General features: G+C 66.3%; 112 protein-coding genes and 3 pseudogenes (1 of these 115 running past the window's edge). 51 read left to right on the top strand and 64 right to left on the bottom strand.

Features of this window, described 5'->3' with window-relative positions:
• A protein-coding gene (gcvP, locus tag OSB52_RS09415) for an aminomethyl-transferring glycine dehydrogenase (RefSeq protein ID WP_266061452.1) crosses the window boundary here: on the top strand, positions 1 to 840 show its end. Its footprint begins 2,022 nt before the window's first position; only the last 840 of its 2,862 coding nucleotides appear in the window; its start codon lies off the left edge, out of view; the stop codon is at positions 838 to 840.
• 240 nt (positions 841 to 1,080) lie between these two features.
• Here gcvP and OSB52_RS09410 read toward each other — a convergent pair whose 3' ends face one another.
• The 9 genes from OSB52_RS09410 to OSB52_RS09370 form a co-directional block, all read right to left on the bottom strand.
• Positions 1,081 to 2,286, bottom strand: a complete 1,206-nt coding sequence (locus OSB52_RS09410; protein WP_266061451.1) for a substrate-binding domain-containing protein — start codon at positions 2,284 to 2,286, stop codon at positions 1,081 to 1,083.
• A 152-nt stretch (positions 2,287 to 2,438) separates the two neighbouring features.
• A complete protein-coding gene (locus OSB52_RS09405) occupies positions 2,439 to 4,610 on the bottom strand; it encodes a malate synthase G (RefSeq protein WP_235724225.1) in 2,172 nt (723 codons plus the stop codon).
• A 37-nt stretch (positions 4,611 to 4,647) separates the two neighbouring features.
• Positions 4,648 to 5,568 (bottom strand): 3-methyladenine DNA glycosylase, encoded by a 921-nt coding sequence (locus tag OSB52_RS09400; RefSeq protein ID WP_235724224.1) that lies wholly within the window; start codon positions 5,566 to 5,568, stop codon positions 4,648 to 4,650.
• The gene (locus OSB52_RS09395; RefSeq protein WP_266061450.1) at positions 5,565 to 6,641 is read right to left on the bottom strand and encodes a hemolysin family protein; all 1,077 of its coding nucleotides are present in this window, start codon (positions 6,639 to 6,641) and stop codon (positions 5,565 to 5,567) included. The genes OSB52_RS09400 and OSB52_RS09395 overlap by 4 nt, the downstream gene beginning before the upstream one ends.
• A complete protein-coding gene (locus tag OSB52_RS09390; protein WP_235724222.1) occupies positions 6,634 to 8,034 on the bottom strand; it encodes a hemolysin family protein in 1,401 nt (466 codons plus the stop codon). The genes OSB52_RS09395 and OSB52_RS09390 overlap by 8 nt, the downstream gene beginning before the upstream one ends.
• Before the next feature lie 3 nt (positions 8,035 to 8,037).
• Positions 8,038 to 9,471 carry a GMP reductase gene (gene guaB1, locus OSB52_RS09385; RefSeq protein WP_235724221.1) on the bottom strand — a complete coding sequence of 478 codons (1,434 nt, stop codon included), beginning with the start codon at positions 9,469 to 9,471 and terminating at the stop codon, positions 8,038 to 8,040.
• A gap of 19 nt (positions 9,472 to 9,490) precedes the next feature.
• Entirely contained in the window at positions 9,491 to 10,960 is a 1,470-nt protein-coding gene (gene gnd, locus OSB52_RS09380) for an NADP-dependent phosphogluconate dehydrogenase (protein ID WP_266061448.1), read from the bottom strand.
• A 69-nt stretch (positions 10,961 to 11,029) separates the two neighbouring features.
• Positions 11,030 to 11,980 carry a M56 family metallopeptidase gene (locus tag OSB52_RS09375; protein WP_235724219.1) on the bottom strand — a complete coding sequence of 317 codons (951 nt, stop codon included), beginning with the start codon at positions 11,978 to 11,980 and terminating at the stop codon, positions 11,030 to 11,032.
• Positions 11,981 to 12,029: 49 nt separating this feature from the next.
• Positions 12,030 to 12,428, bottom strand: a complete 399-nt coding sequence (locus OSB52_RS09370; RefSeq protein WP_235724218.1) for a BlaI/MecI/CopY family transcriptional regulator — start codon at positions 12,426 to 12,428, stop codon at positions 12,030 to 12,032.
• A gap of 287 nt (positions 12,429 to 12,715) precedes the next feature.
• On the opposite strand from OSB52_RS09370, the gene OSB52_RS09365 reads away from it, so the two are divergent.
• From OSB52_RS09365 to OSB52_RS09330, 8 genes are all read left to right on the top strand, one after another.
• Positions 12,716 to 13,171, top strand: coding sequence for a PaaI family thioesterase (locus OSB52_RS09365; protein ID WP_235724217.1), 456 nt, complete (start codon positions 12,716 to 12,718; stop codon positions 13,169 to 13,171).
• Positions 13,168 to 14,412, top strand: a complete 1,245-nt coding sequence (locus OSB52_RS09360) for a DUF6986 family protein (RefSeq protein ID WP_235724216.1) — start codon at positions 13,168 to 13,170, stop codon at positions 14,410 to 14,412. The genes OSB52_RS09365 and OSB52_RS09360 overlap by 4 nt, the downstream gene beginning before the upstream one ends.
• Positions 14,413 to 14,602: 190 nt before the next feature.
• A complete protein-coding gene (locus OSB52_RS09355; protein ID WP_235724284.1) occupies positions 14,603 to 14,905 on the top strand; it encodes an urease subunit gamma in 303 nt (100 codons plus the stop codon).
• A 15-nt stretch (positions 14,906 to 14,920) separates the two neighbouring features.
• On the top strand, positions 14,921 to 15,250 hold the full coding sequence (locus OSB52_RS09350) for an urease subunit beta (protein WP_235724215.1): 330 nt from the start codon (positions 14,921 to 14,923) through the stop codon (positions 15,248 to 15,250).
• Positions 15,250 to 16,971 (top strand): urease subunit alpha, encoded by a 1,722-nt coding sequence (locus OSB52_RS09345; RefSeq protein WP_266061442.1) that lies wholly within the window; start codon positions 15,250 to 15,252, stop codon positions 16,969 to 16,971. Before OSB52_RS09350 ends, OSB52_RS09345 begins: the two co-directional genes overlap by 1 nt.
• A gap of 5 nt (positions 16,972 to 16,976) precedes the next feature.
• Positions 16,977 to 17,660, top strand: a complete 684-nt coding sequence (locus tag OSB52_RS09340; RefSeq protein WP_235724213.1) for an urease accessory protein UreF — start codon at positions 16,977 to 16,979, stop codon at positions 17,658 to 17,660.
• 43 nt (positions 17,661 to 17,703) lie between these two features.
• On the top strand, positions 17,704 to 18,390 hold the full coding sequence (gene ureG, locus OSB52_RS09335) for an urease accessory protein UreG (protein ID WP_235724212.1): 687 nt from the start codon (positions 17,704 to 17,706) through the stop codon (positions 18,388 to 18,390).
• Between the two features lie 2 nt (positions 18,391 to 18,392).
• Positions 18,393 to 19,109 carry an urease accessory protein UreD gene (locus OSB52_RS09330; RefSeq protein ID WP_235724211.1) on the top strand — a complete coding sequence of 239 codons (717 nt, stop codon included), beginning with the start codon at positions 18,393 to 18,395 and terminating at the stop codon, positions 19,107 to 19,109.
• Positions 19,110 to 19,124: 15 nt separating this feature from the next.
• Here the strand turns inward: OSB52_RS09330 and OSB52_RS09325 are convergent, their stop codons facing one another.
• Both OSB52_RS09325 and OSB52_RS09320 read right to left on the bottom strand, forming a co-directional pair.
• Complete coding sequence (locus OSB52_RS09325; protein WP_235724210.1) at positions 19,125 to 20,654, bottom strand: NAD(P)/FAD-dependent oxidoreductase; 1,530 nt, start codon at positions 20,652 to 20,654, stop codon at positions 19,125 to 19,127.
• Between the two features lie 141 nt (positions 20,655 to 20,795).
• Entirely contained in the window at positions 20,796 to 21,434 is a 639-nt protein-coding gene (locus tag OSB52_RS09320) for a GNAT family N-acetyltransferase (RefSeq protein WP_235724209.1), read from the bottom strand.
• Positions 21,435 to 21,584: 150 nt separating this feature from the next.
• Here OSB52_RS09320 and OSB52_RS09315 point away from each other — a divergent pair, with 150 nt between their 5' ends.
• From OSB52_RS09315 to recD, 4 genes are all read left to right on the top strand, one after another.
• Positions 21,585 to 22,013, top strand: a complete 429-nt coding sequence (locus OSB52_RS09315) for an acyl-CoA thioesterase (RefSeq protein ID WP_235724208.1) — start codon at positions 21,585 to 21,587, stop codon at positions 22,011 to 22,013.
• Positions 22,014 to 22,098: 85 nt separating this feature from the next.
• Positions 22,099 to 25,497, top strand: a complete 3,399-nt coding sequence (gene recC, locus OSB52_RS09310) for an exodeoxyribonuclease V subunit gamma (protein WP_235724207.1) — start codon at positions 22,099 to 22,101, stop codon at positions 25,495 to 25,497.
• 1 nt (position 25,498) lies between these two features.
• Positions 25,499 to 28,867, top strand: a complete 3,369-nt coding sequence (locus OSB52_RS09305) for a UvrD-helicase domain-containing protein (protein ID WP_372512387.1) — start codon at positions 25,499 to 25,501, stop codon at positions 28,865 to 28,867.
• Positions 28,864 to 30,783, top strand: a complete 1,920-nt coding sequence (gene recD / locus OSB52_RS09300) for an exodeoxyribonuclease V subunit alpha (protein WP_266061437.1) — start codon at positions 28,864 to 28,866, stop codon at positions 30,781 to 30,783. The genes OSB52_RS09305 and recD overlap by 4 nt, the downstream gene beginning before the upstream one ends.
• A gap of 41 nt (positions 30,784 to 30,824) precedes the next feature.
• Here the strand turns inward: recD and OSB52_RS09295 are convergent, their stop codons facing one another.
• A complete protein-coding gene (locus tag OSB52_RS09295; protein WP_235724205.1) occupies positions 30,825 to 31,580 on the bottom strand; it encodes a PIG-L family deacetylase in 756 nt (251 codons plus the stop codon).
• Between the two features lie 150 nt (positions 31,581 to 31,730).
• On the opposite strand from OSB52_RS09295, the gene htpG reads away from it, so the two are divergent.
• Positions 31,731 to 33,719: a molecular chaperone HtpG gene (gene htpG, locus OSB52_RS09290; RefSeq protein ID WP_266061435.1), complete on the top strand. Its 1,989-nt coding sequence runs from the start codon at positions 31,731 to 31,733 to the stop codon at positions 33,717 to 33,719.
• 23 nt (positions 33,720 to 33,742) lie between these two features.
• On the opposite strand, the gene OSB52_RS09285 is transcribed toward htpG, so the two are convergent.
• Both OSB52_RS09285 and OSB52_RS09280 read right to left on the bottom strand, forming a co-directional pair.
• Positions 33,743 to 34,663, bottom strand: a complete 921-nt coding sequence (locus tag OSB52_RS09285; protein ID WP_266061432.1) for an N-acetylglucosamine kinase — start codon at positions 34,661 to 34,663, stop codon at positions 33,743 to 33,745.
• Between the two features lie 76 nt (positions 34,664 to 34,739).
• Entirely contained in the window at positions 34,740 to 35,180 is a 441-nt protein-coding gene (locus tag OSB52_RS09280) for a hypothetical protein (RefSeq protein ID WP_266061430.1), read from the bottom strand.
• Between the two features lie 132 nt (positions 35,181 to 35,312).
• Between OSB52_RS09280 and OSB52_RS09275 the strand changes: the two genes are divergently transcribed.
• Positions 35,313 to 35,792 carry a nitroreductase family deazaflavin-dependent oxidoreductase gene (locus OSB52_RS09275; protein WP_266061428.1) on the top strand — a complete coding sequence of 160 codons (480 nt, stop codon included), beginning with the start codon at positions 35,313 to 35,315 and terminating at the stop codon, positions 35,790 to 35,792.
• Between the two features lie 22 nt (positions 35,793 to 35,814).
• On the opposite strand, the gene OSB52_RS09270 is transcribed toward OSB52_RS09275, so the two are convergent.
• Entirely contained in the window at positions 35,815 to 36,645 is an 831-nt protein-coding gene (locus OSB52_RS09270) for a crotonase/enoyl-CoA hydratase family protein (protein WP_235724200.1), read from the bottom strand.
• Between the two features lie 774 nt (positions 36,646 to 37,419).
• On the opposite strand from OSB52_RS09270, the gene OSB52_RS09265 reads away from it, so the two are divergent.
• Complete coding sequence (locus OSB52_RS09265) at positions 37,420 to 39,435, top strand: HNH endonuclease signature motif containing protein (protein WP_266061427.1); 2,016 nt, start codon at positions 37,420 to 37,422, stop codon at positions 39,433 to 39,435.
• Between the two features lie 25 nt (positions 39,436 to 39,460).
• On the opposite strand, the gene OSB52_RS09260 is transcribed toward OSB52_RS09265, so the two are convergent.
• Together OSB52_RS09260 and OSB52_RS09255 are read right to left on the bottom strand one after the other, a co-directional pair.
• Positions 39,461 to 40,024: a dihydrofolate reductase family protein gene (locus OSB52_RS09260; protein ID WP_235724198.1), complete on the bottom strand. Its 564-nt coding sequence runs from the start codon at positions 40,022 to 40,024 to the stop codon at positions 39,461 to 39,463.
• A complete protein-coding gene (locus OSB52_RS09255) occupies positions 40,021 to 40,962 on the bottom strand; it encodes a helix-turn-helix domain-containing protein (RefSeq protein WP_235724197.1) in 942 nt (313 codons plus the stop codon). Before OSB52_RS09255 ends, OSB52_RS09260 begins: the two co-directional genes overlap by 4 nt.
• Positions 40,963 to 41,094: 132 nt before the next feature.
• Between OSB52_RS09255 and OSB52_RS09250 the strand changes: the two are divergent.
• Both OSB52_RS09250 and OSB52_RS09245 read left to right on the top strand, forming a co-directional pair.
• Positions 41,095 to 42,973, top strand: a pseudogene (locus tag OSB52_RS09250) (N-acyl-D-amino-acid deacylase family protein).
• Entirely contained in the window at positions 42,970 to 43,419 is a 450-nt protein-coding gene (locus OSB52_RS09245) for a nuclear transport factor 2 family protein (protein ID WP_266061424.1), read from the top strand. The pseudogene OSB52_RS09250 and the gene OSB52_RS09245 overlap by 4 nt, the downstream one beginning before the upstream one ends.
• A 3-nt stretch (positions 43,420 to 43,422) precedes the next feature.
• On the opposite strand, the gene OSB52_RS09240 is transcribed toward OSB52_RS09245, so the two are convergent.
• The 6 genes from OSB52_RS09240 to OSB52_RS09215 form a co-directional block, all read right to left on the bottom strand.
• A complete protein-coding gene (locus tag OSB52_RS09240) occupies positions 43,423 to 45,138 on the bottom strand; it encodes an alpha/beta hydrolase (RefSeq protein ID WP_372512386.1) in 1,716 nt (571 codons plus the stop codon).
• A gap of 77 nt (positions 45,139 to 45,215) precedes the next feature.
• Complete coding sequence (locus tag OSB52_RS09235) at positions 45,216 to 46,319, bottom strand: ABC transporter ATP-binding protein (RefSeq protein ID WP_266061423.1); 1,104 nt, start codon at positions 46,317 to 46,319, stop codon at positions 45,216 to 45,218.
• 44 nt (positions 46,320 to 46,363) lie between these two features.
• The gene (locus OSB52_RS09230) at positions 46,364 to 47,239 is read right to left on the bottom strand and encodes a carbohydrate ABC transporter permease (protein WP_266061422.1); all 876 of its coding nucleotides are present in this window, start codon (positions 47,237 to 47,239) and stop codon (positions 46,364 to 46,366) included.
• Positions 47,239 to 48,195: a carbohydrate ABC transporter permease gene (locus OSB52_RS09225; protein ID WP_266061421.1), complete on the bottom strand. Its 957-nt coding sequence runs from the start codon at positions 48,193 to 48,195 to the stop codon at positions 47,239 to 47,241. The genes OSB52_RS09230 and OSB52_RS09225 overlap by 1 nt, the downstream gene beginning before the upstream one ends.
• 3 nt (positions 48,196 to 48,198) lie before the next feature.
• Entirely contained in the window at positions 48,199 to 49,587 is a 1,389-nt protein-coding gene (locus OSB52_RS09220; protein ID WP_266061420.1) for an ABC transporter substrate-binding protein, read from the bottom strand.
• Positions 49,587 to 50,576, bottom strand: coding sequence for a sugar-binding transcriptional regulator (locus OSB52_RS09215; protein ID WP_266061418.1), 990 nt, complete (start codon positions 50,574 to 50,576; stop codon positions 49,587 to 49,589). Before OSB52_RS09215 ends, OSB52_RS09220 begins: the two co-directional genes overlap by 1 nt.
• Positions 50,577 to 50,699: 123 nt before the next feature.
• Here OSB52_RS09215 and OSB52_RS09210 point away from each other — a divergent pair, with 123 nt between their 5' ends.
• From OSB52_RS09210 to OSB52_RS09200, 3 genes are read left to right on the top strand one after another with little or no spacing between them, the layout of a single operon-like run.
• Positions 50,700 to 51,803, top strand: coding sequence for an NAD(P)-dependent alcohol dehydrogenase (locus tag OSB52_RS09210; protein ID WP_266061498.1), 1,104 nt, complete (start codon positions 50,700 to 50,702; stop codon positions 51,801 to 51,803).
• 38 nt (positions 51,804 to 51,841) lie between these two features.
• Positions 51,842 to 53,284 (top strand): mannitol dehydrogenase family protein, encoded by a 1,443-nt coding sequence (locus tag OSB52_RS09205; RefSeq protein WP_266061497.1) that lies wholly within the window; start codon positions 51,842 to 51,844, stop codon positions 53,282 to 53,284.
• Positions 53,281 to 54,672 (top strand): xylulokinase, encoded by a 1,392-nt coding sequence (locus OSB52_RS09200; protein ID WP_266061416.1) that lies wholly within the window; start codon positions 53,281 to 53,283, stop codon positions 54,670 to 54,672. Before OSB52_RS09205 ends, OSB52_RS09200 begins: the two co-directional genes overlap by 4 nt.
• 4 nt (positions 54,673 to 54,676) lie before the next feature.
• On the opposite strand, the gene OSB52_RS09195 is transcribed toward OSB52_RS09200, so the two are convergent.
• A complete protein-coding gene (locus OSB52_RS09195) occupies positions 54,677 to 55,771 on the bottom strand; it encodes an NAD(P)H-dependent amine dehydrogenase family protein (protein WP_266061415.1) in 1,095 nt (364 codons plus the stop codon).
• A 126-nt stretch (positions 55,772 to 55,897) separates the two neighbouring features.
• Between OSB52_RS09195 and OSB52_RS09190 the strand changes: the two genes are divergently transcribed.
• From OSB52_RS09190 to OSB52_RS09165, 6 genes are all read left to right on the top strand, one after another.
• Positions 55,898 to 56,632 (top strand): glucose 1-dehydrogenase, encoded by a 735-nt coding sequence (locus OSB52_RS09190; protein ID WP_266061414.1) that lies wholly within the window; start codon positions 55,898 to 55,900, stop codon positions 56,630 to 56,632.
• A gap of 118 nt (positions 56,633 to 56,750) precedes the next feature.
• Positions 56,751 to 57,827: an ABC transporter permease gene (locus tag OSB52_RS09185; protein WP_266061412.1), complete on the top strand. Its 1,077-nt coding sequence runs from the start codon at positions 56,751 to 56,753 to the stop codon at positions 57,825 to 57,827.
• Entirely contained in the window at positions 57,824 to 58,648 is an 825-nt protein-coding gene (locus tag OSB52_RS09180) for an ABC transporter ATP-binding protein (protein ID WP_266061411.1), read from the top strand. The genes OSB52_RS09185 and OSB52_RS09180 overlap by 4 nt, the downstream gene beginning before the upstream one ends.
• A complete protein-coding gene (locus OSB52_RS09175; RefSeq protein WP_266061409.1) occupies positions 58,645 to 59,508 on the top strand; it encodes an ABC transporter ATP-binding protein in 864 nt (287 codons plus the stop codon). Before OSB52_RS09180 ends, OSB52_RS09175 begins: the two co-directional genes overlap by 4 nt.
• Positions 59,505 to 60,125 carry a TetR/AcrR family transcriptional regulator gene (locus tag OSB52_RS09170; RefSeq protein ID WP_266061407.1) on the top strand — a complete coding sequence of 207 codons (621 nt, stop codon included), beginning with the start codon at positions 59,505 to 59,507 and terminating at the stop codon, positions 60,123 to 60,125. Before OSB52_RS09175 ends, OSB52_RS09170 begins: the two co-directional genes overlap by 4 nt.
• Before the next feature lie 77 nt (positions 60,126 to 60,202).
• Entirely contained in the window at positions 60,203 to 60,913 is a 711-nt protein-coding gene (locus OSB52_RS09165; protein ID WP_266061406.1) for a CPBP family intramembrane glutamic endopeptidase, read from the top strand.
• Between the two features lie 31 nt (positions 60,914 to 60,944).
• On the opposite strand, the gene upp is transcribed toward OSB52_RS09165, so the two are convergent.
• From upp to OSB52_RS09145, 4 genes are all read right to left on the bottom strand, one after another.
• Positions 60,945 to 61,574 carry a uracil phosphoribosyltransferase gene (upp, locus tag OSB52_RS09160; protein WP_266061404.1) on the bottom strand — a complete coding sequence of 210 codons (630 nt, stop codon included), beginning with the start codon at positions 61,572 to 61,574 and terminating at the stop codon, positions 60,945 to 60,947.
• A gap of 15 nt (positions 61,575 to 61,589) precedes the next feature.
• On the bottom strand, positions 61,590 to 62,834 hold the full coding sequence (locus OSB52_RS09155) for a URC4/urg3 family protein (RefSeq protein WP_266061402.1): 1,245 nt from the start codon (positions 62,832 to 62,834) through the stop codon (positions 61,590 to 61,592).
• Complete coding sequence (locus OSB52_RS09150; protein WP_266061400.1) at positions 62,831 to 64,108, bottom strand: GTP cyclohydrolase II; 1,278 nt, start codon at positions 64,106 to 64,108, stop codon at positions 62,831 to 62,833. The genes OSB52_RS09155 and OSB52_RS09150 overlap by 4 nt, the downstream gene beginning before the upstream one ends.
• 164 nt (positions 64,109 to 64,272) lie before the next feature.
• Complete coding sequence (locus tag OSB52_RS09145; RefSeq protein WP_266061398.1) at positions 64,273 to 64,884, bottom strand: class I SAM-dependent DNA methyltransferase; 612 nt, start codon at positions 64,882 to 64,884, stop codon at positions 64,273 to 64,275.
• Positions 64,885 to 64,977: 93 nt separating this feature from the next.
• Here OSB52_RS09145 and bluB point away from each other — a divergent pair, with 93 nt between their 5' ends.
• The gene (gene bluB / locus OSB52_RS09140; RefSeq protein WP_266061496.1) at positions 64,978 to 65,613 is read left to right on the top strand and encodes a 5,6-dimethylbenzimidazole synthase; all 636 of its coding nucleotides are present in this window, start codon (positions 64,978 to 64,980) and stop codon (positions 65,611 to 65,613) included.
• A 99-nt stretch (positions 65,614 to 65,712) separates the two neighbouring features.
• On the opposite strand, the gene katG is transcribed toward bluB, so the two are convergent.
• The 6 genes from katG to OSB52_RS09110 form a co-directional block, all read right to left on the bottom strand.
• Positions 65,713 to 67,941 carry a catalase/peroxidase HPI gene (katG, locus tag OSB52_RS09135; RefSeq protein ID WP_266061397.1) on the bottom strand — a complete coding sequence of 743 codons (2,229 nt, stop codon included), beginning with the start codon at positions 67,939 to 67,941 and terminating at the stop codon, positions 65,713 to 65,715.
• 36 nt (positions 67,942 to 67,977) lie between these two features.
• Positions 67,978 to 68,430, bottom strand: a complete 453-nt coding sequence (locus OSB52_RS09130; protein ID WP_277615061.1) for a Fur family transcriptional regulator — start codon at positions 68,428 to 68,430, stop codon at positions 67,978 to 67,980.
• 57 nt (positions 68,431 to 68,487) lie between these two features.
• Positions 68,488 to 68,712, bottom strand: a complete 225-nt coding sequence (locus OSB52_RS09125) for a dodecin (protein ID WP_266061394.1) — start codon at positions 68,710 to 68,712, stop codon at positions 68,488 to 68,490.
• An 88-nt stretch (positions 68,713 to 68,800) separates the two neighbouring features.
• Positions 68,801 to 69,694: an MBL fold metallo-hydrolase gene (locus OSB52_RS09120; RefSeq protein WP_266061393.1), complete on the bottom strand. Its 894-nt coding sequence runs from the start codon at positions 69,692 to 69,694 to the stop codon at positions 68,801 to 68,803.
• A gap of 79 nt (positions 69,695 to 69,773) precedes the next feature.
• Positions 69,774 to 70,877, bottom strand: a complete 1,104-nt coding sequence (locus tag OSB52_RS09115) for a beta-mannosidase (RefSeq protein ID WP_372512390.1) — start codon at positions 70,875 to 70,877, stop codon at positions 69,774 to 69,776.
• Between the two features lie 121 nt (positions 70,878 to 70,998).
• On the bottom strand, positions 70,999 to 71,769 hold the full coding sequence (locus OSB52_RS09110; RefSeq protein ID WP_266061389.1) for a TspO-related membrane protein: 771 nt from the start codon (positions 71,767 to 71,769) through the stop codon (positions 70,999 to 71,001).
• 95 nt (positions 71,770 to 71,864) lie between these two features.
• Between OSB52_RS09110 and OSB52_RS09105 the strand changes: the two genes are divergently transcribed.
• Both OSB52_RS09105 and OSB52_RS09100 read left to right on the top strand, forming a co-directional pair.
• Positions 71,865 to 72,677: a GNAT family N-acetyltransferase gene (locus OSB52_RS09105; protein ID WP_266061388.1), complete on the top strand. Its 813-nt coding sequence runs from the start codon at positions 71,865 to 71,867 to the stop codon at positions 72,675 to 72,677.
• Positions 72,659 to 73,543 carry an aldehyde dehydrogenase family protein gene (locus OSB52_RS09100; RefSeq protein WP_266061387.1) on the top strand — a complete coding sequence of 295 codons (885 nt, stop codon included), beginning with the start codon at positions 72,659 to 72,661 and terminating at the stop codon, positions 73,541 to 73,543. Before OSB52_RS09105 ends, OSB52_RS09100 begins: the two co-directional genes overlap by 19 nt.
• A 24-nt stretch (positions 73,544 to 73,567) precedes the next feature.
• On the opposite strand, the gene OSB52_RS09095 is transcribed toward OSB52_RS09100, so the two are convergent.
• Positions 73,568 to 74,158 carry an FKBP-type peptidyl-prolyl cis-trans isomerase gene (locus OSB52_RS09095; RefSeq protein ID WP_266061386.1) on the bottom strand — a complete coding sequence of 197 codons (591 nt, stop codon included), beginning with the start codon at positions 74,156 to 74,158 and terminating at the stop codon, positions 73,568 to 73,570.
• A gap of 141 nt (positions 74,159 to 74,299) precedes the next feature.
• Here OSB52_RS09095 and OSB52_RS09090 point away from each other — a divergent pair.
• Positions 74,300 to 74,738, top strand: a pseudogene (locus OSB52_RS09090) (VOC family protein).
• 26 nt (positions 74,739 to 74,764) lie between these two features.
• Here OSB52_RS09090 and OSB52_RS09085 read toward each other — a convergent pair.
• The 3 genes from OSB52_RS09085 to OSB52_RS09075 all read right to left on the bottom strand — a co-directional run bounded on the left by OSB52_RS09085 (position 74,765) and on the right by OSB52_RS09075 (position 78,319).
• Positions 74,765 to 75,319 carry a DUF4334 domain-containing protein gene (locus tag OSB52_RS09085; protein ID WP_266061385.1) on the bottom strand — a complete coding sequence of 185 codons (555 nt, stop codon included), beginning with the start codon at positions 75,317 to 75,319 and terminating at the stop codon, positions 74,765 to 74,767.
• A 67-nt stretch (positions 75,320 to 75,386) separates the two neighbouring features.
• Entirely contained in the window at positions 75,387 to 77,102 is a 1,716-nt protein-coding gene (gene ilvD / locus OSB52_RS09080) for a dihydroxy-acid dehydratase (RefSeq protein ID WP_266061384.1), read from the bottom strand.
• Positions 77,103 to 77,188: 86 nt separating this feature from the next.
• Entirely contained in the window at positions 77,189 to 78,319 is a 1,131-nt protein-coding gene (locus OSB52_RS09075) for a carboxylate-amine ligase (RefSeq protein WP_266061383.1), read from the bottom strand.
• Positions 78,320 to 78,396: 77 nt separating this feature from the next.
• On the opposite strand from OSB52_RS09075, the gene OSB52_RS09070 reads away from it, so the two are divergent.
• Positions 78,397 to 78,843, top strand: coding sequence for a type II toxin-antitoxin system Rv0910 family toxin (locus tag OSB52_RS09070; protein ID WP_266061382.1), 447 nt, complete (start codon positions 78,397 to 78,399; stop codon positions 78,841 to 78,843).
• A gap of 17 nt (positions 78,844 to 78,860) precedes the next feature.
• On the opposite strand, the gene OSB52_RS09065 is transcribed toward OSB52_RS09070, so the two are convergent.
• The 4 genes from OSB52_RS09065 to OSB52_RS09050 all read right to left on the bottom strand — a co-directional run bounded on the left by OSB52_RS09065 (position 78,861) and on the right by OSB52_RS09050 (position 82,358).
• Positions 78,861 to 79,931 carry an NAD-dependent epimerase/dehydratase family protein gene (locus OSB52_RS09065; protein WP_266061380.1) on the bottom strand — a complete coding sequence of 357 codons (1,071 nt, stop codon included), beginning with the start codon at positions 79,929 to 79,931 and terminating at the stop codon, positions 78,861 to 78,863.
• Positions 79,932 to 79,998: 67 nt separating this feature from the next.
• Positions 79,999 to 80,274 carry a YrhK family protein gene (locus OSB52_RS09060; protein WP_266061378.1) on the bottom strand — a complete coding sequence of 92 codons (276 nt, stop codon included), beginning with the start codon at positions 80,272 to 80,274 and terminating at the stop codon, positions 79,999 to 80,001.
• 2 nt (positions 80,275 to 80,276) lie between these two features.
• On the bottom strand, positions 80,277 to 80,609 hold the full coding sequence (locus tag OSB52_RS09055; RefSeq protein ID WP_266061377.1) for a hypothetical protein: 333 nt from the start codon (positions 80,607 to 80,609) through the stop codon (positions 80,277 to 80,279).
• Between the two features lie 78 nt (positions 80,610 to 80,687).
• Positions 80,688 to 82,358, bottom strand: a complete 1,671-nt coding sequence (locus OSB52_RS09050; RefSeq protein WP_266061376.1) for a cation:proton antiporter — start codon at positions 82,356 to 82,358, stop codon at positions 80,688 to 80,690.
• Between the two features lie 140 nt (positions 82,359 to 82,498).
• On the opposite strand from OSB52_RS09050, the gene OSB52_RS09045 reads away from it, so the two are divergent.
• On the top strand, positions 82,499 to 82,930 hold the full coding sequence (locus OSB52_RS09045; protein ID WP_266061374.1) for a PPOX class F420-dependent oxidoreductase: 432 nt from the start codon (positions 82,499 to 82,501) through the stop codon (positions 82,928 to 82,930).
• A 123-nt stretch (positions 82,931 to 83,053) separates the two neighbouring features.
• Entirely contained in the window at positions 83,054 to 84,634 is a 1,581-nt protein-coding gene (locus OSB52_RS09040) for an aspartate:alanine exchanger family transporter (RefSeq protein WP_266061372.1), read from the top strand.
• Here the strand turns inward: OSB52_RS09040 and OSB52_RS09035 are convergent.
• Positions 84,603 to 86,330 (bottom strand): alkaline phosphatase D family protein, encoded by a 1,728-nt coding sequence (locus tag OSB52_RS09035; protein ID WP_266061371.1) that lies wholly within the window; start codon positions 86,328 to 86,330, stop codon positions 84,603 to 84,605. The genes OSB52_RS09040 and OSB52_RS09035 overlap by 32 nt on opposite strands.
• Before the next feature lie 29 nt (positions 86,331 to 86,359).
• Complete coding sequence (locus tag OSB52_RS09030) at positions 86,360 to 87,121, bottom strand: alpha/beta fold hydrolase (RefSeq protein ID WP_266061370.1); 762 nt, start codon at positions 87,119 to 87,121, stop codon at positions 86,360 to 86,362.
• Positions 87,122 to 87,220: 99 nt separating this feature from the next.
• Here OSB52_RS09030 and OSB52_RS09025 point away from each other — a divergent pair, with 99 nt between their 5' ends.
• Positions 87,221 to 87,757, top strand: a complete 537-nt coding sequence (locus OSB52_RS09025; protein ID WP_266061368.1) for a putative immunity protein — start codon at positions 87,221 to 87,223, stop codon at positions 87,755 to 87,757.
• 230 nt (positions 87,758 to 87,987) lie between these two features.
• Here OSB52_RS09025 and OSB52_RS09020 read toward each other — a convergent pair whose 3' ends face one another.
• Together OSB52_RS09020 and OSB52_RS09015 are read right to left on the bottom strand one after the other, a co-directional pair.
• Positions 87,988 to 89,484: a multicopper oxidase family protein gene (locus OSB52_RS09020; RefSeq protein ID WP_266061366.1), complete on the bottom strand. Its 1,497-nt coding sequence runs from the start codon at positions 89,482 to 89,484 to the stop codon at positions 87,988 to 87,990.
• Positions 89,481 to 89,756 (bottom strand): SHOCT domain-containing protein, encoded by a 276-nt coding sequence (locus OSB52_RS09015; protein ID WP_266061365.1) that lies wholly within the window; start codon positions 89,754 to 89,756, stop codon positions 89,481 to 89,483. Before OSB52_RS09015 ends, OSB52_RS09020 begins: the two co-directional genes overlap by 4 nt.
• Before the next feature lie 193 nt (positions 89,757 to 89,949).
• Here OSB52_RS09015 and OSB52_RS09010 point away from each other — a divergent pair, with 193 nt between their 5' ends.
• Positions 89,950 to 90,414, top strand: coding sequence for a nitroreductase/quinone reductase family protein (locus tag OSB52_RS09010; protein ID WP_266061363.1), 465 nt, complete (start codon positions 89,950 to 89,952; stop codon positions 90,412 to 90,414).
• A gap of 88 nt (positions 90,415 to 90,502) precedes the next feature.
• On the opposite strand, the gene OSB52_RS09005 is transcribed toward OSB52_RS09010, so the two are convergent.
• Positions 90,503 to 90,592 (bottom strand): hypothetical protein, encoded by a 90-nt coding sequence (locus OSB52_RS09005; RefSeq protein WP_266061361.1) that lies wholly within the window; start codon positions 90,590 to 90,592, stop codon positions 90,503 to 90,505.
• A 1-nt stretch (position 90,593) separates the two neighbouring features.
• Between OSB52_RS09005 and OSB52_RS09000 the strand changes: the two genes are divergently transcribed.
• Positions 90,594 to 90,905 carry a response regulator transcription factor gene (locus tag OSB52_RS09000; protein ID WP_266061360.1) on the top strand — a complete coding sequence of 104 codons (312 nt, stop codon included), beginning with the start codon at positions 90,594 to 90,596 and terminating at the stop codon, positions 90,903 to 90,905.
• 8 nt (positions 90,906 to 90,913) lie between these two features.
• Here OSB52_RS09000 and OSB52_RS08995 read toward each other — a convergent pair whose 3' ends face one another.
• Positions 90,914 to 92,152 carry a wax ester/triacylglycerol synthase domain-containing protein gene (locus OSB52_RS08995; RefSeq protein ID WP_266061359.1) on the bottom strand — a complete coding sequence of 413 codons (1,239 nt, stop codon included), beginning with the start codon at positions 92,150 to 92,152 and terminating at the stop codon, positions 90,914 to 90,916.
• A gap of 102 nt (positions 92,153 to 92,254) precedes the next feature.
• A complete protein-coding gene (locus tag OSB52_RS08990) occupies positions 92,255 to 92,776 on the bottom strand; it encodes a DUF421 domain-containing protein (protein ID WP_266061358.1) in 522 nt (173 codons plus the stop codon).
• Between the two features lie 168 nt (positions 92,777 to 92,944).
• Between OSB52_RS08990 and OSB52_RS08985 the strand changes: the two genes are divergently transcribed.
• The 4 genes from OSB52_RS08985 (at position 92,945) to OSB52_RS08970 (ending at position 95,273) form a co-directional block, all read left to right on the top strand.
• Complete coding sequence (locus OSB52_RS08985) at positions 92,945 to 93,607, top strand: LGFP repeat-containing protein (protein ID WP_266061356.1); 663 nt, start codon at positions 92,945 to 92,947, stop codon at positions 93,605 to 93,607.
• A gap of 178 nt (positions 93,608 to 93,785) precedes the next feature.
• Entirely contained in the window at positions 93,786 to 94,463 is a 678-nt protein-coding gene (locus tag OSB52_RS08980) for a TIGR00266 family protein (RefSeq protein ID WP_160904322.1), read from the top strand.
• Between the two features lie 275 nt (positions 94,464 to 94,738).
• Positions 94,739 to 94,972 carry a hypothetical protein gene (locus tag OSB52_RS08975; protein WP_160904323.1) on the top strand — a complete coding sequence of 78 codons (234 nt, stop codon included), beginning with the start codon at positions 94,739 to 94,741 and terminating at the stop codon, positions 94,970 to 94,972.
• Positions 94,962 to 95,273: a type II toxin-antitoxin system PemK/MazF family toxin gene (locus OSB52_RS08970; protein WP_308203664.1), complete on the top strand. Its 312-nt coding sequence runs from the start codon at positions 94,962 to 94,964 to the stop codon at positions 95,271 to 95,273. Before OSB52_RS08975 ends, OSB52_RS08970 begins: the two co-directional genes overlap by 11 nt.
• A gap of 74 nt (positions 95,274 to 95,347) precedes the next feature.
• On the opposite strand, the gene OSB52_RS08965 is transcribed toward OSB52_RS08970, so the two are convergent.
• Together OSB52_RS08965 and OSB52_RS08960 are read right to left on the bottom strand one after the other, a co-directional pair.
• Positions 95,348 to 95,776 (bottom strand): type II toxin-antitoxin system VapC family toxin, encoded by a 429-nt coding sequence (locus tag OSB52_RS08965; RefSeq protein ID WP_266061352.1) that lies wholly within the window; start codon positions 95,774 to 95,776, stop codon positions 95,348 to 95,350.
• A complete protein-coding gene (locus tag OSB52_RS08960; RefSeq protein WP_266061350.1) occupies positions 95,769 to 96,035 on the bottom strand; it encodes a type II toxin-antitoxin system Phd/YefM family antitoxin in 267 nt (88 codons plus the stop codon). Before OSB52_RS08960 ends, OSB52_RS08965 begins: the two co-directional genes overlap by 8 nt.
• Between OSB52_RS08960 and OSB52_RS24985 the strand changes: the two genes are divergently transcribed.
• From OSB52_RS24985 to OSB52_RS08950, 3 genes are read left to right on the top strand one after another with little or no spacing between them, the layout of a single operon-like run.
• The gene (locus tag OSB52_RS24985) at positions 95,977 to 96,294 is read left to right on the top strand and encodes an antitoxin MazE-like protein (RefSeq protein ID WP_308203663.1); all 318 of its coding nucleotides are present in this window, start codon (positions 95,977 to 95,979) and stop codon (positions 96,292 to 96,294) included. The genes OSB52_RS08960 and OSB52_RS24985 overlap by 59 nt on opposite strands.
• Positions 96,285 to 96,494, top strand: coding sequence for an antitoxin MazE-like protein (locus OSB52_RS08955; RefSeq protein ID WP_266061348.1), 210 nt, complete (start codon positions 96,285 to 96,287; stop codon positions 96,492 to 96,494). The genes OSB52_RS24985 and OSB52_RS08955 overlap by 10 nt, the downstream gene beginning before the upstream one ends.
• On the top strand, positions 96,491 to 96,823 hold the full coding sequence (locus OSB52_RS08950; protein WP_266061347.1) for a type II toxin-antitoxin system PemK/MazF family toxin: 333 nt from the start codon (positions 96,491 to 96,493) through the stop codon (positions 96,821 to 96,823). The genes OSB52_RS08955 and OSB52_RS08950 overlap by 4 nt, the downstream gene beginning before the upstream one ends.
• A 399-nt stretch (positions 96,824 to 97,222) precedes the next feature.
• On the opposite strand, the gene OSB52_RS08945 is transcribed toward OSB52_RS08950, so the two are convergent.
• From OSB52_RS08945 to OSB52_RS08900, 10 genes are all read right to left on the bottom strand, one after another.
• Complete coding sequence (locus OSB52_RS08945; protein ID WP_266061346.1) at positions 97,223 to 97,636, bottom strand: type II toxin-antitoxin system VapC family toxin; 414 nt, start codon at positions 97,634 to 97,636, stop codon at positions 97,223 to 97,225.
• On the bottom strand, positions 97,633 to 97,869 hold the full coding sequence (locus OSB52_RS08940) for a FitA-like ribbon-helix-helix domain-containing protein (protein ID WP_235726335.1): 237 nt from the start codon (positions 97,867 to 97,869) through the stop codon (positions 97,633 to 97,635). Before OSB52_RS08940 ends, OSB52_RS08945 begins: the two co-directional genes overlap by 4 nt.
• Before the next feature lie 235 nt (positions 97,870 to 98,104).
• Complete coding sequence (locus OSB52_RS08935; RefSeq protein WP_266061345.1) at positions 98,105 to 98,455, bottom strand: type II toxin-antitoxin system PemK/MazF family toxin; 351 nt, start codon at positions 98,453 to 98,455, stop codon at positions 98,105 to 98,107.
• Complete coding sequence (locus tag OSB52_RS08930) at positions 98,437 to 98,670, bottom strand: hypothetical protein (protein ID WP_235726257.1); 234 nt, start codon at positions 98,668 to 98,670, stop codon at positions 98,437 to 98,439. Before OSB52_RS08930 ends, OSB52_RS08935 begins: the two co-directional genes overlap by 19 nt.
• Before the next feature lie 172 nt (positions 98,671 to 98,842).
• On the bottom strand, positions 98,843 to 99,247 hold the full coding sequence (locus tag OSB52_RS08925) for a type II toxin-antitoxin system VapC family toxin (protein ID WP_235726258.1): 405 nt from the start codon (positions 99,245 to 99,247) through the stop codon (positions 98,843 to 98,845).
• Positions 99,240 to 99,494, bottom strand: coding sequence for a type II toxin-antitoxin system Phd/YefM family antitoxin (locus OSB52_RS08920; protein WP_235726259.1), 255 nt, complete (start codon positions 99,492 to 99,494; stop codon positions 99,240 to 99,242). The genes OSB52_RS08925 and OSB52_RS08920 overlap by 8 nt, the downstream gene beginning before the upstream one ends.
• Positions 99,495 to 99,683: 189 nt before the next feature.
• Positions 99,684 to 100,706, bottom strand: a complete 1,023-nt coding sequence (locus tag OSB52_RS08915; RefSeq protein WP_235726260.1) for an amidohydrolase family protein — start codon at positions 100,704 to 100,706, stop codon at positions 99,684 to 99,686.
• A gap of 28 nt (positions 100,707 to 100,734) precedes the next feature.
• Positions 100,735 to 101,757 carry a VOC family protein gene (locus OSB52_RS08910; protein WP_235726261.1) on the bottom strand — a complete coding sequence of 341 codons (1,023 nt, stop codon included), beginning with the start codon at positions 101,755 to 101,757 and terminating at the stop codon, positions 100,735 to 100,737.
• 11 nt (positions 101,758 to 101,768) lie between these two features.
• Entirely contained in the window at positions 101,769 to 102,635 is an 867-nt protein-coding gene (locus OSB52_RS08905) for an alpha/beta fold hydrolase (protein ID WP_235726262.1), read from the bottom strand.
• An 11-nt stretch (positions 102,636 to 102,646) separates the two neighbouring features.
• The gene (locus OSB52_RS08900) at positions 102,647 to 104,209 is read right to left on the bottom strand and encodes a bifunctional 3-(3-hydroxy-phenyl)propionate/3-hydroxycinnamic acid hydroxylase (protein ID WP_235726263.1); all 1,563 of its coding nucleotides are present in this window, start codon (positions 104,207 to 104,209) and stop codon (positions 102,647 to 102,649) included.
• A 164-nt stretch (positions 104,210 to 104,373) separates the two neighbouring features.
• Here OSB52_RS08900 and OSB52_RS08895 point away from each other — a divergent pair, with 164 nt between their 5' ends.
• The 7 genes and pseudogenes from OSB52_RS08895 to OSB52_RS08865 all read left to right on the top strand — a co-directional run bounded on the left by OSB52_RS08895 (position 104,374) and on the right by OSB52_RS08865 (position 111,537).
• Entirely contained in the window at positions 104,374 to 105,003 is a 630-nt protein-coding gene (locus OSB52_RS08895) for a TetR/AcrR family transcriptional regulator (protein WP_235726264.1), read from the top strand.
• Positions 105,000 to 105,794 carry a 2-keto-4-pentenoate hydratase gene (locus tag OSB52_RS08890; protein ID WP_235726265.1) on the top strand — a complete coding sequence of 265 codons (795 nt, stop codon included), beginning with the start codon at positions 105,000 to 105,002 and terminating at the stop codon, positions 105,792 to 105,794. Before OSB52_RS08895 ends, OSB52_RS08890 begins: the two co-directional genes overlap by 4 nt.
• An 11-nt stretch (positions 105,795 to 105,805) precedes the next feature.
• Entirely contained in the window at positions 105,806 to 106,762 is a 957-nt protein-coding gene (locus OSB52_RS08885) for an acetaldehyde dehydrogenase (acetylating) (RefSeq protein ID WP_235726266.1), read from the top strand.
• A pseudogene (dmpG, locus tag OSB52_RS08880) lies at positions 106,759 to 107,810 on the top strand (4-hydroxy-2-oxovalerate aldolase). The gene OSB52_RS08885 and the pseudogene dmpG overlap by 4 nt, the downstream one beginning before the upstream one ends.
• Positions 107,803 to 109,353: an MFS transporter gene (locus OSB52_RS08875; RefSeq protein WP_235726267.1), complete on the top strand. Its 1,551-nt coding sequence runs from the start codon at positions 107,803 to 107,805 to the stop codon at positions 109,351 to 109,353. The pseudogene dmpG and the gene OSB52_RS08875 overlap by 8 nt, the downstream one beginning before the upstream one ends.
• A 90-nt stretch (positions 109,354 to 109,443) precedes the next feature.
• The gene (locus tag OSB52_RS08870; RefSeq protein ID WP_235726268.1) at positions 109,444 to 110,577 is read left to right on the top strand and encodes an amidohydrolase family protein; all 1,134 of its coding nucleotides are present in this window, start codon (positions 109,444 to 109,446) and stop codon (positions 110,575 to 110,577) included.
• Positions 110,578 to 110,694: 117 nt separating this feature from the next.
• Positions 110,695 to 111,537: a hypothetical protein gene (locus tag OSB52_RS08865; protein WP_235726269.1), complete on the top strand. Its 843-nt coding sequence runs from the start codon at positions 110,695 to 110,697 to the stop codon at positions 111,535 to 111,537.
• Between the two features lie 98 nt (positions 111,538 to 111,635).
• On the opposite strand, the gene OSB52_RS08860 is transcribed toward OSB52_RS08865, so the two are convergent.
• The 3 genes from OSB52_RS08860 to OSB52_RS08850 all read right to left on the bottom strand — a co-directional run.
• Positions 111,636 to 112,244, bottom strand: a complete 609-nt coding sequence (locus tag OSB52_RS08860; RefSeq protein WP_266061343.1) for a TetR/AcrR family transcriptional regulator — start codon at positions 112,242 to 112,244, stop codon at positions 111,636 to 111,638.
• Between the two features lie 24 nt (positions 112,245 to 112,268).
• Entirely contained in the window at positions 112,269 to 112,463 is a 195-nt protein-coding gene (locus OSB52_RS08855; protein WP_235726271.1) for a hypothetical protein, read from the bottom strand.
• A gap of 34 nt (positions 112,464 to 112,497) precedes the next feature.
• The coding region (locus tag OSB52_RS08850; protein WP_266061342.1) for an IS3 family transposase at positions 112,498 to 112,709 on the bottom strand (212 nt) is incomplete at its 5' end.

Below are 112,709 nucleotides of genomic sequence, written 5' to 3'. Positions count from 1 at the left end.
GGTGCGAATCTGAACGCCCTGGTGGGTGTGGCCCGTCCAGGACGATTCGGCGGCGACGTGAGTCACCTGAACCTGCACAAGACCTTCTGCATCCCGCACGGGGGTGGCGGTCCGGGTGTGGGGCCGGTCGCGGTGCGGTCTCACCTCGCGCCGTATCTGCCCGGTCATCCCCTCGCCGACGACCTCCCCGGGGACTCGACGATCTCGGCGGCGCCGTACGGATCGGCCTCGATCCTGCCGATCACCTACGCCTACATTGCGATGATGGGCGCCGACGGGCTGCGTCGAGCCACCCTCACCGCGATCGCCTCGGCCAACTACATCGCGCGGCGTCTCGGGGATCATTACCCGGTGCTGTATGCTGGCGAGAATGGTCTGGTCGCCCACGAGTGCATCCTCGACCTTCGGCCGTTGACGAAGGAGACCGGCGTCACCGTCGACGATGTGGCCAAACGACTGGCCGACTACGGTTTCCACGCACCCACCATGAGCTTTCCGGTGGCGGGAACACTGATGGTGGAGCCGACCGAGAGTGAGAATCTCGACGAACTCGACGCGTTCTGTGACGCGATGATCGCCATCCGCGCCGAGATCGACCGCGTCGGAGCCGGGGAGTGGCCAGCCGACGACAACCCGCTGCGCGGGGCACCGCACACCGCCGAGGCGTTGGTCGGCGACTGGGATCACCCCTACTCCCGAGAGGTGGCGGTGTATCCGCTCGGCCTCCCGTCGGCGGGTGCCCGCGCCAAGATCTGGCCCGCGGTCCGACGGATCGATCAGGCCTTCGGCGACCGCAACCTCGTGTGCAGCTGCCCGCCCATCGAGGCCTTCAGCAGCTGATCTCGATACGCCACTCACTACGTTCGCGGCTACTCGATCAGCGGGTGGGGCCACTCACTACGTTCGCGGCTACTCGATCAGCGGGTGGGGCCACTCACTACGTTCGCGGCTACTCATCGACGGGGTACGCCGGGTCGTTTGTCGGTGGTGAAGGTGGCCGGGGCGAATGTCGGTGGTCGAGTAGCCCCGAGCCGCTAGGCGAGGGGCGTATCGAGACCACGTCACCTCAGTCCGAAGTCCTCACCCCGCCGTCACCGGCCCGCTGTCGGGCCCGTAGACGAGCCGATTGATGGTGACAGTTGCCGCCGTCTCGGGAATCGGCATCGGGTTCTCGGTGAGCGGGAATGTGACGGTGGCGGTCTTCTCGGGCATCGGCGCGTCACCGCGGAACCCCAGTGCCGTCAGCGTCGCGAGATGTTCGGGCTGGCTGGCGAAGGCGAAGAACTCGGCCACCGCATCGGTCTGTTCGGCTGCGACGCCGTCACCGGTGAGTCGGACGATCGGATAGTCGGCGATCGGGGTCGGACCTCCAGGGATCACCTCGGCGAGACGTGGGGTGGTGTCGTCGCGGGTCAATTGATACAGCGACTGTTCCGTGATGGCCACGGCATGAATGGTGGCGTCGGCCGGGTCGGACGCATCGGCCATCAGCCGAGCTGCGCCGACCGGCGTCCCGTCGGGCGACTGCGGTGCACCCGACGACATCGCTTCGATACTCGAGGCCACCCGCGGCGAGTCCGCGTCCTGTTCGGTGAGCGGACCCATGGTCCGGGTGACCTGCATCGCCACCGCCTGCGCAGCCAGCGCCGTCGCGTCGGACTGCGCACCAATCGGCATCGCCAGGCGAATCGAACCCCAGCTGCCCAACCCGAAGGCGCCCAACGAGGCATCGCGCTGTTGCAGCGTCGGCAACTGTTGCCAGTCGAGTTCGCCGTCGAACGCCTCGGCCAACTCCGGGGCGGTGGCCAACACCACCGGCGAACTGACCAGTGAGGACGGAGTGCCGTCGACGATGTCGGGGCGCGCGCTGACCAGATCCGCCGCCCAGATCGATGACTGCGGCACCCACGCCGCAGGCCGGGCGCCGAGCGCGGCGGGATCCCAGGCGCCGGCCAGACCGTCCAGGGTGACCTTCGCGTCGCCGGGCCGGACCTCTACCACCACGCAGTGATCACGCACCACCGGCCCGGTTTCCGAATACTCGGCGGCGATGGTGCTCAACGCATCGGCGACATCGGGGTCGGCGATGATCGGAACGGTGGTACGACCTTCGACACAGTTGCCGGCGGCTTGCTCACCTTGCCGGTCGATACGGTCGCCGAGTTGGAACCACACCACGACCACGGCCGCCACGAGGACGACGGTCAGCAGTGCGCCGACCAGACCTCGACTGACCCCCCGACCACGCATCGATGCGCCACGGTCGGTGCTGCGATGGTGAGCCAACCCCCCGCCTTCCGCTCTTCGGGCATTCGCCGTCTGTCACCCCGATCCGACTGTGATCGGGGTGACAGATGACGACGATAGCGGACATCGTCCCGGCTGACAGCATGGTGGCCTGCCGACCATCCGTCCGCGGACGGCTGTCCGGGCATCGGTCAGCCGTTGGCTGCTTTGTACTCGCGGCGCTTGGCGTGCAGGATCGGCTCGGTGTATCCGCTGGGCTGGGTGGTCCCCTCCAGGATCAGTGCCTTCGCGGCCTGGAACGCGATGTTGGAGTCGAAATCCGCAGCCATCGGACGGTAAGCGGGGTCGTCGGCGTTCTGTCGGTCCACCACCGGGGCCATCCGCTCCAGCGAAGCGACCACGTCGTCGGCGGTCACGATGCCGTGATGAATCCAGTTCGCCAGCAACTGGCTGGAGATGCGCAGGGTGGCGCGGTCTTCCATCAGTGCGACGTCGTGGATGTCGGGCACCTTGGAGCAACCCACACCGTGGTCGATCCAGCGCACCACATAACCCAGGATCGACTGGCAGTTGTTGTCGAGTTCCTGCTGCTTCTCCTCGGCCGACCAGTCGGTCTTCGGTGCGAGCGGAATGGTCAGGATGTCGTCGACGTCAGCGGGGTCGCGCTTGGCGATCTCGTCCTGACGTTCGAAGACGTCCACGAGGTGATAGTGCATCGCGTGCAGCGTCGCAGCTGTCGGTGACGGGACCCAGGCGGTCGTGGCACCGGCCTTCGGCTGGCCGATCTTCTGCTCGACCATGTCGGCCATCAGGTCGGTCATGGCCCACATGCCCTTGCCGATCTGCGCCTTGTGCTGCAGTCCGGCGGCCAGGCCGGTGTCGACGTTGAAGTCCTCGTAGGCCGCGATCCACTTCTGCTGCTTCATCTCACCCTTGCGGATCATCGCGCCGGCCTCCATGGAGGTGTGGATCTCGTCGCCGGTCCGATCGAGGAAGCCGGTGTTGATGAAGACTACGCGATTCTCGGCGGCCTTGATGCAGGCCTTCAGGTTGACGGTCGTGCGACGTTCCTCGTCCATGATGCCGACCTTGAGGGTGTTCTCCGGCAGTCCGAGCACTTGCTCGACGCGACCGAACAGCTCGACGGTGAACGCCACTTCGTCGGGTCCGTGCATCTTCGGCTTGACGATGTAGATCGAACCGGTTCGTGAGTTCTGCACACCGGCCTCGGTGGACAGCCCGTGGATACCGGCCAGCGAGGTCACCAGTGCATCGAGGATGCCCTCGGGGACTTCGTTGCCGTCGGCGTCGAGCACTGCCGGGTTGGTCATCAGGTGACCGACGTTGCGCACGAACAGCAGTGAACGGCCGTGCAGATCGAAGCCGGAACCATCGGGTGCGGTGTACTCACGGTTGGCGTGCAGCGTGCGGGTGAAGCTCTTGCCGCCCTTGCTCACCTCTTCGGCGAGATCACCCTTGTTCAGTCCCAGCCAGTTGCGGTAGCCGAGCACCTTGTCGTCGGCGTCGACGGCGGCCACCGAGTCCTCGAAGTCCATGATCGTGGTGATCGCCGACTCCATCACCACATCCTTGATGCCTGCCGGGTCGGTCTTTCCGATGGGCGATTCCGGATCGATCTCGATGTCGAGGTAGAGGCCGTTGTGGCGCAACAGGATCGACGACGGTGACGACGGTTCGCCGCGATAACCGGCGAACGCCGAGGGGTCGGCGAGGGTGGCGGTCTTCTGATCGGCCAACGTGACCTGCAGTGCTCCGTCGACGACCGCGAACGCCGCCACGTCGGTGTAGCTGCACTGCTCGAGCGGCACCGCCTGGTCGAGGAAGGCTTTCGCGTAGGCGATCACCTTGTCACCGCGCACCTGGTTGTAGGACGAACCCTTTTCGGCGCCGTCGGTCTCGGGGATCACGTCGGTGCCGTAGAGCGCGTCGTAGAGCGACCCCCACCGTGCGTTGGATGCGTTGAGGGCGAACCGGGCGTTGAGCACCGGCACCACGAGCTGCGGTCCTGCCGTCTCGGCGATCTCGCGGTCGACGTTCTCGGTGGCGATCTGGAAATCGGCCGGCGGCTCGACCAGGTACCCGATGTCGGTGAGAAACTTCTTGTAGGTGGCGAAGTCCCCGGCACCGTCGTTGTCCTTGTGCCATTGGTCGATCTTGGCCTGCAGATCGTCGCGTACGGCGAGCAGTTCCCGGTTGCGCGGGGCAAGGTCGCCGATGACCGATGCGGCGCCCGCCCAGAAGCTGTTCTGGTCTACACCGGTACCGGGCAACGCCTCGTTGTTGATGAAGTCATACAGGACAGTGGCGACCTGCAGTCCATTGACGTTGGTCCGGTCAGACATGACAGCCTTTCTCCTACGGTGAATCGACCCCACCATGCTACTCGCCGGTAATCGGCGCTTCGCGGGGATCCCGTCCGGTCTGTCCGAGCAGGTGACGACACCGTTCGGCCACCGCGGCCCGAAGGATCTCGCCGGCGGTCGCGATCTCGGATTGTTCGCGCACATACTGCGCTCGACCGGCGGGGGTCTCTATCGGCACCGGGTCATAGCCCAGCTCGCTCAGATCGTAGGGACTCGCCCGCATGTCGAGTTCGCGGGCGCGCAGCGCGAGAGCGAAGCAGTCCAGGGTCAGGTCGGAGTCGATCAACGGTGCCAGCGTGAAGCACGCCCGGTACAGGTCCATCGTCGCGTGCAGACAGCCCGGCTGCTCATCGGCGAGCTGATGGTCGCGGGTCAGTTTGGCTTCGTTGTATGGCCGCGCGAGCGGTGTGAAGAACCGGAACGCGTCGAAATGAGTGCAGCGCAGTGGCATCTCGTCGACCACCGCATCGGTTCCGGCGGCCCCGAGGCGTAGCGGAAGGTCGTGGCGGAGATCGTCGGTGCGGTAGACCATCGCCCATTCGTGCAGGCCGAAGCAACCCAGCCGCGCAGGACGCGAGGCCGTGGCACGTAGCAGCGCTTCGGTGGCGGCCAGAGTGCCCGTCCGCGCGCGCAGGTGATCGGGGTCCACCGACACCCCGCCGGCCACGCGCCGATAGCCACGCAGGGGCAGGTATTCGTCGGCGTCACCGAGCACGACGCCGTAGCCGGGATGCCAGCGCTGCACATGCGCCGGCCGTGACGAGTAGTACGTGAACAGGAAGTCGATCACCGGGTGCTTCGACCCGCTCCGGCGCTCGCGCAGATAGTCACCGATCAACGCCTCGACTCGATCGCGATGACTCTCACGCAGCCCGATCCACTGACGACGAGTAAGCACCCCGTCGACACGGGTCTCGGCGGCCGACCCCGTCGTCATACCCGATGGGTCTCGTCGCGGACGTTGCCGACGAATTCCTCGACCAGGTCGGCGAGCGCGACGACTCCGATGGTGCGGCCGCTCTCGTCGACCACCGCGCCCAGGTGCGAGCTGGTGCGGCGCAGTGCGGAGGTGGCCTCCTCGAGCAGGGTGGATGACGCGATGACCGGTAGCGCGCGGATCTTGGAGATGCCGATGATCGTGTCCGGTCCGATCCGCTCGTCGAGAATCTCGTCGAGGACGTCCTTGAGGTGCAGGTAGCCGGTGAGTGTGCCGTCGGGCCCGCGGACCGGGAACCGGGAGAACCCGGTGTCACTGACCGCGCGCTCCACCGACCCGAGTGTGGGCCCGGTGCCGCCGGTTTTCTCGTCCACCTCCATCGACACGCTGCGCAGCGTGTCCAGTGGAATCATCACTTCACCGACGGTCCGGCTGACCGACTGCAGCGCACGGGTCAGCCGTTCATGTTCTTCGGCGTCGATCAGTCCTTCCCGCTTGGACTCGACGATCATCTGGGCCAGTTCCCCCGGGGAGACGCTGGAGGCCAGTTCGTCCTTGGGTTCCACCCGCATCAAGCGCAGCGAGATGTTGGCGAGCCAGTTGTAGAACGCGATGAGCGGACGCGCGATCCGGATGAACATGAGGTGGGCCGGTACCAGCAACATCGCCGAGGTCTCCGGGCCGGCGAGCGCGATGTTCTTGGGCACCATCTCGCCGATGAGGATGTGCAGCACCACCACCAGCGACAGCGCGACGGTGAACGAGATCGGATGCAGCAGGGCATCGGGTACGTGTACGAGATGAAGGGGTCGCTCGATGAGATGGGCGACCGCCGGCTCGCCCACCCGGCCGAGCAGGATGGAGCAGATGGTGATGCCCAGCTGCGCGCCGGCCAGCATCAGCGACAGTCGCTCGCCGGCGCCGATCACGGTCCGCGCACGCTTCTTCCCGGCCTCTTCGAGGGCCTCGAGTCGATCGCGACGTGCCGAGATCAGCGAGAACTCGGCACCGACGAAGAATGCGTTGCCGCCGAGGAGCACCACGGTGAGCAGCACCGCCCAGAGATCACCCATGGGTCGGCGCCCCTGCGCGGGTCGCGTCGCCGACCGGCTGTAGCGAGACGACGTCGATTCGTCGGCCGTCCATCTGGGTCACCGTCGCCCGCCAGGAGACGTCGTCGCTCTCGGCCGGTTCGTGTTCGTCGTCGTCGGCGTCGATGGCGGGGGTACGGTCGGGCAGTTCGACCGTGTCGCCGACCATCGGTATGCGGCCCAAGCAGAACATGACCAGACCGCCGAGCGTGTCGTAGGACCCCTCCGGAGCACGGTAGCCGGTGGCATCGGCGACCTCGTCGATCCGGAGCAGCCCCGAGCACAGGTAGCCCGCGCCGTCCTCGGCGACGTCGGCGCGTTCGCGGTCGTGCTCATCGGTGACGTCGCCGAGGATCTCCTCGATCAGATCCTCGGTGGTGACGATGCCTGCGGTGCCGCCGTACTCGTCGATCACCACGCAGACCTCCATACCGTCGGCGCGGATCCGCTCCATCAGTGCGTCCCCGTCGAGGCTCACCGGCACCCGCGGCACCGTCCGCGCGATCGAGGCGACGGTGGTGTGCGCGGCGCGCTCGGGACTCACGGTGAACGCCTGCTTGATGTGGACGACGCCCACCAGGTCGTCGAGGTCCCCGTCGATCACCACGGGGAAGCGAGAATGCCCGGTTCGCGACGACGCCAACACCAGATCGCGAATGTTGTCGTCACGGTCGAGGCATTCGATGGTGACGCGCGGTGTCATCAGGTCCTCGGCGGTCAGTTCACCGAATCGCAGGGAGCGGTCGACCAGGGCGGCGGTGCCGGCGTCGATGGAACCCTCGCGGGCGGAGTTGCGCACCAACGACACCAGCTCCTGAGGCGACCGAGCCGACGCGAGCTCCTCGGCGGGTTCGATGCCCAGCCGGCGCACCACCCAGTTCGCGGACCCGTTGAGGCCGTTGATCGCCCACCGGAACGCGGCCGAGAAGATCGTCATCGGGCCCGCGGTGGCACGGGCGACCGCCAGCGGCTTCGCGATCGCCAGGTTCTTGGGGATCAACTCGCCGAGGACCATCGACAACGACGTCGCGATGACGAGTGCCAGGACGAGGGACACCCCGTCGACCATGGATTCGCCGAGCCCCAGCCCGGTCAGGGCGGGGGAGAGGATCCGGGCCAGGACCGGTTCGGCGATGTAGCCGGTGATCAGTGTGGTGATCGTGATTCCGAGTTGGGCGCCGGAGAGCTGGAACGAGAGCGTGGAGTGCGCGCGCTGGACCAGCCGGGAACGGCGGTCGCCGCGAGTGTCGACGTCGTCAGAGATGGTCGACCGCTCCAGTGCGGTCAGCGAGAACTCCGCGGCAACGAAGAGCGCGGTCCCCAGGGTGAGCGCGAGGAAACCGACGAGACTGGCGACGAGGAGGAGGATCTCCAACCGTCACCACCCGCCCGGCAGCGGGCGCCCTTCGGCGAATCCGGCGGCCGACTGCACCCCCAGGACGACCTTGTCGTGCAACTCGGCCAGCGTGCGGGCCCCGGCGTAGGTGGCGGTGCTGCGCACACCCGAGCAGATGTGATCGATCAGGTCCTCGACCGACGGTCGGTCGGGGTCGAGCCGGATTCGTGAACTCGAGATGCCTTCCTCGAACAACGACTTGCGCGCGCGGTCGTAGGCGCCATCACTGGCCGACCGGGCCGCGACGGCACGTTTGGACGCCATGCCGAAGCTGACCTTGTACATGCCCCCGGCGTCGGTCTGCAGATCGCCGGGCGACTCATAGGTGCCGGCGAACCACGAGCCGATCATGACGTTCGACGCGCCGGCCGCGATCGCGAGGGCCACATCCCGCGGGTGGCGCACTCCGCCGTCGGCCCACACGTGCGCACCCCGCGCTCGCGCCACCTCGGCGCATTCGGCGACCGCAGAGAACTGTGGGCGCCCGACGCCGGTCATCATGCGGGTGGTGCACATGGCTCCGGGACCCACACCGACCTTCACGATGGTCGCGCCGGCATCCAGCAGGTCGGTGGTTCCCTGTGCCGACACCACGTTGCCTGCGGCGATGGGGACGCCGGGGTCGGCGGAGGCGACGGCCTCCAACGCGCTGAGCATCTTCTCCTGATGGCCGTGCGCGGTGTCGATCACCAGCAGGTCCGCGCCCGCCGCGGCGAGCGCCTTGGCCTTGCCCACCACGTCGCCGTTGATGCCGACGGCAGCCGCGATACGCAGCCGTCCCGCGCCGTCGACGTTGGGTCGGTAGATCGCGTGTCGTAGCGCACCCAGTCGGGTGAGGACCCCGGCCAGACGCCCGTCGTCGTCGACGAGCACGGCGAGCCCGAGGTGACGATCGCCGAGCGCGTCGAAGACATCGCGGGGCGCGGTGTCCACCGGCAGCGTGATGATGTCGGGATCGAGCACTTCGCGCACCCGCGAGAACCGGTCGACGTCTCGGCATCGTTTCTCGGTGACCACGCCGATCGGCCGACCGTCGTCCACCACGACGGCCGCACCGTGCGCACGCTTCGGGATCAGCGCCAGGGCGTCGGAGACCGAGCTCTCGGCGGTCAGGGTGACCGGCGTGTCGGCGACGAGATGACGTGACTTCACGTGATCGATCGACGCCGAGACCGCAGCGATCGGCAGATCCTGCGGCAACACCACCAGTCCGCCACGGCGCGCGAGTGTCTCGGCCATGCGTTTACCGGCGACCGCGGTCATGTTCGCGGCGACGATCGGGATGGTGGTGCCGCTGCCGTCCGACGTCGAGATGTCCACATCGAACCGCGATGTGACGTCCGATCTGTTCGGAACGATGAACAGGTCGTCGTAGGTCAGATCGTGGGTCGGTGCGTGACCTTCCAGGAATCGCACGATGTCCCCGGAGCTCCTCTCAGGCCGTGACTTCGGTCCGGTCTCCGCTCCACAACGTGTGGAACGTACCCGGCTTGTCGATGCGCTGGTAGGTGTGCGCACCGAAGAAGTCACGCAGCCCCTGGGTGAGGGCGGCCGGCAACCGTTCGCTGCGCAGGGCGTCGTAGTAAGAGAGCGACGACGCGAACGCCGGCACCGGGATGCCCATGGTGGTGGCGGTGGCCACCACCCGACGCCAGCTGTCCACCGCGTCTTCGACGGCGCTGCGGAAGTACGGCGCGAGCAGCAGGCTGGGCAGTTCCGGATTCTCGGCATACGCATCGCGGATGCGGTTGAGGAACTTCGCCCGGATGATGCACCCGCCGCGCCAGATGGTGGCGAGGTCTCCGGGGGTCACGTCCCAGCCGTATTCGGCGCTGCCGGCGGCGATCTGATCGAATCCCTGGGCGTAGGCGACGACCTTGGAGGCATAGAGAGCCTTGTTGATGTCGTCGACGAAGGTCTTCGCGTCGGCGGGTGCGGCCGACAGGGTGCCCGATTCGAGTTCCTGGGCCTGCTTGCGCTGATCGGTTGCACTCGACAGCGCCCGCGCGAAGACGGCCTCGGCGATACCGGTGGTCGGGATGCCCAGATCCAGTGCCGACTTCACCGTCCACCGGCCCGTGCCCTTCTGGCCCGCGGCGTCGGTGATCACATCAACGAGTGGTTTGCCGGTCTCGGCGTCGACCTGGGAGAGCACCTCGGCGGTGATCTCCACCAGGTAGCTGTCGAGGTCGCCGGAATTCCACTCCCGGAAGACGTCGGCGATGTCGGCGACCGGCATGTCGAGGGCCTTGCGCATGAGGTCGTAGGCCTCGCCGATGAGCTGCATGTCGGCGTACTCGATACCGTTGTGCACCATTTTCACGAAGTGCCCGGAACCGTCCGGACCGATGTGTGTGCAGCACGGCTCACCGTCGACGTGTGCCGAGATCTGTTCGAGCAGTGGCCCGAGCGACTCGTATGACTCCTTCGGTCCGCCGGGCATGATCGACGGACCGTTGAGGGCGCCCTCCTCGCCGCCGGAGATCCCCGCGCCGACGAAGTTGAGTCCGCGGGCCGACATCGCCGACTCTCGACGGATGGTGTCGGTGTAGAGCGAGTTGCCACCATCGATGATGATGTCGCCCTCCTCCATGAGGCCGGCGAGCTCCTCGATCACCGCGTCGGTGGGATCGCCGGCCTTGACCATGATGAGCACCCGGCGCGGACGCTCCAGGGCCGCGACGAACTCTTCCATGGTCTCGGTGCGGATGAACGAACCGTCCGAGCCGTGTTCGGACAACAGCGCGTCGGTCTTGGCGATGCTGCGGTTGTGCAGCGCGACCGTGTAGCCGTTGCGTGCGAAGTTGCGGGCGATATTCGAGCCCATGACGGCGAGACCGGTGACGCCGATCTGGGCCTTTGTCGAGTCAGGGGAGTCGGAACCGGTGGCGGCAGAAGTCGTCATGGCTGCAAGCCTATTGCGTGGACCGGCCGGTCACGAGTGGGAGGGTCATGCCCGTGGCTGTGAGGTGGTTCACGCTGCCGAGATCAACCGACTGAGCTCGGTCAGCCAGGGGATCGCCACGGCCAAAGTCGGCACGACCAGAATTGCCGCGGCCGCGGCGTAGGCGGCGGTCGCGAGCAGTCGGGTGGGACGCTCGTCGCGCAGACGGTGGATGCGTGCCAGCGTCGTCGGGCCGCCTACGGCCATTGCGCCCCGTGGTGCGACCGCATCCGCGCACGCGACCAGGGCACGTCCGAGTGTCGTCGGAGCCGTCGCGCGTACCGCCTGGTCATCGGCCAGGGATTCCACGAGCAACTCGACGGCGCCGAGCGCCGACTTGCTGCGCACCACTCGGGGGAAGGCTTCGTGCAACGCGATGAAGGCCTCAAGGACCAGGTCGTGGCGCGCGCGCAGGTGCGCACGTTCGTGTGCCAGGACGGCGATCAGCTCTTCACGCGACAGTCGGGCGACGACGCCCTCACTGACGACGACCCGCTGACGCAGGCCGGGCAGGCAGTAGGCGAGGGGTTGTTCGACGTCGATCATGCGCACGTCGCGCCCGAACAGCGGATGTGAGGTGTCGCTGCGGTCGCAGCGGTCCAGGATGTCGATGAGCTGACGGTGGGTGTGGCGTCGCGCCCGGGTGCGGACTCCGACACGGATCACCGTGTACATCAGGCGGGCACCGATCATCAGGGTCAGGGCGAACACGCCGACGAGGGTGAGCCACAGGGGGAGGCCGAGTCGTTCGATCTCATGCAACGGGTTGGTGGTCGGCGCACCGTCTGGGCCCGGCGCCAACAGATTCGCCGCGATGGCCAGCCCGCAGCTGAATGCCGAGAGCACCCCGGCCAGCGCGATCGCCTGCCACAGGGTCATCGCCGCGCGGGGGGCCTTGACCGGCCAAGAGGCCCGCGACATGGCTTCGGCAGCGGGGCCGACCAACACCAAGGTCAGGATGCCGAAGAAGAGCGCGGTCATCGATACGTCCTCGCGTGGGCTGTGGGCGGTGGGCTGTACTGCGGCGAATCTAACTCGTTTCGCCCGTACCGCGGGCGGATTCGAGTTCATCGAGCGCCAACCGTAGGGCTGCTGCCTCGTCGGCGCCGACCCGGCCGACGAAGGACACCAGTGCGGCGTGTCGCGAACCGGGCGCATCCGCCTCGCTGAGGGCGTCGACCATCAGGCTGGCGACAAGGTCCTCCCGCGGATGGGTGGGGACATACTTGTGTGCGCGATCGTCCCGGATCTGTGTGACCAGGTTCTTCTTCGCGAGTCGCTGCAGCACGGTCATTACCGTCGTGTACGCCAGCGAGCGATCTCGCGACAGCGTCTCGTGCACCTGTCGGACCGTCTGGGGCGCCGAGCTCTCCCACAGGGTGTCCATGACTGCTCGTTCGAGGTCGCCCAGCCCGTTCATTCTTCGCATTTTACTTCCGCTTCTCTTGCTCGTGCAGACCGGTCATCGGCCGGTCGCGAACACGTCACCCATCAGTTTCCGCTGCACCCTTGACAACATTGGTAAGGCTACCCTACGTTTGAGTCACGTCGGACCGAGCGAGAGTCCTGAGGGCTGCAGAGACCCCCGGTCCACGCCGCGGTAGGCCCCACGATGTAACGCATCGTGGGGCCTACCGGTTCCCGGACCCATATGGCGAACGACGAAGTCGGTGGCCTCGCCGCACCCATCGCAGCGGCTCGTGCCAGTCTCATGGAATGAGTGTGGACAACGAGCAGTCGATCAAAGACACCTTCGGACGCGGGTTCGATGCCGCATTGGGATTGCGCCTGACAGACGTGACCGCGGATCTGGTGGCCGGCACGGTGGAGATGTCGGAGCAGCACCATCAGCCCTTCGGCATCGTGCACGGCGGTGTCTACTGCGCGCTCGCCGAGGGCACGGCCTCCATCGGCGGTTTCACCTGGCTGCAGTCCAGCGGCATCGGAGGCACTGCGGTGGGGGTCAACAACAACACCGACTTCCTTAGATCCATCAGCACGGGCGCGGTATCCGTGGAGGCCACGCCGGTTCACCGGGGCCGGCGGCAGCAACTGTGGCGGGTCACCATGACCGACGGTGACGGCCGTTTGGTGGCCACCTCGCAGGTCCGGCTGCAGAACATCGAGCTGCCCGAGGGAGTGACCGTTCCGGGCGTCACCACCGGCGCATGACCGGGCGTGGCTTGCCCGATGAGGCGCGGGCACACATCGACGACCTCCTGGCCGCGGTGGACGCCGATCTGGCCGCCGGGTATCCGGGCGACCGGCCGCAACCGCAGCCCGCGCACACCGTGTATGTCAGCGCCGCCGATGTCGACATCGACACCCCGCGGGCATGGGGTGAGCGCGCGACGATGGTGGCCGACGAGGTCGGTGAACTGCTGGTGGAGCTCGCCGGTGATGCCACTGTGGTCGACCTCGCCCGGCAGCGACTGCGCAGCGAGCCGGTCGAGGACCTACGGATCGATCTCGAGGACGGGTACGGCTGGCGCGCGGACGCGGCCGAGGACGCGGATGCACGTCGGGCCGGCGAGATACTCGCCGATTGGACGCGTTCCGGTCCGGGAGCGCCCCGCAGTGCCGGAGTGCGGGCCAAGGGTCTCGGCGCGCACGAGCGGGCACGGGGGCTGCGCACCCTCGAACTCGTTCTCGACGGCGCCGGCGGTGTTCCGGACGGCTTCGTGTTCACCGTGCCCAAATTGCGTGACGCGCGCCAGGTGGATGCGGTGAACGCGCTCTGCGTGGCGTTGGAACGTGTGCACGGACTGGCGGAGTACTCATTGCGTTACGAGCTCCAGGTGGAGATCCCGCAGGCCGTGGTGGGTGCCGACGGACGCGCAACCGTTGCCGAAGCGATCCACCGCGGTATGCCGAGGCTGTCCGCGTTGCACTACGGCACTTACGATTACAGTGCGGCCGCAGGAATCGTCTCGGCGCAGCAGTCGTTGGCCCACCCAGTCGCCGACCATGCGAAAGCCGTCATGCAGGCGGCCGCCGCGCAGACCGGGGTGTGGATCAGCGATGGTTCCACCCAGGTCGTCCCGGTGGGCACACCGGACACGGTGGCGGCCGCGGTCCGGCGCCATCACGGTCTGGTGCTGCGGTCGTTGGAACGCGGCTTCTATCAAGGATGGGACATGCATCCGGGACACCTGGTCACTCGCTGGACGGCGGTGATCGGGTTCTTCCGGTCGGCGATGCCCACCGCGGCCCGTCGGCTACAGGCCTATTTCGATCGCACCGCCTCCGACGTCGTCGACGAACCGGCCACCGCGATGTCGCTGGCATCGGTCCTGCAGCGCGGGCTCGCGGCCAAGGCGTTCACCATCGATGAGGTCGAGCAGATCGCGCCATTGTGCACCACCGAACGGCTGGCCGCGCTGCGCGCCGGTGGCGGGGGACTGCCGGCCTGACCGGCTGTCCGGTCGGCGATACGCGCCCGCGTCCCGCCGGCGGGATCGACCGCGTCGAGCGCGCTCACCGCGCCGGGATGGTTCTGGTCATGGCAGGATGATCCCTACGCAACGCCGGGTGTTGGGCGTGCGCCGTCGCCGGATGGGTGTGGTCGCAATGATCGGATCCGTGTCGCTAGGAGAGGAACTGGTGCGTCTGTCGCCGCATGAGCAGGAACGTTTGCTCATTTCCTATGCCGCGGAGCTGGCTCGGCGCCGACAGGCGCGTGGGTTGCTGCTCAACCACCCCGAGGCAGTCGCGGTGATCACCGATCATGTCCTCGAGGGCGCCCGGGACGGCCGGACGGTCGCCGAGCTGATGTCATCGGGCCGCGAGGTCCTGGCCCGCGCCGACGTCATGGCCGGTGTACCCGAGATGTTGCACGACGTGCAGGTGGAGGCCACCTTCCCGGACGGCACGAAGCTTGTCACCGTGCACAATCCGATCGATTGACCGCGAGAGGCCGATATGTCGCGAACGCAGTCGTCGGTGGTTCCCGGCGAGATCCTGCCCGCCGAAGGCACCATCGAGCTGAACGAGGGTGCCGACGCCATCACGCTGAGTGTGATCAACACCGGTGATCGTCCGGTCCAGGTGGGCAGTCATGTCCACTTCCCACAGGCCAACGCCGCGTTGGATTTCGATCGGTCGGCCGCGCATGGCCATCGCCTCGACATCCCGGCGGGCACCGCGGTCCGATTCGAGCCGGGGATCGAGATGACGGTGACACTCGTCGCCCTCGGCGGCACCCGCGAGGTCTACGGCATCTCGCTCGACGCACCGGGAAGGCTTGACTGATGGCGACGCTCGGACGAGATCGTTACGCGCAGCTCTTCGGCCCCACCGTCGGTGACCGGATTCGCCTCGCCGACACCGACCTGCTGCTCGAGGTCACCGAAGACCGGTGCGGCGGACCGGGTCTGGCCGGTGATGAAGCGGTGTTCGGGGGTGGCAAGGTCATCCGGGAGTCGATGGGCCAGAGCCGCGCCACCCGCGCCGACGGCGCGCCGGACACGGTGATCACCGGCGTGGTGGTCCTCGACTATTGGGGAATCATCAAGGCGGACGTCGGAATCCGAGACGGACGAATCACCGCGCTGGGCAAGGCCGGAAATCCGGACACCATGCACGGTGTGCACCCGGACCTGGTGATCGGGCCGTCCACCGAGATCATCGCGGGCAACGGCAAGATCCTCACCGCAGGCGGGATCGACTGCCACGTTCACTTCATCTGTCCGCAGATCATGGACGAGGCGCTGGGCAACGGGATCACCACTCTGATCGGCGGCGGCACCGGGCCCGCCGAGGGCAGCAAGGCCACCACCGTCACGCCGGGCGCGTGGCACTTGGCGTCGATCCTGGGTGCCACCGACCATTGGCCGATGAACATCGCGTTGCTGGGTAAGGGCAACACGGTGTCCGCAGAATCCATGCACGAGCAGATCCGTGCGGGTGCATCCGGTTTCAAGCTTCACGAGGACTGGGGGAGTACGCCGGCGGCGATCGACGCGTGCCTGCGTGTCGCCGACGAGACCGGGGTGCAGGTGGCGCTGCACTCCGACACACTCAACGAAGCCGGCTTCGTTGAGCAGACCATCGGCGCCATCGCCGGTCGATCCATTCATGCGTATCACACCGAGGGTGCCGGCGGCGGGCACGCGCCCGACATCATGACGGTGGCATCGCACCCCAACGTGCTGCCGAGTTCGACGAACCCGACGCGTCCGCACACGGTCAACACACTCGACGAACACCTCGACATGTTGATGGTCTGTCATCACCTCAATCCGACTGTGCCCGAGGATCTTGCGTTCGCGGAGAGCCGGATTCGACCGTCGACCATCGCCGCGGAGGATCTCCTGCACGACCTCGGCGCCATCTCGATGATCGGCTCGGATTCGCAGGCCATGGGACGGATCGGCGAGGTGGTGCTGCGGACCTGGCAAACCGCTCACGTCATGAAGACCAAACGCGGCGCATTGCCCGGTGACGGTGCGGCCGACAACAACCGGGCACGGCGCTACATCGCCAAGTACACGATCTGCCCGGCGGTCGCACACGGCTTCGACCGCGAGATCGGTTCCGTCGAAACCGGGAAACTCGCCGACCTCGTGCTCTGGGATCCGGCGTTCTTCGGCGTACGGCCGGATCTGGTGATCAAGGGCGGCGCCATCGCCTGGGCGGCGATGGGCGACGCCAACGCGAGTATTCCCACACCGCAACCGGTATTGCCGCGTCCGATGTTCGGCGCAGCACCGCGGGCAGCGGCGGCAACGTCGGTGAGTTTCGTCGCGCAGGGCGGGCTCGACGCCGGGATCGAGGAAGCCCTCGGGCTCGACCGTCGGTTGGTGCCGGTGAGCGACACCCGCCGAATCGGCAAGGCCGACATGATCAACAACGCGGAGACCCCGGAGATCGCCATCGAACCCGACACCTTCACGGTGCGGGTGGACGGCGAGGTCTGGGACAGCGAACCGGTGACCGAACTGCCGATGGCGCAGCGGTACTTCCTGTTCTGAGTCCGATGCCGAACAATCTCATGCCGAACAGCCCGATGCCGAACCCCGAGACCCGCTCGCAGCTGTCGATGATGCTCACACTCGCCGACTCGCGACTGCCGATCGGTGGACACGTGCACTCCGGCGGTGTCGAACAGGCCATCGCCGATCGGGTCGTCGTCGACGCGACAACCCTGGCGGAGTTCCTTCGGCGTCGAGTCGCCACCAGTGGGCTCGTGGCCGCGTCGATCGCCGCCGCCGTGGCCGACGGAACAATCGATGTCCCGACCGCGCAACGGGAGACCGATGCGCGCACACCGTCGGCGGCCGGCCGCCGTGCCTCGCTGGCCCAGGGCAGGGGTATGCGTCGACTCGCCGGCCGCCTGTGGCCGCAGCATGACTGGAGTGACCACACGCCGCGCACGCACCTGCCGGTCATCTCGGGAGCGGTCGGCCGCATCAGTGAATTGTCCGGCTTCCACACCGCGTTGATCCTCGTCTACACGACGATGAGCGGAGCGGCGACGGCCGGCCAACGGCTGCTCGCGCTCGACCCGGCAGATGTCGCGGTGGTGATTGCCGATCTCGGGTCGGAATGCGAGCGGGTAGCCGCCGCGGCCGCCGTCGAACTAGCCGATCTCTCCGACCCGATGCTCGACGTGTTCGCCGAACGTCACGAGCGCCGCGACATGCCCTTGTTCGTGTCCTGACCGGACACCACACCGATCCGCAGCCGACCCACGAGAGGACGACATGCCCCCGCATCTCATCGATGGACAGCCACACGGCCACGACCACTCCCGACCGCGCCGTCACCGCGAACCGGGTGAGGCGTTGCGCATCGGGATCGGTGGCCCGGTCGGCTCGGGCAAGACCGCGCTCGTCGCCGCCTTGTGCCGTCAACTCCGCGACGAACTCTCGGTGGCTGTGCTGACCAACGACATCTACACCACCGAGGACGCCGACTTTCTGCGCCGCAACGCGGTTCTGCCCGACGAGCGCATCACCGCAGTGCAGACCGGCGGATGCCCACACACCGCCATCCGCGACGACATCACCGCCAATCTCGACGCGATCGACGATCTCGTCGCGAGTAATCCGCCGCTGGACCTGATCCTGGTCGAGTCCGGCGGTGACAACCTCACCGCCACCTTCTCCACGGGCCTGATCGATGCCCAGATCTTCGTGATCGACGTGGCCGGGGGCGACAAGGTTCCGCGCAAAGGTGGCCCCGGCGTGACGTATTCGGATCTGCTGGTTATCAACAAGACCGATCTGGCGCAGCAGGTGCATGCCGATCTCGAGGTGATGCGCACCGACGCCGAACGCGTGCGGGAGGGGCGTCCGACGGCGATGATCTCGCTGACCGATGATCCCGCGGCCACCGATGTGTTGGCCTGGGTCCGTCGTCAGTTGGCCGAGGTCGCGGTGACCGGCTGACCGTGCGCACCCAGATCGAGATCGTGGCCGTTCGTGGCCGCTCGCCGCGCGTCGCCGCGGTCGGTGGTCTCGCAGCACGGCAGACCGGCGTGGAGACCGTCCACCTGATCAGTACCGCCGCGACACCGCTCGGGGGTGACACGATCGATGTTCGCGTGGTGGTCGAGGCAGGCGCCTCGCTGCACCTCACAACAGTCGCCGCGACGCTGGCGCTGCCCGCACGCAACCGGCCCGACTCGGTGATGACATGGGACATCGAGGTTGGCGCGGGCGGTCGGCTGCACCTCGACCCGCAACCGACCGTCGTGGCCGGTGGTGCCGACCACCGCACCTCGACCGCGATCGTTGCCGACCCGTCGGCCACCGTCATCGTCGCCGAACACGCTCAACTCGGACGATCCGTGGAACGTGCCGAGGACGTCGAGCGTGCGCGGTGGCAGGGTGCGCTGCGGATGGATGTCGGCGACGGCCCGCTGCTGCGGCATCGGCTCGGATTGGGTGATCCGGCCGGCAGCGGGCATCGGGCGGTCAGCAGCGTGTTGCGGTATCCGGATGCGCGCGAGGCGGCGGTCTCCGAGGTGGCCTACGCGACGCGCCTCGAACTGGCCGCGCCCGATCAGGGCTCGCCGGCAACCCTCACCACGGCGCTGGGTTCGTCGGCGCAGCACACGCGGTCGCTGGCCGACGACCTCGATCTGGCGGCCCTGGCCGCCAGGTGAGGCCTGCTCGCTCGGTCAGCCGGCCTCGGCCCGCGCCTGCGTGTCCGACGATTGCGACTCCGGCGCCGACGACTCGGGCTCGTCGGATCCACTTGCCTCCGATTGCGACGATGGGACCGACTCGGTCCCGGGCGCCCGCGTCGAGGGAATCGCCCCGGTTGCCTCGACGACTGCTTCGTCCTCGGACTTGCCCTCGAGCGCCGACAACGCACCCAGTGCGGTCCGCGCGTAGACCTGTTGTTCGGTGACCGCGAGCTGGGTACGGCCACGGGTGCTGAAGGCGAAGAACCAGTTGATCAGCGTGTTGAGTCGATTGCGGAAGCCCACCAGGTAGACCAGGTGCAAGGCCAGCCAGCCCAGCCAGGCGAAGTATCCCTCGGTCTCGAATTTCTTCTTCGTGCCGGGCACCGGCACCTGCATCACCGCGCTGAACCGCGAGATCGTGGCCATCGACCCCTTGTCGTAATAGCTGAACGGCTTGCGTTGCTCCTGTGTCTGTCCGTGCAGACCGGCCTTGATCGCGTCGGCGGCGTAACGGCCACCCTGAATCGCGCCCTGCGCCACTCCGGGCACCCCGTCGACCGCCATCATGTCGCCGACCACGAACACATACGGGTTGTCGGGAATGGTGAGGTCGGGCAGCACCTTGACCCGTCCGGCGCGGTCGAGCTCAACGCCCGACTGCTCGGCGAGCTGCTGTCCGAGCGGACTGGCCTGCACGCCGGCCGACCACACCTTGCACTGCGACTCGATGCGTCGCGTGCTGCCGTCCTTCTCCTTGACGACCAGGCCGTCGTAGTCGACGTCGACGACCATCGCGTTGAGCTGTATCTCCACGCCCATCTTGGTGAGGCGTTCGGCCGCCTTGCGACCGAGCTTCTCACCGAACGGTGGGAGCACGGCGGGTGCGGCGTCGAGCAGGATCACGCGGGCTTCGGTCGGGTCGATGTTGCGGAAGGTGCCCTTGAGGGTCTTGTCGCTCATCTCGGCGATCTGACCTGCGAGCTCGACACCGGTCGGTCCGGCGCCCACCACCACGAAGGTGAGCAATTTGGCGCGCTCTTCGGGATCGTCGGACAACTCGGCCTGCTCGAAGGCACCCAGGATGCGGCCACGCAGTTCGAGGGCGTGGTCGATGGTCTTCATACCCGGTGCGTACTCGGCGAAATGATCGTTACCGAAGTAGGACTGATCGGCGCCTGCCGCGATGATCAGGCTGTCATACGGAGTGACGGTGATGCGTTCGAGCAGCCTCGACGTCACCTTCTTTCCGTCGAGGTCGATGTCGAAGACATCACCGAGCAAGACGGTGACGTTTTTCTGTTTCCGCATGACGACGCGGGTGGCCGGGGCGATCTCGCCCTCGGCGATGATTCCGGTCGCCACCTGGTAGAGCATCGGTTGGAACAGATGGTGGGTGGTCTTGGCGATCAGGGTGACGTCGACGTCTGCCTTGCCCAGACGCTGGGCTGCGAAGAGACCACCGAATCCGGAACCGACGATGACGACATGCGGACGCGTGGTGGTCGGAGTGGGGCTGCTCATCTGAGGAACATCTCCTGTCGGTGGGCTGTTGGGCTGCTGCCGCGCACCACTAACGGTAGTCAATCATCGCCGAAAGATCCGGACGAGGACCCCCGCGATCCGTCCCGCTGCCGGAACTGTCCGATTGTCACCGGTCCGGCGTCAGGCGGTCAGGTCGCCGAACGCGTGGCGGCCCGGCTCTGTGACCAGGCGCTGCGATCGCCCGATCGGCGTCCGAGCGTGACACCAGCTCATCGTGGTGGTCTCCCAATGATTGTGCAGCAGTTCGTATTCCACCTCGCCGGAACCGGAACCGAACAGGATGTCCTCATCGCAGAGGTGGATAGCCGACAGTCGCATGCCGATCTTCTCCATGACGCGCCGGGACGCGATGTTGGCAGCCATTGTGCTGGCGAACACCCGTTCGGTGCCCAGTTCGCGGAACGCCATGTCCAGCAGTGCGTGGGCCGCCTCGGTGGCCAGCCCGCGACCCCACACCTCGCGGGCCAGGCGATAGCTGAGTTCCACCTCGGGGTGGTAACTGTGCCGAGGTGTCCGCAACGCGAACCAGCCGCGGAAGTGCCCGGCGTCGCGGTCCAGCGCGGTCCACATCCCGGTCCGGTGGGCTCGACGCTCGGCCTCGGCGCGGGGCAGCACCCAGCCTTCGATGACCTCCTGAGGGGTCGGCGCACCCCCGCTAACATAACGCATGACCTCGGGATCGCCGTCGAGACGTACCAGGGCATCGACGTCGGACCCGCTGACCGGCCGAAGCCGGAGTCGCGCGGTCTCCAGAATCACGATCTCCCCCTCGCCGAAGTGCTCTGCGGTGAGTGTACGGTTCTCTTTCCGCGAGATGCGGTCATCGCCACCCGTGTGTCGATCCGGAAACGGTGGTCGTCGTTTCGTCGGATCGCAGTCCGTCGGGGGCAGCGGCTAGGGTTCTCGAACGTGGCCGACGAACATCTCGACCTGTCGATCCAGCTGCGTTGGGGCGACATGGACATCAACAATCACATCAACAACGTGCAGTTCGCGCGGATCTTCGAGGAAGCGCGAGTGCGGTCGTTCGCCCGGTGGCTTCCGCACCGGCCCGCCGGCTTCTCCCTGTCGGTGGCACGCCAGGAGATCGTCTTCTCCGCCGTCCTCGACTACTCGGTGGAACCGGTCACGGTCCGCTCCTGCGTCAGTCGGGTCGGCACCACGTCCTTCAACCTCTCGCTGACATTGATCGATCCGGCCGGCATCACCTGTGCCGTCGCCGAGACGACCATGGTGTCGGTGGACCCGCGCACCGGGCGGCCGACACCGCCGCCGGATGAGGTGCGCGAGGTGCTCGAGGCCCATTACGTGGCCGACGCCGGCCTGCCGGTGCGGTGACGGGCCACGGCACGAGCAGCACATCGAACGACGCGGAGAACGAGTCGCGCGACGTCAGCCGACGACGCACAGGAGGCGCCAGCACATGTTCCATCTCCATCGGGCGGAACGGACCGATGCTCTGGCCGATGCACTGGCACACCTGCTGCTGACGCCGCTGCCCGATCCGATGACCACCGAAATCGTCTCGGTGCCCGCGCCGGGCGTGGAACGTTGGCTGCAACAGCGGCTGGCCACCCGGCTGGGCACGACGCGTGGGCACGACGGCGTGGCCGCCAACCTGGACTTCACCTCGCCCGCACGCCTGACCGATCGCGTGTTGGAGTGCGCCGAGCGTCGTGCCGACGGTGCGGACGCCACCGGTGTATCGGCAGGCCGCCGCTGGTGGCCCGGTGCGATGACCTGGCCGGTGTTGCGGGTGTTGGACGAATTGATCGACGATCCACGCCTGGCCGTGCTGGCGCGTCATGTTGGCGCCGGCGCCGGGGCAGACGATCACCGGCGCGGTCGCCGCTATGCCACCGCCCGCCAGATCGCCGAGCTCTTCGACTCCTACGGCCGTCAGCGACCGGCGATGCTTGCCGCGTGGGCCGATGGCTCCGACACCGATGGCGCAGGCGCCCCCGTACCCGACGACCTGGCCTGGCAGCCGGACTTCTGGCGCGCGGTCCGACGTGAGATCGGTCATCCGCACCCGGCAGAAGAACTCGCCGAGCGTTGCGCGGTCGTGCGCGAGAACCCGCACGCGATCGACCTTCCCGAGCGGCTGTCGGTGTTCGGCCCGACCCGTGTCACCGAATCACTGCTCGACGTGCTGTCGGCGGTGTCGGCGCACCGTGAGGTGCACCTGTTCGTGCCGCATCCGAGTCCGGCGCTGTGGGAGACCCTGGCCGCGGCCGCGCCCACCGGTGCGCGGCGGCGGGCCGACAATCCACCGCCCCGACTCGCGCATCCGCTGCTCGCCGGACTCTCCCGCGACGTCCAGGACTTGCAGCGCAGAGTGGCGCCGGTGGTCGACCGCGACCACCATCACCCCCCGACGGCTGCCGCGCCGCATAATTCCGTGCTGGCCGCACTGCAGGCAGGTCTGCGCGCCGACGAACCGAGCGCGTCCGTGCGCGATGCCGACACTTCCGTAGAGGTACACGCGTGCCATGGCGCGGAACGACAGGTCGAGGTGTTGCGCGACCGGTTGCTGCACCTGTTCGCCGCCGACGCCGGCCTGCAGCCGCGCGACGTCTTGATCATGTGTCCCGACGTGGAGGCCTTCGCGCCGTTGGTGCGTGGTGCATTCGGTCAGCCGGGGCTCGGGCATCCGGCTTTCGACCTGCGGGTACGCCTGGCCGATCGGGGCCTGCGGCACACCAACAGCGTGCTCGACGTGGTCGCGGCAGTTGTCGAACTCGCGGCCGGGCGGGTCACCGCCGGTGCCGTACTGGACCTGCTCGGCCGAGAGCCCGTGCGCATGCGCTTCGACCTCACCGACGACGATCTCGAGGTGATCCGGGAATGGTTGGTGGGCAGCAATATCCGCTGGGCGATCGACGATTCGCAGCGGGGGCGGTTCGGGCTCAAGGGCTTCCGACAGGGCACCTTCGAGACCGGGATTGACCGGATTCTGCTCGGCGCGGTCGCGGAGGAGGCCGACAATGAATGGCTCGACACCGCGCTACCGCTCGGTGGCGTCGAGAGCACCGAGATCGACCTGGCCGGACGGTTCGCCGAATTCGTGGACAGATTGTCGACCACACTCGGCGCGCTGAGCGGTACCCAGCCGGCGAACGCATGGACACAGATCCTCGCCGACGCGATCGATGCACTCGTCCTCACCGATGTCGACTCCGAATGGCAACGGGCGCAGGCTCTCCGCTCGATCGCAGGAGTGTTCGAAGAGGGCGAGGTCGCCGCGGGCGGACCGGACGGGGGAGAGGTGGAGCTCCGGTTGGGGGACATCCGCGACCTGATCGCCGGGCTCGTGTCGGCCGCGCCCACCCGGGCCAACTTCCGCACCGGCGAGTTGACCGTGTGTTCCATGGTGCCGATGCGATCGGTACCGCACCGGGTGATCGTGCTCCTCGGGGTCGATGGGGACGCCTTCCCGCGCGCGCTGCGCCACGATGGTGATGACATTGCGGCACGGGCGCCACTGGTGGGCGAACGCAATCCACGCGACGAGGACCGTCAGTTGTTCCTCGATGCGATCTGCGCGGCCGAGGAGCATCTGCTGGTGCTCTACAGCGGCGCAGACCCCGTCTCGGGACAGCGAATTCCACCTGCCGTGGTCGTCAGCGAACTCGTCGACGCGGTGTCGGCGATCACCCGAACGCCTGACAGTTGCGTTCGTCGCCACACCCTGCACGCCTTCGACGCCGACAATTTCGTGCCCGGTGCGATCGCCGGGGTGGCCGAGCCGTTCTCCTATGACACCGCCCTGCTCGCCGGAGCGCGGGCGTCCGGGACCACGCCGGAGCGGCGTTCGATGATCGCCGACGGCCGCCTGGACCCGCCCGACCCCGACGACATCGAACTCGCGTCGCTGGTCAGCTTCCTGACCAATCCGATCGAGGGTTTCGTCCGGCAGCGACTGGGCGCCCGCATCCCGGATGAGGAACGCCCGCACGCCGATCAACTCGACGTCGCCCTCGCGCCGCTGGACCGTTGGGCAATCGGCGACAGATTCCTGGCGCGGATGCTCGCCGGTACCGATCTCGCCGCCTGCCAGGCCGCCGAACTCCGCCGCGGAACGCTGCCGCCGTATGCATTCGGTACCCGCGAGTTGCGCGACATCTCGACCGACGTGGCTGCGGTCTTCGCGGCGGCCGAGTCCGCTCGAGTCGGCACATCGTCGACGGTCGACCTGGTGGTTCCGTTGCCCGACGGCCGGCGCGTATACGGCACGGTCGGCGACATCCATGCGGGCACGGTGATCACGGCCACCTATTCGAAGCTCCGGGCCAAACAGCGGTTGACCGCGTGGATCCGGCTGCTCGCCGTCGCTGCCGCCCGGCAGGCAGTGGGGCGCGGAGACGACGTTCGCGCCGCAGCCGTCATCGCGCGGCGACCGACCCGTTCGGGTGGGGTTGCCCGGTCTCTGCTCACCGCCCCGGAGCACCCGCTCGACGTACTCTGTTCCCTGATCGGGTTGCGCGACCTCGGGCTGCGCCGCGCGCTGCCGCTCCCACTGGACCCGGCCGCGGAGTTTGCCGATCACCATCGCCGTTCGGGGGGCGCCGACCGTGCCCTGCCGGCGGCCCGCCGCGCGTACGACGGCGACTTCGGTGCAGGCCGAGATCGCTACCTGCGGATGGTGTTCGGCGGCGACGTCACCCGGCCGGTGGACTTCGAAGACGTGCTCGCGGCGCCGGTACCATCCGAAGATTCCTGGGATGGACCGCAGTTGCCCGCAGACCCCGGCGACACCCTGTTCGGTGCACTGGCCCGCCTGGTGTGGGACCCGCTGCTCGAACACGAGACCCTGACCTGAGATGACCGGACCCGAGATGACCGACACCGACTACCGCCATGGTCCGGGCCGTGTGCCCGTGGCCTTCGACGTGACCGCGCCTCTGCCTGAGGGGACCACCGTCCTCGAGGCCAGCGCCGGCACCGGTAAGACCTACGCGATCGTGGGTCTCGGCGCCCGGTTGATAGCCGAGGGTGTGCCGATCGACAAGCTGTTGCTGGTCACCTTCAGCCGCGCGGCCACCGCCGAGCTGCGCGAGCGGATGCGAGAGCGCGTGGTGGAACTCATTGCTGCGCTGACAAGTCCGGAGGACGGCCCGGATCACGCGGACCCGCTGGTTGGCTACCTGGCCGACGGCGAGGTCGGCGAGGTGACCCTTCGTCGGGAACGGCTGGTACGTGCGCTGTCGGATTTCGATGCGTCCACCATCGCGACCACACACACCTTCTGCAACCGCATGCTCGATGCCCTGGGCTTCCTTGGTGAACGAGAGATGATCTACGAGATCGTGGAAGACGTCGATGATCTCGTCGACGAAGCCGCGCTCGATCTCTATCTCCGCGGCTACGCCGGCGCCGACCGCCCCGATTTCTCACTCGGGGACGCGACCGACATCGCCCGGGACGCGATCCGGCAACCGGCCACCGCGCTCGCACCCTCGGAGACCGACCTCGGCGATGCCGATACCCCCGAAGCGATGGTCGCGCACCGCCGGGTGCGGTTTGCCGCACGTATCCGCGAGATCGTCGAAGAACGCAAGCGGACGTCGCGTCTGCGCACCTATGACGACTTGCAGATGATCCTGTTTCGGATCGTGACCGATCCCGTCGTGGGGGCGGCGGCATGCACACGTATCCGCGCGATGTTCGACGCCGTGCTCGTCGACGAGTTCCAGGACACCGACCCCCAACAGTGGGAGATCGTCCACCGCTGTTTTCACGGCAGCCGGAGACTGGTGCTGGTCGGTGATCCCAAACAGTCCATCTACGGTTTTCGCGGTGCCGAGGTGCTCAGCTATCTGCAGGCGGTACGGTCTGCCGATTCCCTACGCGCCCTCGATGTCAACCGACGCTCCGATGGGGCTCTGGTGGACGCCCTTGCCCGCCTGCACGGTGGCGCCGAACTCGGGCACGGTGACATCGTGGTGCACGAGGTCACTGCGGCTCGATCCGGCAGCCGACTGCACGGAGTGCCGCCGGTGCGGTTGCGCGCGCTGCCGCGGCGGGATTTCACCGTGCTCAACCGGAGCGGGTTTCCCACCGTCGGCGCTGTCCGCGACAAGGTCATCGCCGACGTCGCGGCCGACATCGCCGGACTGTTGGCATCGAAGACGACGATCGAGGCCGACGGGGCGGTGCGGCCGGTGGAGCCCGGTGACATCGCCATCCTGGTGACGCTCAACAAGACCATCGCACCTCTGCAACAACACCTGCAGGCCCATGGCGTCGCGGCGGTGATCGGATCGGGCACCAGCGTCTTCCACACCGCCGCGGCGCGGCAGTGGCTGGCGGTGATCCGGGCGGTCGAACAGCCGGCGCGTACCGATTTGGTGCGCACGGCAGCGCTCGGGACCTTGATTGGCTGGGACGTCGACGCCCTCGCCTGCGATGACGGCGCCGGCATCACCGACCTGGCGATGAGTCTGCAGAGCTTCGGGCACGTCTTCGCCGAGGGCGGATTCGCGGCGATGGCACAGCGCCTGATGAGCCGCATGCGGGTGGCCGAACGTGTGCTCGCCGGGCCCGACGGGGAACGCGAGCTGACGGATCTGATCCAGGTGGCCTCACTGTGCAACGTCGAGGTCATGCACAGTGCGTGCGGGCTCAGTGGGCTGGTCGAGTGGCTCGCCGACCGCATCGCCGACACCACCCGCTGGCAACGTCATCAGGATCAGACGCGGCGACTCGACCGCGACACCCAGGCGGTGCAGATCATGACCGTGCACCGCAGCAAGGGTTTGCAGTTCCCGATCGTCTACGTGCCGTTCGCATGGGATGGGGCGCGCAATGCGAATCGGGCCACCTTCACGTTCCACGATGCGCACGCCGATCGGGTGCTCGATGTGGGCGGGAACGAGGCGCCGGGCCATCGGCAACGGTGGCAGCGACATGAGAGTGAGGCGGCGGGGGAGGAGCTGCGGCTGCTCTATGTTGCCCTGACCCGAGCGCAATCGCAGGTCGTCGCGTGGTGGGCTCCGGCGTATCACACGCGGAACTCCGCACTGCACCGCCTGTTGTTCGGGCGCACAGCGGGATCGTCGGTAGTGCCCGAGAGCTTCGACGTCCCCGACGACGACACCTGTGCGCGAGTGCTGATGGGTTATCGCCTCGACGGTGCCATCAGCGTGGAGGTGGCCGGCCGCGATGGTGACAGTCGCATCGACCCACCGGTGCCGGCGCCACCGCCAACGGGGCTGTCGGCAGCCCGATTCGACCGGACCATCGACCAGAGCTGGCGTCGCACATCGTATTCCGCCATCGTTGCCGGTGCAGGACATGGCCATCCCGCGGTGCTGGAATCGGGCAGCGAGTCCGATGCGGACCTGATCGCCGACGAACCCGCCGAGCCGGGAGAAGCCGTGCAGATAGCCGGTGGACAACCGACCGGCACCCCGTCGTTGATGAACGGCATGCCCTTCGGTGCGGCCTTCGGCACGCTGGTGCACGAGGTGCTCGAGTATGTCGACACCGACATGCCAGACATGGGCGCGCACGTCGCGGACCTGTGTGGACAGGCGATCGCTGCGCGGATGCTCGACGTCGACGTGGAACGTCTCACCGCAGCATTGGTCGGAGTGTTGACCACGCCACTCGGCTTCGGTGACCTGTGGTCGGTCGGACCACGGGATCGCCTCGCCGAGATGGAGTTCGAGTTCCCGCTGGCCGATGGTTCGGCGACCGGCGCGGCGGTGACGACCGCCGCGATCGCCGACCTGATGGACCGGCATCTCGTCGCCGACGATCCGCTGGCCGGATACAGTGCCCAGCTGCGCGCGCTGCCGCCGCAACGCCTGCGCGGGTTCCTGACCGGCAGCATCGACTCGGTGTTGCGCACTCCTGCCGGCCGCTTCGTGATCGTCGACTACAAGACCAACCGCTTGCGGCCCGGTGAACTCAGCGCCGAGGACTTCGATCGCACGTCGATGGCGGCCGAGATGTCGGCGGCCAACTATCCGCTGCAGGCGTTGCTGTATTCGGTTGCGTTGCACAGATACCTGCGATGGAGGTTGCCCGGATACCAGGCGGGCGAGCACCTCGCCCCGGTGCAATATCACTTCGTGCGGGGGATGGTGGGACCGCGCACGCCGCCCGGTTGCGGCGTGTTCGAGTGGGCGGTGCCTCCTTCCCTCGTCGAGGACCTGTCGGGTTTACTGGCGAAAGGCGACAGATGAGCGCAGCCGAGACCGCCGACCGCCCAGCCGACCCGCGGCCGGCTCGCACGGTGAACGATGCGCGATCGTTCGCCGGAGCCGAGGGCGCGTTGGCGACCCTGTGCCGTTCGGGTGTACTCGACGCGGCAGACCTGCACATCACGCAAAGGCTGGCCCGATTGTGTGGCGAACCGGTGGGCGAGGTGGCCCAGGTTGGAGCGGCCCTGGCCGTTCGTGCGGTGCGATACGGGTCCACATGTCTGGCCGTGTCACGGGTGGCCGAGATCGTCGGTCCCTGGGCCGAAACGGTGTCGCCGGACCTGCCGGCGCCGGAGGAACTGATCCGCGCGCTGACCGACAGCGCGCTGGTGCGTGGCGCCGGGACCGGGCCACTTCGGCCGCTGGTTCTGGCCTCCTCTGCAGATGGCCCACTGCTTTACCTACGCAAGTACTTTCGCCAGGAGCAGCTGATCCGCGAGGCGCTGATGGCGCGAGAGCAGACACGTCCGGATGTCGATCCGGCTGCGGTCACCGAGGCTGTCGATGACGTGTTCGGGCCTGCCGAGGCCGGATCGGTGGACCTTCAGCGAGTGGCCGCGCAGATGGCTGCGGTGAGCTGGACGCTGGTGGTCGCCGGCGGACCGGGCACCGGCAAGACGTACACGGTCGCGCGGATTCTGTCGGTGCTCGATCGGCTGGGCGGCGGTTCGGTCCGGATCGGGCTGTGCGCGCCCACCGGTCGGGCGGCCGCGCAATTGCAGGCGGCGGTGTCGGCGGACGCCGCGGCCCCGGCGTCGGTGCACGCGGTGACCGTGCACTCACTGCTCGGCTGGCGGCCCGGTTCGACCCCCCGATATGGACGCGGAAACAAGTTGCCCTACGACGTGGTGGTGGTCGACGAGACGTCGATGCTCTCGATGACGGCGATGAGTCGACTTCTGGATGCGGTACGTCCGGACACGCGGGTGATCCTCGTCGGCGATCCGCATCAGCTCGCCTCGGTCGAGGCCGGTGCGGTACTGGCCGACCTCGTCGACCGGGAAGCCGGTATCGCGCCGCTCCCGCTGCCAGAGGGGATCGGATCGGCGGTGCCGGCCGGTCTCACCGATCGTGACCGGGTGGAACGCGGCGTGGTGACGCTGCAGCGCGGCCATCGGTTCGGCGGGGGGATCGCAGAGGTTGCCGGGGCCATCAACCGTGGAGACGCCGACGCCGTGGTCGCCCTGGTGACCGACCCGGATCTCACCGAGGTCAGCCTGGTGTCGCCGGACGAGTTGGACGGCGTGCGGGCCGACGTGGCGGCCTGGGGAGCAGCGATGTCGAGTGCAGGCGCGCTGGGCGATGCACCAGCCGCGCTGGACGCCCTCGACGCGCACCGGGTGCTGTGTGCTCACCGCGATGGCAGTTGGGGTGTGCAGGGCTGGTCGCGTCGGGTGGTGGACTGGTTGGCCGAGGGTGACACGGACAGCGGGCACGGCCGATCGCCGGCCATGGGGTCGAGCTCACCCGGCGGCGTCTGGGCGGCGTCGCCGACCGCGCACCCGGGCGAGCCGCTGTTGGTGACGGCCAACGATCGGCAGACCGCGACCTTCAACGGTGACAGCGGTGTGGTGATCCGCTCCGGGAACACCCTGGAGGTGGTCTTCCGGCGCGGCACCGAGATCCGGCGCCTGCATCCGACTCGTCTGGCCGATGTGGTGCCGTTGTATGCCATGACGATTCACCGCAGCCAGGGCAGCCAGTTCGACGGGGTGACCGTGGTGCTACCGCCGGAGGGGTCGGAGTTACTGACCCGAGAACTGCTCTACACCGCCGTGACCCGAGCTCGCAGACACGTCCGGATTGTCGGTTCCGCCGACGTGTTGGCCGCGGCCGTGCGCCGCCGGGTCCAGCGTGCAAGTGGGCTGCGTTCGCCGGTCGCGGTCACGACGGCGTAGGAATCCGGGGGAGTCGACAGCTGAACCTGCGCGGCTGGAGATCAGCAGATCTCGATCCCGCCCGGTACCAGATCGCGCCGGATGAAGTTCTCCGAGGCGAGCAGCCGGTCGCGTCGCTCCGGCGGGAGTGCCATCAGCCCCTGGATGGTACGGCTGCGTCGGACCTCGGTGCGGTGTGCCGCGATGGCCGCCGCCTTGCGCTCCCCGTACCGTCCGACATCCAGCGTGAGGTCGATGCCCTCGGGTGGGGTACCGGGCAGGTGGTCGCGACGCACGGAGGCGAACAGGTCGTCGCGCACGTCGTCGACCATCCAATCGGCGATTGTCACGAAGTACACCGATCGGGTCTGCCACGCGTCGCCGGCCGAGCGGTACAGGCGGGGGCTGGCAGCGGCGTCGGCGGCCACCGAGGCCAACCGGTGGGCGTGGATGTGATCGGGATGGCCGTAGATTCCGATGGCGTCGTAGGTGACGATGGCGTCGGGACGCAGCCGCCGGATGTGCTCGACCATCGTGCGCACCGCCGAATCGAAGGGCGCCGCGCAGAATCGCTGCGCTCCCGGAGCAGATTCGGGTACCCGGTCGTCGGCGTACCCCAGCATGATCGGTGGGCCGGGCAACCCGAGTTCGTGCATCGACTCGATCAGTTCGCGATGCCGGTGCGTGCCGTCGGCCCAGGTGCACATGATGAGGTCGGCGGCGCCACCGCGCGCCGTGTGGTGCGCGATCAGGCCACCCGTCCACAACGCTTCGTCGTCGGGGTGCGCGTGCACGAACAGCAGACGAGGAGCTGGCATTCACCGGTCTTTCGATGGTGTGGCGGGGCATCGGCCATCGATACCGCGGTGCGCGTTCGAGCACCGCACAGCGGTCGACCCACCCAGATTAGCCAATGGGGTGGTCGGTAAACTGCGGCTTCGTCAGTGACGGTTGAGCGGAGGTCGATCATGACTGGTCAGACAGAGGTTCGTGAGTTCCAGGCCGAGACGCGGCAGCTGCTGGATCTCATGGTCCACTCGGTGTACTCGAACAAGGACAGCTTTCTGCGGGAGCTGATCTCCAACTCGTCGGATGCGCTGGACAAGCTGCGGTTGGAGTCGCTGCAGGACAAGGAACTCGACGTCGACGCGGGGGACCTGCACATTCAACTCGAGGCAGACCCCGACGGGCGGACATTGGTGGTCCGCGACAACGGCATCGGCATGTCCCGCGACGATGTCATCAACCTGATCGGTACCGTCGCGCGCTCGGGCACCGCGGAACTACGGCGCAAATTGGCCGAGGTGAAGGACGCCGCGGCCAGTGAGGAGCTGATCGGTCAGTTCGGCATCGGTTTCTATTCGACCTTCATGGTCGCCGATCGGGTCACCCTGGTGACCCGCCGTGCCGGTGAGACCACCGGGACCCGCTGGGAATCGACCGGCGACGGCACGTACACGATCGACGATGTCGCCGACGCGCCACAGGGGACGTCGGTCACCCTCTCGCTCAAACCGGTCGACACCGAGGATCATCTGTACGACTACACCGACGCAGCAAAGCTGCGGGCCTTGGTGAAGCGCTATTCGGACTTCATCGCGTGGCCCATCCGGATGGACGTCGAGAAGCCGGTCGCATCCGACGATTCCGGCGAGTCCGACGAGTCGACGGGCGAACCGAAGACGGACGAACCGAAGACCGAGGTCGTCACCGAAACCATCAACTCGCAGAAGGCGCTGTGGGCCAAATCTGCCGACGAGGTCACCCAGGACGAGTATCACGAGTTCTACCGGCATGTCAGCCATGCCTGGGATGAGCCCCTCGAGGTCATCACGGTCAAGGCCGAGGGCACCTTCGAGTATCAGGCGCTGCTGTTCATCCCGACCCAGGCGCCCTTCGATCTGTTCATGCGGGAGCGATCTTCGGGAATCCACCTGTACGTCAAGCGCGTCTTCATCATGGATGACTGCGAAGAGTTGATGCCGGAGTATCTGCGATTCGTCAAGGGTGTCGTCGACGCCGCGGACCTGTCGCTCAACGTGTCGCGGGAGATCCTGCAGCAGGATCGCCAGATCCGGGCCATCCGCCGACGGCTCACCAAGCGGGTCATCTCCACCGTGGGTGATCTCCGTGACTCGCGTCCGGACGACTACCGGACGTTCTGGGAGAACTTCGGTCGGGTCTGGAAGGAAGGCCTGGTCAACGATTTCGACAATCGCGACGCCATCCTCAAGGCCTCCTCGTTTGCCTCCACCGATTCCGCGGACGGCCTCACCACGCTCGCCGACTACATCGGCCGGATGCGAAGCGGTCAGGACACCATCTACTACATGACCGGCGAGAGCCGACAGCAGATCGAGAACTCCCCACATATCGAGGCATTCCGAGCCAAGGGTGTCGAGGTGCTGCTGCTGACAGATCCGGTCGACGAGATGTGGGTGACCAGCGGACTCGAGTTCGACGGGAAGTCGTTCACCTCGATCGCCAAGGGAGCGGTAGATCTCGACTCGCTCGATGACACGGAGTCCGACGAGGACAAAGCCGACAAGGAGAAGAAGTCCGAGGAGTTCGCCTCGCTGCTCGAGTGGCTGGCGGAGACATTGGCCGACGACGTGAACGAGGCGCGGTTGTCGTCTCGGCTCACCGATTCGGCCGCCTGCCTGGTGGGCGACACCTTCTCGATGTCACCACAGTTGGAGAAGCTGTACCGCGCATCGGGTCAGGAACTGCCCAAGAGCAAGCGAGCGCTGGAGGTCAACGCCGATCACCCGCTGATCATCGGCCTCAACAACGCATTCGGCGCCGGCGAGGACCACAGTGCCCTGGTGCCGACGGCGAAGCTGCTCTACGGTATGGCCGTCATCGCCGAGGGTGGCGAGCTGGGCGACCCCGCCGAGTTCGCGAAGCTGTTGGCGGGCAATCTGACCGAGACTCTCCACACCGAGAGTCAGGAGTAGCGAGCCGTCCGCGGCACCTCTCGTCACGCACGGTGGATGTGCGTGGCGAGAGGATGGTGTTCTGGCGGCTCCAGTAGCAGCGCGACACCGTCGAGCGTGTCGCCGTAGGGCGCTGCGATGGTGACGTCGGGTGTGGTGGTGCCGATCAGCTCGATGAATCGTGTACGGACCAGGTCGTTGTTGGTCAGGACATTGCCCATCCAGCTCACCCGGGATGACTGCCCGGTCCGGGGATCGCTGCGCCGCAGGGCGGCTCGGACGGAGTCGGCGAGTTCAGCCGCGGCGCGCTGGAGGATGTCGACGGCGACGGTGTCGTCGGTGCGTGCGGCGGCCGACACCTCTCGGGCGAATCCCGCGATGTGGGCGACCCGCTCGGGATCCGCCTGCAGCGCCATGTACAACTCGGGCAGTGGACCGAACGTGGCGTGCGCCGACTGTTCCAGTGGCGTCGGTGCGCCGCGCCCGTCGTAGGCGCGCAAGGCGGCGTCGAGCCCGGCGCGTCCGATCCAGTAGCCGCTGCCCGCGTCGCCGACCAGATGCCCCCAGCCGTCGACGCGTGCGACCCCACCGTCACCGACACCTAGCGTGACCACGCCGGTGCCCGCGGCGATCACCGCGCCCTTCTCGAAACGGTTGGCGGCCAGGTAGGCCGAGACCGAGTCATGCGCCAGCGCGACCGTGTCGGGGCCGACTCCGGCGAGGGCGGCCAGCAAGTCGTCCGGACGGGTGGCCTGCGGGGTGAGTCCCGATACGCCCGCCGCCACCGCACCGACGTCGGCACCGGTCGCGGAGATGACATCCCGCGCCACCTCGGCAATCTGTGGAACCACAGGACGATCGGTGTAGATCGGACCGGCGTTGTGTTCGCTCGTGCCATCTCCAAACACTCGGATGCGGGTGCCCGTCTGGCCACCGTCGATCGCCATCCGTTGCCGGCCGCTCATCGGTCCTCCCATCAGCGCCGAAACCCGATCCTCGGGCCTCAACGTACTACGCGAAACGACTCATCGGCGCAGATGCTCAGGCCGCGGCGTCCTCGGCGATGGTCAGCGCGACGAGATCCGCGTCGTTGGCGCGATGCACCGGCTGCACGGGCACGTCGTGCCGTCGGGCGGCGGCGATCAGCTGGCGCGCCCAGGCGAGATCGTCATCGGAGACACCGTCACGACCCGGGCGGGAGATCAGGAACGCGACCGACTCGGCCTCGAGCGCCTCGATTGCCTCGCCGAGGGTGAACAGGAGCGGATCCACCTCTACCGGTTCCGGTGTCGGTGGCAGCGGCAGCCAATTGAGAACCTTCAACAGACGTCGGTCGGGTCCGACGAAGGCGAACCATAGTCGCGCGCTTCCGAATCCGAGCGGCCCCATCAGAGCGCGCCAGCGTTGGCGCATGTCGTCGGCACCGACGATCGGGTCATGAGCGGTCTCGATGGCGGGGATCGTGCTGTCATCCTTTGTCATGATCAGATCATCGCTGTCTTCCGAACGCAGCCGTGGTTCGTTGTCCACAGGTTGCCGCCGCTGTGCATGGCTCGGTTGACTCGTGCCCTCGGATGGCCGAGGATGGTCGGCTCGACCTGGCAGACTGGGCGTATGGGTGTGCTCACGCCGTTGGCGGTGAAAATCGGTTCGATCGGCTGGATGCCGCGCTATCTACCGCAGATCGTGGTGGTGGACAGCGCGCTGCAAAAACTGACGGGGCAGCGGGTGACCCTGCTGGATGTGGCCGGACTGCCCAACATCACGCTGCGCGTAGCGGGCCGTAAAAGCGGGATTGTTCGGTCGACCCGACTGCTCGCGGTACCGGACGGAGCGGGTGCGTGGTTGATCGCCGGCTCGTACTTCGGCGGACCTGACATGCCCCAATGGGTATTCAATGTGCGTTCGGCCGACACCGTGGAGGTGGGGCATCACGGTACCGTCTCCGCGATGCGGCCACGTGAACTCGACGGTGACGAACGGGTGCGCGCCTGGCGGACATTGGTGAACGTGTGGCCCAACTTCGACCTCTACGTCCAGCGCACGCAACGTCGGATACCGGTGTTCCGGCTGGAGCCGGTCGCAGCCAACTGACCGGCTCCAGCACCGGCACAGTTCAGGCGCCGCGGAAGTCGGGGCGGCGCTTCTCGAAAACTGCGGTGACCGCCTCGGACAGATCCTCACTGGGGAGGAACGCGGAGTTCCATGCGGCGACGTAACGCAGACTGTCCTCGACGCCGGCGCGACGGCTGTGGTCCAGCACCGCCTTGATGCCGTTGACGACGAGCGGGGGATTGGCGGCGATCTCGGCAGCGGTCGCCCGGGCGGTGTCGAGGGCGGCGTCGCGGTCCGGGAGTACTTCGTTGACCAGGCCGATGCGTGCGGCGTGGGCCGCGTCGACATCCTTACCGGTCAGTGCGAGCTCACGAAGGTGGCCGTCACCAATGATCGCCGGCAGGCGGGCGAAGCTACCGACGTCAGCAACCATGGCCACCCGAACCTCGCGGACGCTGAACTTGGCGTCGGCGCTCGCGTACCGGATGTCGACAGCACTGATCAGATCGACTCCGCCGCCGATGCACCAGCCCGCGACTGCCGCGATGACCGGCTTGCGACAGTCGGCGACTGCGCTGATCGCCGCCTGCAGTCGTCGCAGGTTGTCGTGAAACTCGGTGCGCGGCCGCGCTTTCGCACCCTCGGCGAGTACGGGGCCGAGGTCACCACCCATGGCGGCGAGATCCAGCCCGTAGGAGAAATGCGCTCCGGAGCCGGCCAGGACGACCGCACGGACGTCGTCGTCACGGTCGAGCTGCGCAAAGATCTCCGGCAACTCACGCCAGAAATCCGGTCCCATCGCATTGCCCTTGCCTGGCCCGGTGAGTACGACCTCGGCGACGTGGTCGGAAACCGACACCTCGAACGCTTTCCACTGTTGTTGATCGCTCATTCTGAGAAGGCTACCGGGCCGCACCTGCGGCTATGTCGGGTGTCATGGGATCGCTGCGCGCAGTCGGCGAGCGCCTGCCGGCGGAATTCGGTCGTACGCCCGATCCTCGAGGACTTCTCGGTCGATCTCAGATGAGCAGCTGAGCGAAAGCGCGAAGCACACTGCTGCGGGGATGGGGTGCGGAATATGCGAAACGCCCACGCCCTGAGAATCAGGTGATGGAGAGCCGCAATGGCATGACGCGCGAGGGCGACGGACCTCGGTGAGGCTGCAGCCCCTGTTCCCTGAGGAGCGTCCGAGATTACGAGGTCGCGTCGCGAAGGGTCCACCCACGCAACCACTCTCACGCAGGACAAGATGTCACACCCCGCCGCTATCCTGTACCCAACACCTCACCGATCAAGTCCATCCACACCCCTCCCTCAGCACACCAAAGTTGTCAGACCTGACCGATAGTCTGATAGCAGTTCGATTCCCCACCAACGTTTCCCGCCGAAAAGGGAGGAGTCCGGAAATCACTTACCGATCCCTGAGGAGCGATCGAGCTTGCGAGGAAGCGTCACGAAGGGTCCACCCACGCAACGACACTCACGCACGAAAAAGTTGTCGGACCCCACCGATATCCTGAACTCAACACCTCGCCGATCAAGTCCATCCACACCCCACCCGCAGCGCACCAAAGTTGTCAGACCCGCCCGATAGACTGATGGCAGTTCGATTTCCCACCAATCCATCCCGACCTCAGAGGCCGTCTTCGCTGGAAAGGAGTGTTTCGTGTTCACGTTCACCGACCGTGCTGCCGACGACGCTCTGCTGGCCTCGAGCAGTCTCGATGAGTTGGCGCAGCATGGTCGCGATTTGTTGCGGTTGAGTAATCAAGCTCAAGCAATCGCGATGCAGATTGCCCGTCAGATCGGGCAATCCACTTACAACGAGCGTCTGGCCGGGTACAACGATTTCGTTCCGAACCGGGTCCGCAATGCCGCGGACAAGGCCGCGAAAGGCGAAATCTCGCTGCAGTTGGGTATTTCTCGACGTCAAGCCGGTGAATGGGTCGGTCTCGATGAACTACTCGACGAGCACCCCAAGATTCGTGATGCCTTCCGTGCCGGTGATTTGAGGCCCCACCGGCTGGGTGTGGCCATCCGCGGCGCCGCCACGGGCCCCACCGGCGACCTGCGGGAGCGACTGGCAGACCTCGCCGACAACGCCCACACTGACGAACCCGATACCGACGCCGACAGCAAGGATGTCGAGGAGGAACTCGCCCTCGACCTCGACGACCCCGAGGCCGACCTCGATCCCGGCGCCGACGACGCCGGCTCCGACGACGCCGGCACAGACGGTGAGGGCACAGACGGTGAGGGCACAGACGGTGAGGGCACCGACGACACTGATAACGCTGCGGCCGAGACCGACCCCGCCACCGACGATCCCGATGATGAGCCGTGGGATTTCGATGATGTGGTGCTCGATCTGGCCAGCCGACCCACCACCGACACTGCACTGCGCGATGATCTCGACGCGATCATCATCAGTCTTGATCCTGATCGGGCGGCCCAGACCCGCGATGACATCACCGATCTGTTCGGGGATGTGACGATCGGTAACGAAGCGTTCGGGCACATGACCGTCGATGCCTGCATCCCCGCTGAACACGGCGTGCACCTGCGTGACCGCATCAGCGCCCTCATCGGACGACGGGTCTGCCGCCGTGATGGGCGCAGCATCAAAGCCCAACGCGTGGCCGCGTTCGCCGAGATCATCAAAGCCCCCGGCGCGAAATTGCGCTGCCACTGTGGCGACGACACCTGCCCCGCCCGCCAGACTCGTACCAGCAACCGGGGGCAGGCCACGGATGCCACCCCGAGTTCGGTCACCGACAGTGAGCGCGACTCGTCGGTCGACACCAGCACGGCTCACGACGCCAGCGCATCGGGCCAAACCGCCGACGAACCCGCGACCGGTGGGCCTGACGCGGCAGAAGAACAGCCGATCACCCTCGCCGACATCGACGAAGACACTGCCGTCGACAGCGACAGCGACTCGAACATCGACAACAACGGCGAGAGTAGCCAATCCGGCACCGGAACCAATGCCGTTGACACCACTCAGGATGCCGCGCCCTCCCCGAAACCGCGACGAGAGTTCATCACCGCACCACCCGCCGAACACGACACCGACGTCGCCGACGCGGAACCGGCCGACGACTCCGCCGAAACCGACAGCGACTCCGACTCCGACTCCGACCTCATCGTCCCCGGCCTGACCCTGCTCCACGACCCCACCGGCCTCGACCCCACCCGCCTGATGGGCTACGGCGCCATCGACCCCGCCCACGCCGCACGAATCGCACCACACGCCACCACCATCACCGCCCGCCCCAGCGAAACCCGCACCGCCAGCGGACTGATCATCTTCGGCAACCGCACACCGGCCCCACCGATCGACCTGACCGGGCACGGAGGTTTCGCCACCCCACCACCGGGGGCGCTGACCTACAGGCCGTCAGCCGCGTTGCGGGCGGAGATCATCCAACTGGACCGGCGCTGCCGCTACCCCTACTGCGGCAGACCATCCGAGGAATGCGAACTCGACCACCTGCACAAGTTCTGCCATGCCGACCCGGTGGCCGGTGGCTGGACCGTGGCCTTCAACCTCGCACCCCTGTGCCGGCCCGACCACGACCGCAAACATGACGGGCCGTGGATACCGACCATGCACACCGACCGCACCATCACCTGGCGCAACGCCCGCACCGGCCAGATCATCGTCACCTACCCCAGGTGATCGGCGGCGGGCGCAGCCGTCGCCGTCAGGATGCCACCCGCGGCCGCGGACCCACCACCGCATAGCGTGCGCACACGAATGCCCGGTTTCGCGCCGTGTCAACAAGTTCCAGGTCATATCGTCGGGGGAATAGTGGGCGACCCTCGCCGAGCGTGACCGGCGCGAACGACACCACGATCTCGTCGAGCATTCTCGCGTCAGCGAACTGTGCTGCCAGATCGCCACCACCGACGATCCAGATGTCCTTGCCTCCGGCGGCCGCCACCAGAGCGTCTCGCTTGCTCCCGGGATCGCCGGTGACAACGGAGATGGTATCGGCGATCGGCGTGATCTCGCGGTGGGTGAACACGAAGCACGGAATGTCGTATGGCCACGGCTTTCCATCGCTGACCTCGTTCTCGAGTAGCCAGCGATATGTGGTCCAACCCATGACCATGGCGCCGATGTCAGCGATGAACTCGGTGTAGTTCATCGCGCCGCCTTCGTCGATGGGTTGGGTGAGCAACCAGTCCAACGAATCGTCCGGGTCGGCCAGATATCCATCGAGCGTGCTCGCCGTGTAGTAGCGGAATATGGGATGTGAACTCATAGCGTGCCTCCAGATCGGTGTCGGTGCCACATGATGGGGTCGGGATCGGCGCCCGTCGTGTCGATGCCGGCGTCGGCAAGCATCCAACGGACCAGTTGTCGCCGATGAGCAGAAAAGGTCAGGACGTGCGCCCAGATCTGCGACAGCAGAAACGACTCCGGCGGATCGCAGATTGCGTCGACGATGCGATCCGACCACGCCGAGCGGCGATCGATGTCACGGGTCAGGGCCAGCCAACGTGGAGCTATCTCCTGGTGTAGTTCCGTCAACACCGTCACGTCCATCGCAATGTCGAGGTCGGGTGTGTCCTCACCGTCGATGCTGGCCAGCCATGGGGCCTTGCCCGCGACGAGCTGCGTCATGACCTGTGCGATCGATTCCTCTGGACCACTCCACTGCAGCACTTGGTGGCCGGGCAATCGTGGCGCACAGTAATCGGATTCGTCGATTCCTTTGACGATCTCGAGCAGCGCCTCGATGTCCTCGAGGTCGTGGCGTGTCATCATGGCGAGAACGTCACCTGCAGATTCTTCAGTCGCGTTGTCGCTGTCGATGTACAACACGGTCGGCGAATGGAAATGGATGCCGTTCGGTGACGGCAACCAGTGGCCGCGTACGTCACGAGAACCGAGACGGCTCGGCGCATGGCCGAACGCCCGCGCGAACGCGCGGGCGAATCCGTCCACCGACTCGTAACCCGCAGCAAACGCCGCATCAGTCACCGACGAATCACGCTGGAGCTGCCATGCGGCTCGCTCGAGCATCACCCGACGCCGCATGGCCACCGGCGACTCGCCGACATGACGGGTCAACTGTCGACTGAAGTGAAACGCCGAGGAGTGTGCGCCGGCGGCCATGTCGTCGAGGCTGCGATGGTCCTCACTCAGCACCGCATCGAGTAACTCGCGGATACGATCACGCCCCGTCTCCTCAACCATGCACTCAGTATCCGCCGGTCGCGTGCCCCGACGCCCGACCATTCTTGCTCTGTTGCGACTGTTGGTCTGTTGCGACCCGACCGCGGTCCTGCTGGGTGACGGCCGGTGGGTCAGGTGTACAGAAATCGAAAAATGTCTACCAACTCGTTGACACCCATCCGAAGGCACGTCTCTAATGATCGAGTGACCTACGACACAATCATTCGTGACGGGCTCTGGTTCGACGGCAGTGGCACTCCGCCGGCCGTCAGATCCATCGGCATCCGCAACGGCGTTGTCGCCGTGGTCTCGGCCGACCGCATCGACGAGACCGGGTGCACAGACGTGATCGATGCGACGGGCAAGTGGGTACTGCCAGGGATGATCGACATCCACACCCACTACGACATCGAGGTGCTCGCGCAGCCGGAGCTCGCCGAGTCCCTGCGGCATGGGGTGACCACGGTGCTGGTGGGCTCGTGCTCGCTCTCGACCGTCCATGTCAACGGGACCGAGGCGGGAGACTTGTTCGGTCGGGTCGAGGCGATCCCACGCCACCACGTCATCGACACCATCGATACGCACAAGACGTGGTCCAATCCGTCGGACTACGTCGAGGCGCTCGAAAGTCGGCCCCTCGGCCCGAACGTCGCCGCGTTCATCGGGCACTCCGACATGCGGACCGCCGCCATGGGCCTCGACCGCGCCACCCGCAATACAGTGCGCCCCACCGACTCGGAGCAAGCACAGATGGAGCTGGCTGATCGACGCGTTGGACGCGGGGTTCGTGGGCATGTCCTCCCAGCAACTGCTCTTCGACAAACTCGACGGCGACACGTGCCGCTCGCGCACCCTCCCGTCGACGTATGCCAAGCCGCGCGAACTGCGACGACTCAAGGCATTACTCCGCAAGACCGGACGCATCCTGCAGGCCGGGCCGGACATCAGCAACCCGGCCGACGTGGGATCGCAGGCGTTCACGTCGCTGGGCATAGGGCGGCGCAAGCTCAAGACAAGTCTGCTCTCGGCCGCCGACATCAAGGCCAACCCCTATGCCATCAAGATCATGGGACCGCTTGCGGGACTGGTCAACCGACTCGGCGGTGACTTCCGCTGGCAGCACCTTCCGGTGCCCTTCGAGGTGTACGCGGACGGCATCGACCTCGTCATCTTCGAGGAATTCGGCTCCGGTGCGGCCGCGCTGCACCTCAAGGCGGAGCTCGAACGCGACGAACTGCTGCGTGACGAGGATTATCGACGCCGATTCCGCAAGGACTACGAGTCCAGGTTCGGAACGCGCGTCTGGCATCGCGACTTCTTCGACGCCGAGATCGTCTCCTGCCCGGACGAATCGGTGATCGGGAAGTCATTCGGGCAGGTCGGCCTCGATCGCGGTGGTCTGCACCCGGTCGACGCCTTTCTCGACCTCGTCCTCGAACACGGCACCGACATCCGTTGGCGCACCACCATCTCCAACCACCGACCGGACGTGCTCCAGCAGATGGCCCGCGAACCCGGCATCCAGCTCGGGTTCTCCGACGCCGGAGCCCACCTCCGAAACATGGCCTTCTACAACTTCGGACTGCGACTGCTCAAACACGTCCACACCGCCGAACGACGCGGTGAACCCTTCATGGACGTCGCCACGGCCGTACACCGCATGACCGGTGAGCTCGCCGAGTGGTACGGCATCGACGCCGGTCACCTCCGACCGGGTGACCGGGCCGACCTGATGATCGTGGATCCCGACCATCTCGACGATTCGCTCGAGAGCTACGCCGAAGCAGCCGTTCCCGCGTTCGGTGGCATGTCGCGGATGGTCAACCGCAACGACGACACGGTGGTCGCGGTGTTCGTGAGCGGACGCCGGGTGATGGAACGCGGCACACCGACCGAACTGGTGGGGCGGGCCCGAACCGGGCAGTTCCTGCGTGCCGGTCGCCGCGGCGACCCGGTGCCGGCGGCACCCTCGGACCTCGATGTGCGGCCGTCCCGGCGACCGGCACTGGCCGAGACCGGGGCCGCCGAGTGACCCCGGCTCCGGCCGACACGGTCCTCGGCCTGTGGCGGGCGCTGTCAGAACGAGACTGGGACGCGGTGTCCCCGTTCCTCGCCGACGACTGTATCTACCTCGATGTTCCGTTCGGTCCCGCCCTCGCCGCCCGCGGTCCCGTCGACATCATCAAACGCATCAAAGTGGGATTCGAACCGTTGTCGAGCTATCGCAACCACGACGGGTTGCTCGTCGCCAACGGCGACGACGTCATCTATGAGCACTCCGAGACGTGGACATGGCCCACCGGCGAGGTCGCCGAACTGCCGTTCGTCACGGTGCACCGGGTGCGCGATGGCCAGATCACCCTGTGGAAGGACTACTGGGATTCGACGACTCTGATCAACAGCGCCCCGCCGACCTGGATGGATGATCTGATGGCTGCCGACACCAGCTGGGTCTACGACGCCACCGGACAGATGTGAGGATCAGTCGCGGTTGAGGCGCGGCAACAACGCCGCCGTCTTCGCGTCGGTCCAGCCCGGCGGTTGCAGAATGTCAGCCCACGCGTAGGGGAGCGCGGACATGTAGTCGTGACCATGACCGTCTGGCACATTCACTGCGACCGCCATGTCGGCGGACACCTGCAGGAAGGTCACGAACGGAATCCACCGAGTCGACGACAGCACATCGCGCCCGCGCGGCTCATCGAGCCAGTCCGGTTCATTCAGGATCAGATTGGGATTCCACCAGGTGATGGGGTCGCTGGCGTGCTGCACGTACACGATGTGCGATGTCGGAGAACCGGATTCGGGGAGGTCGGTCTCGTCGGCGATGAACCGCACCTGGGTGCCGTTGTCATAGACCGGCAGCACCTGCGGGGAACCCTCGTCCCGGTTGTTCGTGGTGTCGCGCCACAGGGTGTTGTTGAAGGTCGGACCGCTGAACAACGCACCATCGGTTCGCGCAGCCAACGCCGGAATGGTGCCAAATGCGGACTCACCGGCGAACGAGCCGAGACTCTCGCCGAAGACCACCAGTTTCGGCTGATCCTGCTCAGGCAGAGCACGCACGCGTTCGGACACCGCCTCGAAAAGTGCGCGTCCCGCCTGGCGGGCCCGCTCCTTGTCCACCAGGAACGACAGCCAGCTCGGCAGGTACGAGTACTGCATGCTGACCGTCGCGGTATCGCCGTTGTACATGTACTCCAGCGAATCAACCGTGGCCTTGTTGACCCAGCCGCTGCCGGTGCTGGATGCCACGGCGACGACGGCCCGGTCGAGGCCGCCGGTGCGCACGAGCTCGGCGGCCGCCAGCTCTGCCTCCTCGCGTAGACTGTCGGCCGACTCCAGCCCGGCGTACACCCGGATCGGTTCCTGTGCCGGCGCGCCGTTGAACACCGACAACGCTCCCACGTCAGGGCCCTTCGCGACGAACACGCGTCCCTCACGCCCCAGCGAGTCCCAGGTGACCAACGAGCCCGGCCCTCCGGATCGCAGTGGCGATGTGGGCGGCGACGTCTCGGCCTTCGTTTCCTCGTTGGCCGCGGCAAAACTCGCATTCAGCCATTGCATCGAGTACTTCGCGACGACACCGTTGAGGATGAAGATCGCCAACAAGACCACCACCACGGCGCCCACTGCTGCTGACACCCGCGGTGGCGCAACACGGTTGAGGTGCCGCACACACCAACGCACGGCATACGCAAACAGTCGTCCCAGGCTGACCAGGATGAGGAAGACGACCACACCCATGATCGCGATGAGTGGATACGACCCCCAACTCAGCCGTTGCACACCCATCAGGTCGCGAATGTCGTCCTGCCACTGGGAGAACCACACCAGCATCAGCACCGTACCGACCACCGCGACGATACCGAGCACGATCCACGATCGCCGCGACGGCGGACGCCACGGTTCGTCGCGCGACATCATGTAGCGCACGAACCAACTGGCGAACACTCCCAGGCAATAGCCGACGGCCGCGGATGCCCCGCTCACCACGCCCTGGAAGAAGGCCCCTCGGGGCAGCAGTGAGGGCGTCATTGAGAACCAGACGAACACCAGGGCGACGGTGACCGGCACATACCGATAGCGCCCGAGGTGGCGCCGCCACCAGGGGGCGACCGGCGCCGGACTCGGCGCGTCGATGTCGTCACCGGCCGGCCGCTCGTGCTCGGTCGATGTGGGATTCTCCGCAGTCACCGGTGCTCCTCCGCTGTTGTCGGCGCGATGACATTATCAGCGGAGGCCTCGGCATGCCCGCATCTCAGATCACGCGGTCACCCCACAATGCGGTCGCCGGTGTCGGGGTCGAACAGATGCACCGCACGGTCGACCTGATGCAGCCGTACGGCCTCGCCCGCCTTGGCCGGTGCGCGATGTGACGACCGCGCGACCAACGTCACCGGTTCGCCGTCCAGATTGGCGATGGAGGGGTCGTCGACACGTGCGTAGATGTAACTTTCGCTGCCGAGTTCCTCGAGCAGGGCGACGTCGGCGTCGATGCCGGCGTCGCCGATCGCCAGGTGCTCGGGCCGGATGCCGACGATCACCTTGCCGAGCCCGGAGCCGCGCAGCAGCGCCTGCGATTCGTCGTCGAGATCGACCGTGGAGCCGGCGATGGTGACGGCGCCGTCGTTGACGGGCGCGGTGAACAGGTTCATGGCAGGCGAGCCGATGAATCCGGCGACGAAGGCATTGACCGGGCGGTCGTAGAGATCGGCGGGTGTGGAGAACTGTTGTAGGACGCCGTGGCGCAGGACGGCGACGCGATCGCCCATGGTCATGGCCTCGACCTGGTCGTGGGTGACATACACGGTGGTGGTGCCCAATCGGCGTTGCAGCGCAGCGATCTGGGTGCGGGTCTGCACCCGGAGTTTGGCGTCGAGATTGGACAGCGGCTCATCCATGCAGAACACCTGCGGTTCGCGGACGATGGCGCGGCCCATGGCGACGCGTTGGCGTTGGCCACCGGAGAGCTTGGCAGGCTTGCGGTCCAGGAAATCTGTCAGGTCGAGCAGTCGGGCCGCCTCGGCGACCTTGGCCTTACGCTCTTCGGCAGGAACCCCGCGCATCTTGAGTGCGAAGCCCATGTTCTCGCCGACGGTCTTGTTGGGGTACAGCGCGTAGTTCTGGAAGACCATGGCGATGTCGCGGTCCTTGGGCGCCACGCCGACCATGTTGTCGCCGCCGATACGGATAGCGCCCGAGTCGATCTCCTCGAGGCCGGCGAGCATCCGCAGAGCGGTGGACTTGCCGGAGCCGGACGGTCCGACGAGGACGACGAACTCGCCGTCTTCGATGTCGAGGTCGAGGCGGTCGACGGCGAGTTTGTCGGCGCCCGGGTAGACGCAGCAAGCCTGGTCGTAGGTGATGGAAGCCATGTCGAAAATCTCCTGTTGAGAGTCGGTGGAGGGAAGGGTGGACGCTACTTGATCGCTCCGAAGGAGAGCCCGCGGACGAGTTTGTTCTGGGCGATCCAGCCGCAGATCACCACCGGCAGCGCGGCCAGCACCGACGCGGCGGACAGTTGCGCCCAGTACAGGCCTTGCCCCGACATGAAGCCGGTGAGGAACACCGGCATCGTCTGGGCGTTGACGGCAGTCATGTTGACGGCGAAGAAGAACTCGTTCCAGGAGAAGATCACGCAGATCAGTGCGGTGGCCGCGATGCCGGGTGACACCAGCGGCAGGATCACTTCGCGCACCGAGGTCCAGAGACTGGCGCCGTCGATACTTGCGGCTTCGAGGAGTTCACCGGGGACTTCCAGGAAGAACGAACGCATCATCCAGACCGCGATGGGCAGGTTCATGGCGGTATAGAGGATCACCAGCGTCCAGATGTTGTCGAGCATGCCGATGCGTCCGACGATGACGTAGAGCGGGATGATCGCGGCCACGATCGGCAACATCTTGGTGCTGATGAAGAAGAACAACGCGTCCTGGGTCTTGCGGACCGGACGCAGCGACAGCGCGAAGGCGGCCGGCACGCCGAGCAGCAGTACCAGGATGGTCGACAAGATGGTGGCGAACAGCGAGTTCAGCAGCGGTGTGCCGATTCCCGCGTCGAACACCTCGCGGAATTGCTCCAGCGTCGGGGTGAAGATGAACGTCGGTGGGTCGGTGGCGGCTTCGCTCTCTTTCTTGAACGCGGTGAGCACCATCCACAGCACCGGGAAGAAGAAGCCGAGTGCCAGGATCCAGGTCACCACGGTCAGCAGTGCGCCGCGGGTGTCGCGTTTGCGGGTGATCTCGACACCATCGACGGTGGCCGAGGACCGGTGGGTGGGCATCGTGGTGGTCATCAGGCCGCCTCCTCGTTTCCGGTGAACGTCTTGAAGATCAGACGCAGAGCCAGCGAGGCGACCACGATGGTGCCGATCACGGTGACCACGCCCATGGCGGCGGCCTGCCCGATGTCGAAGCCGAGGAAGGCTCGCTGATAGATGTAGAAGGGCAGGTTCGCACTGGACACGCCCGGCCCGCCGGAGGTCATCATGTACACCGCGTCGAAGGTGTTGACCAGATAGATGGCCCCCAGCACCGCGCCGAGCTCGATGAACCGGCGCAGATGCGGCAGCGTGAGTTCACGGAACAACCGGAAGCTGGTGGCGCCGTCGACGCGGGCCGCCTCCTGGATGTCGTGGGGCATCGACTGCAAGCCGGCGAGGATCAGCAGCATCATGAACGGTGTCCACTGCCACACCAACTCGGCGATCACGCTCATCAGCGGATAGGTGCTGAGCCAGTCGGTCTGCACCCCGAACGGGCTCAGCAGCCAATTCACCAAACCGTTGGTGGGGGACAGCAGGCTGGTCTTCCACAGAAGTGCGGCGGCCACCGGGGTCACCAGGAACGGAGTGATCAGCAGGGTGCGAACGATGCCGCGGCCCAGGAACTTTCGATCGAGCAGCAAGGCGAAGATCAGCCCCAGGATCACCGAGGCGATCACGGTGCCGGCGATCAGCAGGATCGTGTTGAGCGTGACCCGCCAGAACTGGGTGTCGGTGAAGACCGCCAGGTAGTTGTCGATCCCGACAAAACTGCGCGAACCCGGCCGCACGAGATTCCAGGACTGGGTGGAATAGAACAGCGTGAACACGAAGGGCACCTGCGTCACGACGATCATGAAGATCAACGCGGGTAGCAGCGGTCCGCGCCTGCGCCAGCCCTCGGCGCGGGAGATGCGGTCGCGTTTCGAACTCGGTGCCGCGGGGCGCGGTTGTGGTTGCGCGCCCGGCGCGGCGAGTGTGGTGGCCACGGCTCACCTCTCCTTCTGGTAGGTCTTGCCCACCGTCTCGGCGTATTCCTGGCTCTGCTCGAGCGCCTGTTCGACACTGATCTGACCGGCGATCGCGGCCGAGATCTGCTGGCTGACGCGGGTTCCGAGATCCTGGAACTCGGGGATCGCGAGGAATTGGATACCGGTGTAGGGCACCGGCTGCAGCGTCGGATCCTGTTGGTCGGCCGTCGTCATCGCCGACAAGGTCGCATCGGCGAAAGGAGCCGAGATCTCCTGGTAGGCGGGCAACTCGTAGGTCGACATGCGGCTGCCGGGTGGAATATGAGTGGCTCCCAACGTGTCCGACACATACTCGATGTAGTCGCGGTTGGTCATCCAGTCGATGAACTTCCAGGCCTCGTCTTGTTTGGTGCTGCTGGTTGGGATGCCCAGCGACCATGTGTAGAGCCATCCGTTGTCGGACTTGGCCATCCGCGGAGCGGGCAGATATCCCACGTCGCCGGCGATGGTCGAGGTGTCCGGGCTCTCGAGGACCGACACCGCCGAGGTCGCGTCGTACCACATCGCGACCTGACCTTGGGAGAGCAGATTGCCGCACTCCTGGAATCCGGAGGAGGCCGCTCCCGGCTCACCATGGTTGCGCACCGTGTCGACGTAGAATTTGACGGCCGCCTCGACCTCCGGGCTGGTGAGCTGGGCATTCCAGTTCTCGTCATACCAGCGACCGCCGAAGGCGTTGATCACGGTGTTCAACGGCGCCAGGAGCTCACCCCAGCCCGGTTTGCCACGCAAGCAGATGCCGGATACGTCACCGGTGTCGAGTCGCGCGGCGGCCTCGGCCACCTGCGGCCAGGTCGGGTTCGCCGGCAAGGTGACGCCGGCGTCGGCGAACATCCGCTTGTTGTACATCAGAAAAGACGACTCGCCGTAGAACGGTGCCGAGTACATCGAACCCTCATAGGACAGTGCGGATTTCAGAGTGGGGATGAAGTCGTCGGCGTCGTAGTCCGGGTCGGCGTCCATATAGGGCGTCAAGTTCACCAGCCAGCCGTTCTCGGCCCACATGGGTGTTTCGTAGTTGCTGATCATCACCACGTCGAACTCCCCGCCACCGGTCGCCACCGACGCGGTGATCTTGGCGCGGGCCTCGTTCTCCGACAGCGTGACGAACTTCAGCTTGATGCCGGGGTTCTCCTTCTCGAACTGACCGGACAGCGCGACCGCGTCCTGCATCTGTGAGTTGGAGACCATGGCGACGGTGACCGCGTCACCGCCCCCACCGGTGAGTGATCCCGCGCCGGAACAGCCGGCCAGCACGAGGGTGACAGCTGTGGCGATCGAAGCGAAACCGATTCGCGTCCGACGCGAACCGTGTGTGCGGCGGCGACCGGATCTCGGTCCTGGCAGCATCAGAGTTCACCTTCCTGTTGCGCGACGAGCCACTCGGCGGTGGGGAGATCGGTGACGAGAATCGTCGAATACCCGCCGCGGAGGGCGCCGAGGATGGAGTTCCGGCGGTGCTCTCCACCGGAGACGAGAATGGTTGTGGGGCAGGCCCGGACGCTGTCAAGGGGAACCGAGACCGTTCGGTCGACAAGGGTGGACCGGACGGGTCGGCCGTGCTCGTCGTAGAACCGCCCACCGATCTCGCCGACGGCACCGAGTTCGTCGAGCTCGTCTAGCACGATCGCATCGATGAACGCGCCTTCGAACAAGGTGGTCGACGTCGACACCGACCCGACGCCGAAGAGCATGACGTTTGCCGATCGGGCCGCCGAGAGTGCCTGTGACAGAATCGAGTCCCGCTCCAGGGCGGTGACGGTCTCAGGATCGGCATACAGCGGTGCCACCAGGCGCATCGGCCGCGCGTGCAGTCGATCCGACAGACGGGCGAGAGCGTGGTCGACGCCGGTGTGGTAGTCGACCGAGGTCATCGAACCGTCCATCTGGACCACCTGCCGGCACGATGAGGTGGCCGCCATCGCGTCGGCCACGGCCACTTGTTCAGGGCCCCACGTGAAACCGAGCACATCCGTCGGTTGGATTCGCCGCATCAGCACCGAGGCACCCGCACGGCCGAGGGCGGCGTTGGCCGAGGCGCTGCCGTCGGCGGTGTCATCGATGATGAGCACCTCGTCGAGACCGAAAGTCTGCTCGACGCTGCGTTCCACATCGGTGTGGATGGACGAACTCAGATGACTCGGCGCGCTCACCGTCACCTGGACCAGGCCTTGGGCGCGCGCTCGAGCGACCAGCCGGCCGGCGGTAGGGCGCGACACGCCGAGACGCTTGGCGATCTCGGCCTGAGTGAGGCCTTCGAGGTGATACATGGTCGCCGCTCGCACAAGCAAGCGCAGGTCGTGTCCGGTGTCCGGGGTGGTCCGCGGGGGACTCGTCATCTGACGCCTCACATGTCGCGTGAGCATTTGCTCACTAGCCGGGGATATGCTCAATACGCTAACATTGCGAATGTGAGCTACGCAACAGTCGATGCCAACAGTGATCCACGGAGTACCGCGACGATGCGCGCGAGTCTGCTGCACCCCGGTGGCCGGATGACCGTCGAACACCGACCTGTGCCGAAACCCGGATCGGCCGAGGTCCTCGTCCGCATCGGTGCGGTCGGTGTGTGCGGATCGGATTCCCACTATCTGCGCCACGGGCGGATCGGCGACCACATCGTCACCGAGCCGATCATCCTGGGACACGAGGCGGGCGGTGTGATCGTCGACGTCGGCGACACCGTGTCCCGAACCAGGTTGGGGCAGCGGGTGTCGATCGAGCCGCAACGTCCTGACATGGCGAGTCGGGAATCGCGGCGCGGACGCTACAACCTGTGCCCGCACATGCGGTTCTTCGCCACGCCGCCCGTCGATGGGGCGTTGTGTGAGTATGTGACCATCGGCGAGACCTTCGCGCATGAGGTGCCCGCCGAGGTCAGCGACGAGGCGGCCGCGTTGTGCGAGCCGTTGTCGGTGGCGATCGCCGCCATCCGGAAAGCCGAGGTGGGCATGGGGGATTCGGTGCTCATCGCGGGTGCCGGGCCGATAGGTCTGCTCTGCGCGCAGGTCGCGCGGGCGTCCGGTGTCGGGCGGATCGTGATCAGTGAACCCGACTCGCTGCGACGCGACATGGCCGTGAACTTCGGGGCCACCGACGTTGTGGAACCGGGGGCCGGCGCACTGCCGGGCGGCGACGTCGACGCATTCGTCGATGCCAGCGGCGTCGCGGCCGCGGTTGTCGCCGGCGTCCGGTCGCTACGGCCCGCCGGACGCGCGGTGCTCGTCGGCATGGGCGCCGACGACATGACACTGCCGACCAGCGTCATCCAGAACCGCGAGATCGTCCTCACCGGGGTCTTCCGGTACGCCAACACCTGGCCGACGGCACTGTCGCTGATCGGTTCGGGTCGCGTCGACCTCGATGCGATGGTCACCGGTCGCTTCGACCTCGATGAGGTACCTGCCGCGCTGGACGCCGACCGGACCCCGGGCTCGATCAAGGCGATCGTCTACCCGGGCGGCGTCCCCGAGTCGGTGCGGTTCGAATCGACATCCCGGGACAGCTCCGCATGGCGACCGTTCGTGAACCCAGCCACCCACGTCGACAAGGAAGTGCAGCAGTGACCAAGACGTATCAGCTGAGCCAGGAAGTCCTCGCGACGATCGACACGGTACCGACCCCTGATCACGACTGTCGGCCGAAGCGATGCGCAATCGTGCATTTCGGCGTCGGCGGCTTTCACCGAGCACATCAGGCCATGTACCTCGACCGCCTGCTCGCGAAAGACCCCACGAACGCGGCCGATTGGGGAATCTGCGGCGTCGGGGTACGCCCGGCCGACGCCGCGATGCGCGATGCGCTGGTGCCGCAGGACGGTCTGTACACATTGACCCTCAAGCATCCTGACGGACAGGTGGAAACCTCCGTCCTCGGCGCCGTCGTGGACTACCTGTTCGCCCCCGACGATCCCGAGCGAGTCATCGAGCGGCTGGCCGCTGGCGAGACCCGAATCGTCTCGCTCACCGTCACCGAGGGCGGATACAACTTCTCGCCGTCCACCGGCGAATTTGACCTCACCAACCCCGACATCGTCGCCGACCTGTCCGACGATGCGGTGCCGCGCACCGTGTTCGGGCTCGTCACCGAGGCACTGCGACGTCGACGTGACCGAGGCCTCGAATCGTTCACGGTGATGTCGTGCGACAACATCGCGGGTAACGGACACGTGGCACGGGCGACCTTCCTCGCCTACGCCCGGGCGAAGGATCCTCAGTTGGCCGACTGGATCACCGAGCACACCCGCTTTCCGAACTCCATGGTCGACCGGATCACTCCCGCGACACCGCCCGAATTGCGGGCTGAGGTGTTCGCACGTACCGGCATCGACGATCGCTGGCCGGTCGTCGCCGAGCCGTTCACCCAGTGGGTGCTCGAGGACGCGTTCTCGATGGGTCGCCCCGCGCTCGAGACGGTCGGGGTGCAGATCGTGGACGACGTCACCCCGTATGAACTGATGAAACTGCGGTTGCTCAACGCGGGACATCAGGCCCTGTGCTACTTCGGATATCTCATGGGGTACCGCTATGTGCACGAGGCGACCGCCGATCCGCTCATCACGGAACTGTTGCGGCGCTACATGTCTCAGGAGGGGCGGCCCACTCTGGCGCCGGTTCCCGGCGTCGACCTCGACAGTTACACCGAGACCCTGATCGCCCGGTTCGGCAACCCGTCCATCGCCGACACCATCGCGCGGCTGTGTCAGGACTCGTCCGACCGCATTCCGAAATGGCTGGTGCCGGTGATCCGGGACCGGCTCGCCGCTGGCGGCGACGTACCGCTGGCGGCAGCCGTGGTCGCATCGTGGACGCGCTACGCCGAAGCTGTGGACGAGCACGGCGACGAGATCCGCGTCGTCGATCCGCTGGCGGCGCAGCTCATCCGGGCGGCCCGACGATCACGCACCGAACCATTGGCATTCGTGTCCGACCGTGCGCTGTTCGGCGACCTCGCCGGGGAAGAGCGGTTCACCAAACCGTATCTGGCTGCGCTGGAGTCGCTGCGCCGCGACGGCGCCCGGGACACCCTGGCGGGACTGCTCGCATGACGTTGGTGGCCGGCGTGGATTCCTCGACGCAGTCGTGCAAGGTCGTGATCTGCGACGCCGACAGTGGACACGTCGTGCGGACGGGTGCGGCAGCGCACCCGCCGGGCACCGCGGTCGATCCCGAGCACTGGTGGAAGGCCCTGCAGGATGCCATCGCCACAGCCGGCGGGATCGACGATGTGTCGGCCCTGTCCATCGCGGGGCAACAGCACGGGCTGATCTGCCTTGACCGCGACGGTGCGGTGCTGCGTGACGCGCTGTTGTGGAACGACAACCGATCCGCGTCGAGCGCGAGGACCCTGATCGGCGACTTCGGTGGCGCATCGACTTGGGCGGACCGCGTCGGGGTGGTGCCGGTGGCCTCGATCACCGCCAGCAAACTGCGCTGGGTCGCCGACAACGAACCGGAGGTGGCCGATGCGACGGCTGCGGTGTGCCTGCCGCACGATTGGCTCACGTGGCGCCTGCTCGGCGCCACGGATCTGGCGGAACTGCGCACCGACCGCAGCGACGCATCCGGAACCGGCTACTACTCCGCGGCGACGGGAGACTACTGCGACGAGGTGTTCGACGTCGCTTTCGGCGGTCGCCGGCCGATGCTGCCCAGGGTGCTGGGGCCCGCAGAGACTGCTGGGGTCACCGCGCACGGCTGCGTTATCGGCGCCGGGGCCGGCGACAATGCCGCTGCCGCACTGGGTTTGATGGCATCGGCGGGGGACTGCATCGTCTCCTTGGGTACGTCGGGGGTGGTGAGTGCGGTTACCGAGACGCCGCCGCGCGACGCGTCTGGACTCGTCGCCGGCTTTGCCGATGCCAGCGGACGGCAGCTGCCGCTCGTGTGCACCCTCAACGGCGCACCGGTGTTGGCGGCCGCCGCTCGAATGCTGGGCGTGGGGCTCGATGACTTCGGCGCGCTCGCGCTGTCGGCCGAGCCCGGCGCCGACGGCCTCACCATGGTCCCGTACCTCGCGGGCGAGCGGACCCCCAATCTGCCTGATGCGACGGGCTCGCTGGCCGGCATCACCGCCGACAACTGGACGCCGGCAAATGTGGCGCGCGCATCCGTCGAGGGACTGCTCTGCTCGCTGGTCTACTGCCTGGACCTCATCAGTCGACAGGGGGTCGACGTCGACCGGATCGTGATGGTCGGGGGTGGCGCCCGGTCGGCGGCGGTCCGCGAAATCGCGCCGGGATTGTTCGGCCGTGCCGTGCATCTGCCGGAGCCGGGGGAGTACGTGGCACGAGGTGCCGCCCGCCAGGCCGCGTGGGCGCTGACCGGAGTCCTGCCTCGCTGGCCGGTGCCCACCGAACGACGCGAAGTGCCGCACGCGGACCCGGCAACCTATCGTCGCTACCGGGCGGTGACCGACCTTGTCGTGGGTCGCTGAGTTCTCAAGCGTTCAGCGGAGCCGCGCCGAGAAACGTACCCGCTCCGGTGATCAGCGGTAGATCGAGTGTGGTCCGGATGCCCGACGGACCGTCGACCACCGCAGGAATCGCGTTGACGATACGACCGGCCGCGGCGACGATGGCGGCGTGATTGTGATCGCCGTGCTCGCTGGTGGGACAGATGTCGACTCGATAGGACGGTTCGCCGACGATCTCGACCCGGTAGCACCCGCCGGGTTGCGCGGGTCGGGCCCACTCGACGCCCAGATCCTCGCGTAGCCGGGTCACGTGCTCCACCACGATGGCCGGGCGTCCCTCGACCATGCCGACGATCTCGAACCGCACCGCAGCGCGCGTGCCCTGCTCGATGTGCCCGGACGCGATGTCGAACGCCTCGGGCGCCGCCTCGTCCTCATACTTCTCGACGATGTCGTCCACGGTGATACCCAGGCCCGCGGCGAGCTGCCGAATCGTGGTTCCCCAGGCCAGGGCGAGGATGCCGGGTAGGAACAGCATCGGTGTCTCGGACATCGGTTTGCCGAAACCCATCACGTCGAACATCACGGTGGCGCCGTCGTAGGTCGCGTAGTCGGCGATCTCCATACACCGGATCTGCTCGATCCGCTGACAGGTTCCCGCCAGTGCGAACGGGATCAGGTCGTTGGCGAAGCCCGGGTCGACACCGGTGATGAAAATGCTCGCCTCGTTTCGGTTGGCGGTCGTCTCGAGCTTCGCAATCGCCTTGTCGGGCATCACTCCCCACGGGAACTGGAGCGTGTTGGGGGCCGAACCGACCACATCGATGCCGGCCTCGAGGATTCGCAGGCAGTCGTCGAAGGCCTCGATCGGCCGGGTGTCACCCATGGCGCAATAGACCACGCAGTCGGGTTGGGCTTCGATCACCGCGTCGAGATCGTCGGTGGCGATCACTCCGGTCGGAGCGAGCTCCGACCCGGCCAGCTCGGCGGCATCCCGGCCCACCTTCTCCGCGGCCGACACGCACAGGCCCACGAGCTCGAATCGCGCGTCATCGATCAGCTGTCGCAATGCGAGCCGGCCGACGTTCCCGGTTCCGACATGACCCACTCGAATCGTCATCGAACTCTCCTTGCCCTGGTCAGGTGAACAATTGTCCGGACTACTGTCCAACAGTAGAACACGAGGCGTGGGCAGTTGGGTAGAACCTGTTCTCATTTGCCTGTTGACCAGGTAGTCTCTCTCGCCATGGGACGTGTTGAAGACAAAGTTGCCTTGATTAGCGGTGGGTCGCGGGGCATGGGTGCGGCACACGCGCGCATGCTCGTCGACGAAGGTGCGAAGGTGGTGATCGGCGACATCCTCGACGACGAGGGGAAGGCGTTGGCCGACGAACTCGGGGATGCGGTTCGCTATGTGCATCTCGATGTCACTTCCCCCGACGATTGGTCGGCGGCCGTGGCGACGGCGACCGGCGACTTCGGCAAGCTCAACGTCCTGGTGAACAACGCGGGAATCGTGAACGGTGCCGCGTTGCAGAAGTTTCGCCTCGACAAATGGCAGCAGATCCTCGACGTCAACCTGACCGGAACCTTCCTTGGTATGCAGGCGGCGGTGGAACCGATGATCGCGGCCGGAGGTGGTTCGATCATCAACGTGTCGTCTGTCGAGGGTTTGCGCGGCAGTCCGTGGGCGCACGGCTATGTCGCCAGCAAGTGGGGTGTGCGCGGACTCGCGAAATCGGCTGCGCTGGAACTGGCCCCACACAACATCAGGGTCAACTCGATCCATCCGGGCATGATCCGCACGCCGATGACGGAGGGGCTGCCCGAGGACATCGTGAAAACCCCGCTGGGGCGGCCTGCCGAGTCCAGCGAGGTGGCGACGTTCGTAGTGTTCCTCGCCAGCGACGAGTCCTCGTATGCAACCGGATCCGAGTTCGTGATGGACGGCGGGCTCACCGCCGACGTCCCGCACAACTGATCTGTCGCCGCCCCGCCTCGGCTCGGTCGCGCCCGGGCCGAGGCGGCTGCTCCCGCAGTTCGGGGCAGTTTATTCAACAAGCGTTGACCTCGCCTGTGGGAGGTCATACGCTCGCTGTATGCGCGCAATGATCCTCAAGGAATTTCGCGAACTGCGGCGCGACCGTCGCACGCTGGCGATGTTGATCGCACTGCCGCTGCTGTTGCTGGTGATCTTCGGCTACGCGGCCAACTTTTACGTGTCGTCGGTGCAGACCGCGGTGGTCGGTCCCTCTGCCGACCAGGTCACCACCGCCTTGCCGCCCTACTTCGACGTCACCGAGACCGCCACCGCTGACGGCGTGACGCAGGCGCAGGACATGTTGCGCGAGAACAAGGTCGACGTGGCCGTGGTCACCGGTGGCCCAGGAGATCAACCCACCGCATACGTCGACGGCTCCAACTTGTTCGCCGCGCAGTCGACGGTGTCGATCCTGAACAAACTCGGCGGGCAGATGGACACCGAGGTGATGTTCAACCCGGATCTCAAGACGTCGTGGGTGATGGTCCCGGCCATCATCGGCCTCATTCTGACCTTCATCGGCACGATCATCACCAGTATCGGGTTGGTACGCGAACGAGAGGCGGGCACGCTCGAACAGTTGGCGGTGATGCCGATTGCGCCGAGTCAGGTGATCTTGGGCAAGATCGTGCCCTACTTCATCCTCGCCGCGATCGACATGATCGTGGTGACCGTGCTGGGCATGGTGCTGTTCGACGTACCGTTCAACGGCAATGTGTTCGTCTTTGCTCTCGGGGCAGGCATATTCCTGTTCGTCGTGCTCGGTCTCGGGGTGTTGATCTCGACGATCTCGCAGACGACCGGCCAGGCCATCCAGACTGCATTCTTCTTTCTGATGCCGCAGATACTGTTGTCCGGCATGATCTTTCCGCTCGACGCCATGGCGGCGGGCGTGCGCTGGATCGGTTATCTGCTGCCGTTGACCTACTTCACGATGATCTCGCAGGGGGTGATGCTGCGCGACGCGCCGATCGGGTCGCTCTGGGTTCCCCTGGTGGTGCTGACGGTGATGGCTATCGTCGTGTTCACCGCGGCGACCTTGCGTTTCCGTCGCGATCTGGCCCCCGACGTGTCAAGGTCTGTGCCGCCGAAAAACAAGCCCTCGGCCGATTCGACCGGTGCGGAGGTCGCATGAGCGCGGCAGCCCGGTCGGTGACCGTGACCTTCGGCGCGACCACCGCCCTCGCCGACGTCAGCGTGGAGGTGAAGCCCGGTCAGGTGGTCGCGCTCGTCGGCGGTGACGGAGCCGGCAAAACCACCCTGCTGCGCACCCTGGTGGGTGAGACAGCACCGGACAGCGGGATCGTCGAGGCGCCGGCCAAGGAGCAGATCGGATATCTGTCCGCAGGTCCGGGCAGCTGGGCGGCACTGACTGTGCGGCAGAATCTCGACTTCGTCGGCGGCATCTACGGACTCACCGGCAACGCGCTCGCCGAGCGTCGCGAGGACCTCATCGACCGGGCCGGACTCCGGATCGCGGCCGATCGGCAGGCGTCGGCACTGTCCGGAGGGATGCGACGCAAACTCGGTGCCGCCATGGCGATGCAGCACCGCCCCGAATTGCTGGTCCTCGACGAACCGAGTACCGGGGTCGATCCGGTGAGTCGAATCGACCTGTGGCGAATGATTTCCGAGGCTGCTGCCGACGGTGCCGCCGTGCTGATGTCGACGACATACCTCGACGAGGCTGAGCGTGCGAGTGAACTGGTGGTCCTCGACCGGGGGCGGGCCCTGACGACTGGGTCGTACGACGACGTTCGTGCCGGCTTCACGGGCACGATCACCGCGACGACCACGCCGACGCGGCCGGATTGGTCGTGGCGTCGAGGGCGGCAGCGCCGTGAGTACTGGCCGGACGGGCCGCCGGACTCCGACGCCGAAGTCGTCACGCCGGATCTGGAAGACATCGTCATCGCGTTGTCGATGACGCGGCGGCATCAGGAGGCTCCGGTATGACGGGCGACGAGATACTCCGTGCGCAGTCGGCGACCCGTCGGTTCGGCGACTTCACCGCGGTCGACGCGGTGACGATGGCCGTGCGGCCGGGGGAGGTGGTGGGTCTACTCGGCGCCAACGGCGCCGGCAAGACCACCTTGATCCGGCTGCTGCTGGGGTTGTTGGCCCCCACCGAGGGCGCGGTGGAACTCCTCGGTGGTCCACCCGATCGTGCGCACCGCGCGCGGATGGGCTACGTCCCACAGAACCTGGGTCTGTATCGCGATCTCACGGTGGCGGAGAACCTGTCCTTCAGTGCCGGGGCATACGACACGGCGGTCCCCGAGATCCCGGTGACGTTGCACGACTTCCGCGACACCCTGGTCGGCGACCTGGCGCTGGGAGCGCAACGGCAGGCGGCGTTTGTGGTTGCCTTGGCCCACGAGCCCGAGGTGCTCGTCCTCGACGAACCGACATCCGGCGTGGACGCACTGTCGCGGGCCGAACTGTGGGACACCATCCGTGGACAAGCCGACCGCGGGGTGGGGGTCCTGGTCACCACCCACTACATGGAGGAAGCACAGCAATGTGATCGCCTGCTGCTGATGGCCGGCGGCCGACTCGTCGCCTCGGGAAGCGAGAACGACATCATCGGTGACACACGTGCGGTCGCGGTACACACGGCCGACTGGGCTCACACCTTTGCCGTGCTCAATGCCGCCGACATCCCGGTGATACTGGACGGCACGGCGATTCGAGTACCCGACACCGAACCGGCGACCATCACTTCCGCCTTGTCCGATGCCGGCGTCGACGCCGAGATCACACCGGTCGCGGCCACGATCGAGGAACGGATGCTGGTCCTCGCCCGGTCCCGATGACGTCGGCACGTGGCCCCGGTCGACCGAAACTCGATCCGACCGTGGACAATCGTCAGCGCATTCTCACCACCGCTCGCGAACTCTTTTCCGAGAGCGGTTTCGAACGCACCACGATGAGGGCAATCGGACGGCGTGCCGGAGTGGATCCGGCTCTCATCCATCACTATTTCGGTACCAAGAGCGATCTGCTGGTGGCAGCCCTGCGCCCCGAGGTGAACGTGGCCGCGGTGTTCGACGGTATCGCCGACACCGACTCTTCGGTGGGACGCGAGTTCGTGCACCGCGTCATCGATTTCTGGGAACGTGACCCGCAGCAGCGCGCTCGTGCGGTGGCGTTGTTGCGCGTCGCGGTGACCCACGAGCAGATCGCCGACCGGCTCCGCGAGTTCATTCGGGGCGTGGCGACCGCCGCGCTCGGTGAGTTCGTGGCCACCGACGACAGCGATCGGCGGGTGGCGATGGTGATGTCGCAGATGTTGGGGTTGATCCTTGCCCGCTATGTGATGAAGGTGCCGGGTATCGCCGATGCATCTGCCACCGAACTGAGCCGATGGGTGGGCCCGACCATCGACAACTATCTCAGCGGCGACATCGGTGGCGTCTCGCCCGACCGGTGACGGCTCGGCCGCGTTCACACCGGCGACGACATGAGGGCACAGGGAATGGGGGCACAGGAATGGGAGAGAGTGCCGACGTGACTGCGCCGCGGACGCGATCCATCCTGCTGGTGGTCGGCGTCGTGGGGGCGTTGGTCGCGGTCAACCTGCTCGCCCACTTCGGTCCCGGTGCGGCATTGGCGCTGGCGGTACCGGTCGCCGCCATCCTGCTGGTGCTCGGTGGGCGGCTGGCGGGGCTGGGATGGCGCGAGATGGGGCTGAGTCGAACCGAACTGCGTGCCGGGATCCCCTACGCCGTCGCCGCAGTGGTGGTGGTCTTCGCAATCGTCTCGGTGGCCGTCGCGATCCCGGCCACCCGGCAGTTCTTCTTGTCGGACCGCTTCGACAGCGCTACCGCGGCAGCGTTTGCCGCGCTGGTGACGATCCCGTTGCAGACGGTTCTACCTGAGGAGCTGATGTTCCGCGGGGTGCTGCAGGGCAGCCTCGGCCGAGTGTTCGGTGTGCGGTGGACACTCACACTTGGTGCACTCGCGTTCGGGATGTGGCATGTCACGTCGTCGTTGGGGCTCACCGCGGGCAACGAGGGGCTCAGCGGAATGCTCGGGTCAGGTACGCCGGGACGAATCGCGGGTGTGCTGGGCGCCGTCGCGGCGACCAGCGCTGCCGGGCTGGTGTTCGGATGGCTGCGGCACCGCACGACGAGCCTGTTGGCGCCGGTCGCGCTGCACTGGGCGCTCAACGCCACCGGCGCGGTGGGCGCTGCGGTCGCCTGGCATCTGCCGACGTGACCAGCCCGCGTCGAACACCGATGCACTCACGTCATGTCGTGCCGAAGATGCGGTCTCCGGCGTCACCGATACCCGGCACGATGTATCCGTTGTCGTCGAGCTCCCGGTCGACGGCCGCGGTGAAGATGCGGACGTCGGGGTGCGCGGCCTGCAGGGTCTCGACACCCTGCGGGCACGTCAGCAGGCAGACGAACTTGATCGATCGCGGTGCATACTCCTTGATCCGATCCACGGCCGCGACGGCCGAGTGGCCGGTTGCCAACATCGGATCGACTACGACGACATCGCGTTCGGCGAGGTCACCGGGCATCTTGAAGTAGTATTCGACCGCGATGTGGGTCTTCGGATCCCGGTAGAGGCCGATGTGTCCGACACGGGCGCCGGGCACCACGGTCAGCATGCCGTCGACGATGCCCGTACCGGCACGCAGGATCGACGCGAACACCACCTTTTTGCCGTCGATGACGTTGGCTGTCATCGTCTCCAGCGGGGTATCGATGGTGATCGGGTGCATGGGAATGTCGTGCAGCACCTCGTAGGCCATCAACGTGGAGATCTCGGTCAGCAACCGCCGGAAGTCATTGGTGGAGGTGTCTTTACGTCGCAGCAGGGTCAGTTTGTGCTGCACCAGTGGGTGATCGATCAGAACGACGTCGTCCATGTCAGGTCCTTCGGGTCAGAAAACAGTGCCGTCACTGGCGATGTCGAGCGGTGGGAGGCCCGATCGGAGCTCCCCGGCGAGCTCGCGGCCCGTGGCCCACGTGCCGCCCTCGAGCACACACGCCAACGGCAGACGGGTGTCGTCCACGTCGAGTTCGAGACGCACCAGCGACGCGAGCTCGTCGATCAAGGTGATGGTGAGCGCGCGCCATTCGACGACGAGTTCGTCACCGACCTGTCGACGCCGGTGTGCATCGGCGGGATCTCGCAGACTGATGACCCCGGTGTCGAGCAACAAGCCGCCATTGCGGTACTCGGGCAACGCCGTCAGCTCTGCCATGCCGCCGACGCGGTGGCCCGACCACTCGAAGGGTTCGAGCAGGGAGTACGTCAGCCACTGGCTCAGCTTGTGAAACGGCATCCAGCCATCCGACGATCCCTCACCCCGCACCGCGTCGTGGCGCCAACAGTCACCGAGCGCAACGCCGTCGAGAACGTTGTCCGACAACCAGATACCGGATGTGGTGGTCAACAGCAGCGACAGGATCGCGTGCGCATCGACATCGGTCCGCGGTGAACTCACCAGCGCGTCGTAGAGGTGCCCCGGACGAGGGTGCTCGCCGAAGACGTCCGGGTGGGCGGTCAGGGCGGTCCCGAGGCGGCGTAACAACTCGACGCGACCGTCGACCCCGACCAGGGGATTGGTCTCATCGGCCTGAAACGCGGCCGCAAGACCTGCGACGGTCAACTCTGACAGCCGCGTCGCGTCGACCCGCAGGGGCTGATCCGGATCGGCCGAGAACACACCACCGACGAACGCATGCCACCCCGCCACCGCGAGGCCTTCCGAACGTGTGACCCGCATCCCCGTGTCTGATTCGAGAAAGGACCAGTCCGGACCCGCGCCGGCGTCGAGCAGAACGCTGACGACGGCGAGATCGATCAGGGCACGGGCCTGCTCGGCCTGATCGTCGTCCAACCGGGCCCGCAGCATCGCCGTTCGGTCGACTCCGCCGGCCTCGAAATGCCGCCACCGGCTGTGGAACGGGATGTCGAGGGCGGGGTAGCGGCGACGCGTGACACGGGCGACCAGTGCTGCCGCGGCCGCGAGCGCGGCGTCGTCGACGGTGAACCACGATGATTCGCCGCGACGCGCCCGTTCGGTCAACTGGGCGGCGCGGTCCCGGATGGCTCGCGTGGACCGCAGAGTGTCCGGCGCGGTCGGTCCCGCACCGGTCCGCCCCGACACGTCGACGCTCATCTGTCCAGTCCTCGTCCCTTGGCCTTGCCGAGTTCGGTCGAATCCGGCACCTGGCCGGGGGTGAAGTAGCCGGCCGCCATCTTGGCGTCGATCTCCACCTGGGCGTCGGCGGGGATGAGTTCATCGGGGATGTTGACGCGTTCGCCGACCTCGATTCCGGAGCCGGTGATCGCGTCGTACTTCATGTTGCTCATCGACACCAAGCGGTGGATCTTGCGGATGCCCAGCCAGTGCAGCACATCGGGCATCAGCTCCTGGAATCGCATGTCCTGCACTCCGGCAACACATTCGGTCCGGGCGAAGTACTGATCGGCGGTGTCCCCACCGGCCTGACGCTTGCGGGCGTTGTACACGAGGAACTTGGTGACCTCGCCGAGTGCGCGGCCTTCCTTGCGCGAGTAGGCGACCAGCCCCACCCCGCCTCGCTGCGCGCCGAGGATGCATTCCTCGATCGCGTGCGTCAGATACGGACGACAGGTACAGATGTCGGAGCCGAACACGTCCGAACCGTTGCACTCGTCGTGTACGCGGGCCGTGAGCTCGACGTCGGGGTCGGCGAGATCGGCTGCGCGACCGAAGATATAGAGCGTCTGCCCACCGATCGGCGGCAGGAAAACCTCCAGGTCGGAGCGGGTCACCAGCTCCGGGTACATGCCCCCGGTCTCCTCGAACAGGACACGCCGGAGATCTGCTTCGGTACAGCCGAATCGACGCGCGACCCCGGGCAGATACCAGACCGGTTCGACGGCGGCCTTGGTGACCAGTGCGGCGCCGGTGTCGAGCAGGTGGCGCCCGTCGGGACGCAGACGGCCCTTGGCGATCGCGTCGGCCACCTCGGGCAGGATGACGTGTGCCTTGGTGATCGCGATGGTGGGACGGATGTCGTGTCCGGCGGCCAGATGTTCGGCGAAGACGTCGGCGGTGAGTGCACCCCACGGGTCGAGGCTGACGATCTGCGCCGGATCCGACCATTGCGGATACGGGCCGACGACGTCGGTGGGTGCGGTGTCGGTCAGGTCGGCCCGATGCTCGCGCGACAACGCCCCGGCGGCGACGGCAAGTGCGCGATAGACGCTGTAGGAACCGCTGTGTGTGCCGATCACATTGCGGTGCGAACGCCGCGACGTCGTGCCAACGAGCGGTCCGCGGTCCGCGGCGGTGGCAGCGCCCCACCGGATCGGAAGCGCGTCAAGCCCGCCGCTGTGCGAGGTCAACCGGATGTGACCGCCCGCGGTGGACGGCCCGACGGCATCCGGACTCAGATCTGCGGTCATCGACGCTCCTGTCCGTCCGCGGCTGAATCGACGGTTGCCGAGTCACTTGCCGTTCCGTTCGGAACCAGATCTCGGCGCCGAGTGGAAAGCGCCAGCATAGCCATTGCCGGGAACAGATGCTGGGCGAGAAAGGTAACGGATTCCCCACGATCGGGGCGTGATCGTCAGCGTCGGCGGTGTACGGAGACGGCGTAGTCCACGTCCGCGTTCACCTCGTCGGAGTCTGCGCCGAACGGATCGCGCTCCCAGGTCGACCAGCGGGCGTGTAACTCGAAACCGTTGTGCGCCGCGAGCCGGTCGTAGTCGTACAGCGACAGTCGGTCGTCGCGCAGGCTGAATCCGGCGACGAGCAGAGCTCCGGGCGCGAGTCGCTCGGCGAGTTGCGCCAGGACGGTGCTCTCGGTCCCCGGATCGACGAAGATCATCACGTTGCCGGCGAGCAGTGCGACGTCGAACTCGCTGTCCACATGGGCATCGAGATCGACGAGGTCTGCCAGCACCCAGGCGACGTCGGGCCCGTTGCGGCGTGCGGTGGCCAGCATGGTGTCATCGGCGTCCACGCCCACCACGGCGAAGCCACGCCGCCGTAACTCGATCGCCACCCGCCCGGTGCCACAGCCTGCGTCGAGCACGCGTTGGCCGCCGTGTTCGGCCAACAGCGCCTCGACGAGATCGGCCTCGCCGTGGACGTTCTGGCCCGAGGCCGACAAATGCTGCCACCGTTGGTCGTACTCGTCGCCCTTGGGCGCGTTCGTGTCATCCCATCGAGTGGCCACGAGCCCATGGTGGCACAGGCTCAGCGTGTCGCCGGGCAGGCACCCGACGATGCGTGGTTGGTTGGTTGCGGCCAGAGCAGCAGAGGGGAGCAGATGGACGTCTACGAGGCGATCGCGCGGCGGCGTGATGTGCGCAGTGAGTTCAACGGCAGCTTGGTGGGCGAGGCGCAGCTGTGGCGGGTGCTCGAAGCGGCGCACTGCGCGCCGAGCGTGGGCAACACCCAGCCGTGGGACTTCGTGGTGATCCAGGATCGAACAGTCCTGTCACTGTTCGCCGAACACGTATCGGGGTGTCGGGCGGACTTCGCGCGCTCGTTGCCGGCCGAGCGGGCGGCCACCTTCGGGCCGATCGTCGTCGAGGGCATCGAACAGGCTGGGACCGGGGTGGTGGTGACCTATCAGTCGAATCGGGGTGGCGCGCACGTGCTCGGGCGGCACACCATCGACGAGACCGGGCGTCTGTCGGTGGGGTTGGCGATCCAGAACCTGTGGCTGGCGGCGACGGCGGAGGGCCTCGGGGTCGGCTGGGTCTCGTTCTATCGCCCGGAGTTCCTGCGCGGCCTGATCGGCGTGCCGCCGACCGTGGATGTGGTGGCCTGGCTCTGTCTGGGTCCGGTCACGCAGTTGCAGACCGTTCCCGACCTCGAACGGTTCGGTTGGCGTACCCGGCGCCCACTCGCCGACGCAGTGCATCGGGAGGCCTACCGGGGTGACCCGGCGCCGTCGTGAGCTGGGAGCCGAGCAAAGGTCGGCTCCCAGCGACGGGTGAAACGCTGCTGCCCTCCGGCATCGCCGGAGGGCAGCAGCGTCGAATCAAAAGGACGCGACTCAGGCGTCGAACCGGTCCAGGTTCATCACCTTGTCCCACGCGGCGACGAAGTCCTTGACGAATTTCTCCGACGCGTCGTCCTCGGCGTACACCTCGGCGATGGCCCGCAATTGCGAGTTCGCGCCGAAGACGAGGTCGGCACGGGTGCCGGTCCACTTGGTGGCGCCGCTGTCACGGTCCTTGCCCACGTAGGTTCCGTCGTCGGCAGGCGATGCCGACCAGTCGGTGCTCATGTCGAGCACGTTGACGAAGAAGTCGTTCGTCAGACGGCCCGGTGTCTCGGTGAGCACGCCGAGCGACGAACCCTTGTAGTTGGCGCCGAGCACGCGCAGACCGCCGACCAACACGGTCATCTCGGGAGCCGAGAGGGTCAGCAGGTTCGCGCGGTCCAGCAGCCGGTACTCGGCGGGGAGCTCGCTGGCCTTGCCCTCGTAGTTGCGGAATCCGTCGGCCTTGGGCTCCAGGTAGGCGAACGACTCCTCGTCGGTCATCTCCTGGGTCGCATCGGTGCGGCCCGGAGTGAAGGGGACGGTGATGTCCACGCCGGCGTCCTTCGCGGCCTTTTCCACGGCTGCCACGCCACCGAGCACCACCAGGTCGGCGAACGACACCTTGGCACCGGCCTCGGCGTTGAAGCTCTCCTGGACCCGCTCGAGAGTGCTGATCACCTGCGCGAGCTCCTCGGGTTCGTTGGCCTCCCAGCCGGCCTGCGGCTGCAGACGGATGCGTCCGCCGTTGGCGCCTCCCCGGAAGTCGCTGCCGCGGAACGACGATGCCGCCTTCCACGCCGTCGAGACGAGCTGTGCGATGCTCAGACCCGAGTCGAGCAACTGGGACTTGAGGGAGTCGACGTCGGCGTCCGAAAGCGTCGGACCCTCATGTGCGGGGACATTGTCCTGCCACAGGTAGGTCTCGGCCGGCACCAGCGGTCCGCGGTAGCGGATAGCCGGACCCATGTCACGATGCAGCAGCTTGAACCACGCCTTGGCGAATTCGTCGGCGAGTTCCTCGGGATGCTCGAGCCACCGCCGAGTGATCTTCTCGAAGCCCGGATCCATCCGCATGGACAGGTCGGTGGTCAGCATCGATGGATGGGTCTTGCCGTCGCCGAACGCATTCGGGACGGTCCCGTCGCCGGCTGCATCCTTCGGCTTCCACTGGTTGGCGCCGGCCGGACTCTTGGTGAGTTCCCACTCGTAGCCGTACAGGATCTCCAGGAAGCTGTTGTCCCACTGGGTCGGGGTGTTGGTCCAGGTGACCTCGAGTCCACTGGTGATGGCGTCGGCGCCGACACCGGTCCCCTGTGGATTCACCCAGCCCAGACCCATCTGCTCGATGGGCGCGGCCTCGGGTTCGGGGCCCACGAGTTCGGCGTCGCCGTTGCCGTGGGTCTTGCCGAAGGTGTGTCCACCGACGATGAGCGCAGCGGTCTCCACGTCGTTCATGGCCATCCGGCCGAACGTCTCGCGGATGTCGACCGCAGCCGCCAGCGGATCCGGATTACCGTTGGGGCCTTCCGGATTCACGTAGATGAGGCCCATCTGCACGGCGGCGAGGGGGTTCTCCAGATCCCGCTGACCGCTGTAGCGGCTGTCGCCGAGCCACTCGGCCTCCGGGCCCCAGTAGACCTCTTCGGGCTCCCACTCGTCCGGACGGCCGAAGGCGAACCCTGCGGTCTTGAACCCCATGGATTCCAGCGCGACATTGCCCGCGAGGACCAGCAGGTCGGCCCACGAGACGGCCTTGCCGTACTTCTTCTTCACCGGCCACAGCAGACGACGTGCCTTGTCGAGGCTGGCGTTGTCGGGCCAGCTGTTCAGCGGTGCGAACCGCTGCATGCCCGATCCGGCACCGCCGCGACCATCCTCGACGCGGTAGGTGCCCGCGGCGTGCCACGACATCCGGATGAACAGCGGGCCGTAGTGACCGAAGTCGGCGGGCCACCACGACTGCGAGGTCGTCATCACGTCGGCGAGGTCGGCCTTGAGTGCTTCGACGTCGAGGGTCTGCAGCGCGGCGTCGTAGTCGTAGCCCGCGTCGAGGGGGTTGACCACGTCCGGGTTGTGCGCGAGCAGCTTCAGGTTGAGCTGGTTCGGCCACCAGTCCCGGTTGCCGCCACCCTCGACCGGCGGCTTGATGCGCATCGGGCAGCCCTTGTCGGCGGCCTCGGTGTTGGCTTCGGCGATCGGTGGGTGTTCGGTGGCGTGGGCGGGGTTTTCCTCAGTCACGACAAACCTTTCAGGAGAGAGTGATTCGGGCTGTGATCACGGCTGTGACCCCGAAGCAGGAGCGGCTGCGCATTCGGCGCAGAGTCCCCAGTAGATGACCTCGGCCTCGTCGAGAATGAAGCCGTGGTGTTCCGACGGCGTGAGGCAGGGTGCCTCCCCGACGGCGCAATCGACGTCGCCGATGATCCCGCAGGATCGGCAGATGACGTGATGATGGTTGTCGCCGACCCGTGACTCGTAGCGAGCGACGTGGCCGGACGGTTGGATTCGCCGCACCAGGCCTGCGGTCGTCAACGCGCGAAGAACGTCGTAGACCGCCTGACGCGAGACGTCTGGCAATCCTCTGCGGACTGCACCGACGATCGTGTCGGTGTCGGCGTGGGGATGTGCGCACACCGCATCGAGAACGGCGAGACGCGGGCGGGTCACCCGCAAATCGACCTCACGCAAACGTCTTACGTGATCTTTCTGTGATGGCACGCGAACCATCATGCCCGTTTTCTGGAATGAGTCAAGTTTTCGGCGGAGATGTCTCGAATTGAGACGTCAGCCCAGGGCGTCTCCGGATTCGATCCGGAAGCCCACCTTCAGCGTCACCTGCGTGTGCGCGATGGCCCCATCCACGACGTGTCCGCGCGTGCTCACGACCTCGAACCATTCGACATTCCGGGTGGTCTGGGTGACCCGGGCGATCGCGTTGGCGATGGCTGCGTCCGTGCCGTCCGACGAGGACCCGACTACCTCGATGACTCGATATGTGTGATCGCTCATGGGCCGATACTCCCACGCCGACGCCTTGTGCGACCGCGAATTTCGCAGACCCGTGTGCGACCGTCTATCCGTGTCGAGGTGGTGCGCTTCAGCGCCCGACGAATACACCGTCGGATTCCTCGACGACGCCCTCGCCGATCAGTCGTTCGAGGTGCAGCTCGGCGGTGCGGCGCTCGACGGCATCGACGAAGGGCAGATCGACATGCGGGCGGTAGACGAGGCGGTGGCGCACGATGTCCTCGAGAGATCTCGGTTGGTCGAGGAACGCCAGCAACCGCTCGTCGCGGCGGTTGATGACCTGCGCATAGGCATCGAGGCGACGGCGGAACTCCGCGGCGCCGTCGATGACCCCCTTCTGGTGGAAGGTGCCGTACCACCGGGCATCGATGGATCGCACCACCGCTATCGACCGGAGGTAGTCCTCGACGCTGCTGCCGACATCGCCGTACATCGGGCCGAACGACGTCAGGTCGATGTCGGCCACATAGAGAAATCCCGTCGGCTCCACCAGCACGCCACAGTGACCGGAGGTATGCCCAGGCAGGTGAATCACCGTTGCGCTCACGCCACCGAGGTCGAACCGATGCCCGTCGTCGAGGCCGGCTGCCTCCGGGAACCCGGTCGGCAGCTGGAACTCGTCGCCGATCTGCGCGCCAACGGCTGCTCTTTCACGCGCGGTCAGGCCGTACCCGTCGAGCAGCACGTCCAGGGACCGGACCGCATCGACATCGGCGCGGTGGCAGTGAATCGGCGCGGTGAAGTGTCGCAGCCCGGCCAGGTGGTCTTCGTGGGCGTGACTGATCATCACCGCGTCCGCGCCGACCGGATCGTGATCGATCTCCAGCGATGGATCGATCATCAGCGTGGACTCCGCGCCCTCGACGACCACCGAGTTGCCGTAGGGATAGGCGCCGCCGTGCCCGGAGGTCAACACGGTGACCTCGTCGTACCGGGTTGCGCCGAAGGCCGGGTCATTCGCCATCTCCGCTTGGTACCGCCGGTCCGGCCGCGTTGTCAATGGGCGCCCGACCGCGGGCGAATATGAGCCGGGTGAGCGGGACTCACGGGCCGACTGTGGTCAGGTCTGCCACGAGGTCGAATGCCGGATCGTCGGGTCCGATGTCGTAGGTGCACTGGTCGGGTCGTGGGTCGGGCACGAACGCCCAGAACAATGCGGTCGCAGTGCCGGCGGCGCGTTGCCCGGTGACCTTGGTCCGGAAATCCGCCGCGCGCTGCGCGGCGCTGGCGCACGATCCCGCTGACTGGCCGATCTCGTTGACCGCCACCGGTTTACCGAGCACCGCCCCCTGACGTATACGCTCGGCCAATCCGTTCCACTGGTCGCCGGGTAGCGGCACACCGTCTGAGCCGTAATCGTGGTAGTCCAGAACACCGAGGTGGCGGGAACCGCCCACATACTCGTATTGCGGCCCGGCCGTCCCGCACTGTCCACCGCCGGCGAGCCCGGCCCAGATCAATCCGGACCTGTGGACGCGGTGCAGCACCGCACCGGCGTTGTCAAAGAAGGAACGCAACACCAGAGCCGCATCCGGCGGGCAGATGCGACTCTGCCACCCACAGGATGTGTCACCGCAGATACTGGTCTCCGGTTCGCCGACCATCTCCCAGCCGGCCAGTGCCGGACTGTTCTTCCATCGGCGCACCGCCGTGCGCATCCACTGCTCGAAGGTCAGCCCGCCCGCGCCGATCTCGGTGCGCCAACCCGTCGCGTACCAGCCGTGGTCCTTGAAGCGGCCGCTCTCGCAGGCACCCTCACCGGCGGCGAGCACCGGAATCACCATCTGGTCGTGGCGAGCCGCCGCGGCGAATACGGCGTCCATCGGGGCGAAGTCCAGAGCGCCGGTGTACTTGTTCACGGCGAGTTGCGCGAACAGGTCGAAGCGCGTCAGCGAATGGGGTGCAAGCGCGGCGAAGTAGGAATCCAGATCGACCATCGCCCCGCAACCGGTGTTGATCGACCAGTCGGTGGCGAGCTGGTAGGCGTCGAGACCCGATGGCCACCACGGGCGGCCATCGAGACGTAGGCCGTCTGCCGTCGCCGTGACCCGGTTCGCCGGGGCGCCGATGACCGGCGCGGGCAGAACCACGCCCGCGATCAGCAGCGCCAACATGCCCACCAGACAGGACCGTCGGATGATTCGCATCACTGGCATGTGTCCGCCTCCTCGACGTCATCGTTGCTCCGGCTAACTATCGCCGAAAGTGAGGCCGGGCGTCGGAGAACGGCAAGGGCGGCGCGAAGAGCGGAAGGAGGTCGGCGCCAGATCAGGTGGCGCGGGCGCGTAATCGTGCCGCGTACATCGAGATCCCGGTGGAGATGACCAGAACGAAGATCGTGGCCAGGCAGACCGCGGTGACCGCAGGCGTTTCACCGCCCGCGGTGACCATGATGCCGATCAGTGCCCAGATCACCGTCAACGGAAAGCCGATCAACACGCCACCGAGGAAAAGGGTGATGATCGTCGCGACAACCGCTCCCACCAAGAGCACGACGATCTGCCACCCCGCAGCATCGGCATCAGCGCCCGCATCAGCCGCATCCGACGCCCAGTTCTGGAACATCGCGGCGGTGGCCCAGCCCGCGTAGATACCGACCAGGACCCGGGTGAGAGCGGCACGCCACGACGGGGCGTCGGGATCCCGCGGACCTGCGACCAGCCGTGCCGCGTCGATGAGGGCCACGGCCATGATCGTCAGCACGATCGAGGTGACCCACTTCCACTCGGCGGCGGAGAACAGGATCCAGACCGCGGCACCGAAGAATGCGACACTGACGTCGGCGGTGACCCGTGCGGGCTCCTCGGTGCCCGTCGACCTCGTCAGCACAACCATCCCGGCGAACGCCAGCGACAGCAGGTAGATGACGCTCCAGATCGAGAAGGTGTATCCGGCCGGGGTGATCAGCAGGTCAACCGTTGATTCGTTCGGCGATGCACCGACACCTGCAAACGGGAGTAGCGGCGCCAGGATCGCAGCGATCGCGCCAACGACCGCGGCCGTGGCCAGAGACGCGCTGACTCGTGTTTGGACACCCATGGTGCCCAGGGTAGGCAATGGCCCGGAGCGCGCGTCGCGGCGCCGGACGCGGCTGCCCCGTTTTCCGGCGGCCGCCGGTGCGGTACTCATGTGGTGTGAGTGTGGAACCCGAAGCGATGAGGTGGACCCCCGACGCCATACTGGCGCAGTCCGCCGCTTGGCGATCGTCGTGGCATCCGAGTGGGTCCACGTACTTCACGGTGGACGGCTACGAATTCTATGAACAGGACGGCGAGGCCACGCTCCTCAACTACCGCGGACCACACCGGGACGCAGACGAGATCGTCGACGCCGCCACCGAGATCGCGACCACACGCGGCGCGCATGCTGTTCTGGTCACCGTTGGACCCGGCCCGCTGGAGCGCATGAGTAACGAACTGCTCGACGCGCGCGACGCGCGGACGGTGGCCGTGGTCGATGTGGTCGCGATGATCCTCGATGAACCTGCCGGCGGGGTCGAGGCGCCCGACGATGTGCGGTGTATCAAGGCGACCGATCTGCACACGCGGACCGTTTTCGGAGAAGTATCGTTGCGCGCGTGGGGATTTGCGCCACCCATACTGACCGACCCGGAGTCCGGCCACGATGACGACCGGGCGCCGGGACTGTTCGTCGCGTTGTGCGCGGGAACCCCTGCCGGAGCGGGCGGGTACTCGTTGTCTGGTGAGGTGGCCCGGCTCTGGGGTGCTGCGGTCCTTTCCGACTTCCGCCGGCGAGGGGTGTACCGTGCGCTGATCGCCGAGCGTATCCGCGATGCTCGCGCCCGGGGTGCCACGTTGGCGCTCGTGCACGCCGAGCAGACGTCCGCACCGATTCTGCAGCGGTGGGGCTTTGTGAAATTCGGTGAGCGTTCGCGCGTCCGGATACCCACGGGGGCGAGGGTCGACCGATGGCCATCGACGAGGTGACCGACGAACTGTACGGGCTGGCGCCCGGCGAGTTCGTCCGGCGGCGCACCGAACTCGCCCGCGAGGCGAGAGCGTCCGGCGATCGTGAGCTGGCTCGCGAGATCACGGCGTTGCGGCGGCCCACCCAGGTCGGCTGGGCGATCAACCAGTGGGTGCGCACCGATCCCGACGGGGTGGCGGCGTTGCTCGACCTGGCTGCCGAACTACTTGCTGCACAACGCCGGTCGTCGGCAGATCGCCTGCGGGCGTTGGCCGACCGACGACAGGATCTGATCGCCGAATGTGTTGGGGCGATCCGGCGCGGTGCGCTGCAGCAGCAGGTCATGCTGTCCGACAATGCAATCAGGGAGGTGGGGCAGTCGCTGCGCGCGGCTGTCGCCGACGACGAGGTCGCCGAGATGCTGCGCCGTGGACGTTTGGTGACCGCAACCGAATACAGCGGCTTCGGTCCGGCCGGGGTGTTCGTGGTGCCCGATACCGTAGAGGAACCGGACGTCGAGGAGCCGGCCGTCGACGAGCCCGGTGGTGACCCGCCCTCGCCGAGCGCTGCCGATACCGGCAGGCGCCTGCACCGAGCGCGCCGGGCGGTCGCGGAAGCCGAGGACGCCGAACGATCCGCCGCGTCAGCCCTCGCCGAGCGCGACGACGAGGTGGCCAGGGCACGTGCCCACGCCGATGAACTCTCCGAGAACCTCGACCGGCTGCGGGCCGAGCTGGAACGGCGCCACGCCGAGCTGCGGTTCGCTGTGCGCCAAGTCGACACAGCCGAGGAGCAACGTCGCATGGCCTCCGACGTCCTCGACGGTGCGCGAGATCACCTCACCGAGGCGCGCGATGAACTGGCCCGCACCGAAGCCGACCGATAGCTGCGGGCCGGTGCCGATCGACGATCAGCTCTGTGCGCCGAGGATCTGGATCACGAACACCAAAGTGTCGCCCTGTTCGATACCCGCTTGCGGGTTGCCTGCCGGATAGCCGTCCGCCGATGTCATCGCGACCGCGACGGTGGCGCCGACGTTCTGCCCGGCGATTGCTTTCTGGAAGCCGGGCACCACTCCGTCCAGCGGGAACTCGGCAGGTTCGCCACGCTCGTAGCTGCTGTCGAACACCGATCCGTCACGTCCGTTGACCCCCAGGTAGCAAACCGTGACCGTTGCGGTGTCCGCTACGATCGCGCCGTCGGCCGGTTGCAAAGTCTGCACCGTGGTCTCGTCGACCGAGAACGGCGTGGTGACCTCGACGCCGGGTGCGGTGTTCTCCGTCGGTGCGGTCACGGCGATCGAGCCGGTCGCTCCGTCGAACTGCCAAGCCGGTGACGCCGATGCCTGCGGCGCGCCCGATGGGCAGTTCGTCGCCGCGACGGTGCTCGCCGCCGCCTGCGCCGACGACTCCGATGTGGAGTCGTCGGTGGAATTGCAGGCGCTCAGCGCCAAGGTCAGCAGCAGGGTGGAGGCCAGCGCCGCTCGGCGCACCGTGAACATGTCCGCAACGCTACCGATCGAGGCGGAAATAGCGGACACCGGCTGTCCGAGTCGCGGGGCATGATGGGTGGCATCGCGCCGGCCGTCGCAAATCATGGCGTGGGCGGCCGGTGAACCGGCAATCATGGAAGAGAGACAGACATGTCCCGGGAAATCCAGGTGACGATCGACTGTGCCGACCCGGCCGCGCTGGCCGACTTCTGGAGCGCCGCACTGGGATATCGGCTTCAGAGTCCGCCACCGGGCTTCGAGTCCTGGGACGCCGCCCGCGACGCCCTCGGCATCCCGGTTGATCGTCGCAACGATGCATCGGGGATCGTCGACCCCGACGGGCGCGGACCACGCGTGTTCTTCCAGCGCGTTCCGGAATCCAAACCCGGCAAGAACCGCCTGCACCTCGATCTGCGCGCCGCGCCGGGTCTGGCCGGGGGGGGAGCGCATGGCCGCGCTGGAAGCCGAGTGCAGCCGGCTACAGACGTTGGGAGCCACGCGTCTCGCACGCCACGAGCCGGCGCCGCCGATGCAAGGCGGCCACATCGTGATGGCCGATCCGGAAGGCAACGAGTTCTGTCTCGACTGAACTCGCCGCTCGCGGGTCGAGCCGCGTCAGCGCACCGGCAGGGAGGCGTTGCGGCGCAGGACGAAAAAATACGGCCGATCCGCGCCCTTCATGTCCATCGCGCCCAGCACCGAGTCGTTCGACAGTTGCCGGAATACGTCGTTGATCGGCAGCTGGTCGTACAGCATGGTGGCGCTGTCGACACCGCGGTAGCGGGTGGTCCGCAGCCGCGCCTTTCCCGATCGCGCCCGCCACAACAGCCGGGTGGCGGCGATCGGCTTGGCAACGGGCAGCGACGTGATCGACGGCACCCGTGCGGCCAGTGGCACCCCGCTGAACGCGCGGGCCGGATTCATCGGCCAGAGCGCTCGGCCGTCGGGGGTGGGAAACAGCAGCGGATGCACCGTTTCGGCGTCCACGAACTGTTTGCCCCACCACCCGCTGGCCGCCAACAAACCGTCCATCGGATGCTCTGTCGGCAGTTCGGCGCCATGCCAGGTGCCGATCATGAAGTCCGTCTCGGCTGCGGGCAACCCGTCGAAGAGATCGAGTGCTGCGGCGGTGGTGGACGGAATGTCGTCCATCAACTCGGTCAGTTGCATGTCACGATGGTACGGAGCAAGACACAGATTGACCATCATGTTTCATCGATTCGTGGTCAACCCGACCTCACCGGCAGACGGCGCCTTCCGACGCTGAGGTGACCAGCTTCGAATATTTCGCCAGCACACCACGGGTGTACCGCGGCGGCAACGGAGCGAAGTCCTCGGCTCGCCGCGTGAGTTCAGCGGGGTCGACGAGCAGATCCAGAGTGCCCTGACCCACATCGAGGCGGATGCGGTCGCCGTCGCGTACCAGCGCGATCGGCCCTCCGTCGACGGCCTCAGGGGCCACGTGACCCACACACAGACCGGTGGTGCCGCCGGAGAATCGACCGTCGGTCATCAACAGCACGTCTTTGCCCAGGCCTGCACCCTTGATCGCGCCGGTGATGGCGAGCATCTCCCGCATGCCTGGCCCACCTTTTGGGCCCTCGTAGCGAATCACCACGACATCGCCTGCGGTGATGGTGCCGTCTTCGAGCGCATCCATCGCCGCTCGTTCGCGATCGAAGACCCTGGCCACCCCCTCGAAGACGTCGGAGTCGAAACCCGCCGACTTCACCACGGCACCCTGCGGGGCGAGAGAACCCTTCAAGATGGTGATACCACCTGTCGGGTGGATCGGCTCGCTGGTCGCGCGCAACACCAAGCCGTCGGGATCGGGGGGTGCGATCCCGGCGAGGTTCTCCGCGACGGTCTTGCCGGTCACCGTCAGACAGTCGCCGTGCAAGAGGTCGGCATCGAGCAGCGCCTTCATGACGACGGGCACACCGCCGATCCGATCTACGTCGGTCATCACGTGCTTGCCGAACGGCTTGACGTCGGCGAGGTGCGGCACCTTGGCGCCGATCCGGGCGAAGTCGTCGAGCGACAGCGGCACCTCCGCCTCGTTGGCGATGGCCAGCAGGTGCAGTACCGCATTGGTTGAGCCGCCGAATGCCATCACCACGGCGATGGCATTCTCGAACGCCTCGCGGGTCATGATGTCACGCGCGGTGATCCCACGACGCAGCATCTGCACCACGGCTTCGCCGCTCTCGCGTGCGTAGCGATCGCGTCGGCGGTCCGGGGCCGGCGGCGCGGCGCTGCCCGGTAGCGACATCCCCAATGCCTCAGCGGCACTGGCCATCGTGTTCGCCGTGTACATCCCGCCGCATGCGCCTTCGCCGGGACAGATCGCGCGCTCGATCGTGTCGACGTCCTCGCGGCTCATGAGCCCGCGCGAGCACGCCCCGACAGCCTCGAACGCGTCGATGATCGTCACCTGCCGTTCGGCCCCGTCCGAGAGCGTGGCGTAGCCGGGCAAGGTGGAGCCGGCGTAGAGGAACACGTTCGCGAGGTCGAGCCGAGCCGCTGCCATCAACATGCCGGGTAGTGACTTGTCACATCCCGCAAGCAATACCGAACCATCGAGACGTTCGGCGTTCATCACCGTCTCGACGCTGTCGGCGATCACCTCGCGCGACACCAGGGAGAAGTGCATACCCTCGTGACCCATCGAGATACCATCGGACACCGAGATGGTGCCGAACTCGAGCGGATATCCGTCCGCGGCATGAACTCCCTCCTTGACAGCCTTCGCGAGGCGGTCGAGCGAGAGATTGCACGGCGTGATCTCGTTCCACGACGAGCCCACCCCGATCTGCGGTTTGACCCAGTCGTCATCACCCATTCCCACCGCGCGCAGCATGCCGCGGGCGGCGGTCTTCTCGAGCCCGTCGGTGACGTCGCGACTGCGGGGCTTGATGTCGATGTCGGTGTCGGGCTGAGTTGGATTGGTCATGAGGGCAACACTAGTGGTGTGTCTCGGTGACAGGTGGCCGGTATCGGTCGGACGCATCGTCGGGCGATGGCACCTGCCGCGGCGGGTCACTCGACGAACGCACGCATCGCTGCCTGCGCGATCGCTGATCCGCCGCCGTGCTCGGCGAAGAGTGCCCGCTGCCGGGATGCGCCGTTTCCGAACTCATACAGACGCGACAGGTATGCGTCGATGTGGTCGCGCTCGCCGATCCGCCCCAGGCTTGAACCGATGTCGGCGACGAGGTCGGCGACCATGCCGCGAGCGGAGACCGACTGTTGGGTCACAACATCGATGCCGTCGCCGTCGATGCCATCGTGAGCCGCCTTCCACAGCGCTGCGGTCAACACCGTGGCATCGACCTCGTCGGCCGTACGACCGACGGCGAGGTCGGCGGTCGCGGTCATCACCAGGGCCCGCACGATGGTGGCGAGGGCGGCCGCGTCAGCGGCGGCTTGTTGGACATCGCCGATCCGGATCTCGATGGTGGGCAGATGATCTGATGGGCGGATGTCCCAATAGACCATATGGTCGTCGAGGATTGCGCCCGAGGATACGAACATGTCGACGAGTTGCTCGAAGTGCCGCCGAGAACGCAGATGCGGAGGCGGCCCCGATGCCGGCCACCGGCTCCACAACACCGAACGCCAGCTGGCATGTCCGGTGTCGGAATCTCGGTAGATTGCCGAGTTCGCCGATAGCGCCAGCAGCACCGGAAGTCGACGTCGCAGGTGGTTGCTCACACCGACGGCGACGTCCCGGTCGGCCACGCCGACATGCACATGGCAACCCGAGATGCCCTGTTCGTGGGCGAGCATGCCGAAATATCCGCCGATGCGTCGGTACCGATCGGTGTCGGTGATCGGAAAGGCATCCGGCACCGTCGGCGGCACGCCGGTCGCGATGACTCCGACGCCGACCTCGGCCGCGGCGGCAGCAACCACCGACCGCAGTCGCCGCAGTTCCTCGATCACTTGGTGACTCGTCGAGCATGCCGGGGTTGCGATCTCGACCTGACAGGTCGTCAGCTCCAGGTCCAGGTGCACTCCTCGCCGCGCGGCGGCCTCGGCGACCTCGTGATTGCGTCCCACCGGATGTCCGGTGACCAGGTCGACCAGGATGAACTCCTCCTCCACGCCGACCGTCGGAGGGGCCGTGGGGTCGGTAGCGTCGGTGGTCGACGCGTCGGCGGGACCCATCAGTTCACCGTAGGGTCGAGGTGAACGCGCCGGTTCGGCACGCGATTGGGCACATTCATGAGCAAGGGGAGGTATTCGTGGCAGCAGTCGACGTCGGTATCCGATCGGAGATGACCCCGGAGGAGGCCTGGAAGTTGGCCTCCGACCTGCACCGCTTCTCGGAGTGGATGACGATCTTCGGGGGCTGGAAGGGCGATGTCCCTGAAGAGATCGGTGAAGGAACCGAGGTCGCATCGTTGATCAAGGTCAAAGGCTTTCGCAATGTCATCCACTGGCGTGTGATCCGCTATGAGGAGCCGACGGCCATCGCGATGACCGGCAAAGGCCGCGGCGGCGTCCGGATCGACCTCACGATGCGCGTGGACGAGGTCGACGGGGGATCCCGGTTCGGCCTCAATGCGACATTGCGAGGTGGGCTGCTGAATGGTCCGGTGGGCCGATTCGTCGCTCACCTCATGGAGTCCGACGTCCGGGATTCCATCGAGAACCTGGCCCGGTTGGGTGGGGCGCCCGAAGGGCGTTGACCGCAGTCGTCTGGTGTTCAACTGTCGTGCCCGCCGACGCCGGTGCGGAGCTCGTCGGCGCGACCGGCTACGGAGTCCGGCGCCAGCGGCGCTGTGTGGGTTCCGGCGCCCGACTGTAGGCCGGCGAAGAACTCGTCGAGTGCTTCCGTCGGTGGGCGCGGAGCCCAGGACAGCTCGGCACGAGCACGCGCGCTGTCGAGCAGCGGCAGATGCATGACCGTGTCGAACAACCCGGGTGTCGCCGGGACGAGACGCGCGCGCCACGCAGCGCCCAGGCCGGCCTTGACCAGTCGGGAGGACACCGGAATTGTGCGCGCATCGCAGTAGTCGGCGAGAAATGCGGAGTCCACGGCAGGCTCCGAGCCGAGGTTGAATGCGCCGTGTACCGGTCTTGTGGCCGCAGCGGCGTACGCGGCGCCGACGTCGTCGGTGTGCACCACCTGCACACTCAATCCGTCGATCTGCGGCACCCAAGGTAGTTTCGTCGGAACGGCCAATCGACCGGGCACGAATGGTCCGCCGAACAGTCGGCGCTGTGAGGTCGCGGAGTTGCGTTTGAAGATGAACGCCGGCCGCATTCGCACCACCCGCGTATCTGGGTGGGATGCCTCGAAACCGTCCAGCCAGCGCTCTACATATGCCTTCTCCCGCGGGTAGGCCGCCGCCCCCCAACCATCGGTGGGCCAGCTCTCGTCGACAGCCCGGTGGGGGTCGGCCTGCGAATAAGCGGCTACCGAAGATGCGTACACGATTGTCGGCACCCCCTCGGCTGCCGCCGCCTCGAAGACGCGAATCGCGCCGATGACGTTGTTGCGCCACGTCACCTCGGGATGGCGGGTCGGCTGGAACAGCCATGCCAGATGGATGATCACGTCGGCGCCGCGCAACAGCGGGCGCAGATCGTCGGTGCCGATGTCTGCGGTCGATAGGGAGAACTTGGGCGCCGTCCACGTGGCGGGCCGGCGCGCGATGCCGCGAATGGATGCAACTTCGGCACGCTGACCCAATGCGGCGACCACACTCGTGCCGACGTTGCCGGTGGCGCCCACCACCACGACGCGTATACCCGCTGCTTCGTTGCTCGCCATGCACACGAGATACCCGAACCCGGGCGGGCAGAAACGAACCGACCGTCGACCCAGCGTCGGTCTGCGGTCAGTAGTCCTCGCTGGATTCGGGAGAGCGTTGCGGCTGCACCCGGCGTAGGTGTATCCGCCGCGACAACCGAATCGCGGGCCGGATCAGCAACTGCACGCTGCCGAGCAGGAACAGCCACGTCCCGACCGTGCTGGTGGACTCGTCGAAGAACAACACACTGCCGGCGACGAACCAGATGGCGATCAGGATGTCGTTGGCGATGCTGGCCACTTCCCAGCGCTGGCGGATGACCAGTTCGTCGTGGCCAAGAGGGACGGTGATCTTGCTACTCATGGTCAGTTGTCACTCCCGGCGTGCGCTGGGACGCGGGCGCGCGCGAAGTAGCGGCGCAGCGCCACCGCCGAGATGACCGCGCTCGCGCCCGCAGTACCCACGAAGGCCGGATCCGTCAGACGTGCACGTCCCGAATACAACAGACCCGTCGCGGCAGCCGCATTGATCGATGCCCACACCAGGTTGAGTCCCGGAGAGGAATCGCCCACTCCCGGCGGGTCGGCGAATGGCGTCGGAAACGGTTTGCCGGTGATCCCGTGGGCGAGGTGCGGGACCACATTCGCGGCAAGCGCTCCGGCGGCTGCGGCGGTGAGTAGTGCACGAAGGTCGGGCATGGAGCTCCTCACGGTCGGGCTGTCCTCTCGTGCCGACCCTAGCTAGTGTCCCGCGCCCCGGGTGCGTCGATTAGTCGATCACTCATCACGGGGACGGCGGTCGGGGTCGCGCTCGCCGTCGCCACTGATGAGGTGATCGAGGATGTCGGTGGTCGTCTCGGCGGCCATGGAGAAGGGTTCGAGCACGATGTCGGCGCCGGCGGCGCGCAATCGCTCGGCGTCGTGCGGATGATGTGCGGTCATCACCACGTGCCCCGTATAGCCGTGATGGTGCAACGCGTGCAGTAGCGCATGGTTGGCGTCCATCGTGGGGATGGTGCTGATGATGAAGCGGGCCCGAGAGAGCGGAAGTGTCTCCAGGAAGTGCAGATCCGAGGCGCTGCCGTACACCGACGTGACGCCGGGCCGTGTGTTGGAGGCCAGGCGGTGGGGATCGAAATCGACCGCGAGCACTCGATGACCGGCGGCACTGAACTCATCGGCGATGTGACGCCCGAATCGACCGAGCCCGTACAAGATCGCATCGACGTCGAGTTCTGTGTCGTCGGGTGGCAGGTGCCGCCCAGAGGGTCGGTCCAGGATGCCGAGCCACCGTTCGAGATATCGGTAGAGCTGATGGGAGAACAGGATCAGATACGTCGATCCGCCGATGGTGACCAGTGCGACAACGGTGATCACGCTCGACGTGGTGTCGGTGATGTGGCCCAGACCGAGGCCGAGTGCGGCCAGGATCAGTGAGAACTCCGAGATCTGCCCCAGAGGTAGGCCGGTCATGAAGCCCACCTCGGGTGGATAGCGTTGAAATGCCATCAGGATCATGATGATCAGTGGCTTGACGATCAACACGAACAGCGACAGCACCACGATCTCGGCGATGCGTCCGGACGCATCGGCGAAATTCAGGCCCGCCCCGAGATCGAGGAAGAAGAACAGCAGCATGAAATCGCGCAGACTCACCAACCGGGCGCCGAGCGCATCGCGGTAGGGCGTCGCGGCCAGCGACACTCCCGCCAGGAAGGCGCCGACCTCGGAACTGAAGCCCAGCGCTTCGGTTCCCGCAGCCAGCGCGATCGCGTAGGCGACGCCGAACAGAACGAGCAACTCCTGGGACCGGGCCACCTGATGAAGCAGCCACGGCAACACGAACCGCATCAACAGCGCGATCCCGACGAGCAGCCCGATGCCCTTGGCCAGCACCAGCGCCACGCTCACCATCATGGAGTCGTCGGATTCATGGCCGAATGCGTTGATCGCGATCATCACCACGACGACCACGAGATCCTGCACGATCAGCAGACCGACCGCGATCCGGCCGTGCAGTTGCTCGATCTCCCGATTGTCGGAGAGGAGTTTGACAATGATGATTGTCGACGAAAACGTCAGAGCCAGGGCGACATAGAACGAGGCGACAGCACTCATCCCGAACGCGATCCCCAGCAGGTACCCCAGTGCTCCGGTGATGAGCACCTGCCCGACGCCGGTGATCAGGGCCACCGGACCCGTTGTCCGGATGAGATTCATGTCCAGCCGCAGCCCGACGAGGAACAGCAAGATCGCGATACCGAGCCGTGCCAACAGGTCGATCGTCTCGTTGGTGGTGACCCAACCGGTACCGGTGGGGCCGACCAGAATGCCGACACCGATGAACGCCACGATCATCGGTTGACGCATCTTGGTCGCGAGCAGGCCGGCCACCGCCGCGATGGCCAGGATGCCGGCGATCAGCACGAAGTCGTGCGGTTCCACCACGCTGCAACTCTTCCGTCGAACCTCTGGTTCTCAACCTAACGCGGCAACCGCGCGTGGCACCCCAAATGCGGCACGACGTACTGCGGCGAACGTGTCGGGGGGACCGGAATGGCCCGACCCGGACGATCGTTGTCCCTGGCATGAGCGAACATGACTTCGACCCTCGCGATCTGATCGCCGAGACCCGTATCGGCATTCTGGCGACCATCAAACGCAGTGGTCTGCCGCAGCTGTCACCGGTGACGTGTGTCTACGACCGAGACGACGACACCATCTATGTCTCGATGACCGAGGGGCGCGCCAAGACCGCGAACCTGCGCCGGGATCCGCGCGCTGCGGTCGAGTTCACCGGACCGGACGGATATACCTGGGCCACGGCGGAGGGTGAGGCGACGTTGATCGGACCAGCCGACACCTCCGAGGCCGCCGAGGTGGACGCTCTCGTCGAGTACTACCGCCTCGGCGCCGGCGAGCATCCGGACTGGGACGAGTACCGAGCGGTGATGGTCGCCGACCGACGGGTCCTGATGGTGCTGAAGGTGTCCCACGTCTATGGAGCCAAGTTGCGTTGAGCGACAACCTGCGCAGACGCGGACCTCGGCGGACGGACAACCGTGACGAATCCCCATGATGTCGCCGATCTGCAGTTAGAGTGACACCCGACAGCACGCGACCTGCCTTCCCCAGGAGATCCGATGCAGTGGTTCGTGGACAGTCCGTTGCTCACCCTGTTCTTCTGCGTCGGTGTCGGTGCACTCATCGGCCGGATTCCTTTCGGGCCCGTATCATTCGGCCCGGCCGGAGCATTGTTCGTGGCGCTGGCGCTGTCGGCCATCGACGAAGACGTCGCGTTGCCACAGATCGTCACGAACCTGTCGCTGTGCGTGTTCTGCTACATGGTCGGCATCGCGGCCGGACCGTCGTTCGTTCGTGCGTTGCGGACCGGGTGGAAACCGGTGCTGGTATCGGTGGTGGCGATCCTCGCGATGGCGGGTACTGCGCTCGGTCTGGGCAAGGCCCTCGGCTTCGACATCGGGACGATCGCCGGCGCCTTCTCTGGGGCGGGCACGGCGACGGCCGCACTCGGTGCGGTGCAGCAGCAACTCGCCGACGGCGGTGACATCCCGCCCCAACCCGCCATCGGATATGCGGTGGCCTATCCGATCACCGTCCTGTTGACCATTCTCGCGTGTGCCTACCTGATCGGGGTCGGCCGGCGTCGGCCCACCGCCGAAGACCAGGAGAAGGTCGCGCCGATCGTGATCCGCACCCTGGAGATCGTCGGGGAGCCCGATCTGACGGTGCACGGGTTGGGCGAACGCTACGACGCGGTCGTGTCGCGGTTGACCCGCGGCGGCCGCACCGTCATCGCACACGATTCCGAGCAGCTGTCGGCCGGAGACCTGCTCACCGTCACAGCTCGCGAGGACGTCGTCGACGGCTTGGTGGCGGACCTCGGTCGTGAGAGCGGTGACGAATTCTGGCGCGATCGCTCCGACATCGACTTCCGTCGCATCATCATGTCGAACCGCACCCACGCGGGCCGGCAGTTGCACGAGCTGCGACTCGAGGAACGTTTCGACGCCGTTGTGAGCCGGGTGCGCCGCGGCGACGTGGATCTGATCGCCACTCCCGATCTGGTGCTGCAGACCGGGGATCGGCTGCGCGTGACCGCACCAAGGGACCGCCTGCGTGACGTCGCCGACGATCTCGGGGATTCCGAACGGACCGCCGGCGACATCAACCCCATCGGTCTCGGACTCGGGCTGACGATCGGACTGATGCTGGCGTTTGTGGAGATCCCGATGCCCGGCGGTGGGACGTTGGTGCTCGGTACCGCGACCGCCCCGCTGATCGCGGGCGTCGTGCTCGGGGCGCTGGGCCGGACCGGCCCGATCGTCTGGACGTTGCCGGGCAACGTGTCCAACACGCTCAACCAGTTCACCCTGATGGTCTTCTTGGTGGCGGTCGGTACCGGTGCCGGTTCAGGGCTCGTGGACGCGCTCGCCGACGACGGGCTGCAACTTGTCCTGCTCGGCGTGGCCATCTCGGCGGCACATGCGCTGATCTGTGTGTTCGCTCTGCGTTCGTTGCTGCAGTACGGAACCGCCCGCGCACTCGGCGGCCTCACCGGTTCACAACTCAACCCGGCGCCGTATGCGTACGCGATGGGCAAGGTCCCCGACCAGCGGGTCGCGCTGGGTTACGCGGTGCTGTTCCCGGTCAGCATGATCATCAAGGTGTTCATCGCCCAGTTGATGGTGGTGTACTTGTGAGGCTCTTCTCATCGGCCGCCGGCACGAGTGCGTCGGATGACGCGTGGACCGGGCCGGGCGAGCGCTGCTCCTGCGACGTGGTCAGCGGGATATCCGACACCGTGGACAGTTCGCAGTCGTCGCCGGGTTGCTCGAAGATCGCGCGTGCCGAGCGGCCGGACGACTCGACGGTGGCGATGGTGTTGCCGAAGATGGGGCCGTTCACCTTCGACCAGGTCATCGGCAACGCGGGCGCGCCCCGGTGGCGTGCCCACCGTCTCGTCAGCCGGGCCACCCTCGATGACCAGCCGGCGATGAACATCGGTCTGACGAAGGCGGGCACCATGTTGTGCACCGGCGAGCACACGAGTTGGTACACGTCGGAATGCACAGCGGCGCGAAAGTCGACGCGCGCCGCGTAGCTGTGGTGGACATCGCCGGACAGGACGGTGATGGTTGCCGGTGCATGCGCCGGCCGGGCGGCGAGGTCGCCGATCAATGCGGTCAGCCGCTCGAACGAGCGACCGAACGCCTGCCAGTGTTCCAGATCGGCTGCCTGCCGGATCTTCTCGGCGATCCGTCCCCGAATGCCCGGGTGCGCTGCCGCGATCTCGTTCACCGTCTCCGCGTCGCCGAGTACCGGAGGCAGCAGCCACGGCAGCGACGAGCCGATCATCAGATGATCGACGTCGTCGGGTCGGTCGTTCATCTGCTCGGCCAGCCAGTCGAACTCGTTGTCGCTGAGCATGTTACGGGTGCCATCGGTGAACACTCGGCCGTTGCGGGAATCGATCATGATGAGACGTGCACGACCCAGATCCCAGCGGAAACTGAACCGCAGGCCCTTGCGCCCGTCGACCTCGGTGTCGGCGCGATCGGCGAGATCAACCAGCTGGGTCCAGCAATCACCCTCGGCGGCGAGTACCGATTGGTATTCCGGGTCCGCGGCAAGGGACGCCGGACTGAGATTGCCGATGTGCTGATACACCCAGTACGAGGCGAGGCCCGCGCGGATCCGCTCTCGCCACCACGGTTCGCGGTTGATCTGTTCCCGCCACGCCGCCGATGTGTTCCAGTCATCGCGGATGTCGTGGTCGTCGAAGATCATCGCGGTCGGCACCGTGGAAAGAATCCACCGGATCTCGGGATCGCCCCAGGTGTGACGGTAGAGGCTGGCGTACTCGTCGAATGTGACCACCTCGTCCTCGGGATGGTCGGTGGCGCGCCGTCTGCCGGCGAGGTTGCGCCGTGCGTGTGGGGTGAGCTCGTCGGCGTACACCTGGTCACCCAGCAGGAGCAGCGCGTCCGGCCAGAGTTCGTGCGACAGTCCGGCGAGGCGCGCCGCGTAGGAGTCGAGTGCGTCGACGCCCAGTTTCGCGTCCAGGTCCGGGTCGTCGGTTCGCGGGAACCGGCAGGAACCGAACACGACACGCTTGCGGGTCGCCGAACGCGGACCGCGCGTACGGATGACGCTCGGCGGGAACGGCGAGTCGTCTGCCGGCCACTGCACCGCACCGTCGACGGTGACCTCATAGGGCGTGGTGGAATCCGGAGCGAGACCGTCGACGACGACCAGGGCGAAGTGGTGGCCGTGCACCTCGAAGGTTCGGGCTCGGTACCCGAGTATCTCCACGTCACCTGGATGTTCGGTCTGAACCCACACGGCTGCCGTCGTCTCCCCGACGTGTCGGAGGACCGGTCCGAGAACAAGCGCCATCGGACCAGCCTAGGTGGAGTTTCTGTGAACTAGCCCGGCTCGTAGTCGAGGAACCTGCGGATCAACGTCAGGCATGACTCGGTCAGGGCCCGGTCCACGGGCCCGGAGTCGGTGCTGCCGAGGTAGTCGCCGTGTCCGGCGGGCACGATCAGTGCTCGACCGCCGGGCGTCGCATGCGCCATGCGGATCGTGTGCTGGGGGAGCACCACATCCTGATCGCCGCTCACGTAGAGCACGGGTCCGCGCAGGCCGGCGAGCTCGACGTCGTCCCAGTCCCGAAACCCGCGCATGACGGCGACGTCGAGGTCGAACATGCGGCGCAGATCGGCGGGATCCGGGTTGATGGCCCGATAGGCGTCGACCAGCGCGCCGGGCATGGAGTCGATCGTAGGGTCGTCGAAACCGTCCCAGAAGCCGTCGATGAACCCATCGCGGCGATAGAAGCCGGAGGCCACCACGGTGCGGTTGACCAAGTCGGCGTGCCGCTGGACGAATCGCAAAACCGTGGGACCGCCGTTGCTGAAGCCCATGATGTCGACAGGGGAGAGGCCGAGCGAACGCACCACCGCAGCGATGTCGTCTGCCGAATTCTCGAAACTGTACTCGCGGGACGCATGTGGCGTGTGGCCGTGACCCTGTAGTTCGACGCCGACCACGAGGCGATCGGTGGACAGGTGTGGGATCGCTGCGCCCCAGTGCGATCCGATCGTGCCTGCTCCACCGTGTACGAGGACGAGCGGCGTACGCGAGCCGCGCATGCCATGGGTCTCGTGGTGCAGCTCGACAATCATTGGTCCTCCGTGGGCTCGCTTGTGGACGTTCTGGTCTGGTGGACTCCACACATGCGCGGAAATCATTGGTGTCCGATGCAGCGGGTCGACAATGAGTCCATGATCCTGTCGACGCGGCGCGATCCTCGGTTGATCACCATCCGCCGGGGCGGGATGCTCACCGACCGCGACCATCACCTGCTGGCTCGGTGGGCCGCCGACTGTGCCGACCACGTCCTGTATCTGTCCGAGGACGTACACCCAGAAGATCTGCGGCCACGGTCTGCCATCGCCGCGATTCGGGCGTGGGCCCGTGGCGAGGTCCGGATGTCGGATGCCCGGGCAGCCGGTGGACACGCAATGGCGGCTGCCAGGACTCTCGATGGGCCGGCCCGGCATGCCGCGTTCGCAGCGGGACAGGCCGGCGTGGTGGCGCACGTCGCCGCCCATGAGTTGGGTGCGGCGGCCTACGCCATCAAGGCAGTGCGGGCGGCAGCACCGGCCGGGCGGGTGGAGGAGGCCGGGCGGGCAGAGTGCACCTGGCAACGGAGTCGACTTCCCGCAACGATTCGCGATCTGGTGCTCGACGACCAGCGTCGCCGCAACGAGATCTGCTGGTCGGTGTTCGACGAGCACGAAACCTGGTCCTCGCGATGAGATACGTCGGGCGAGAGGGTATCCCGGTGCAGGATCGCCGGCGGCATGGCCGTGCGTGCCCACGACGTGGATGTGCTGAGCGGGATCTCGCCGAAGCCATGATGAACATACGGTCCGTGTCCCAGATGGCACCTCAGCGGCCCGCCGGACCTACACTCGAAGTGGTGGGCCGCTGGAGTGCCATCTGCGACACGCCCTCCTGAAGATCTCGACGCGCCCGCGCTCGAGGTCTAACTCGACGCCATCCGGATGACGCCCATCATCCCGAGATCCTCGTGGTCGAGGATGTGGCAGTGATACACCGTTCTCCCGGGGAACCGGTCGAACGCGATGCGGACAGTGATCGACTGCCGCGCGGGTACGTCGATGACGTCACGGACGTCGACGTCGGCGACGTCCACAGTGCCCTTCCGGATCAGTTGCATCGGCCAGATGTGAAGGTGGAAAGGATGATTCATAGGCGACTGGTTGGCGATGGTCCATTCCTCGACGGTGCCCGGTCGCACGGTCTGGTTGATCCGGTCGGGATCGAACGCGCGCCCGTCGATCAGGAACTGGCCGCCCATGCCCCCGTTTCCCATGCCCCCGTTTCCCATACCCCCGCCACCCGCCATGCCGCCGGCCATGCTGAACGTCAGGGTCCGAGTGGTGTCGGCCCGACGATCCCGCAGATCGGTGGCGGTCACAGGGGACGGATCGGCGATCACCGACCGCTGCGCTCGGGCGTCCGGGTTCAGCGACAGCACGGTCTCCTCGGGAGAGACCGTGGACTGCCCGCCCATCATGCCCATACCCATCTGGCCGCGATCGTAGGTGGCCGAGACCAGGTCGGCCGGTGCGGTCGGGACGGTGACGACCAGATCTGCCCGATTGCCCGGTGCGAGGAGCAGTCGATCCGCGGTGGTCGGTGCGGACAGGCGTGCGCTATCGAGGCCACGAAGCCGGGCGTTCAACCCGCCGAGCTGTAGGTCGAGGTAGCGACTCGAGCACGCGTTGATCAGCAGCAGCCGCTCATCGCTGCCGGCGGGTGCGTGCAGCGCCGGGCGGATCCGTCCGTTGGTCAGCAGCGTTTCGCCGGTCCGTCCGGCCCTGCGCTCCATCGGCGTGACGGCGGCGACCTGTCCGTCGCGGTAGGTCACATCCGAGATGACGACCACTCGAGGTGCACCTGCGGTCCAGTCCTCCTCGTCGACGATGATGGCGCCGTAGAGTCCGGCGAACAGCTGGTCGGCCACCGTGCCGTGATGGTGCGGGTGATACCAGCAGACCCCCGACGGGTGATCGTCGGGGAGGACGATCTCGTAGTCGAAGGTGTCGCCGGGACCGATGCGGATGAACGGGTTGTCACTGTTGCCGTCCGCGGAGACCATCAGCCCGTGGGTGTGCAGGTTGGTGGGTTGGTCGAGGTCGTTGCGGAGGTGCACGAGCAGCCGATCACCCGGCCGAAGATGCAGCGTGGGGCCCGGGACGGTTCCGTTGTAGGTCAGCATCCGGACGGTCGTCCCGCCGACTGTCACGTCGGACTCGGCGAGGGTGAGATCGAGCTCGAGGACGCCGTTCTCCGAGGTGAGGACCTGCGGTTCGGCCCATGCGGCGGACGAACCGTCGGAGTCCGTCGGCGACGACGATCGCGTGCCGACGATCAGTCCGGTGGCCCCCGCCGCGACCGCGCCGAGACCGAGCGCCCCCAGGGTCAGCGCCTGCCGTCGGGAGATCGGTTCGCTCATCGGTCCTCGATGACGCGCAGTCGCGCGTGGAACTCGTCGGTGTCGATTTCACCGCGCGCGTAACGCTCTTCGAGGATCTTACGTGGCGATTCTGCGGTGCCGACTCCCGATGGGCGGTCCGTGGGCGGGTGGTCGGGCACGTGGGACGGGGGCGTGCCGCGCCGAGCCAGTCGGACCGCCACATAGACGAGCAACCCCAGACCGATCAGGATCAGCAACATCCACAGCCATCCCATCCCGAAGCCCATACCGCCGGAACTTCCGCCCATCATCAGTGGTGTATCTCCTTCCGGGCGTGCACCCGCGTTCGATGACATCGTCGTCGGTTCATTCCACCCTATACCCGGAGGGGTATAGGGTGGAATGTGCATCGGTAGTCGAGGCTGTGCTGCCCGCCGGAAACGGGGCGAGACAAGATGACCTACGCCTCTCGTAGGGGACCCGCCGGGCGAGTGAGATGAGGGTATGGCCGTGCACATGTTGTCGGAGGAACGCAAGACCCGGATCGAGCATGCGCTCGACACCAAGTCGGTGGCTGTCGGAGTGTGGCTGTACCGACGAACTCGCGGTCGGATCACCTCCCTGTGGCGACGCCGGGCGATCGTGCTCACCACCACCGGCCGCCGGTCGGGTCGCGATCGCACTGTTCTGGTCCAGGTCTTCGAGGACGGCGCGGAAATGTTCGTCGTGGCTGCCAACAGCGGGATGGACAGGCCGCCGGGGTGGTACCACAATGTGCGCGCACACCCAGAACTGATCGGCGAATTGTATGGTCGCCGAATGGAGTTGCGAGCCGACCTCCTCACCGAGGATGAGGCGGTCGACAAGTGGTCGTGGATACTGACCATCGCTGGGGACTATGCCCGCTACGAACATCGACTCGGCCGGGTTCCGCCGATCTTTCGGCTCGTTGCCGATGAGACCAAGTGAGTCTTGAACAGATCACAGGCCAGATGTGGTGGTGCACGGGGAGGCGACCGCAGCCCCGCACCCGGTCTTCGGTCGACCGTCGGGCGCGTCAGCGATCGGCTGTTTGTGGGCCGAACTCATGCGCCACCTCGGTGACGGTGGTGCATGGGAAACCGACGCGCCGCGAATGTTCCCGCACGGTGTCCTCATCGGTGGTCTGGTGGACGCAGTACACCGACAAGATCCGGCGTGATCTACGTCAGGGCGGCATGGCCGCTGTGCCTTCCCGACGCAGATCGACCACCGTGTCGAATGCGGCGGGCCTGACCAATCGTCAGACGGAGGTGCTGACGTTGTTGGGTGAGGGACTCACAAATGCCGAGATGGCCGCGCGTCTCTACCTGTCGGAGAAGACGGTCGATCACCACGTATCGGCGATCCTGGCCCGTCTCGAGGTCACAAACCGACGCGAGGCCGTTCGTCGCGGACGGGAACTGGGCATTCTGGACTGATTCCGATGTCACTGCGCGAGCCGCGCGATGGCGTCGAGTTCCGTCGAGAGGGCGTCGGCCATCGTGTCGGCGGGAATCGCGGCTGCGGTGTGCACACCCCAGGACAGCATTCCGGCGTACGAGGCCGCGACGATGCTGATGCGCACGTTGCCACCGAGCGTCCCGACCGCATGCATGTCGAGAAGGGGCGCACCATCGAAGCTGAGGCGGTGCGCCGGACCCCGTACGTCACTGGTGACCAGACCGATTCGGCGTTGATGCAGGCTGTAGCGAACGAATTGGCGCATCATCCAACGACTGTGCACCGGTGGGAACTCACCTGCGTGACGCGCGTCGGCGATCGCGGGTGCGGCGCCGGTGTGGATCGCACGTATGCGCTCGACACGGTCGTCGATGCGCAGCGGCAGAGGCACGAGCGCCGAACCGATGGCGTTGCCCTGTCCCTGACGCCGGGCGAGAGCCACCGGGACCGACACCGCCACCGATTCCGGAGGGTTCTCCCCGAGCGACCGCAACGTCGTGCTCACCGCGCCGGCGACGGCGCCCAGCACGCCCTCGTTGACCGTGCCATCGGCGGCGAGCGCCCCGGCACGCAATGCTGACAGCCCGATTTCGCCGAACCGGACCGAATGGGGCCCATCGGTCGTGCCCAGCAGCGAACTCGTCGTGGGCACCCGACTGCCGGTGACGACCTTCCAGAGTTGGCCGAGACCTCGGCGCCGCGCCGCATCATCGCCGATGGTCGGCGGTCGGACAGCGGTGAGAGCGGGATCTGGGTCGGCCAGCGAGGCGAGCATCGCCGCGGCGGCCAGGCCGTCGGCCACGGCATGGTGGATGCGGATGACGACTCCGGCATGCCCAGGGCTGATCCGCGGGACCAGGACTATCTCCCACAGTGGATATGCCCGGTCCAGTCGTACGGCCATGCGTTGTGCGCACAGTCCTTCGAGGCTTGTCGCGGCGACTGCACGGATGTGGCGATCCGGGTCGACGGTGGCGTCGCGCCAGCGCCACACGCGGCCTGTCGTGTCGGCGATCTGGCACAGACGCGGCACTCCCAGTGCGCGGCGGCCCAAGATCTGCCGGGCCCGGGTGAGATCGATACCGCCGTCTGGGTCGACGAATCCGCCTGGACCCCGATGTCCGGCCAGCGCAAACGTGTTGACACGGTCGGCGGAGTCGAACACCAGGTTGGCGACATCGGCCGGGCCGATCACGGCGTCACCGGGTGGACGTATCTCACTCACGTCTCGATTGTTCCCGACCCGGGTGATTGTCACGGCCGGAACGCGACGAATCAGCGTGCAGGAGAGGTGAAGAAGAGCCACAGCTGTGTCGCACGTGGTCGATCAGATGGACTCGTCGGGTCTGTCCACATCCTCGAGCGCCGAGCCGTCGCCGAGTTTTCCGGTCGCGACGACGCTGATGCTGCCATCGGTTTCGAGGACGACGGCGGCGACCGCGTCCACATCGCCGACTCCTGCCGCGCGGATCGCCTGGTGCACCTCGGCGACGGCGACACGTTGTCGGGCGAGCGCACCGGCGAGGACGACGCCGTTGTCGACCAGCAAGGTCGGCCGTGCGGTCACCGCCGAACGTACGCCGGGCCGCCGCGTCGTGACCCATGCGACCACGTACTGCAGGGCGGCGAGAACTGCCAGGGCGACGACACCTTCGGCGAACGACACGTCCGAACTGAGCAGGATGGTGGCCAGCGTGGAACCCAACGCCACTGTCACCACGAGATCGAAGGCATTGAGTTTGGCCAACGTGCGTTTGCCGGAGATGCGCAGGGTCACGACCAGCGTCGCATAAGCCGCGGTGCCCACGGCGAGTACCCGGATGATGTCAGACCACGAATCGAACCACATGAGCCCTACGTACCCGCTCGCCCGACCGGTGACACCGATGCGGCGAGACCCGTGCCACGAGGGCTCATGTGCGTCGTCATGCCGATAGGGTCGAACAGGATTCCCGGTTCGACCGCGCGTGATCGGCCGTGTTGGATCGGCAATGTGTCGAAGATTCGAGAGGAATACATGAGGCAGATCGCTTCCCGTCGCACCACATTCGTTGCCGGACTGTCCGCGGTCACGTTGATCGCGGCCGCATGCGGTAGCGACGAGTCGACAGACGACGCCACATCGCAGGCCCCGTCGGTCGCGGCATCGTCGTCGATGGCAGTACCCAGCGAGGAGACCACAACCGAGGAGGTTGTCGAGACGACAGCCGAGGCCGCTGGCGCCGACGTGACGATCATGGGGGAGCGCGACGTCGAAGTGACGCTGACAGGTCCGCTGGCCGTCAAGTACGCGTCGGCGACCGACGCTCAGAAAGACGCCCTCGGCAAGCCGCTGACCGGCGATCACAACGCCGGAACCCGCGAGAGCGGCGTGGTGTTCCAGCAGTTCCAGGGTGGCGTGATCATCGCGAAGAACGACGATCCCGGGACGCCGGCGTATGTGGTCACGTCGGGTGGGATCCGCGATGCCTGGAACACCGAGCGTGCCCCAGACGGCACCCCATCGCTCACCGGCAAGAACGGCTCGCCCGGGCCGCTGGGAGTGCCCACCAGTGACCTGACCACCGACGGTGACATGGAGGTGGTGATCTTCGAGTACGGCAAGGTCACCGAGAACACCACGACCGGCGAGGTCACCGTGACCGTCAACGGCAAGGTCGTGCCATCGGGGCTGAATTAGCCAGACTTTCGCGAGGAACTGAGGCAGTTGGACAGGCGGAGGACTCTCGTCGGCCCTGCGCCTCAGGCGGTCCGAATCTTCGCGGCCACTGTGTTCCTCGGTGCGGTGATTGGTGATTGTGGTTACAGTTGGATGCCCCCGACGGGCTCATAGACCGCGCGACGCCGAGGAGTACATCATGGATGTTGACATCAGTGCCGGACCCGCCTTCGCCATGGGCACGATCACCGTTCCGCCGGGTGGATCGGTTCGGGTCGAGGCCGGCGCGATGGCGATGACCCGCGGTGACATTCAGATCGAGACCTCCACCCGCGGTGGCTTTTTCAAGGGTCTGCGGCGCAGCCTCGGCGGGGAGAGCTTCTTTGTCAACGACTTTCACTCCGGGTCCGGAGGGCAAGTGGGTGTCGCCGCGACCCTGCCCGGCGACATGACCTCGCTCATGCTCGATGGAAGGACGGCGCTGCTGGTGCAGTCCGGGTCCTGGATAGCGTCGGATCCCAGTATCGACGTCGATTCGAAATGGGGCGGACACAAGTCGTTCTTCAGCGGTGAAGGGCTCATCCTGCTCCGCTGCACCGGTGCGGGCGGGCTGCTGTTGTCGTCCTACGGCGCGATCGTCGCCACCGAGCTCGCCGCCGGCGAGGCGCTGACTCTCGACACCGGCCACGTGGTGGCCTTCGACGAGTCGGTGCAGTACAAGGTCCGCAAGGCCGGAAGCTGGAAATCGACCCTGCTGGGTGGCGAGGGACTGGTCACCGACTTCGTGGGCCCCGGGCGCGTGTGGTTGCAGACGCGGTCGAGCAACGACCTGATCGATTGGATCAAGGAGGTCAACCCCCAGCGGTCCAGCTCCTAGTGGTGGTCATTACAGTTCGCGACGTACCAGATGCGGTGCGCGATCCGAGGCGACACCTGAACCCAAATTGGCAGTAGCCGCTCGCGGATATGGCATGCGCCACGCAGACGGCATTCGTATAAGTCGTTCATTCGACGGCACTCGAGGAATTCAGCTGCGGCGCAGCACAATAGCAGGGCATTTTGCAGTTGACCCTGCATATTCGATTGCTGCAAATTCCTCAGGCTTCAACGGGCCCACACCACTTGTCTTACAGATTGTCCTACAATTGGACGATGGCTGACACCATCACATTCCGACCCGATGAAGACACCTCTCGGGCGCTGTCGATCCTGACGGAAGACGGTACGCCCGTATCTGCCGCGGTCCGTGCTGCGCTCATCGACGCAGCAAGGCTCAAGGCTGCCAAGTCGCTACGGGAGGAGGCGGAAGCGCTGGCCGGGGACCCGATCGATCGAGCTGAGGTCGCGCAGGTGCTTCGGGACATGGAGGCGCTACGTGCGAGGTGAGGTGTACCGACTTCGCGCTCCCAAGGATGTCCGCGGCCATGAACAGGTAGGCCCCCGCTACGCGGTGGTGGTGCAATCCGAACAGTTGCCGCTTTCGACCTGGCTGGTCGCGCCGACATCGACGTCGGCGCGTGCCGCGACATTCAGGCCTGAAGTAGAGGTCGCAGGTCGGACAACGAGGGTCCTGGCTGAGCAGGTTGCGGCGGTTGATCCTGGGCGACTCGGAGGCAGTGTGGGCTACCTGACTCATGAAGAGTTGCGGCGCGTCGACGCTGCGCTCCGGGTGGTTCTCGAGTTGTAGATGGCTGACAAACTCACCGCGGTGCGTCGGTTTCTCTGGCCCCTGCCGATTAGAGACTCGAGCCGAGGTCAGTCTCAGGGGCGACTCACGGGTATGACGCGAACGATGTCGTCCAAGCCTTCGAAGTCGTTGGGGTTGGTGGTGTAGAGGGGGAGCCTGGCTGCGGACGAAACAGATGCGATCATGAGGTCCGCTACTCGTCTCCGCGGCGTTCTTCCGCGAGCTTGGACCGCGGCGCTGATGCGGCCGAATGCGCGAGCAGCATCGGCGCCGAACGGTAAGGGGTCGAACTCGTTCTCGACGCGCTGGAGAACATCGGCGCGGCGTGCGCGTTCGTCGGAGGCCTGTGGGTCGTCGCCAGTTACCAGGTGTACGCCAGCGGAGAGCTCAGCCAAGGTGATCGCACTAATTGCCATCTCGTCCGGCAGTTCGGCAGGCTCGATTGCATGGCGAAGAATCAAGATGTTGGTGTCGAGTAGTCCCCGCCGTACTTCGTCAGGCATACGGGTCGCTCAACGTTCCGTCGTATACGCGGTCCTGATCAGATCGGAACTTCTCTACATCAATCAATGGAGCCGACACCGAGCCGCGGGCGAACTCTGCGCGGGAAACAAAGCTACGTCGTCGACGTAGGGGGACGAGTTCTCCTATCCCACGGCCGTCGCGGGTAACCGTAAAGGAATCGCCGGACTCCACCGCGTCCATGATCTCTTTGGAACGCATGCGGAGGTCGCGTTGGCTTACTTCGCGCGACGCACTCATGTGCTACAGGATAGCACGGCATGGCACGAGGTACGTGCGAACGCCAGCGTTCGCCGCGCAAGCCCACAAGCAGTCGGTTCTCGTGGCAGAGGCCGACGCGGACGGGGATGAGCAGGATCTGGTCGAGGCTGTCGCCGCGCCTTGGGGCGACGAGGCGTGCTTCGCGGCGAGATCTGGACTGTGGCGGGTGGTATGTATGCGCCCAAGCACAGCCTGGCCACTCCGTGGCGTTACATGTAACATTGGGCCATGGCAGTGAGGGACAGGGTGCGTGAGTATCGCCGCCGGATGCGTGAGCGCGGTTTGCGACCGTTGCAGGTCTGGGTTCCCGACGTACGTACGCCGGAGTTTGCCGCGCAAGCCCACACGCAGTCAGTTCTCGTCGCTCAGGCCGATGCCGATGGGGCCGAGCAGGAATTCGTCGAGGCTATTGCGGCACCCTGGGACGACGAGGCGTGATTCGCGGCGAGATCTGGACCGTGGCGGGTGGCGTGTATGCATCCAAGCCGCGGCCTGCTGTCATCGCCCAGGACGACCTCTTCGATTCAACGCTGTCGGTGGTGGTTGCGCCGATGACGAGCCAGCTCATCGAGGCGCCATTGTTGCGGATTCGTATCCCAGGAGACCGGGATACGATCTCGGGCCTCGATCGGGACAGCGACGTGATGATTGACAAGCTGACCGCGGTCCGGCGGTCGAATGTACTGACGCGTGTTGGCCGTCTGACATCCGAGCAGCTCGTGGAAGTCGAACGCTCGTTGATGGCGTTCCTGGGACTCGCCCGATGATGACGTGTAGGCAAATAGGGGGCCGGCGGCCGGCGAATCACATAGCCGACGAAAACGACGCACCTGACTAGTGTTGCGGCGCGGCGCAATACGCAGTGGCTTACTTGACAGAATGTATCTTATCGGCGCGAATACCTATCGAGTTCACGAATGGATGAGTCTCTTATCGGCGCGAATACCTATCGAGTTCACGAATGGATGAGTACTCGAGACTTTTGGCAATCGACTAGACCAACGGGAACCCGAATCAACCGGAAGAGCGACGGCGATCCCTCAGGTCCTCGAACCGGGCCAGGTTGTCGAGGTGCGTGGATCAACGTGGGCAGTCGCAAACGTGCAGGCTCAGGGCTTACCGCGCATGAAACAACTCAACACCGCGTTTCACCGGTTTCGAGGCGATCAAAACGGATTGATGACTCCGACGCCGGCAACTACAAACGGCTCGACATCCCGCGTTGCTACCTCAAACCCGTGTACCAGAGCGATTGCGGCGATGAATCCGTCAGCCACCCCGACGGCCACACCACGTCGCCGAGCTTGGGCCGCGAGTCGCGCACATGCGGCACTCGCCCGATCATCGAAAACCAGCACCCGTCCGGCGAATTGCGGAAGTAGGCGGCTCTCGAAGAGGTCCCCTAAACGGTCTCGGCGCTTACCTCGCGGCAAAGTCTCGATACCGTAGCGGACTTCGGCGAGCGTGATCGCAGTCAGATACAGGGTTTGCGGCGACTGTTGGTCCAGCCACGCGGCAGCCTTGCGATGTGGTTGCGGACGCATGACCTCAGAAATAACGTTCGAGTCGAGAACGATCACGAGAAATCGACTGGCTCGTCGGGTGTGCGATCGCGCTCGATCTCGATTCCGATCCCCGCCTTCTTGCCGATTTGGGTCAGCAACGTTCCCAGCTTTACCTGGTCGGCGGGCGAAACTGCCTCGTCGAGAATGGCGCGCACCTCCGCCTCGGTACTCCGGTTATGTTGTGCTGCGCGCGCTTTCAATGCCCGGTGGGTCTCGTCGGAAAGTCCCCGCACCGTGATTGCCGCCATGCTGCCTCCCCTGCTATCAATTCTCAAGAATGATAGCATGGCGATCGCATGGGTTGCCTCGACTCCTTCTCGAACGTCTCCGCGCGGCATTCGCCCGGGTGGTCTCATCCGCCTCGACACCGGCGTGCAGAATCTGCTGCTGACCGCACGTTCGCTAGGTCTTGGAGCGACGCTGACTGTCGCACTCTGATCTTGCAAGACCCGGTTTGGCAACATCTAGGCCTGGCTTGGCGTCTCACAGGTCGAGGACGAATCGTAGCGTTTGATCAATCGCTTGCATTTGTTCTGGGCTGAGGATGGTCAGCTGAGACGACAATCGTGCAACGGATACGACTCGCAATTGATCGCAGCGTGCGTAGGAGGTGTGTTCGAGCCCGCTGCTGTCTGGATCGAGTTCCACGTGGCTGCGCAGACCGTACCCCACGGTGGTGATCGGAACGACGACCATCAGGCCGCCCGGTCCGTTGTTGAGAATGTCTACTGACACCACCACCGCTGGGCGGCGGAAGGCCGGTTCGTGGCCGACCGGCTGGCCGAGATCGACGAGGTGGACCTCGCCTCGCCAGATCACGCCAGGTGGTCCCATTCGTGGCGTTCGTCTAGATACTGCTTCCAAAGTTCGGGATTGCTGCGCAGGCGTTGGTAATCGCCGTTGAGTCCGCGAAGGAACTCCTGTCGCTCGAGGGCGTCGATAGCCGCGTGAACAATGTCGACGACGGCGGTCTGGCGGGCTTTGGCCAGTGATTGGAGGCGTTCGGAATCTGGTCGACGTACTCGGACGGTTGTGGTTTCGGCAGCCATCTCATCAGTGTAGACGAATTGTAGACAAACGATTGGATCGACGGATTGCGGCTGTACCGCCGGGACGCCTTCTTTACCGCCTAGCAGCGCGATAGGGCATCGCAACCCGCTGCAACACCTGCCGCGACTGAGTCCAGCACTCCCCTTGCTCGTTCACATTCGTTGTGAGTGTCTACACTGCGACAACTCGGATCAGATCATCCAGCCCGACAAAGTCGTCGGGGTTGCGCGTAATCAAGGTCATATCGTTGGCCAGTGCTGTTGCAGCGATTTGGAGGTCTGCGAGCCGGCGGCGGGGTTTTCGGCCGACGGCCACGACGGCTGCGTAGATGCGCCCGTACGCGCGGGCGGCTTCGCCGTCGAACGGTATTGGTTCGAACGTGGCTTCCACTCGCTGGAGTCGATCTTGCCGGCGGGCTCGTTCGGCAACATCATCGGTCGCCGCCGGTCCGGCGGCGATCTCCGCGAGGGAGACGGTGCTGATCGCGATCTTTGCGGGCAACACCGATGCGTTAATCGAATTGAGGTCGATGATGACCGAGGTGTCGAGCAGGCCCGCCGCCTCGTCCTCAGGCACGCGGTTCGGGTTCCTGGTCGAGCGTCGCGTCGACGTCGCGACGGAACGTGTCGAAGTCGATTGCTGGTGCGGCGGTGAAGCCCGCCAGCGCGACGCGGGTGTCGACGAGCCGTTCGCGACGCAGTGGCCTCAGTTCCCCGATCGGGCGACCGTTGCGACTGATGACAAAGCTGCGGCCCTCGTCGAGTTCGCGCATGATGCGTCCGCTGTCGTTGCGCAACTCGCGCTGGCTGATGGGTTCGGTCACGAAGCCAGTGTAGCACCAGATGCTACACTGCTGCCGACCTCGTTCGAGCGATCTACTACCTGGAGCGCTCCGCCCTGACCGTCGCCACCCGCACCGAGATCGGCCGCACGATCGATTGCGCCGCAGTGATGTAGGTGCGTGTAGCGGCAAGGCAATCCCGCCCATGCCGACGAGCCCTTCCGTTCGCCTTTACGGCTGCAGCGCTTTGCTGACCACGCGCATCACCTTTCGGCGCGCCGCACCCCGAACGCTGTGCAGTGTCGCCGCTGGACCGGTTCCGGTGTCGAATCGTGGGAACAATTGTGCAGCGTTGGACCATCCGATGGCGTCACGCTGTTGCGTGCTGAGGTCCGCGTAGTTCTCCAGGTTGGCAGCGAAGTAGGAACCAGCGGTCAGTGGGGCAAACGGCCAGTCGGAGCCGAAGGTGATGTGCCCGGGCTGAGCGAACGCGAGAAGGCTTGGCAACGATGTGGTACTGGCGGTCAGTGCGAGGTCGAAGTAGAAGGTGCGGAATTCGTCGAGGGCGTCGAGAATGCTGCGACCTGTGTCGCCTGCGATGGCAATGGCCATTCGATGGGCGGCGTACGGTACGAATCCGCCGCCGTGGCTGAGGAGGAAACGGATATCGGGATACTGCTCCCGGATCTTGTTGCGCACGAGCAGGTATGCGGCGCGAGTGGTGTCCAGGAGGAAGTCCGCGGCGAACGGCGGGACCCCGGAGACCGCCGTGCCCGGTAGCTCGGCCGGATGAATGAAAGCGACGGCTTTGCGAGCGTTGAGTTCGGACCACAACGGCTCGAGGCCGGGCTCCCCCAGGTATCGGCCGGCCGAGTTGGCCAGGAGTACCACGCCATCGGCGCGCAAGTCGTCGAGCGCACGGATTGCTTCCGCGGTCGCGAGTTCTGCGCGAGGGGTGGGAAGTGTTGCGAAGAAGCCGAATCGCTGTGGCCTGTCCTGGATAAGGTCTGCGCAATAGTCGTTGAGTTCACTCGCAAGACGCACGGCGGCCGCTGCGTCGTCGAGGAAAGTCGTCCCCGGGGTGGACACCGACAGGATGGCGGTGTGCACGGCCAACGCGTCCATCGTCTCGATTGATGTGTCCGGACTCCAGTCCGGCAGGTCGCGTCCTCCGGCGGCGTCGATTCCCGCCGCCGCCAAGGCTGCCCGGTATGACGGCGGTATGAGGTGATGGTGGGTGTCTATGCGAAACATGATGGTTACTCAGTCTGTGGTCGGTGCGTCAGTTGTCCGGGATGCCCACACCTGCGAGCGCAGGCACGGAATCCTCTACATGTCGCAGCGAGAGCACCCCATGGCGGAACTGATCGAGCTTGTCGACGATGGTCTGCCCCTCAGGCGTGTGTCCCCAGATACTGATACCGCGGTGAGTGCTTGGTTCCCAGGTCTTCTCGTCGACGGTGAGCGGGTTCCACCCGACCTCCCACTCGAAGCCTGACGGTGTCTGAGCATAGAAGGACAGCTCCTTGTCGTTGGTGTGCTGCCCGACCGACAACGCCATGCCGAAACCCAACTGCTTGACTCGCTGGTAGGCCTGGGTCATGTCGTCGAGCGAGGCGACTTCGATGTTGAGGTGCTGTACCCGGGTGCGGATCGGATTGATCGGCAGCGTGCGAACATTGGCGATGGCGATCGAGTGATGGCGTTCGTTGACGCGCAGGAACCGGATCTTGAGCTTGGCTCCGCTGATCGTCTCGTCGATGTAGTCGGTGAGGCGGGCGTCGAACACGGTGTTGTAGTAGCCGCGCATCTGGTGAGGCTTACTCGAAGTGATCGCCACATGGCCCATTCCGGCTGTGCCGGTGACGAATCCACCGCGGTTGGTCATCGCGAGTGGTTCATCGGTCAGGTGTGCGCGAGTGAAGATCTCCTGGGCCAAGCGGTTGGGGCCGGGAAAGCGGATCAGCCGTTCCACCCCGCGGATGGCGGCATCGTCGTCGGTGCCGGCCACTGTGGGTACGCCGCGATTGGTCACTCTGCCGACGATCTGATCGAACGACTCGTGGTCGTCGAGTTCCCAACCCAGGGCCACGACGTCCTCTGCGGGGCCGCGCACGACGATGAATCGCGCTTGGTGGTCGTCGAGGCGGAACCGGATCACCTCTGGTGACACTTCGTCGAGATGCATTCCGATGGCGTCTTTTCCGAATCGTCTCCACTCGCTGAATCGTAGGCTTTCGATGACGATGTACCCCAGGTGCACGTTGCCGAACACCGAGGGCGCGTCGGTGATGGAGGTGTTCATCGCCGGATCCTTCATGCGTACGTGCCGTCGAGGAAGTCTGCGACGACGCGGTTGAAGAGGTCGGCTCGTTCCCACTGAACCCAGTGGCCGGTCCGTGCCGGCATCATCAGATCGGCGTTGGGCATCAGGTCGACCAGCATCTGACCACCCGCCGGACGATTGACCTTGTCGTTCTGGCCCCAGATGACCAGGGTGCGGGTTGTGAGCGCGCGCAAGCGTGGATCGCGGGTGAAGTCCATGCGCCACAGGGTCTTCAGCGCGCCGAGGCCAGATGGTCGCCGCAAGGGCGGGTTCGCGACGATGTCCGGGTCGATCGACGAGCGGTAGCGCTCCTCGATCGCCGCCTCCGGGACAGCCTCTGCGTCGTAGACCAGGTATGTGCGGATGAAGTCCTCGAGCTTGTCACGACTGGGTCCCGAGCCGGTGTAGTAGCCGAGAAGCGCGTTGAGCCCCTTGGTGGGGGCGCCGCGTGTGGTGCCGATTCCGCCTGGTCCCATCAAGACCATCCGGTCGACGCGGTGCGGTGTGTCCAGGGCCAGCCGCAACGCGCAGGCGCCGCCGTAGGAGTTGCCCACCAGATGGGCGGTATCGAGTCCGAGGTGATCGAGCAGCGCACGGATTGCGTCGGCGAGGGCGCCGAACGGATCGGTCTGATCGAGATTCTTGCTGCTGCGCCCGTAGCCGGGCAGGTCGGGCACGATCACGCGGAAACGGGTGGCCAGGGCGTCGATGTTGCGAACGTAGTTCGACATGCCCGAGGCGCCTGGTCCGCCGCCGTGCAGGAGGACGACCGGCGTTCCGGCGCCGATCTCCGTGTAGCAGATCTGGGTGTCGCCGTTGACTGTGATGGTGTGAGAGGTGCTGTCGGAGGCCAACATCGGCATTTCCTTCATCGTGAGGTAACGGTCGCCGCACGCAATCCTGCGGGCGGTGCTGGGAGGGTTTGTCCGGTATCGGCGGCGTCATAGACGAAGCCGTCGGGGCGGAGAACCACTGTCGATGCGTGGTGCTTGCCGAACCATCTGCGGAGTGCGCCGTCGGTGTCGACGATGGCGCCCGGTTCCGGAGCCGACACCGACGGCAGCACTCTGATCTGTTCCACGCCACAGGTGCGCCACGCAGGGTGGTGGCGACCGTCGAGACTGAGTACTCGCCAGCGACCGGTCAGCACGTGGTCGAGGCGCACGCGTGATCCGTGCTCGTCGAGCACCCACGGCTGTGGAATCTGCCATCCGCGTGCCGGGTGGGCCTGGTCGCTGAACAGTCCATCGGCATAGTGGGCATCCGGGATCCACTTGGTGTCCACCATCCACCGTGGGAACGGGGAGAACCTCGAGACCATCCGAAATGCGTGATTGCGCAACATCGCCGCCCAGGGGCGACGTTCTGTGATCACCTTGCCGGCGAATACAGCGTGTGCAGTGGTCTCGCGCACGTGAGGTTCTCGTTCGGGCTGGTAGCTGTCGAGCGCGGACTCCGGGAGGCTTCCGTCGATGACCGCAGCGAGTTTCCAGCACAGGTTGGCGGCGTCGCGGACACCTGACGCCATCCCCTGCCCGATCCACGGAGGCATCGCGTGCGCCGCGTCGCCGGCGAGGAACACCCGGCCGACTCGCCAACGATCCGCCACTCGCACGTGATGGCTGTACACCACCGCGCGCAGGATCTCGACGTTGTCCTCGGTGATTCCCTGGCTGTGCAGGATGGACCAGATGGCTTGGTGGGTGACGAGGTGGTTCTCGTCTTCGCCATCGCGGACCGGGAACTCCCAACGGTGATGACCGAGCGGCGTCGGACAGTCCACTGTGGGACGTGCCGGGTCGCAGTGAAAACGCAGTCGTGAGCTGCCGTCCCAATCGCAGAGCACCTTCGTGTCGATGACGACCCAGCGTTCGGTGTACGTCTTGCCCTGGTATCCGATCCCCAGTTGCCCCCGAGTTGCCGAGGATCCGCCGTCAGCGGCGATGACGTACGACGCGTGGATCCGGACGAAACTGTCGTCGGCCAGATCGGCCGCCAGGATCTCGGCGTGCTCGGTGCCGGTGAGCACCTTGAGACTCTCGTGCCGGGTCAGCACGGTGACATTGGGAAACCGCTCCACCCCGGCCCGCAAGGTCTTGTCGACGGCGGGTTGGTAGATGAACTGCTGGGGCGGGTGGCCAGCGCCTCGCGACGTCGGCTGGACCTCCGTGAACGGCCTGCCCTCGGAGTCGACGAAAGCAACGACACAGCCGGGAAGCATGTCCTGCTGCAAGCGATCGGCCAGGCCGGCCTGCTGCCAGATACGCATGACCTCTTCGTCTGTCGATATCGCGCGGGCACGACCGTAGATATCCGGATCACGTTCGAGAACAACCACATTCAGTCCTTGCTGACCAAGGAGGTTGGCCGCCGTGACCCCGGTGGGTCCATAGCCGATGATCGCGACGTCATAGTGCGGAGTGTCGGACACAGAAATCTCCTCGAACCAGACCTCGCTGCCAGGGCGAGATGCCAGATAAACGATCTGTAGTGATCACTACGGTAAGTCCTTGACCTCGAGCCGTCAAGCACTTACCGTAGTGACCACTCCATTAATCGGTGGATGCTCTCGTCCGATTCCAGAAGGGTGGACCAATGGCAGACACATCCCGGCGACGCCGCGCCAACGGCGAGGCGTCGAGGGCCAAGATCCTCGATGCGGCAACCGAAATCGCCAGTGAACGCGGATACGAGGGAACGAGTATCAACCTGGTCAGCAAGCGGTGTGGGCTGCCCGCGAGTTCGATTTACTGGCACTTCGCCGACAAGGACGACCTCATTGCAGCCGTGATCGAGCGCAGTTTCGGTCAATGGTTGTCGGCGTGGAGCATGCCGGACGACGGGACGCCCCGTGACCGGGTCGCCGAGATGACGATGCAGGTGGCCAAGGCGCTGCTGGAGTCACCCGATTTTCTGCGGCTCGGGCTGATGCTCGCGTTGGAACGCCGACCGGTCGAACCGCGCGCCCGCGAGATGTATCTCCAGGTGCGTGCGCAAGCGCAGATCCAATTGCGTGAAGCAGCGATGGACATGTCGCCGGACCTCGATGCCGCGGCCCTCGATCAACTCGCCACCTACGCCATGGCCGGCGCGGACGGTCTCTTCATCGCCAAGGAGATCGGCGGTGACTCAGTGGATCTGCTTGCCCTGTTCGATCTCCACGGACGCATGGTCATCGATGCCGCTCTCCGGCTCGCCGAATCAACCCGAGACGAGGACTCATGAGCTCTCCCCTACCCACCGCCGACTTGGATACCTGGGCGGACAGGTTGCACAGCGCGTTGGTCGACAGTGCACCGATCCCTCCGTTGAGCGACAGCATCCCCGACCTCGACGTGGCCGGCGCCTATGCGATCCAACAGCGCAATCTCACTCGCCTGCTCGGCGAGGGCGCTCGACTCGTCGGCCGCAAGATCGGTCTGACGTCCGCGCCGATGCAGCAGTTGCTCGGAGTCGACGAACCCGACTACGGATTCATCCTCGACACCATGGTGCACCCCGATGGTGGCTCCATTCCGCTGTCATCGCTGTGCGCGCCACGGGTCGAGCCAGAGATCGCATTCCGGCTCAACCGTCCGCTGCGCGGGCCAGATGTCAGCGTCGCCGATGTCCTCGACGCGACCGATGCGGTCGCCGCTGCCCTCGAGATCGTGGACAGCCGGATCGCCGAATGGCGAATCACCCTGTGCGACACAGTCGCCGACAATGCCAGTTCCGCCGCAGTGGTCCTCGGCCCCTGGCTGCCGATCAACGACGCACCCGACCTCGACGACATCACCGCATCCCTGCACCTCAATGATGAACAGGTCGACCAGGGGGTCGCCACCGCGGTTCTCGGTCACCCGGCCGAAGCAGTGGCGTGGCTGGTGAACGCCCTGGCCGTGTTCGACACCGGACTGCAGGCCGGGGAGTTCGTCATGTCCGGATCGATCACCGCGGCCGTGTTCGTCCACGCCGGTGACACAGCGTCCGCAGACTTGTCCGGCCTGGGCCGCGTCTCCATCGACTTCACCTGAAAGAGCCACCGATGACCAGAACACAGCGCTACCCGGTTGCCATCATCGGCTCGGGAAACATCGGCACCGATCTGATGATCAAGATCCTCCGCAGCGACGGCCCCCTCGAGGTGGTCGCCATGGTGGGGATCGACCCGAACTCCGACGGCTTGGCGCGTGCCGAGCGCTTGGGCGTCGCCACCACCGCCGAGGGGATCGACGGGCTGCTCGCCATGGACGAATTCCCGGATGTACAGATGGTTTTCGACGCCACCTCTGCCGGTGCGCACCGCGCCAACTGGCGCACACTCGAGGCCACCAAGGTCCGGGTGCTCGACCTCACGCCGGCGTCGATCGGTCCGTTCTGCGTGCCGGTGGTCAATCTCGATGAGCACTTGGATGCGCCGAACCTGAACATGGTGACCTGTGGCGGGCAGGCGACCGTCCCGATCGTCGCCGCCGTCGGCACAGTCGCTCCGGTGTCGTACGCCGAGATCATCTCCTCGATCTCTTCCAAATCGGCAGGGCCGGGAACGCGCGCGAACATCGATGAGTTCACCGAGACCACCGCCACCGCGCTGCGCGACGTCGGGGGCGCGCAGCGCGGCAAGGCAGTGATGATCCTCAACCCGGCCGACCCGCCTATCCTCATGCGCAACACCGTGTACTGCCTGGTCGACGGCGACACCGACCACTCGGCCATCGAAGCGTCGATCACCGAGATGGTCGAACGGGTCAACGGCTATGTGCCCGGCTACCGACTCAAGCAACGCGTGCAGTTCGAGACGTTCAGCGCGGACAACCCGCTCCACATCCCCGAGACCGGCAAGTTCAGCGGTACACGGGTCACCACGATGCTCGAAGTGACCGGCGCAGCACACTATTTGCCGGCCTACGCCGGCAATCTCGACACCATGACCTCGGCCGCCAAAGCCACCGCTGCGCGCATCGCCGTTCACGCCACCCAGGCCACAGGAGTCACATCATGACCACGGTGTACGTCAGCGATGTCACGCTGCGAGACGGAATGCACGCGATCCGGCACCAGTACACGACCGAGCAAGCGGTTGCCATCGCGACTGCACTCGACACAGCGGGAGTGAATTCGATCGAGGTCGCGCACGGCGATGGACTTGCCGGTTCGAGCTGTATCTACGGCTTCGGCGCCCACACCGATCTGGAATGGATCGAAGCCGTGGCCGGCGCGGTCGAGCACGCCACCGTGGCGACGCTGCTGCTACCCGGGAGCGGCACCGTGCACCACCTCAAAGACGCTTACCGCGCCGGCGCCCGGACAGTGCGTGTAGCGACACACTGCACCGAAGCGGACATCTCCGCCCAACACATCGCGGCTGCCCGCGAACTCGACATGGACACCGTCGGCTTCTGATGATGAGTCATATGGCCACCCCTCAGGAGTTGGCCCGTCAAGCGGTCTTGATGGAGTCCTACGGCGCGACCTGCGTGTACGTCGTCGATTCGGGCGGTGCGATGACCATGCGAGACATCGCCGAGCGCTGCGACGCCTTGCGCGGAGTTCTGCACGGCGACACCGAGATCGGCATCCACGCCCACCACAACCTTTCACTGGGTGTGGCCAACTCGCTGGTGGCGGTCGAACATGGCGCGACCCGTGTCGACGCGTCGCTGGCCGGTATGGGCGCCGGCGCAGGTAACGCCCCGCTGGAGGTGTTCGTGGCAGCCGCCTCGCGTCTCGGTATCGACCACCCCTGCGATCTCGATGCGCTCGAGGACGCCGCCGACGACATCGTCCGTCCATTGCAGGATCGTCCCGTACGCGTCGATCGCGAAACCCTGACCCTGGGCTACGCGGGGGTGTATTCCAGCTTCTTGCGCCACGCCGAGACCATCGCCGAACGCTACGACATCGACGCACGCAGCGTGCTGGTGGAAGCGGGCCGCCGCGGCATGGTCGGTGGTCAGGAAGACATGCTCGTCGACATCGCGCTGGATCTGCTTGCCCATGATCAATCGCAGACCCCTGCGGTCGACGATGACGCGACGGCCGATGTCTGAGACGTCCTTCTCCCCCGGTGCCGATCTGCCGACGGGCCGGTGGGGACACCGTGGAGTGCTCGTCGCCATGTGCCTGGCGCTCATCCTTGTCGTCGCCTCGGTGTCCGCGCTCAACCTCGCGCTCCCCGACCTGGCGATCAGTCTCGGGGCGGACAACACAGCACTGACCTGGATCGCCGACGGCTACACCGTTGCGCTCGCGGCCCTGGTTCTCCCACTCGGAGCCGTCGGCGACCGGATCGGCAGGCGATCAGTGCTCATCGTCGGGGCGATCGTGTTCGGTGGCGCTTCGCTGGCAGCCGCTTACGCCGACACAACGAGCACCCTCATCGCTGCACGAGTCGTGATGGGCGTGGGCGCAGCGATGATCATGCCCGGCACATTGTCGACGATCACTGCGACCTTCCCACCCGAGCAGCGCAGCAGAGGCGTGGCGATCTGGTCGGGATTCGCTGCGGCCGGAGCGATCATCGGCATGCTCGTCGCCGGAAGTCTGCTCGAACGCTGGGGATGGGAATCGATCTTCATCACGAGCGCCGTCGTCGGCGTGGTGGCCGCGGTCGCCGCCGCAGCCCTGGCGCCGAACACCCGTGATCGCGACCCGCAGAGATTCGATGTGATCGGTGCGCTCGCAACATCTATCGCAATCGGCACGCTGGTCTTCGCGATCATCGAAGGCAACGACCGCGGCTGGACGACTCTCCCCGTCCTCATCTGTGCGGGAGTCTGCGTTCTCGGTTTCGTCGTCTACGCCGTCCAAGGAACGCGCACCCAACACCCTCTGCTCGACCCCCAGTTGTTCGGGCTCTCCGGATTCCGAGCGGGCGCGATCGTGGTGCTGACCCAGTTCATGGCAATCTTCGGGTTCTTCTTCGTGGGGTTGCAGTACCTGCAACTCATCCTCGACTACAGCCCGCTGCTGGCGGCGATCGCATTGATCCCCGTGGCAGCAGTGGTGATGCCGACTGCCACAGTCACTCCGCGCCTGGTGTCGTGGGTGGGCCTGAAGTATGTGATGGCCGCCGGGCTGGCGCTCATTGCGGTGGGCCTGCTCTGGATTTCACGCCTGCACGTCGACTCCGGGTACGCCCCGTTTCTGGGCGGCCTGATCGTGGCCGGTCTCGGCATCGGTGTGGCCAGCTCCACGGGTACCAGCGCCATCGTCGGTTCCCTCACACGTGACCATCAAGGCGTCGCGTCCGCCATGAACTGCACCACGCGCGAGGTCGGTTCGGCTGTCGGGATCGCGATCATGGGCTCGGTGTTCTCCAGCCACTACAGCAACCACCTGCCTGACCTCACCACGCTTCCCGCCCAGGCTGCCGATGCAGTCCGGGACTCGGCCGCCGGGGGTCTGGCCGCCGCGGAACAACTCGGCGGGCCACCAGGTGCGCAACTCGGTGCCGCGGTTCGCGGCGCATTCATCGACGGTATGTCGGCGTCGATGATCTCGGTTGCGGTCGTACTGTTCGTCGCCGCGCTCGGATGCGCGCTCAAAGCTCCTCGACAACAACCCGACAGCGACGTCACCGATAACCGGTGAGTCACACCTGGCCCACCTGATATCCGAGTCCAGCCGAGATCGTCGATCTCGACGTAGTCACCAGTTCATTCCCCGAAAGGCCCATAGCCGATGACCACCACCCCGAATCCGTCCTCGCCCAGTGACATTGAGGCCCCGTCCGCCGTGAGTCGTCGATCACTACTCATCGGTGCCGGCGCGGTGGCTGCCGGAGCCGCGGTTGCGACCAGCGCTGCACCAGCGGTGGCTGCACCTGCTCCTTCGGGGCGCTACCGGATCGACCTCCACGCCCATTTCCTCCCACCGGAGTACCGTGTCGCACTGCTCGAGCATGGGCACTTCACCATCGGCGGCTACCCCACCCCACAATGGTCGCCGGAATCAGCGATCGACTTCATGGACCGATGGGGCATTCAATCCCAGGCACTGTCGGTGTCCGACCCGGGCGTGTCCTTTCTGCGTGGCAAGGAAGCCCGCGATCTTGCCCGCTACTGCAACGCCTACGCCGCCCGACTCTTCCGAACCCATCGCACCCGCTTCGGCGCATTTGCCGTGCTGCCCATGCCCGACGTCGCGGCCTCGATCGCCGAACTCGAATACGCGCTCGACACCCTCCACCTCGATGGCGTGGTGTTGTTGTCCGCGTACGACGGCGTCTATCTCGGCGATCCGCGATTCGAGCCGCTCATGGCGGCACTCAACCGCCGAAAGGCGTTCGTGTTCGTCCACCCCGCCGCCATCCCCGACAACGCCAAACCCTCACTCCCACTTCCGGACTTCCTCGAAGAGTTCACTTTCGACACAACCCGCGCAGCGACCCTGATGCTCGCCGGCGGCACTCTGCGCCGCTACCCCGGCATCCGGTTTCAACTCTCCCACGCCGGCGGGACGCTGCCATTCCTGTCATGGCGCATCGGTGTCCTTGCCGAAACACCCGTCGGCACCCATTGGCCAGCCGGCGTTCCGCGTCCCTCGGCACTCGACGTCCAACAAATGATCCGCACGTTCTACTTCGACACCGCGCTGAGTGCGTCCGAAGCTGCAATGCGGTCGGTGCTGGCGGTCGCACCGCGTTCTCATATCGTCTTCGGCTCCGACTGGCCCTTCAGCCAAACCGTGTTCCTCGAGGGGAGCGGCGACCCCGCTCGTGGATTGAGCGATGTCTTCAACGCCGGCCAACGCTACGAGATCGAACGCATCAACGCGCTGCGGCAACTGCCCCGTTTGCGCGCTGCCGTGAGCTGAGGAACAGCCCATACGCTTCACGCGTCTTGTGTGACGTTGCGCGGCCGCTGTGGACAAGCGACAGGCCTGTGGATACGAACGACGGTCCGAGTGCCCAATGGCCCTACTGTTGCCCGCATGTCGAGCAAACACCGCACACCGAGACCAGGCCGACGAGGCCGCACGCACGGCAGGCGCAAGGGAAATCGCGCACGTCCGTGGTTGTCCATCGGTCTGCCGCGAATACATCGGGAGCTGGCCCAGGCGTATCGCGATCTGTCTGTCGAATGGACGGCGTACCTGGACATGGTCGGTGCGCGCGACAGCGCATACGAAGCTGAGCTGGACGCGCTTACCGACGCCGGGCGGGGTCCAGGTGATGCCGATTTCGACGAAGTCGCAGCGCAGCAACTCGACAACGACTACCTCTGTCGCATGCTCGGCGGAAACCTGATGCACTCGACCACAGCGGTCGAGGTGCTGCAGAGCCTGACGCCGGTTTGGGTGCCCGAAGCGGTCAATGACGCGCTCGCGTCGATCGAGGTTTCGGCAGGAGACGCGCGAAGCCTGACGGGCATAGGCGAGTCTGGGCTGTTCGTCTTCAGCAAGTCCCCGATCCGCGCTCGCGAGAGCCTTCCCGGCGGACCGACGATGCCCGAGGTCGACGTCGACGGCGTGCTGTGGTGGACGAAGCCAACCGAGCACGGTGGTGTGTCCCAGGCGGTTACGAACGACGGTCCGCGCCGACTGATGCTGGCTCCCCTCACGCGAAGCCGTGATCTGCAGTGGCTGCGCGGTGACGGTTGGCGGTCGTCCACCTTGACCGAGGTGACGTGTTTCGACGTCACCACAGTCCGTGGTGCCGATGTGCCAGGGCCGCTCTGGCCGTGTGTCGAGCTGTTGGCGAGAATCGGAACCGCGCTGGAGCACAACAGTCTTCGCTACACCGCCGGATCGATCACTACGCTTGACGCGGCCTGACGAAGGGTGGTTGCGGACTGGCCGTACTGGTCGGCAGATGCCAATGCGTCCGAAGATGCCCAAAGGGCCAAGGCCAACCAGGGCTGATGTTCACTCGGTCACGTGTTCATTGTGAACAGCTGGTCGAGGTGATAGCGGAAGAGTCCGTGCGCCGACTCGACTGTGTGCAGGCCGATCAGAATGCCGGTGCCGAGTCCGTGTTCGAAGGCGATGAGGCGTTGTGCTTCTCGCTCCGGGCTGATGTCCGAGTCTATTTCGCCGGCGGAGCACGCTGTCTTCAGCAGGTCGGCGACAGTGGCCTGAAGGCGGCGCGGGCCCTCAACGAACGGGGTGCGGGCCAGTGATGGGTCGGTGATTGCCAGCGTGGCGTAGGCGGTGAACACGATGTGGAACCGGCGGCTCCGGGCGTCGGTGGGCAGTGCTTCGTCGAAGTAGGTTTCAAGGATCTCGCGTGTCGTCGCGGTCGGTCCGAGGCTGACGATGCGTTCCTCCCAGCGCTCATTGCTCATGGCCTCGAGGTGGTGCAGCCCCGCGTGCAATAGCGCGTTCTTGTCGTCGAAGTAGTACTGCACGAGGCGAAGTGACACTCCGGCGGCTTCGGCGACCGCGCGCAGGGTGACTGCGTGCAGGCCGTCACGGGCAGCAACGTCGAAGAGACCGTCGATGATGGTGCGGCGGCGTTGATCGTGGTCGACGCGTGCTGGCATGGGTGTCCCTTTCCAGGTCTCGGGCTACCGGTCCACGGTGCCCGCTGCGGCGTCCGCGCGTGGTATCGGGGGCCTCAGGGCGACTGCGGCTCCCGCGGCGACGACACCCATGCAGGCTGCCATGGCCAGAAATGCCGGCCGGTAGTCGGTATAGGAGCCGGCGACCAGGCCGAGTGCAGCCAGCCCAAGAGCTCCCCCGCACTGTTTGCTGGTGTTCATCAGTGTGGTTCCCCCGGAATCGTGGAGGACTCCTCTATGCGGCTTCAGGTTCGGTCAGCGCGGCGTTCTCGTAGTCGACAGGACTCACCATCCCGATCGTGCTGTGCCGGCGCTGGTGGTTGTAGAACCCGTAACACCAGTCCAACACGACGGCCTGCGCCTCCATGATAGTATGGAAATCGTTGCGTGACAACACTTCCCACTCCAACGAGGAAAAGAATGCCTCCGCGGCGGCGTTGTCGAAAC

This window comes from Gordonia aquimaris (assembly GCF_026262595.1).
Classification (GTDB): Bacteria; Actinomycetota; Actinomycetes; order Mycobacteriales; family Mycobacteriaceae; genus Gordonia; species Gordonia tangerina.
The sequence above is the reverse complement of the archived record's forward strand: the minus strand, read 5'-3'. Positions and strand labels throughout refer to the sequence as shown.

Excerpts from the sequence above, each read along its gene's own strand:
- OSB52_RS09060 (WP_266061378.1), bottom strand. The coding sequence starts at position 80,274 with ATGAGTAGCAAGATCACCGTCCCTCTTGGCCACGACGAACTGGTCATC.
- OSB52_RS09200 (WP_266061416.1), top strand. The coding sequence starts at position 53,281 with ATGACGTTGGTGGCCGGCGTGGATTCCTCGACGCAGTCGTGCAAGGTC.
- OSB52_RS08955 (WP_266061348.1), top strand. The coding sequence starts at position 96,285 with ATGGCAGTGAGGGACAGGGTGCGTGAGTATCGCCGCCGGATGCGTGAG.
- OSB52_RS09130 (WP_277615061.1), bottom strand. The coding sequence starts at position 68,430 with ATGGTTCGCGTGCCATCACAGAAAGATCACGTAAGACGTTTGCGTGAG.
- OSB52_RS09275 (WP_266061428.1), top strand. The coding sequence starts at position 35,313 with ATGGGTGTGCTCACGCCGTTGGCGGTGAAAATCGGTTCGATCGGCTGG.
- OSB52_RS08975 (WP_160904323.1), top strand. The coding sequence starts at position 94,739 with ATGGCTGACACCATCACATTCCGACCCGATGAAGACACCTCTCGGGCG.
- OSB52_RS09255 (WP_235724197.1), bottom strand. The coding sequence starts at position 40,962 with ATGGTTGAGGAGACGGGGCGTGATCGTATCCGCGAGTTACTCGATGCG.
- OSB52_RS08960 (WP_266061350.1), bottom strand. The coding sequence starts at position 96,035 with ATGAGTGCGTCGCGCGAAGTAAGCCAACGCGACCTCCGCATGCGTTCC.
- OSB52_RS09185 (WP_266061412.1), top strand. The coding sequence starts at position 56,751 with ATGCGCGCAATGATCCTCAAGGAATTTCGCGAACTGCGGCGCGACCGT.
- OSB52_RS08865 (WP_235726269.1), top strand. The coding sequence starts at position 110,695 with ATGTCGAGCAAACACCGCACACCGAGACCAGGCCGACGAGGCCGCACG.
- OSB52_RS09370 (WP_235724218.1), bottom strand. The coding sequence starts at position 12,428 with ATGCGAAGAATGAACGGGCTGGGCGACCTCGAACGAGCAGTCATGGAC.
- OSB52_RS09260 (WP_235724198.1), bottom strand. The coding sequence starts at position 40,024 with ATGAGTTCACATCCCATATTCCGCTACTACACGGCGAGCACGCTCGAT.
- OSB52_RS09100 (WP_266061387.1), top strand. The coding sequence starts at position 72,659 with ATGGCCATCGACGAGGTGACCGACGAACTGTACGGGCTGGCGCCCGGC.
- OSB52_RS08985 (WP_266061356.1), top strand. The coding sequence starts at position 92,945 with ATGAGGCAGATCGCTTCCCGTCGCACCACATTCGTTGCCGGACTGTCC.
- OSB52_RS08935 (WP_266061345.1), bottom strand. The coding sequence starts at position 98,455 with ATGGGACCACCTGGCGTGATCTGGCGAGGCGAGGTCCACCTCGTCGAT.
- OSB52_RS08910 (WP_235726261.1), bottom strand. The coding sequence starts at position 101,757 with ATGAACACCTCCATCACCGACGCGCCCTCGGTGTTCGGCAACGTGCAC.
- OSB52_RS08885 (WP_235726266.1), top strand. The coding sequence starts at position 105,806 with ATGACCAGAACACAGCGCTACCCGGTTGCCATCATCGGCTCGGGAAAC.
- OSB52_RS09065 (WP_266061380.1), bottom strand. The coding sequence starts at position 79,931 with ATGGCGAGCAACGAAGCAGCGGGTATACGCGTCGTGGTGGTGGGCGCC.
- OSB52_RS08980 (WP_160904322.1), top strand. The coding sequence starts at position 93,786 with ATGGATGTTGACATCAGTGCCGGACCCGCCTTCGCCATGGGCACGATC.
- bluB (WP_266061496.1), top strand. The coding sequence starts at position 64,978 with ATGGACGTCTACGAGGCGATCGCGCGGCGGCGTGATGTGCGCAGTGAG.
- OSB52_RS09365 (WP_235724217.1), top strand. The coding sequence starts at position 12,716 with ATGAGTGTGGACAACGAGCAGTCGATCAAAGACACCTTCGGACGCGGG.
- OSB52_RS09125 (WP_266061394.1), bottom strand. The coding sequence starts at position 68,712 with ATGAGCGATCACACATATCGAGTCATCGAGGTAGTCGGGTCCTCGTCG.
- OSB52_RS09395 (WP_266061450.1), bottom strand. The coding sequence starts at position 6,641 with ATGGGTGATCTCTGGGCGGTGCTGCTCACCGTGGTGCTCCTCGGCGGC.
- OSB52_RS09285 (WP_266061432.1), bottom strand. The coding sequence starts at position 34,663 with ATGAGCGGCCGGCAACGGATGGCGATCGACGGTGGCCAGACGGGCACC.
- OSB52_RS08860 (WP_266061343.1), bottom strand. The coding sequence starts at position 112,244 with ATGCCAGCACGCGTCGACCACGATCAACGCCGCCGCACCATCATCGAC.
- OSB52_RS09280 (WP_266061430.1), bottom strand. The coding sequence starts at position 35,180 with ATGACAAAGGATGACAGCACGATCCCCGCCATCGAGACCGCTCATGAC.
- OSB52_RS09175 (WP_266061409.1), top strand. The coding sequence starts at position 58,645 with ATGACGGGCGACGAGATACTCCGTGCGCAGTCGGCGACCCGTCGGTTC.
- OSB52_RS24985 (WP_308203663.1), top strand. The coding sequence starts at position 95,977 with ATGATCTCTTTGGAACGCATGCGGAGGTCGCGTTGGCTTACTTCGCGC.
- OSB52_RS08870 (WP_235726268.1), top strand. The coding sequence starts at position 109,444 with ATGACCACCACCCCGAATCCGTCCTCGCCCAGTGACATTGAGGCCCCG.
- OSB52_RS09040 (WP_266061372.1), top strand. The coding sequence starts at position 83,054 with ATGCAGTGGTTCGTGGACAGTCCGTTGCTCACCCTGTTCTTCTGCGTC.
- OSB52_RS09015 (WP_266061365.1), bottom strand. The coding sequence starts at position 89,756 with ATGATGGGCGGAAGTTCCGGCGGTATGGGCTTCGGGATGGGATGGCTG.
- OSB52_RS09270 (WP_235724200.1), bottom strand. The coding sequence starts at position 36,645 with ATGAGCGATCAACAACAGTGGAAAGCGTTCGAGGTGTCGGTTTCCGAC.
- OSB52_RS09025 (WP_266061368.1), top strand. The coding sequence starts at position 87,221 with ATGATCCTGTCGACGCGGCGCGATCCTCGGTTGATCACCATCCGCCGG.
- OSB52_RS09045 (WP_266061374.1), top strand. The coding sequence starts at position 82,499 with ATGAGCGAACATGACTTCGACCCTCGCGATCTGATCGCCGAGACCCGT.
- OSB52_RS09095 (WP_266061386.1), bottom strand. The coding sequence starts at position 74,158 with ATGTTCACGGTGCGCCGAGCGGCGCTGGCCTCCACCCTGCTGCTGACC.
- OSB52_RS08855 (WP_235726271.1), bottom strand. The coding sequence starts at position 112,463 with ATGAACACCAGCAAACAGTGCGGGGGAGCTCTTGGGCTGGCTGCACTC.
- OSB52_RS09220 (WP_266061420.1), bottom strand. The coding sequence starts at position 49,587 with ATGCTGCCAGGACCGAGATCCGGTCGCCGCCGCACACACGGTTCGCGT.
- OSB52_RS09325 (WP_235724210.1), bottom strand. The coding sequence starts at position 20,654 with ATGAGCAGCCCCACTCCGACCACCACGCGTCCGCATGTCGTCATCGTC.
- OSB52_RS09155 (WP_266061402.1), bottom strand. The coding sequence starts at position 62,834 with ATGAGCGTCGACGTGTCGGGGCGGACCGGTGCGGGACCGACCGCGCCG.
- OSB52_RS08875 (WP_235726267.1), top strand. The coding sequence starts at position 107,803 with ATGTCTGAGACGTCCTTCTCCCCCGGTGCCGATCTGCCGACGGGCCGG.
- OSB52_RS09230 (WP_266061422.1), bottom strand. The coding sequence starts at position 47,239 with ATGACCACCACGATGCCCACCCACCGGTCCTCGGCCACCGTCGATGGT.
- OSB52_RS08930 (WP_235726257.1), bottom strand. The coding sequence starts at position 98,670 with ATGGCTGCCGAAACCACAACCGTCCGAGTACGTCGACCAGATTCCGAA.
- OSB52_RS09340 (WP_235724213.1), top strand. The coding sequence starts at position 16,977 with ATGCCGAACAATCTCATGCCGAACAGCCCGATGCCGAACCCCGAGACC.
- OSB52_RS09170 (WP_266061407.1), top strand. The coding sequence starts at position 59,505 with ATGACGTCGGCACGTGGCCCCGGTCGACCGAAACTCGATCCGACCGTG.
- OSB52_RS09150 (WP_266061400.1), bottom strand. The coding sequence starts at position 64,108 with ATGACCGCAGATCTGAGTCCGGATGCCGTCGGGCCGTCCACCGCGGGC.
- OSB52_RS09085 (WP_266061385.1), bottom strand. The coding sequence starts at position 75,319 with ATGCAACTGACCGAGTTGATGGACGACATTCCGTCCACCACCGCCGCA.
- OSB52_RS09210 (WP_266061498.1), top strand. The coding sequence starts at position 50,700 with ATGCGCGCGAGTCTGCTGCACCCCGGTGGCCGGATGACCGTCGAACAC.
- recC (WP_235724207.1), top strand. The coding sequence starts at position 22,099 with ATGTTCCATCTCCATCGGGCGGAACGGACCGATGCTCTGGCCGATGCA.
- OSB52_RS09235 (WP_266061423.1), bottom strand. The coding sequence starts at position 46,319 with ATGGCTTCCATCACCTACGACCAGGCTTGCTGCGTCTACCCGGGCGCC.
- OSB52_RS09400 (WP_235724224.1), bottom strand. The coding sequence starts at position 5,568 with ATGACGACGGGGTCGGCCGCCGAGACCCGTGTCGACGGGGTGCTTACT.
- OSB52_RS08940 (WP_235726335.1), bottom strand. The coding sequence starts at position 97,869 with ATGGCGGCAATCACGGTGCGGGGACTTTCCGACGAGACCCACCGGGCA.
- recD (WP_266061437.1), top strand. The coding sequence starts at position 28,864 with ATGAGCGCAGCCGAGACCGCCGACCGCCCAGCCGACCCGCGGCCGGCT.
- OSB52_RS09180 (WP_266061411.1), top strand. The coding sequence starts at position 57,824 with ATGAGCGCGGCAGCCCGGTCGGTGACCGTGACCTTCGGCGCGACCACC.
- OSB52_RS09075 (WP_266061383.1), bottom strand. The coding sequence starts at position 78,319 with ATGGGTCCCGCCGACGCGTCGACCACCGACGCTACCGACCCCACGGCC.
- ureG (WP_235724212.1), top strand. The coding sequence starts at position 17,704 with ATGCCCCCGCATCTCATCGATGGACAGCCACACGGCCACGACCACTCC.
- gnd (WP_266061448.1), bottom strand. The coding sequence starts at position 10,960 with ATGACGACTTCTGCCGCCACCGGTTCCGACTCCCCTGACTCGACAAAG.
- OSB52_RS09110 (WP_266061389.1), bottom strand. The coding sequence starts at position 71,769 with ATGGGTGTCCAAACACGAGTCAGCGCGTCTCTGGCCACGGCCGCGGTC.
- OSB52_RS09345 (WP_266061442.1), top strand. The coding sequence starts at position 15,250 with ATGGCGACGCTCGGACGAGATCGTTACGCGCAGCTCTTCGGCCCCACC.
- OSB52_RS08990 (WP_266061358.1), bottom strand. The coding sequence starts at position 92,776 with ATGTGGTTCGATTCGTGGTCTGACATCATCCGGGTACTCGCCGTGGGC.
- OSB52_RS08895 (WP_235726264.1), top strand. The coding sequence starts at position 104,374 with ATGGCAGACACATCCCGGCGACGCCGCGCCAACGGCGAGGCGTCGAGG.
- OSB52_RS09195 (WP_266061415.1), bottom strand. The coding sequence starts at position 55,771 with ATGACGATTCGAGTGGGTCATGTCGGAACCGGGAACGTCGGCCGGCTC.
- htpG (WP_266061435.1), top strand. The coding sequence starts at position 31,731 with ATGACTGGTCAGACAGAGGTTCGTGAGTTCCAGGCCGAGACGCGGCAG.
- upp (WP_266061404.1), bottom strand. The coding sequence starts at position 61,574 with ATGGACGACGTCGTTCTGATCGATCACCCACTGGTGCAGCACAAACTG.
- OSB52_RS09055 (WP_266061377.1), bottom strand. The coding sequence starts at position 80,609 with ATGCCCGACCTTCGTGCACTACTCACCGCCGCAGCCGCCGGAGCGCTT.
- OSB52_RS09360 (WP_235724216.1), top strand. The coding sequence starts at position 13,168 with ATGACCGGGCGTGGCTTGCCCGATGAGGCGCGGGCACACATCGACGAC.
- OSB52_RS09010 (WP_266061363.1), top strand. The coding sequence starts at position 89,950 with ATGGCCGTGCACATGTTGTCGGAGGAACGCAAGACCCGGATCGAGCAT.
- OSB52_RS08905 (WP_235726262.1), bottom strand. The coding sequence starts at position 102,635 with ATGTTGGCCTCCGACAGCACCTCTCACACCATCACAGTCAACGGCGAC.
- OSB52_RS09030 (WP_266061370.1), bottom strand. The coding sequence starts at position 87,121 with ATGATTGTCGAGCTGCACCACGAGACCCATGGCATGCGCGGCTCGCGT.
- OSB52_RS08965 (WP_266061352.1), bottom strand. The coding sequence starts at position 95,776 with ATGCCTGACGAAGTACGGCGGGGACTACTCGACACCAACATCTTGATT.
- OSB52_RS09120 (WP_266061393.1), bottom strand. The coding sequence starts at position 69,694 with ATGGCGAATGACCCGGCCTTCGGCGCAACCCGGTACGACGAGGTCACC.
- OSB52_RS08915 (WP_235726260.1), bottom strand. The coding sequence starts at position 100,706 with ATGTTTCGCATAGACACCCACCATCACCTCATACCGCCGTCATACCGG.
- ilvD (WP_266061384.1), bottom strand. The coding sequence starts at position 77,102 with ATGACCAATCCAACTCAGCCCGACACCGACATCGACATCAAGCCCCGC.
- OSB52_RS09305 (WP_372512387.1), top strand. The coding sequence starts at position 25,499 with ATGACCGGACCCGAGATGACCGACACCGACTACCGCCATGGTCCGGGC.
- OSB52_RS09020 (WP_266061366.1), bottom strand. The coding sequence starts at position 89,484 with ATGAGCGAACCGATCTCCCGACGGCAGGCGCTGACCCTGGGGGCGCTC.
- OSB52_RS09215 (WP_266061418.1), bottom strand. The coding sequence starts at position 50,576 with ATGACGAGTCCCCCGCGGACCACCCCGGACACCGGACACGACCTGCGC.
- OSB52_RS09350 (WP_235724215.1), top strand. The coding sequence starts at position 14,921 with ATGTCGCGAACGCAGTCGTCGGTGGTTCCCGGCGAGATCCTGCCCGCC.
- OSB52_RS09405 (WP_235724225.1), bottom strand. The coding sequence starts at position 4,610 with ATGTCTGACCGGACCAACGTCAATGGACTGCAGGTCGCCACTGTCCTG.
- OSB52_RS09190 (WP_266061414.1), top strand. The coding sequence starts at position 55,898 with ATGGGACGTGTTGAAGACAAAGTTGCCTTGATTAGCGGTGGGTCGCGG.
- OSB52_RS09375 (WP_235724219.1), bottom strand. The coding sequence starts at position 11,980 with ATGACCGCGCTCTTCTTCGGCATCCTGACCTTGGTGTTGGTCGGCCCC.
- OSB52_RS09295 (WP_235724205.1), bottom strand. The coding sequence starts at position 31,580 with ATGCCAGCTCCTCGTCTGCTGTTCGTGCACGCGCACCCCGACGACGAA.
- OSB52_RS09035 (WP_266061371.1), bottom strand. The coding sequence starts at position 86,330 with ATGGCGCTTGTTCTCGGACCGGTCCTCCGACACGTCGGGGAGACGACG.
- OSB52_RS08890 (WP_235726265.1), top strand. The coding sequence starts at position 105,000 with ATGAGCTCTCCCCTACCCACCGCCGACTTGGATACCTGGGCGGACAGG.
- OSB52_RS09115 (WP_372512390.1), bottom strand. The coding sequence starts at position 70,877 with ATGCGAATCATCCGACGGTCCTGTCTGGTGGGCATGTTGGCGCTGCTG.